This window comes from Flavobacterium fontis (assembly GCF_900129405.1).
Lineage (GTDB): Bacteria > Bacteroidota > Bacteroidia > Flavobacteriales > Flavobacteriaceae > Flavobacterium > Flavobacterium fontis.
Genome location: NZ_FQVQ01000001.1, coordinates 115,344 through 230,686 on the forward strand (window position 1 = coordinate 115,344; position 115,343 = coordinate 230,686).

105 protein-coding genes (2 of these 105 cut by a window edge) are annotated in these 115,343 nt (G+C 42.3%); 36 read left to right on the forward strand and 69 right to left on the reverse strand.

The features are described from left to right. Positions 1 to 1,416, forward strand: partial view of a hypothetical protein gene (locus tag BUC17_RS00540; protein ID WP_073360356.1) — the 3' portion only. The gene continues 45 nt to the left of window position 1, outside the view; only the last 1,416 of its 1,461 coding nucleotides appear in the window; the start codon falls outside the window, past its left edge; it ends in the stop codon at positions 1,414 to 1,416. Between the two features lie 37 nt (positions 1,417 to 1,453). Here the strand turns inward: BUC17_RS00540 and trpS are convergent, their stop codons facing one another. After that, a complete protein-coding gene (trpS, locus tag BUC17_RS00545; RefSeq protein WP_073360359.1) occupies positions 1,454 to 2,425 on the reverse strand; it encodes a tryptophan--tRNA ligase in 972 nt (323 codons plus the stop codon). Between the two features lie 53 nt (positions 2,426 to 2,478). Between trpS and BUC17_RS00550 the strand changes: the two genes are divergently transcribed. Continuing rightward, positions 2,479 to 3,213 (forward strand): lysophospholipid acyltransferase family protein, encoded by a 735-nt coding sequence (locus tag BUC17_RS00550; RefSeq protein WP_073360361.1) that lies wholly within the window; start codon positions 2,479 to 2,481, stop codon positions 3,211 to 3,213. 188 nt (positions 3,214 to 3,401) lie between these two features. Here BUC17_RS00550 and BUC17_RS00555 read toward each other — a convergent pair whose 3' ends face one another. The 4 genes from BUC17_RS00555 to recA all read right to left on the reverse strand — a co-directional run bounded on the left by BUC17_RS00555 (position 3,402) and on the right by recA (position 6,979). Beyond that, positions 3,402 to 4,913, reverse strand: coding sequence for an outer membrane beta-barrel protein (locus BUC17_RS00555; protein WP_073360363.1), 1,512 nt, complete (start codon positions 4,911 to 4,913; stop codon positions 3,402 to 3,404). After that, a complete protein-coding gene (locus BUC17_RS00560; protein WP_073360365.1) occupies positions 4,910 to 5,452 on the reverse strand; it encodes an RNA polymerase sigma factor in 543 nt (180 codons plus the stop codon). Before BUC17_RS00560 ends, BUC17_RS00555 begins: the two co-directional genes overlap by 4 nt. Positions 5,453 to 5,463: 11 nt before the next feature. After that, positions 5,464 to 5,877: a hypothetical protein gene (locus tag BUC17_RS00565; RefSeq protein WP_073360367.1), complete on the reverse strand. Its 414-nt coding sequence runs from the start codon at positions 5,875 to 5,877 to the stop codon at positions 5,464 to 5,466. A gap of 97 nt (positions 5,878 to 5,974) precedes the next feature. Continuing rightward, a complete protein-coding gene (recA, locus tag BUC17_RS00570; RefSeq protein ID WP_073360369.1) occupies positions 5,975 to 6,979 on the reverse strand; it encodes a recombinase RecA in 1,005 nt (334 codons plus the stop codon). Between the two features lie 124 nt (positions 6,980 to 7,103). Here recA and BUC17_RS00575 point away from each other — a divergent pair, with 124 nt between their 5' ends. Genes BUC17_RS00575 through BUC17_RS00585 form a run of 3 tightly spaced genes read left to right on the forward strand, consistent with a single transcriptional unit; the run spans position 7,104 to position 9,521 of the window. Further along, the gene (locus BUC17_RS00575) at positions 7,104 to 7,841 is read left to right on the forward strand and encodes a lysophospholipid acyltransferase family protein (RefSeq protein ID WP_073360371.1); all 738 of its coding nucleotides are present in this window, start codon (positions 7,104 to 7,106) and stop codon (positions 7,839 to 7,841) included. A gap of 44 nt (positions 7,842 to 7,885) precedes the next feature. Beyond that, positions 7,886 to 8,875 (forward strand): acyl-ACP desaturase, encoded by a 990-nt coding sequence (locus BUC17_RS00580; protein WP_073360373.1) that lies wholly within the window; start codon positions 7,886 to 7,888, stop codon positions 8,873 to 8,875. A 1-nt stretch (position 8,876) separates the two neighbouring features. Then, entirely contained in the window at positions 8,877 to 9,521 is a 645-nt protein-coding gene (locus tag BUC17_RS00585) for an HD domain-containing protein (RefSeq protein WP_073360375.1), read from the forward strand. 27 nt (positions 9,522 to 9,548) lie between these two features. Here BUC17_RS00585 and BUC17_RS00590 read toward each other — a convergent pair whose 3' ends face one another. The 8 genes from BUC17_RS00590 to BUC17_RS00625 form a co-directional block, all read right to left on the reverse strand. After that, a complete protein-coding gene (locus tag BUC17_RS00590; protein WP_073360377.1) occupies positions 9,549 to 11,105 on the reverse strand; it encodes a hypothetical protein in 1,557 nt (518 codons plus the stop codon). Positions 11,106 to 11,223: 118 nt separating this feature from the next. After that, positions 11,224 to 11,637, reverse strand: a complete 414-nt coding sequence (locus tag BUC17_RS00595) for a lipocalin-like domain-containing protein (RefSeq protein WP_073360379.1) — start codon at positions 11,635 to 11,637, stop codon at positions 11,224 to 11,226. Positions 11,638 to 11,654: 17 nt separating this feature from the next. Continuing rightward, complete coding sequence (locus BUC17_RS00600; protein WP_073360381.1) at positions 11,655 to 12,437, reverse strand: enoyl-CoA hydratase/isomerase family protein; 783 nt, start codon at positions 12,435 to 12,437, stop codon at positions 11,655 to 11,657. A 12-nt stretch (positions 12,438 to 12,449) separates the two neighbouring features. Further along, complete coding sequence (locus BUC17_RS00605; protein ID WP_073360383.1) at positions 12,450 to 13,865, reverse strand: sensor histidine kinase; 1,416 nt, start codon at positions 13,863 to 13,865, stop codon at positions 12,450 to 12,452. Positions 13,866 to 14,053: 188 nt separating this feature from the next. Then, positions 14,054 to 14,431: a four helix bundle protein gene (locus tag BUC17_RS00610; protein WP_073360386.1), complete on the reverse strand. Its 378-nt coding sequence runs from the start codon at positions 14,429 to 14,431 to the stop codon at positions 14,054 to 14,056. A 220-nt stretch (positions 14,432 to 14,651) separates the two neighbouring features. Continuing rightward, positions 14,652 to 15,197 carry a CopD family protein gene (locus tag BUC17_RS00615; protein WP_073360388.1) on the reverse strand — a complete coding sequence of 182 codons (546 nt, stop codon included), beginning with the start codon at positions 15,195 to 15,197 and terminating at the stop codon, positions 14,652 to 14,654. Between the two features lie 91 nt (positions 15,198 to 15,288). Beyond that, positions 15,289 to 16,302 (reverse strand): ferrochelatase, encoded by a 1,014-nt coding sequence (hemH, locus tag BUC17_RS00620; protein WP_073360390.1) that lies wholly within the window; start codon positions 16,300 to 16,302, stop codon positions 15,289 to 15,291. 82 nt (positions 16,303 to 16,384) lie between these two features. Then, positions 16,385 to 17,257, reverse strand: coding sequence for a helix-turn-helix domain-containing protein (locus BUC17_RS00625; protein ID WP_073360392.1), 873 nt, complete (start codon positions 17,255 to 17,257; stop codon positions 16,385 to 16,387). Between the two features lie 231 nt (positions 17,258 to 17,488). Here BUC17_RS00625 and hemA point away from each other — a divergent pair, with 231 nt between their 5' ends. From hemA to BUC17_RS00670, 9 genes are all read left to right on the forward strand, one after another. After that, positions 17,489 to 18,745: a glutamyl-tRNA reductase gene (hemA, locus tag BUC17_RS00630; RefSeq protein WP_073360394.1), complete on the forward strand. Its 1,257-nt coding sequence runs from the start codon at positions 17,489 to 17,491 to the stop codon at positions 18,743 to 18,745. Position 18,746: 1 nt separating this feature from the next. Beyond that, entirely contained in the window at positions 18,747 to 19,670 is a 924-nt protein-coding gene (hemC, locus tag BUC17_RS00635; protein WP_073360396.1) for a hydroxymethylbilane synthase, read from the forward strand. Positions 19,671 to 19,696: 26 nt separating this feature from the next. After that, positions 19,697 to 20,353 (forward strand): uroporphyrinogen-III synthase, encoded by a 657-nt coding sequence (locus BUC17_RS00640; RefSeq protein WP_073360398.1) that lies wholly within the window; start codon positions 19,697 to 19,699, stop codon positions 20,351 to 20,353. Between the two features lie 26 nt (positions 20,354 to 20,379). Further along, the gene (hemE, locus tag BUC17_RS00645) at positions 20,380 to 21,405 is read left to right on the forward strand and encodes a uroporphyrinogen decarboxylase (RefSeq protein WP_073360400.1); all 1,026 of its coding nucleotides are present in this window, start codon (positions 20,380 to 20,382) and stop codon (positions 21,403 to 21,405) included. 62 nt (positions 21,406 to 21,467) lie between these two features. Beyond that, positions 21,468 to 22,370, forward strand: coding sequence for an oxygen-dependent coproporphyrinogen oxidase (hemF, locus tag BUC17_RS00650; protein ID WP_073360402.1), 903 nt, complete (start codon positions 21,468 to 21,470; stop codon positions 22,368 to 22,370). Positions 22,371 to 22,553: 183 nt separating this feature from the next. After that, positions 22,554 to 23,552 (forward strand): porphobilinogen synthase, encoded by a 999-nt coding sequence (gene hemB / locus BUC17_RS00655; RefSeq protein WP_073360404.1) that lies wholly within the window; start codon positions 22,554 to 22,556, stop codon positions 23,550 to 23,552. Positions 23,553 to 23,611: 59 nt separating this feature from the next. Beyond that, on the forward strand, positions 23,612 to 24,034 hold the full coding sequence (locus BUC17_RS00660; RefSeq protein ID WP_073360407.1) for a c-type cytochrome: 423 nt from the start codon (positions 23,612 to 23,614) through the stop codon (positions 24,032 to 24,034). 71 nt (positions 24,035 to 24,105) lie between these two features. Further along, positions 24,106 to 24,576: a methylated-DNA--[protein]-cysteine S-methyltransferase gene (locus tag BUC17_RS00665; protein ID WP_073361166.1), complete on the forward strand. Its 471-nt coding sequence runs from the start codon at positions 24,106 to 24,108 to the stop codon at positions 24,574 to 24,576. 42 nt (positions 24,577 to 24,618) lie between these two features. After that, positions 24,619 to 25,332 carry a 3'-5' exonuclease gene (locus BUC17_RS00670; RefSeq protein WP_073360409.1) on the forward strand — a complete coding sequence of 238 codons (714 nt, stop codon included), beginning with the start codon at positions 24,619 to 24,621 and terminating at the stop codon, positions 25,330 to 25,332. A 51-nt stretch (positions 25,333 to 25,383) separates the two neighbouring features. Here the strand turns inward: BUC17_RS00670 and BUC17_RS00675 are convergent, their stop codons facing one another. After that, a complete protein-coding gene (locus BUC17_RS00675; RefSeq protein ID WP_073360411.1) occupies positions 25,384 to 28,314 on the reverse strand; it encodes a S8 family serine peptidase in 2,931 nt (976 codons plus the stop codon). 182 nt (positions 28,315 to 28,496) lie between these two features. On the opposite strand from BUC17_RS00675, the gene BUC17_RS00680 reads away from it, so the two are divergent. After that, positions 28,497 to 29,942, forward strand: a complete 1,446-nt coding sequence (locus BUC17_RS00680) for a nucleoside recognition domain-containing protein (protein WP_073360413.1) — start codon at positions 28,497 to 28,499, stop codon at positions 29,940 to 29,942. Between the two features lie 122 nt (positions 29,943 to 30,064). Continuing rightward, positions 30,065 to 31,672: a fumarate hydratase gene (locus tag BUC17_RS00685; RefSeq protein ID WP_073360415.1), complete on the forward strand. Its 1,608-nt coding sequence runs from the start codon at positions 30,065 to 30,067 to the stop codon at positions 31,670 to 31,672. A gap of 103 nt (positions 31,673 to 31,775) precedes the next feature. On the opposite strand, the gene BUC17_RS00690 is transcribed toward BUC17_RS00685, so the two are convergent. The 26 genes from BUC17_RS00690 to BUC17_RS00820 all read right to left on the reverse strand — a co-directional run bounded on the left by BUC17_RS00690 (position 31,776) and on the right by BUC17_RS00820 (position 59,882). Then, positions 31,776 to 32,891: an ATP-binding protein gene (locus BUC17_RS00690; RefSeq protein WP_073360417.1), complete on the reverse strand. Its 1,116-nt coding sequence runs from the start codon at positions 32,889 to 32,891 to the stop codon at positions 31,776 to 31,778. Positions 32,892 to 33,016: 125 nt separating this feature from the next. Further along, positions 33,017 to 34,180, reverse strand: coding sequence for a class I SAM-dependent rRNA methyltransferase (locus BUC17_RS00695; RefSeq protein WP_073360418.1), 1,164 nt, complete (start codon positions 34,178 to 34,180; stop codon positions 33,017 to 33,019). 111 nt (positions 34,181 to 34,291) lie between these two features. Next, positions 34,292 to 34,660 carry a four helix bundle protein gene (locus BUC17_RS00700; RefSeq protein WP_073360420.1) on the reverse strand — a complete coding sequence of 123 codons (369 nt, stop codon included), beginning with the start codon at positions 34,658 to 34,660 and terminating at the stop codon, positions 34,292 to 34,294. A gap of 119 nt (positions 34,661 to 34,779) precedes the next feature. Continuing rightward, on the reverse strand, positions 34,780 to 35,436 hold the full coding sequence (locus tag BUC17_RS00705; protein WP_073360422.1) for a CoA transferase subunit B: 657 nt from the start codon (positions 35,434 to 35,436) through the stop codon (positions 34,780 to 34,782). A 105-nt stretch (positions 35,437 to 35,541) separates the two neighbouring features. Further along, a complete protein-coding gene (locus BUC17_RS00710) occupies positions 35,542 to 36,240 on the reverse strand; it encodes a CoA transferase subunit A (protein ID WP_073360424.1) in 699 nt (232 codons plus the stop codon). A gap of 176 nt (positions 36,241 to 36,416) precedes the next feature. Next, positions 36,417 to 38,741 (reverse strand): penicillin-binding protein 1A, encoded by a 2,325-nt coding sequence (locus tag BUC17_RS00715; RefSeq protein ID WP_073360426.1) that lies wholly within the window; start codon positions 38,739 to 38,741, stop codon positions 36,417 to 36,419. A 2-nt stretch (positions 38,742 to 38,743) separates the two neighbouring features. Beyond that, positions 38,744 to 39,229 (reverse strand): gliding motility lipoprotein GldH, encoded by a 486-nt coding sequence (locus BUC17_RS00720; RefSeq protein ID WP_073360428.1) that lies wholly within the window; start codon positions 39,227 to 39,229, stop codon positions 38,744 to 38,746. After that, the gene (locus BUC17_RS00725) at positions 39,213 to 40,628 is read right to left on the reverse strand and encodes a PSP1 domain-containing protein (protein WP_073360430.1); all 1,416 of its coding nucleotides are present in this window, start codon (positions 40,626 to 40,628) and stop codon (positions 39,213 to 39,215) included. The genes BUC17_RS00720 and BUC17_RS00725 overlap by 17 nt, the downstream gene beginning before the upstream one ends. A gap of 172 nt (positions 40,629 to 40,800) precedes the next feature. Then, entirely contained in the window at positions 40,801 to 42,165 is a 1,365-nt protein-coding gene (trhO, locus tag BUC17_RS00730; RefSeq protein ID WP_073360432.1) for an oxygen-dependent tRNA uridine(34) hydroxylase TrhO, read from the reverse strand. A gap of 327 nt (positions 42,166 to 42,492) precedes the next feature. After that, entirely contained in the window at positions 42,493 to 42,903 is a 411-nt protein-coding gene (locus BUC17_RS00740) for a BrxA/BrxB family bacilliredoxin (RefSeq protein WP_073360436.1), read from the reverse strand. A gap of 85 nt (positions 42,904 to 42,988) precedes the next feature. Beyond that, complete coding sequence (trpA, locus tag BUC17_RS00745) at positions 42,989 to 43,777, reverse strand: tryptophan synthase subunit alpha (protein ID WP_073360438.1); 789 nt, start codon at positions 43,775 to 43,777, stop codon at positions 42,989 to 42,991. Further along, entirely contained in the window at positions 43,767 to 45,581 is a 1,815-nt protein-coding gene (gene trpB, locus BUC17_RS00750) for a tryptophan synthase subunit beta (RefSeq protein WP_073360440.1), read from the reverse strand. Before trpB ends, trpA begins: the two co-directional genes overlap by 11 nt. Next, positions 45,578 to 46,363 (reverse strand): indole-3-glycerol phosphate synthase TrpC, encoded by a 786-nt coding sequence (locus tag BUC17_RS00755; protein WP_073360442.1) that lies wholly within the window; start codon positions 46,361 to 46,363, stop codon positions 45,578 to 45,580. Before BUC17_RS00755 ends, trpB begins: the two co-directional genes overlap by 4 nt. After that, complete coding sequence (trpD, locus tag BUC17_RS00760; RefSeq protein ID WP_073360444.1) at positions 46,360 to 47,352, reverse strand: anthranilate phosphoribosyltransferase; 993 nt, start codon at positions 47,350 to 47,352, stop codon at positions 46,360 to 46,362. The genes BUC17_RS00755 and trpD overlap by 4 nt, the downstream gene beginning before the upstream one ends. A 4-nt stretch (positions 47,353 to 47,356) precedes the next feature. Further along, positions 47,357 to 47,923: an anthranilate synthase component II gene (locus tag BUC17_RS00765; protein WP_073360446.1), complete on the reverse strand. Its 567-nt coding sequence runs from the start codon at positions 47,921 to 47,923 to the stop codon at positions 47,357 to 47,359. After that, positions 47,920 to 49,317 (reverse strand): anthranilate synthase component I family protein, encoded by a 1,398-nt coding sequence (locus BUC17_RS00770; RefSeq protein ID WP_073360448.1) that lies wholly within the window; start codon positions 49,315 to 49,317, stop codon positions 47,920 to 47,922. Before BUC17_RS00770 ends, BUC17_RS00765 begins: the two co-directional genes overlap by 4 nt. Before the next feature lie 219 nt (positions 49,318 to 49,536). Beyond that, positions 49,537 to 50,136 carry a bifunctional phosphoribosyl-AMP cyclohydrolase/phosphoribosyl-ATP diphosphatase HisIE gene (gene hisIE / locus BUC17_RS00775; protein ID WP_073360450.1) on the reverse strand — a complete coding sequence of 200 codons (600 nt, stop codon included), beginning with the start codon at positions 50,134 to 50,136 and terminating at the stop codon, positions 49,537 to 49,539. After that, positions 50,118 to 50,885, reverse strand: coding sequence for an imidazole glycerol phosphate synthase subunit HisF (gene hisF, locus BUC17_RS00780; RefSeq protein ID WP_073360452.1), 768 nt, complete (start codon positions 50,883 to 50,885; stop codon positions 50,118 to 50,120). The genes hisIE and hisF overlap by 19 nt, the downstream gene beginning before the upstream one ends. Continuing rightward, positions 50,879 to 51,592 carry a 1-(5-phosphoribosyl)-5-[(5-phosphoribosylamino)methylideneamino]imidazole-4-carboxamide isomerase gene (hisA, locus tag BUC17_RS00785; protein ID WP_073360453.1) on the reverse strand — a complete coding sequence of 238 codons (714 nt, stop codon included), beginning with the start codon at positions 51,590 to 51,592 and terminating at the stop codon, positions 50,879 to 50,881. The genes hisF and hisA overlap by 7 nt, the downstream gene beginning before the upstream one ends. Next, the gene (gene hisH / locus BUC17_RS00790; RefSeq protein ID WP_073360455.1) at positions 51,589 to 52,167 is read right to left on the reverse strand and encodes an imidazole glycerol phosphate synthase subunit HisH; all 579 of its coding nucleotides are present in this window, start codon (positions 52,165 to 52,167) and stop codon (positions 51,589 to 51,591) included. The genes hisA and hisH overlap by 4 nt, the downstream gene beginning before the upstream one ends. After that, positions 52,164 to 53,255 carry a bifunctional histidinol-phosphatase/imidazoleglycerol-phosphate dehydratase HisB gene (hisB, locus tag BUC17_RS00795; RefSeq protein ID WP_073360457.1) on the reverse strand — a complete coding sequence of 364 codons (1,092 nt, stop codon included), beginning with the start codon at positions 53,253 to 53,255 and terminating at the stop codon, positions 52,164 to 52,166. Before hisB ends, hisH begins: the two co-directional genes overlap by 4 nt. Further along, positions 53,252 to 54,253 carry a histidinol-phosphate transaminase gene (gene hisC, locus BUC17_RS00800; RefSeq protein ID WP_073360459.1) on the reverse strand — a complete coding sequence of 334 codons (1,002 nt, stop codon included), beginning with the start codon at positions 54,251 to 54,253 and terminating at the stop codon, positions 53,252 to 53,254. Before hisC ends, hisB begins: the two co-directional genes overlap by 4 nt. Next, positions 54,250 to 55,536 (reverse strand): histidinol dehydrogenase, encoded by a 1,287-nt coding sequence (gene hisD / locus BUC17_RS00805; protein ID WP_073360461.1) that lies wholly within the window; start codon positions 55,534 to 55,536, stop codon positions 54,250 to 54,252. The genes hisC and hisD overlap by 4 nt, the downstream gene beginning before the upstream one ends. Positions 55,537 to 55,547: 11 nt before the next feature. After that, a complete protein-coding gene (gene hisG, locus BUC17_RS00810; RefSeq protein ID WP_073360463.1) occupies positions 55,548 to 56,405 on the reverse strand; it encodes an ATP phosphoribosyltransferase in 858 nt (285 codons plus the stop codon). 249 nt (positions 56,406 to 56,654) lie between these two features. Next, positions 56,655 to 57,791: a lycopene cyclase family protein gene (locus BUC17_RS00815; RefSeq protein ID WP_073360465.1), complete on the reverse strand. Its 1,137-nt coding sequence runs from the start codon at positions 57,789 to 57,791 to the stop codon at positions 56,655 to 56,657. Positions 57,792 to 57,836: 45 nt separating this feature from the next. Then, the gene (locus BUC17_RS00820; RefSeq protein WP_073360467.1) at positions 57,837 to 59,882 is read right to left on the reverse strand and encodes a TonB-dependent receptor plug domain-containing protein; all 2,046 of its coding nucleotides are present in this window, start codon (positions 59,880 to 59,882) and stop codon (positions 57,837 to 57,839) included. 75 nt (positions 59,883 to 59,957) lie between these two features. Here BUC17_RS00820 and BUC17_RS00825 point away from each other — a divergent pair, with 75 nt between their 5' ends. Together BUC17_RS00825 and BUC17_RS00830 are read left to right on the forward strand one after the other, a co-directional pair. Continuing rightward, a complete protein-coding gene (locus tag BUC17_RS00825) occupies positions 59,958 to 60,614 on the forward strand; it encodes a metal-dependent transcriptional regulator (protein ID WP_073360469.1) in 657 nt (218 codons plus the stop codon). Further along, positions 60,607 to 61,425, forward strand: coding sequence for a ZIP family metal transporter (locus tag BUC17_RS00830; RefSeq protein ID WP_073360471.1), 819 nt, complete (start codon positions 60,607 to 60,609; stop codon positions 61,423 to 61,425). Before BUC17_RS00825 ends, BUC17_RS00830 begins: the two co-directional genes overlap by 8 nt. Before the next feature lie 46 nt (positions 61,426 to 61,471). Here the strand turns inward: BUC17_RS00830 and BUC17_RS00835 are convergent, their stop codons facing one another. The 5 genes from BUC17_RS00835 to BUC17_RS00850 all read right to left on the reverse strand — a co-directional run bounded on the left by BUC17_RS00835 (position 61,472) and on the right by BUC17_RS00850 (position 67,248). Further along, positions 61,472 to 63,700 (reverse strand): TonB-dependent receptor family protein, encoded by a 2,229-nt coding sequence (locus BUC17_RS00835; protein ID WP_073360473.1) that lies wholly within the window; start codon positions 63,698 to 63,700, stop codon positions 61,472 to 61,474. A gap of 294 nt (positions 63,701 to 63,994) precedes the next feature. Further along, entirely contained in the window at positions 63,995 to 64,120 is a 126-nt protein-coding gene (locus BUC17_RS13945; protein ID WP_143161676.1) for a FeoB-associated Cys-rich membrane protein, read from the reverse strand. A gap of 6 nt (positions 64,121 to 64,126) precedes the next feature. Further along, positions 64,127 to 66,232 (reverse strand): ferrous iron transport protein B, encoded by a 2,106-nt coding sequence (gene feoB / locus BUC17_RS00840; RefSeq protein ID WP_073360475.1) that lies wholly within the window; start codon positions 66,230 to 66,232, stop codon positions 64,127 to 64,129. 9 nt (positions 66,233 to 66,241) lie between these two features. After that, positions 66,242 to 66,445, reverse strand: a complete 204-nt coding sequence (locus BUC17_RS00845) for a FeoA family protein (RefSeq protein WP_073361168.1) — start codon at positions 66,443 to 66,445, stop codon at positions 66,242 to 66,244. A gap of 107 nt (positions 66,446 to 66,552) precedes the next feature. Then, on the reverse strand, positions 66,553 to 67,248 hold the full coding sequence (locus BUC17_RS00850) for an SCO family protein (RefSeq protein WP_073360477.1): 696 nt from the start codon (positions 67,246 to 67,248) through the stop codon (positions 66,553 to 66,555). A 130-nt stretch (positions 67,249 to 67,378) separates the two neighbouring features. On the opposite strand from BUC17_RS00850, the gene BUC17_RS00855 reads away from it, so the two are divergent. Continuing rightward, complete coding sequence (locus BUC17_RS00855; RefSeq protein ID WP_073360479.1) at positions 67,379 to 69,427, forward strand: M13 family metallopeptidase; 2,049 nt, start codon at positions 67,379 to 67,381, stop codon at positions 69,425 to 69,427. A 70-nt stretch (positions 69,428 to 69,497) separates the two neighbouring features. Here BUC17_RS00855 and BUC17_RS00860 read toward each other — a convergent pair whose 3' ends face one another. The 10 genes from BUC17_RS00860 to BUC17_RS00905 form a co-directional block, all read right to left on the reverse strand. Continuing rightward, on the reverse strand, positions 69,498 to 70,535 hold the full coding sequence (locus BUC17_RS00860) for a patatin-like phospholipase family protein (RefSeq protein ID WP_073361170.1): 1,038 nt from the start codon (positions 70,533 to 70,535) through the stop codon (positions 69,498 to 69,500). 92 nt (positions 70,536 to 70,627) lie between these two features. Further along, complete coding sequence (locus BUC17_RS00865; RefSeq protein ID WP_073360481.1) at positions 70,628 to 71,170, reverse strand: hypothetical protein; 543 nt, start codon at positions 71,168 to 71,170, stop codon at positions 70,628 to 70,630. 229 nt (positions 71,171 to 71,399) lie between these two features. Continuing rightward, on the reverse strand, positions 71,400 to 71,909 hold the full coding sequence (locus tag BUC17_RS00870) for a M15 family metallopeptidase (RefSeq protein ID WP_073360483.1): 510 nt from the start codon (positions 71,907 to 71,909) through the stop codon (positions 71,400 to 71,402). Positions 71,910 to 72,014: 105 nt separating this feature from the next. Continuing rightward, the gene (locus BUC17_RS00875; RefSeq protein WP_073360485.1) at positions 72,015 to 72,668 is read right to left on the reverse strand and encodes a hypothetical protein; all 654 of its coding nucleotides are present in this window, start codon (positions 72,666 to 72,668) and stop codon (positions 72,015 to 72,017) included. 109 nt (positions 72,669 to 72,777) lie between these two features. Next, entirely contained in the window at positions 72,778 to 73,608 is an 831-nt protein-coding gene (locus BUC17_RS00880; RefSeq protein WP_073360487.1) for a tetratricopeptide repeat protein, read from the reverse strand. Beyond that, positions 73,571 to 74,143 carry a hypothetical protein gene (locus BUC17_RS00885; protein WP_200798308.1) on the reverse strand — a complete coding sequence of 191 codons (573 nt, stop codon included), beginning with the start codon at positions 74,141 to 74,143 and terminating at the stop codon, positions 73,571 to 73,573. The genes BUC17_RS00880 and BUC17_RS00885 overlap by 38 nt, the downstream gene beginning before the upstream one ends. 578 nt (positions 74,144 to 74,721) lie before the next feature. Next, positions 74,722 to 74,997, reverse strand: a complete 276-nt coding sequence (locus BUC17_RS00890) for a hypothetical protein (RefSeq protein ID WP_073360489.1) — start codon at positions 74,995 to 74,997, stop codon at positions 74,722 to 74,724. A 124-nt stretch (positions 74,998 to 75,121) separates the two neighbouring features. Next, on the reverse strand, positions 75,122 to 75,925 hold the full coding sequence (locus BUC17_RS00895) for an NAD(P)H-binding protein (protein ID WP_073360491.1): 804 nt from the start codon (positions 75,923 to 75,925) through the stop codon (positions 75,122 to 75,124). Further along, positions 75,922 to 78,249 (reverse strand): M28 family peptidase, encoded by a 2,328-nt coding sequence (locus BUC17_RS00900; protein WP_073360493.1) that lies wholly within the window; start codon positions 78,247 to 78,249, stop codon positions 75,922 to 75,924. The genes BUC17_RS00895 and BUC17_RS00900 overlap by 4 nt, the downstream gene beginning before the upstream one ends. 15 nt (positions 78,250 to 78,264) lie before the next feature. Next, complete coding sequence (locus BUC17_RS00905) at positions 78,265 to 78,615, reverse strand: hypothetical protein (RefSeq protein WP_073360495.1); 351 nt, start codon at positions 78,613 to 78,615, stop codon at positions 78,265 to 78,267. Between the two features lie 270 nt (positions 78,616 to 78,885). On the opposite strand from BUC17_RS00905, the gene BUC17_RS00910 reads away from it, so the two are divergent. From BUC17_RS00910 to BUC17_RS00920, 3 genes are all read left to right on the forward strand, one after another. Next, the gene (locus BUC17_RS00910) at positions 78,886 to 79,203 is read left to right on the forward strand and encodes a single-stranded DNA-binding protein (protein ID WP_353088504.1); all 318 of its coding nucleotides are present in this window, start codon (positions 78,886 to 78,888) and stop codon (positions 79,201 to 79,203) included. Between the two features lie 36 nt (positions 79,204 to 79,239). After that, positions 79,240 to 79,572 carry a single-stranded DNA-binding protein gene (locus BUC17_RS00915; RefSeq protein WP_073360499.1) on the forward strand — a complete coding sequence of 111 codons (333 nt, stop codon included), beginning with the start codon at positions 79,240 to 79,242 and terminating at the stop codon, positions 79,570 to 79,572. 168 nt (positions 79,573 to 79,740) lie between these two features. Beyond that, the gene (locus tag BUC17_RS00920; RefSeq protein WP_073360501.1) at positions 79,741 to 80,184 is read left to right on the forward strand and encodes a hypothetical protein; all 444 of its coding nucleotides are present in this window, start codon (positions 79,741 to 79,743) and stop codon (positions 80,182 to 80,184) included. Here the strand turns inward: BUC17_RS00920 and BUC17_RS00925 are convergent. The 4 genes from BUC17_RS00925 to metG are packed head-to-tail and all read right to left on the reverse strand — an operon-like array spanning position 80,181 to position 85,026. Next, the gene (locus tag BUC17_RS00925; RefSeq protein WP_073360503.1) at positions 80,181 to 80,810 is read right to left on the reverse strand and encodes a chloramphenicol acetyltransferase; all 630 of its coding nucleotides are present in this window, start codon (positions 80,808 to 80,810) and stop codon (positions 80,181 to 80,183) included. The two genes, BUC17_RS00920 and BUC17_RS00925, sit on opposite strands and share 4 nt — an antisense overlap. Next, positions 80,810 to 81,499: an HAD family hydrolase gene (locus BUC17_RS00930; protein ID WP_073360505.1), complete on the reverse strand. Its 690-nt coding sequence runs from the start codon at positions 81,497 to 81,499 to the stop codon at positions 80,810 to 80,812. The genes BUC17_RS00925 and BUC17_RS00930 overlap by 1 nt, the downstream gene beginning before the upstream one ends. Positions 81,500 to 81,502: 3 nt before the next feature. Continuing rightward, positions 81,503 to 82,933 carry a hypothetical protein gene (locus BUC17_RS00935; RefSeq protein WP_073360507.1) on the reverse strand — a complete coding sequence of 477 codons (1,431 nt, stop codon included), beginning with the start codon at positions 82,931 to 82,933 and terminating at the stop codon, positions 81,503 to 81,505. Positions 82,934 to 82,968: 35 nt separating this feature from the next. Beyond that, positions 82,969 to 85,026 carry a methionine--tRNA ligase gene (metG, locus tag BUC17_RS00940; RefSeq protein WP_073360509.1) on the reverse strand — a complete coding sequence of 686 codons (2,058 nt, stop codon included), beginning with the start codon at positions 85,024 to 85,026 and terminating at the stop codon, positions 82,969 to 82,971. A 158-nt stretch (positions 85,027 to 85,184) separates the two neighbouring features. On the opposite strand from metG, the gene BUC17_RS00945 reads away from it, so the two are divergent. The 4 genes from BUC17_RS00945 to BUC17_RS00960 all read left to right on the forward strand — a co-directional run bounded on the left by BUC17_RS00945 (position 85,185) and on the right by BUC17_RS00960 (position 89,150). Then, on the forward strand, positions 85,185 to 86,081 hold the full coding sequence (locus BUC17_RS00945) for a S66 peptidase family protein (RefSeq protein WP_083544708.1): 897 nt from the start codon (positions 85,185 to 85,187) through the stop codon (positions 86,079 to 86,081). A gap of 88 nt (positions 86,082 to 86,169) precedes the next feature. After that, entirely contained in the window at positions 86,170 to 86,562 is a 393-nt protein-coding gene (locus BUC17_RS00950; RefSeq protein ID WP_073360513.1) for a four helix bundle protein, read from the forward strand. A gap of 3 nt (positions 86,563 to 86,565) precedes the next feature. Continuing rightward, positions 86,566 to 86,928, forward strand: coding sequence for a YraN family protein (locus BUC17_RS00955; protein ID WP_073360515.1), 363 nt, complete (start codon positions 86,566 to 86,568; stop codon positions 86,926 to 86,928). Between the two features lie 44 nt (positions 86,929 to 86,972). Beyond that, a complete protein-coding gene (locus BUC17_RS00960) occupies positions 86,973 to 89,150 on the forward strand; it encodes a M12 family metallo-peptidase (RefSeq protein ID WP_073360518.1) in 2,178 nt (725 codons plus the stop codon). 34 nt (positions 89,151 to 89,184) lie between these two features. Here BUC17_RS00960 and mfd read toward each other — a convergent pair whose 3' ends face one another. Both mfd and BUC17_RS00970 read right to left on the reverse strand, forming a co-directional pair. Continuing rightward, complete coding sequence (gene mfd, locus BUC17_RS00965; RefSeq protein ID WP_073360521.1) at positions 89,185 to 92,541, reverse strand: transcription-repair coupling factor; 3,357 nt, start codon at positions 92,539 to 92,541, stop codon at positions 89,185 to 89,187. 3 nt (positions 92,542 to 92,544) lie between these two features. Continuing rightward, positions 92,545 to 93,123, reverse strand: a complete 579-nt coding sequence (locus BUC17_RS00970; RefSeq protein ID WP_073360524.1) for a hypothetical protein — start codon at positions 93,121 to 93,123, stop codon at positions 92,545 to 92,547. A gap of 476 nt (positions 93,124 to 93,599) precedes the next feature. Here BUC17_RS00970 and BUC17_RS00975 point away from each other — a divergent pair, with 476 nt between their 5' ends. The 5 genes from BUC17_RS00975 to BUC17_RS00995 all read left to right on the forward strand — a co-directional run bounded on the left by BUC17_RS00975 (position 93,600) and on the right by BUC17_RS00995 (position 96,909). Then, positions 93,600 to 94,079 (forward strand): nuclear transport factor 2 family protein, encoded by a 480-nt coding sequence (locus BUC17_RS00975; RefSeq protein WP_073360527.1) that lies wholly within the window; start codon positions 93,600 to 93,602, stop codon positions 94,077 to 94,079. 87 nt (positions 94,080 to 94,166) lie between these two features. Next, positions 94,167 to 94,592: a hypothetical protein gene (locus tag BUC17_RS00980; RefSeq protein ID WP_073360529.1), complete on the forward strand. Its 426-nt coding sequence runs from the start codon at positions 94,167 to 94,169 to the stop codon at positions 94,590 to 94,592. A 16-nt stretch (positions 94,593 to 94,608) separates the two neighbouring features. Continuing rightward, positions 94,609 to 95,196, forward strand: a complete 588-nt coding sequence (locus tag BUC17_RS00985; RefSeq protein ID WP_073360531.1) for a globin family protein — start codon at positions 94,609 to 94,611, stop codon at positions 95,194 to 95,196. A gap of 273 nt (positions 95,197 to 95,469) precedes the next feature. Then, entirely contained in the window at positions 95,470 to 96,078 is a 609-nt protein-coding gene (locus tag BUC17_RS00990; RefSeq protein ID WP_073360534.1) for a DUF6705 family protein, read from the forward strand. A 219-nt stretch (positions 96,079 to 96,297) separates the two neighbouring features. Beyond that, entirely contained in the window at positions 96,298 to 96,909 is a 612-nt protein-coding gene (locus BUC17_RS00995) for a DUF6705 family protein (RefSeq protein ID WP_073360537.1), read from the forward strand. Between the two features lie 52 nt (positions 96,910 to 96,961). Here BUC17_RS00995 and BUC17_RS01000 read toward each other — a convergent pair whose 3' ends face one another. Together BUC17_RS01000 and BUC17_RS01005 are read right to left on the reverse strand one after the other, a co-directional pair. Beyond that, entirely contained in the window at positions 96,962 to 97,903 is a 942-nt protein-coding gene (locus BUC17_RS01000) for an L-threonine 3-dehydrogenase (protein WP_073360540.1), read from the reverse strand. A 276-nt stretch (positions 97,904 to 98,179) separates the two neighbouring features. Beyond that, positions 98,180 to 99,430 carry an ammonium transporter gene (locus tag BUC17_RS01005; RefSeq protein ID WP_234977672.1) on the reverse strand — a complete coding sequence of 417 codons (1,251 nt, stop codon included), beginning with the start codon at positions 99,428 to 99,430 and terminating at the stop codon, positions 98,180 to 98,182. Between BUC17_RS01005 and BUC17_RS14195 the strand changes: the two genes are divergently transcribed. Further along, positions 99,342 to 99,530 carry a hypothetical protein gene (locus BUC17_RS14195; RefSeq protein WP_234977674.1) on the forward strand — a complete coding sequence of 63 codons (189 nt, stop codon included), beginning with the start codon at positions 99,342 to 99,344 and terminating at the stop codon, positions 99,528 to 99,530. The two genes, BUC17_RS01005 and BUC17_RS14195, sit on opposite strands and share 89 nt — an antisense overlap. A gap of 291 nt (positions 99,531 to 99,821) precedes the next feature. Here BUC17_RS14195 and BUC17_RS01010 read toward each other — a convergent pair whose 3' ends face one another. From BUC17_RS01010 to BUC17_RS01035, 6 genes are all read right to left on the reverse strand, one after another. After that, positions 99,822 to 102,737 carry a DEAD/DEAH box helicase gene (locus BUC17_RS01010; RefSeq protein ID WP_073360552.1) on the reverse strand — a complete coding sequence of 972 codons (2,916 nt, stop codon included), beginning with the start codon at positions 102,735 to 102,737 and terminating at the stop codon, positions 99,822 to 99,824. Next, the gene (locus BUC17_RS01015) at positions 102,737 to 103,132 is read right to left on the reverse strand and encodes a (deoxy)nucleoside triphosphate pyrophosphohydrolase (RefSeq protein WP_073360555.1); all 396 of its coding nucleotides are present in this window, start codon (positions 103,130 to 103,132) and stop codon (positions 102,737 to 102,739) included. The genes BUC17_RS01010 and BUC17_RS01015 overlap by 1 nt, the downstream gene beginning before the upstream one ends. 71 nt (positions 103,133 to 103,203) lie before the next feature. Continuing rightward, the gene (locus BUC17_RS01020) at positions 103,204 to 103,446 is read right to left on the reverse strand and encodes a hypothetical protein (protein ID WP_073360558.1); all 243 of its coding nucleotides are present in this window, start codon (positions 103,444 to 103,446) and stop codon (positions 103,204 to 103,206) included. 218 nt (positions 103,447 to 103,664) lie between these two features. Further along, complete coding sequence (locus BUC17_RS01025) at positions 103,665 to 106,703, reverse strand: choice-of-anchor I family protein (protein ID WP_073360560.1); 3,039 nt, start codon at positions 106,701 to 106,703, stop codon at positions 103,665 to 103,667. Between the two features lie 384 nt (positions 106,704 to 107,087). Further along, positions 107,088 to 109,106 carry a M13 family metallopeptidase gene (locus tag BUC17_RS01030; RefSeq protein ID WP_073360563.1) on the reverse strand — a complete coding sequence of 673 codons (2,019 nt, stop codon included), beginning with the start codon at positions 109,104 to 109,106 and terminating at the stop codon, positions 107,088 to 107,090. A 173-nt stretch (positions 109,107 to 109,279) separates the two neighbouring features. Further along, the gene (locus tag BUC17_RS01035; protein WP_073360566.1) at positions 109,280 to 110,302 is read right to left on the reverse strand and encodes a LacI family DNA-binding transcriptional regulator; all 1,023 of its coding nucleotides are present in this window, start codon (positions 110,300 to 110,302) and stop codon (positions 109,280 to 109,282) included. 159 nt (positions 110,303 to 110,461) lie between these two features. Between BUC17_RS01035 and BUC17_RS01040 the strand changes: the two genes are divergently transcribed. The 4 genes from BUC17_RS01040 to BUC17_RS01055 all read left to right on the forward strand — a co-directional run. Continuing rightward, positions 110,462 to 113,101 carry a TonB-dependent receptor gene (locus BUC17_RS01040; protein WP_083544694.1) on the forward strand — a complete coding sequence of 880 codons (2,640 nt, stop codon included), beginning with the start codon at positions 110,462 to 110,464 and terminating at the stop codon, positions 113,099 to 113,101. Between the two features lie 91 nt (positions 113,102 to 113,192). After that, positions 113,193 to 113,546, forward strand: a complete 354-nt coding sequence (locus BUC17_RS01045) for a glutaredoxin family protein (protein WP_073360569.1) — start codon at positions 113,193 to 113,195, stop codon at positions 113,544 to 113,546. 3 nt (positions 113,547 to 113,549) lie between these two features. After that, the gene (locus tag BUC17_RS01050) at positions 113,550 to 114,872 is read left to right on the forward strand and encodes an MFS transporter (protein ID WP_073360570.1); all 1,323 of its coding nucleotides are present in this window, start codon (positions 113,550 to 113,552) and stop codon (positions 114,870 to 114,872) included. Then, positions 114,850 to 115,343: the 5' end (the start) of a glycoside hydrolase 100 family protein gene (locus tag BUC17_RS01055; RefSeq protein WP_073360572.1), read on the forward strand. 697 nt of this gene lie beyond the right edge of the window; the window shows 494 of its 1,191 coding nt (coding positions 1–494); the start codon lies at positions 114,850 to 114,852; its stop codon lies beyond the right edge, outside the window. The genes BUC17_RS01050 and BUC17_RS01055 overlap by 23 nt, the downstream gene beginning before the upstream one ends.

The window sequence follows — 115,343 nt, forward strand, 5'->3', positions numbered from 1 at the left end:
TCATTACGAACTATTTCGGAAAACGACATCATTCGTATCGAAAAGCAAATCAATATCGCCAAGCGACTGGATGCGTCTATTGATGCCAATGTAGCGGCTTATTTGATCGAAGCGCTTCGCCGTTATCCAGAGGCTTTTTACATCCTCACCCAACAGCCCGAATTGTATAATTTATGGGCGGGAACCTCTTATCCAAACACTCATTTTACAGCTGTCGAAACCCCCACAGATTTTGAGGCAATTCAGGCTTTAATTCAAGCCTATTTGTTGGATGATTTGGCCTTGGCGATAGAGCAAAAAATGGCCGAAAACAAGTTTGAAGACCTCCTAAAATTAATGGCTTATCACGCTTTTTTTCCCGAGGAGCTTCAGCAACGGATTTTGCGAAAATGTACCCAGAAAATCGATTTTGCAATAAGTCAATTTCAAAATTCACGCACCGATACCGCACGGATTGCCTATATAAAAACGAGTAGTTTTTACCGATTTCTTAATTTTTTCACCACGCCAGAATTGGATGATAAAATTCAGACGCTTTTAAATATCGTTGTCGATGCCTTCAACAACAAAACGCATTCGTCTGCCGATACGGTGATGGTGGCCATGGCGTCGTATAAACCTTTTGATGAGGAGCTGGAGGAAACCTTGCTAAACAATCGTGATGTTGTTTTTGGAAATCCAAACACCACTTCTCAATCGACCTCCGGGTTTAATTGGCGCGTTTTTTTTGTCATTGTTTTCATCTTATTTAAAATAGCCGTTGTATCCAATCGATGTGACCGTGATTCCAATGTGCCTCCCATCGAACTGGAAGGGTTAACCGTAGATTCTTCGGGGGTAAAGCTCGATCGGTATTACACGCAAATGCGCTTTAAAATTGACAGTTTTCAAGTGTTTTTAACCCAATTTGATCCGTCAAAAATTACGCAGGTCAAACCCAAAGATCGTTTGGTTACGGGGAGTAATCCGTTTACTACCTTTTACAATGATCAAGTGAGTTCATCAGGAAATGAGCGTTTTCAACGGATTAAAAACAAATCCAACTATGATGTCATCGTCTTGGAAAATGTCATTGTTTACGATAGCATCAAAATGCCTGCAAAAGCCTATTATATCAAGGCCAAAGAATCTTTTGAATTGAATACTAGTGATTATAACAAGCGCATTTTAAATTTTTATGTAGGGCGCAATTTAGCCTCTTTTCAAGATCCTTCACGGCATTATTTTATTGGAAATCATTCAGAAGTAGAATTCCGATTTAGCATCTTGGCACCCAATGCAAAAGCGTTAATAAAGGAAGATTGTCGTTTTGAAGGACCTATTGTGATACGAGAAGAAAAGGGCCAAGTTGAGGTTATTACCCAAGAGTCCAATGCCACTTTGGAGGAAATTAAAGATGCAGCTACGATAAAATAAAAAAAGACCTGAAGTTTTAAAATTCAGGTCTTTGGTGTTATTCAAATCCAAGTTTTTGGCGAACTCGTTGCAAAACACCCTCAGCAATGGCGCTTGCTTTGCTGGCTCCTTTTGCTAAAAAGGCATCGACTTCTTCCAAATGATTCATATAGTATTCGTAGCGCTCGCGTTCGGTTTTGAATTTTTCACAAATCAATTCAAACAAGGCTTGCTTCGCATGGCCGTACCCATAATTGCCTCCTTCATAATTTTGCCGCATTTGAGCCACTTGAGCGGCATCACCCAATAATTTGTATAAGGCAAATACTTTGCAAGTATCGGGATTCTTCGGTTCTTCAAGCGGTGTACTATCGGTTTCGATACGCATGATTTGCTTGCGCAACGCTTTGTCGTCTACAAAAATGGTAATGGTATTGTCGCGAGATTTACTCATTTTATGACCGTCGGTACCCGGAATGTATTGCGTTTCTTCGTTTATGGTCGCTTCGGGGAGCACAAAGGTTTCTCCCATTTGGTGGTTAAAACGTGCCGCCACATCACGCGTAATTTCTAGATGTTGCAATTGATCTTTTCCCACCGGCACAAATTCGGCATCATACAATAAAATATCGGCAGCCATCAACATAGGATAGGTAAACAATCCCGCATTGACATCTTCCAAACGATCGGCTTTATCCTTGAACGAATGCGCCAAAGTAAGGCGTTGAAAAGGAAAAAAACAACTCAAATACCACGACAATTCTGCCGTTTGTGGCACATCGCTTTGGCGGTAAAAAATCACTTTGTCGGTGTCCAATCCACACGCCAACCACACGGCCGCGGTGCTGTAGGTATTTGCCCGCAAGGTTTCCCCGTCTTTGATTTGGGTAACCGAATGCAAGTCGGCGATAAACAAAAACGTTTCATTACCCGGGGTTTGCGACATTTCAATGGCTGGAAGTATAGCGCCCAAAAGATTGCCCAAATGAGGCGTGCCCGTACTTTGTATGCCCGTTAGAATTTTTGCCATAGTTTTTCAATTGTGTCGCAAATGTAAACTAAAATTGCTTTATTTTTGGGGCTATGCGTGCGTTTAAAATAATTTTTTGGACCCTTTATCGGATTTGGTTTTACCTTCTTGTCGCGATACCGATTTTGGTATTATTCCCGTTTTTAGTGGTTTCTATTTTAAAAGAACGTTGGTACCCCTATTTTTTTAGGTTGGCTCAAATTTGGGCCCGATGCATTTTATTGGGCATGGGATTTCGCTATAAAGTTACAAGCATGCAAGAGCCTGAACCAGGTAAAAGTTATATGTTTATTGCCAACCACACCTCAATGACCGACATTATGCTGATGTTAGCCACGGTTCGTAATCCTTTCGTTTTTGTAGGAAAAAAAGAGTTGGCAAAGATTCCTTTGTTTGGCTTTTTTTACAAGCGAACCAGTATTTTGGTCGATCGCGGCAACCAAAAGAGTCGGATGGCGGTCTACGAACGCGCGCAACGCCGTTTGAATATGGGCTTGAGTATTTGTATATTTCCCGAAGGCGGCGTCCCCGATGAAAGCGTGCTATTGGACGAATTTAAAGACGGTGCTTTCCGTTTGGCTATTGAACACCAAATTCCCATTGTTCCGATTACATTTTTTGACAATAAAGAGCGTTTTTCCTATACCTTTTTTAGCGGTAGCCCCGGGAAAATGCGGGTTAAAATCCATCCTTTTATAGAAACAAAAGGGCTGCCTTTAGAGGCAAAAAAAGAGCTCAAAGATCGAGCGCGACAACTCATTTTAAGCGATTTGCAAGCTCATCAATAGGGCGTTCCCCCTCCATACTTCTGGGGTCAGGCTTTCCGTTGCAATCCGGCACCTCCGTAAACTACGGCGCCGGGATTTCCACTGCAATCCTTAACGCAAACAAAAAGAGTGTCCGGCCGAGACACTCTTTTTTGTTACCCTCCGGAGAGGAGTAACACCACTTAACTAAATTAATAACTACGATGCCCTTAGAAGGTATACATCACACCCGTATACAATCCCATGAGGTAAGGTCTGAAATTTCCAGCATCACTACGGTAGGGATTAAATTGGTATTTGAATGTGGGTTCAATCCGTGCTTGCCAATTTTTGAAAAAGCGGTAATGCATGCCCAAACCTAGGTTACCACTAAAGTGAACTGGGTTGAGGTTGGTCGCTTCTCCAATAAGGAGATTCAGCGTATTAGATTGTAAATAGATTTCGTTTTGATTCAAAACAAACGTACTCATACCGCCTAAGACTTGCAATCCCCATTTTTTGGATCCAAATTGGTACGCCAATTCCACAGGGATTTCTAAATACCCCGTGCGTTGTACGATCGACCCTTCAAACATTTCCATCATTCGGTTGTATTGTCGAACGTTGTTAAGACTTTCAATAACAATAGTTGCACCAACAGGATTTAACGATATGTTTTGAATGCGACTGCTAACTTCGGGACGCATATAGTACATAATACCATCGGTTTCATACCCTAAACGAACCATGTTGACACCCGAGCGAAGGGTGAGTTTGTTGTTTAAAGCATAGCCAACACCCACACCATAACTGAAATTCTCTGCGGTATATCGCTTTTCATTCTCCGTTAAGGATGGATCTAGAGGAGAGCCTTGCGATAACGAACTGAAGTAAATAGGGGCGAGCTGTGTGCCAACTAGCCACCTATTTAGTTTCGGTTCGGAAAAGGTTTTCTTTTCTTTTTCATGTAGCAATTCTTCCAACGCATTTTTCGATTTTTCGGCAACAGCAGTGCTGTCTTTGGCCGTATGTAAAGGGGTATTGGAAACAATAGGTGAGGGAGTGACAGCGGGGGTCACAGGGTTGGTAGTGTCGGGAAGCAATGTCTTCTCCGTATGCAATGCCAATCGTTCAGTATCCGAAGCAGGAACGGTTTGAGGAAGTTCTTGCTTTTCAGGGATAACGGTACTGTTGTTATTGTTTGGGGTAATGGCATTGCGGGTCCCAACAGCGTCTTGCGGACTTCCCAACGGGGTATTTACTTGCCCGCTAAATCCGTTGTTTTTTTGTTCTTTTTTTGAAGACAATGCAACCGCTTTTTTCGTTGTATTTCCCTTGCTATTTACGGAAACATAAGGAGGGACCTCAGTAGAATAGCCGGACGTTGTAGCCGCACCGGGTAGGGTAGCTACCGCTTCGTTGTCTCTTGCACTTTTCGAAGACGTAGCGCCATTTGATTCTGTGTGTGAAGTAGCATTCCCTTTGGAAGTTTCCTTAACAACGGTTGGGTTCGTAGCGGGAACGCTAGGAGCAACGGTATTCCAAAATGGTGCACGGAGAAAGAGTCCGACCAAAAAAGCAGCAGCAACACCGCTATAGAACCACCAAATGGGAATCACGCGGCGTTTCTTTTTCTCCTGCAGTTTATCTTTGATGTTCAACCACAACGCTTCGTCGGGCTGCACCTCGAAGTCCTCGAGGGACTCTTGAAATCGCTTTTTGAATTCGTGTGGATGTTTCATTGTAGTTTGGGCATTTTTGAACTTCCGGTAAGGAGTTCGATTTTTTGTTTTAAAATTAATTTCGCTCGGGATAAATTGGATTTGGAAGTGCCAACGGTAATGCCAAGCGCATCTGCAATCTCTTGGTGACTATACTCTTCAAACACATACAGGTTAAAAACCAGTCGATAGCGTTCGGGGAGCTCTTGCACGATACGAAATAAAAACTCGGGCGGGATTCCCTCATCAATTTCCACTTCGACTTCGTCGGGGATATTTTCATCCACTACATTTAAGTAGTTTTTTTTTCGAAATTGTTGCAACAAGTAGTTTACAAAAACCCGATGCAACCATCCGTCGAAGGAACCTTTGAATTCGTATTGCGCAATTTTATCAAAGACCAACAAAAACCCTTCTTGAAAATAGTCTTGGGCTTCATCACGATTGGGAACATATTTCAAACAAACCGCAAACATTTTACCCGCATACCGCCGGTACAATTGTTCTTGCGCTTGAATGTCTTTTTTTTGACATCCTTGTATGATTTGTTCTAACTCCAATCGGTTTCATTTTAGTGATCCACTACAGCATCAAATTCTATGTACTGGTCTACCCCTTGTGCATCTTCGCCCAACCAAAATTTAAAGTGATAGGTACCCAAAGTGGTTGGTTTAAATCGCAAAGTAGCCGTGTACAATTCTTCATCTGCAGGACACGCGTTGTTACCACTTTTAAGACTTTCAATGGCAACGACTCGATCAAAATCATGGGATTCGTAGTAAAATTTACGGAAAACATGACATTGACTGGGCAACTTAAATTTCACCGGAATTTCTGTGATGCTGTCTTTGGCATATTGGTCTGGGTTGGTTACTTCTGAAACCGCTGAAACCTGGATGTAAATGGGTTCATCTTCAGAAAGGTCGCAACCGGTAAATCCCAATCCAACAAGGAATACTACGGTTAACAAAATTTTTTTAATCATGGGTATTATTTTTTTAATAGGATGCTTTAATAGTCAAAAGGTTGCGTGAAGATCAAAAAAAATCCCGATTTTTTCAAACCGGGACTCTTAGGCCAAATTAATCGGCTTGTTCTTTGATGAGGTCTTTGATTTTTTGTTCCAATTCCTCGGCCAATTCGGGATTGTCTTTAATCAACAATTTCACCGCATCGCGACCTTGTCCCAATTTGGTGTCACCATAACTGAACCAAGAGCCTGATTTTTTGATAATTTCAAACTCGACGGCTAAATCTAAGATTTCACCCGTTTTGGAAACGCCCTCGCCATACATAATGTCAAATTCAGCCGTTTTGAACGGAGGCGCTACTTTGTTTTTTACCACTTTTACTTTGGTACGGTTCCCCAATACATTTTCACCATCCTTAATTTGTGAAGAACGACGGATGTCCAAACGCACTGAAGCATAAAACTTCAAGGCATTTCCTCCTGTTGTCGTTTCGGGATTTCCAAACATTACCCCGATTTTTTCACGCAACTGGTTGATGAAGAAAACCGTACAATGGGTTTTGCTGATGGTTGCTGTCAATTTACGCAAAGCTTGCGACATCAATCGAGCATGTAATCCCATCTTGGAATCACCCATTTCTCCTTCGATTTCACTTTTTGGAGTCAAGGCAGCGACCGAGTCGATCACCACGATGTCGATGGCTCCCGAACGAATTAAGTTCTCGGCGATTTCCAATGCTTGTTCCCCATTATCGGGTTGCGAAATAATCAAGTTTTCAATATCTACCCCCAAATTGGCCGCGTAATGACGGTCAAACGCATGTTCCGCATCAATAAACGCGGCAATGCCCCCTGCTTTTTGTGCTTCGGCAATGGCATGCAAAGTCAGCGTAGTTTTACCCGACGACTCTGGTCCATAGATTTCAATAATACGACCCTTTGGATACCCATTTACCCCTAAGGCAAGGTCCAATCCCAACGAACCGGATGGAATCACTTCGACTTCTTCCACCGCTTTGTCTCCCATTTTCATTACGGTACCTTTACCGTAGGTCTTGTCCAGCTTGTCTAACGTCAGCTGTAACGCTTTCAATTTTGCTTCTTTTTCTGAACTCATTTTACATAAAAATTAAAGGCTGTTAAAGCCGTAAAAGTAACTATTTTTTCAGGACTAAATTAGTTTTCTCAAAAGTAGTTTTAAACAACGAGAACCCGTACTTTTACAATCAATTTTTTTTCACATGGAAAAACTGATTTCGTATCCCATCTCTGTAGTCTATTACCTTTGTTTTGGACTAACGCTGGTGATTTTCCATCCGATACAGTGGATTTGCTTTAACGTTTTTGGTTACCAGGCCCATAAAAAAAGTGTCGATTATTTAAATTGGGTTTTGATCGGTTGCACCCGAATTTTAGGCACACGTTGGACATTTTATAACCGATCTCAAGTTCCCCAAAATGCCCCGATTATCTTTGTAGCCAACCATCAAAGTTTGTTTGATATTATTGGAATTATTTGGTACCTACGAGCGCATCATGCCAAGTTTGTCAGCAAGAAGGAACTCGGAAAAGGAATCCCTTCGGTTTCCTACAATTTACGTCATGGCGGCTCGGTTTTAATTGACCGTAAAGACCCCAAACAAGCCTTACCAACAATCAAAGGATTGAGCGAATACATTGAAAAGCACCACCGATCTGCCGTTATTTTTCCCGAAGGAACGCGAAGCAAAACGGGCGCACCCAAACCATTTTCAGAAAACGGCTTAAAAATACTATGCAAGTTTGCTCCCCATGCGTATATAGTCCCCATCACTATTAACAATTCGTGGAAAATGACCAAGTTTGGTGCGTTCCCCATGGGCTTGGGCAATCATTTAAAGTTCATTATTCATGAACCTTTAGCGGTAAGTGCGTACGACTTTCCTACTTTATTTGAAAAAACACAACAAGCCGTTACCGGTTCAATTCATAACTCATAACTCATAATTCATAACTCATAATTCATAATTCACAATTACCTATAATGTCTATTAAAAACATCCGATTGGAAGTGATGCAATTCCTTGAAAAAAGCATCGATAACTTTGTTGACGAATACCTTGTTCCTGTTGAAAAAATTTGGCAACCTACCGATTTGTTGCCCGATTCTCAAAAAGAGAATTTTATTGAAGAAGTGCGTGAATTGCGTGAAATTGCCAATGATTTACCTTATGATTTCTGGGTTGTCATGGTGGGCGATACCATCACCGAAGAAGCTTTACCCACTTATGAATCGTGGTTAATGGAAGTAGAAGGTGTTGACAATGAAGGGCGAAATGGCTGGTCCAAATGGGTACGGCATTGGACAGGGGAAGAGAACCGTCATGGTGATGCTTTGAATAAATATTTATACCTCTCGGGTCGTGTTAATATGCGTGAAGTGGAAGTAACCACCCAGCATTTAATCAATGACGGCTTTGATATCGGAACCGGGAAAGATCCCTACAAGAACTTTGTCTACACCAGTTTTCAAGAACTGGCTACTTATATTTCGCACAACCGGGTATCGCAATTGGCCAAAGAGTTTGGCGATAAAAAGTTATCGCGTTTGTGTAAAATGGTCGCTGGAGATGAAATGCGTCACCATTTGGCGTATAGCGAATTTGTAAGCCGTATTTTTAAAGTAGACCCCAGCGAAATGATGTTGGCGTTTCAATACATGATGAAACAAAAAATCACGATGCCTGCTCACTTCTTGCGGGAATCGGGAGAGAAAATTAGTTCTGCTTTTGAGGAGTTTTCAAATTCAGCGCAAAAAATCGGAGTATACACCGCCAACGATTATGTGGATATTTTACGCAAATTAATTGCGACTTGGGAAATTGACAAAATAACCAGTCTAACCGATGAAGCCGAACGCGCTCGTGATTATTTGATGAAATTACCCGATCGTATGGCGCGTATTTCTGAACGATTGGTTTTGCCAGATGAAACCAAAAAATTCAAGTGGGTACAACCGGCTTTAGCGATATAAAATGGGGATTGTTGACGCGACGATTATTTTTGTAAAACAACAGCTAGAAGGTGCCGAAGCAGGGCACGATTGGTTTCATATTGAACGGGTTTATCGAAATGCCCTTCGTATCGCCGAACACGAAAATTGCCATCGGGAAGTAGTACAATTGGCCGCTTTACTGCATGACATTGCCGATAGTAAATTCCACGGTGGTGATGAAAGCATTGGCCCCAAAACGGCGCGAACTTTTTTAGAAAGTCAGCACTCCGATGAAGCTACCATTGATCATGTGGTAAAAATCATCGAAAATATTTCATTCAAAGGCGGAAAAACCGACAGGACGTTTTCTTCTTTAGAATTGGATATCGTGCAAGATGCCGACCGTTTGGATGCCATTGGCGCCATTGGGATTGCCCGAACGTTCAATTATGGGGGGTTCAAAAACCGACCGTTGTATGATCCCGCCATTGCGCCCAACCTGCACATGACTAAAGAAGAATATAAGGCGAGTCAGGCTCCGACGCTTAATCATTTTTATGAAAAACTCCTCTTATTGAAAGACCGAATGAATACCGCTACAGGAAAAAAAATGGCCGAAGACCGCCATCGATTTATGGAAGTTTTTTTAGCCCAATTTTATGCCGAATGGGACGGAGAAAAATAAAAAAGAGAACCGATGAGGTTCTCTTTTTTAGTTCTCTATTTCTACTTTTAAAAGTTGTTTCTTTTTTCCTTTTTGTCCCAAAATGAAAACGGAACGATTAGAGAATACACCATTAGAAACCATTAATGGGACTTCAATGTTTTCATTGTCTAAAACTTTACTATAACTAATACCCCCATTTTCGTTAAGTTTAATTACAAAGAGGTTTGATTTTTGAGCTTTCGTTTGTACAAATTGAATGCGGTCTTGACCAAGATTGTAAATGTTTTCACCTGCGTTAATATAAAAATAAGCATCATTTCCGAGGACCGTAGTGCAATACGAAATAAATGATGATCTGTAATTTGTAACTTCCCGTTTGTTTATATTTCTAGCCCAGACCATTTCGCCTGAAGTATTGATTCGGGCACAAACAATGTCATCGTAGTGTGCTAATGATCTAACAGCAGTGCCCCCATTTGCTGTAAATACAGTGTAGGGGGTTAAATAATACTCTTCCGCATTGAAAATAATATCATTTGTAGCGGTAATCGTGATATTTTTAAAGATTAAGTTTTTTAATTCTTTATCTCTATTTTCACCATACTTGTCAATCATAAATTGTTCTGTAAAGGGATTGAACTTTGATTTTTTTACCGTCAAATTCAATGGATCTAAATCGAAGTAGCAAATTCCTTTGAAACGGGTGTCTTTTCGTTCGGAGTAAAAACCGACACAAGCAATTCGATCCTCAAATGCAATAGCTTTTAAGCTTGGAGCAAAATAGGTATTAGTTTCAATGGTTTGAGAGATTTCGGAATCGTTGGTAATTCGCGTGATTTCATATTCATATTTACCTCCTTCTTTCTTCTTTTTGGCATCCTTAGTATGTACTTTTCCTAAGATATATAATGTTTTCCCATCCTTGGAAACATCGATGTTTTCGTACTCAAATTTGCGGTCTTTAATTTCTTTTTTAAACACATGGTCAATTTTTTTATTTAAGTTGTTATCAAACATCACTATTTTATGCGTCTCCATTCCAGTGTTGTTGATGTCAACCGTTATAGCAAAAGCAGTTTTATCTTGGTTTACAATCATACTTGCCCCAGAATCTTCATCAAAATTCGATAAACTTAAAACTTCAAACCCTTTTATTTGTTCCGATTCAACGCGAAACAATTCACGCGATTCAAAATTAAATTCATTAAAAGGAGTAGTCATGGCCATACATTGATATACCCCTTCCTGTTTATTATATTGAAACATAATAATATGGATTTTATCACCACTACTTATCATGCCCAGTACATTACATTGCTTTATGTTTTTTTCTGCTTTTGGATTAAAGTCATACTCTTTTACTAATTTCATGTTGGTGTCATAGTGTTCAAAATAATAACCATAACCATTGCTAAATGGACCACCATCATAAGAACGAATCATAATTACTCCTCCTTTTCTATCATTTTCAGCAAAATACAATTCGGAGTTTTTGAAGCTATCTTTAAAAATGTCACTTTTATTCCATTTAAATTTAAGATCTTGTGCTACACTGGAATAAGTAAGAAAAAGTAAAGAAAAAAGGTTGATTAGTTTTTTCATAAATTAAAGTTTTTTGATTTACGTGGATTAAATTTCGGCGTTTATTCAAAAACGAATATTGGCGAAAATAATAAAAAGGATAAAAAAAGAGAACCGATGAGGTTCTCTTTTTATTTGTTTAAGGGATTCGGGTCAACACCGAGAGGTAAGGAACTCCCCCAATATCAAATCGTACTTTTAATGTAGTCGCATTGAGTAGTAGGATTTCCCCTGTTACCGAGCTGTTGTCGGCATACGTAATGGTAAAGGTATTGTTGTTTTTGGTCCAAACGCCAATATCAATTGTTTCCTCACAATCCAAATCATAATAATGATCCCGAAGTGCTCCATTAGCTGCAATTTCTGAAAAGTCTTTCACACAACCCGGAGAATGCTCATAAGGTTCTAAAATTTCTTGATTGTTAACGATACTGCCTTCTTGCGTAAATTGCCATTTGCCCACAATGGACGGTGCTTGGGCTTCATCATTGTCATTTTTACTGCAGCTTAAAACAGTAAATGCCAGAAAGGCAATGCATAGAATTTTTTTCATATAGTTTAAATTAGGTATTATTTTCCTGGGAAAGTAGCTTTGCGTTTTTCTAAGAACGCTGTTGTTCCCTCTTTAAAATCTTCGGTTCCAAAACATTTTCCAAACGACTTGATTTCGGTTTTGAATCCTTCTTTGGTATCTATCAACCCTGCATTCACCGCTTTGATGGCATAACTAATGGCTACAGGTGAATTTTTTGTGATTTTGCTTGCAATGTCTTTAGTGAATTCTAACAATTCGGCTTGGGGAACAACATGATTGACTAAACCATAACTTTTTGCCGTTTCGGCATCAATCATTCCCGCCGTCATAATCATTTCCATGGCGCGCCCTTTACCCACCAATTGGGGTAAACGTTGTGTTCCGCCATAGCCTGGAATCACCCCTAAAGTCACTTCGGGTAAGCCCATTTTGGCATTGTCGGAAGCAATTCGAAAATGGCAAGCCATCGCCAATTCCAATCCGCCACCCAAAGCAAAACCATTCACTGCTGCAATGACGGGCGTTTTCATGTTTTCGACAAAATCAAATAGGATTTCTTGTCCTAAAGCCGCCAATTGCGCGCCCTCTTCAATAGAGAAATGGGCAAATTCAGAGATATCAGCACCTGCAACAAAGGCTTTTTCACCCGATCCAGTCAAAATAATCGCTTTGATCGTCGCTTCGGCATCCAATTGGGCTAAGGCATCGTGCAATTCTTGAATCGTTGCTTTGTTCAATGCATTAAGTTTGCTCGGACGGTTGATGGTGAGGGTAGCCAAATGACCTTCCGTGGCTACGAGAATATTTTCAAATGTCATAGGTATATTTTTTTAAGGATTTATGCGCGGTAATGTTACTTTAAAGGTAGTGCCTTTATGGGATTCGGACTCAAAAGTAATGGTTCCTTTATAATTTTCAATAATATTTTTAATAATCCCCAACCCGAGTCCCATGCCGCTCGTTTTGGTAGTGAACTTAGGTTCAAAGATTCGCTCTTGATAATCAGGGTCAATTCCAACGCCATTGTCTTTGACCAAAATAACCACCCCTTCCCAATTTTGGTATACGCTAACTTGAATTCGTTTTTCCTCTTGAATTTCTGGAATGGCTTGAATGGCATTTTTGACCAAATTGGTAATAATACGAATGAGTTGCGTGCGGTCCATGACCGTGATGATTTCTGGTTCGGCAGACTGAAACTCAATAAATTCTTCATTAAAAATATCTAGGGAAAACTCTACAACTTCAACCACATTGAGTGTTTCATTTTGCTGTGCAGGCATCGAGGCAAAGTTAGAAAACGCCGAAGCCACTGCCGTCATCGTATCGATTTGTTGAATTAAGGTTTTGGTGTAATCGTTGAGTTTCTGTCGTAAATTCGGATCGTTTTCATCAAATTTTCGTTGAAAACTTTGTACCGTTAAACGCATCGGGGTCAACGGATTTTTGATTTCATGAGCAACCTGTTTCGCCATTTCGCGCCACGCTTGTTCCCGTTCGGATTGGGCCAACATCGAGGCACTTTCTTCCAGTTTGTCCACCATCGCATTGTACGCTTTAATCAAGGAGTTTATCTCACGACTGTTGTCTTCAATCATGATTTTCTCATTTTTTTGATTCAAGCTCGTTTCATTGATTTTGTCCGAAATCGTTTTTAGCGATTGGGTGATGTAAGAGGAAAGGAAATACGCCAAGGCAAAGGCAATAATTAGCATGAAAAAATACACCTGACTCAACCGTACCAAGAAATTCTGGATTTCATTCTCGTAAATACTGTCGTCTTCAACATAGGGAAGATTAAGGATTCCAAGCGGTTTGAACCGATCGTCTTTGATTTGGGTAAACGATGAACGAATTTTCAACCCATCCATGTTTTTAATGTCAACATACCGTTTCTCAATCGAAGACTGGACCAGTTTCAATATATATTTTGGAATAGGCGGTGAAATGCTATCGACGGCAAAGGAAGCTTTGGACGATTTTAACAAATTTCCTTTTAAACTGTAAATATTAATTTCGACACTGTGAATATCGGAAAGCTCGTGAATTTTATCTTTAAATATTAACGGTAAATTTTTCTCCGTTAACGGGTAAGTCGTGTTGGATAAAATATAGTTGATGTGTTCCCGAACTGCATCTTCCTTGCGCTCCAAACGCTCTTGATGGTAATTTCGCGCCTCACTTTTGAACTGAAACAACGAAATCGAGGCCATTAAGATCGATGCAATCAAAATCAATACAATCATCGCCAGGAAAATCCGGATACGAAGGGAAAGCATGGATATTTTGAAGTTTAGCATCAGTGTTCAGTGTTCAGTGTTCAGTGTTCAGTGTTCAGTGTTCAGTGTTCAGTGTTCAGTGTTCAGTGTTCAGTGTTCAGTGTTCAGTGTTCAGTGTTCAGTGTTCAGTGTTCAGTGTTCAGTGTAAAATTTTACTAAGGTAGTTTTTTCGCTCCGAATTTTTCTGGGTGAATGATCATGTAGCCAATCAACTTCCCAATTTCATTGCTTTTAGCAACTAACAAAGTAAATGTTTTTTGATCAATGTAATGGCATTCTAAGGCAAATTCAAACCAACATTGTGTCTCGGTATTTTCGGTATCTGCATCCGAAAGTTTACTGATAAAATGTTTTGGATAACCTCTTTTTCGATACGCTTCGGCGATATTTGAACAGGTACTTCGCGAACTTCTTCTTATTTGATCCGTTAACGAATACATTTCCTCTTTCGGAAACGTACGGCTAATTTCAAATATCTCCATAGCTAGTTCAAAGCCTTTTTGATAGGCTAATAAATCTTGAAATCTGTGCATATAAGTATTTTTTTGGCGGTTAAAAAAAGTGTGTATTTTAATTTATTATCATTCTTTGCAGTAGAAAATGCATTTTTTTGAATAGTGCTTTCTGCTTTATTATTGTATACTGATTACTGTATACTAATTACTGTATACTGATTACTGTATACTGATTACTGTATACTGATTACTGTATACTGATTACTGTATACTGCTTACTGCTTACTGTTCACTGAAATCACGAATTATTTTTCTTTCTAATATTCTTGTAAAACTTGAAACCGAGCATGATGAGTATAGAGAATCCAATTATCCCTACGACGCCGTAAATCCAGTCGATGGCATTTTTTAGAATGACCAAAAAGACTACCGCAAATAAGATAATCGTGGCGCCTTCGTTCCATAAGCGCATGAAATTGGAGGAATAGCGGGTGTCGTCGTTTTGCAACTGCTTGTAAATTTGATGGCATTTTAAATGATACGCCAAAAGAAGCGCAACAAATCCTAATTTCACTTGCATCCACGGCATGTACAACCACTCCGGATTTAAATGCAGTAAGACCAGGGCAAACAATGTCGCCAACACTGCACTAGGCCACGTGATGATATACCACAACCGATAGGTCATGATTTTGTATTGCGCCCCGAGAATTTCCTTTTCAGGCGTAGGTTTGGATTGTGCTTCTATTTGATACACAAACAACCGAACAATGTAAAAGAGTCCGGCAAACCAAGTGATCACAAAGATCAAGTGCAAGGCCTTAATGTTATTGTAGAGTTCCATGGATGGGTTTCAGGTTTCAAGTTTCAGGTTTCAGGTTTCAAGTTTCAGGTTTCAGGTTTCAAGTTATTTAACTTGTAACTTAAAACAAGATTTAGTTTTTCCAATCGTTGACCCAATTGGCCACCACTTGACACCATTCGTCTTCATCGTTTAAACAAGGTACGGCAAAAAATTCCTCGCCTCCGTTTTCGATAAATTCTTCGTTAGCACGCATGGCAATTTCTTCCAAAGTTTCCAAACAATCCGACACAAATGCGGGTGTAACTACGGCTAATTTTTTGATTCCTTTCTTCGGCATTTTGTTGATTTCAACATCGGTGTAGGGTGTTAACCATTTGTCACCGGCCAAACGCGATTGGAAGGTCTGACTGTATTTTCCTTCTGGGATGCCCAATAATTCTACGACTTGACGCGTGGTTTCATAACATTGGTGACGGTAGCAAAACTCATGAGCTGGTGAAGCCGTGACACAGCATTTGTTGTCAATCGTACAATGCGACTTGGTAACATCCGTTTTGCGAATATGGCGTTTGGGAATGCCGTGGTACGAAAACAATAAATGATCGTATGCAAAACCTTCCAAATGTTTTTTGATCGAATTTGCCAAGGCTTGGATAAAATCGGGCTTATTGTAAAAAGCGGGCACTTTGGTGATTTTCATTTCTGGGAAATGCTTTTGTTGCAATTCATCGGCCAAAGCCCAAATGGTCGTGGTGGATGCCATAGCATATTGTGGGTACAAGGCCAATAACATGACATCGGTTACGCCTTTATCTTTCAATTCTTGCAAGCCTTTTTGAATCGTCATGGTGCCATAACGCATCGCCAAAGCCACAGGAACATCCACAAGTTTTTCCACCTTTTGGTGCATTTTTTTGGAAATCACAATCAAAGGCGACCCTTCATCCGTCCATATCTGACTGTACGCCTCAGCTGATTTTTTAGGTCGCGTTTGCAAAATAATTCCGCGTACCAACAAAGCGCGTAATAAATAAGGAACGTCAATAACGTATTTATCCATTAAAAATTCGTCCAAATACGGCTTAACATCTTTGGGGGTCGGACTTTCAGGCGAACCAAGATTGACTAATAATACTCCTTTCATGTGTAGCAATTTATTTTTTTAAACGATTGAAATTTATTTTTTTGATAGTGGTAAAAAGGGTGACATTGGCAACCCTGTTTGGTTATGTGTTGACTTGCAAACTCATCAAGTATTTTTTGGGTGTGGTGCCAAATTTTTTCTTGAAGGCCGCAATAAAATGACTGCCAGTGCTGTAGCCTACTTTGAGTCCCACTTCATTCACATTGTACGAGCCGCTATCCAAGAGTTTTCGGGCATAATCCATTTTGTAATCAAACAAAAAACCGTACACCGTGTCACCATAGATTTGTTTGAAACCCATTTTTAATTTTTTTAAATTCAAACCCACTTGATCGGCCAATTCCTGTAAGCCAGGCGGTTCGGCCATGTTAGCAATTACGAGTTCTTTGGCCTTGCGGATTTTTAATACATTTTCTTCATCAATCAAAAACGGACATTGTTCGGCATTCGGATCTTCCGAGCGGTTAAAGTACAAACTCAACAATTCATATCCTTTACCTTTATAATAGAGATTTTTGATGGAAGGATTGAGGTTGTAATGAAATAGTTGACTCAACACGATAGCCATCGACGGACTGATGTTGTGTTCCTTATAATACTTCTTATCGATATTTTCTTCGCTCAAAAACGGAATGTTTTCGGTATCGGAAGAAAACAATTTGTGTAGTTTTTTGATGGAAATCAAAATCGAAATCAACCAGGTGTTGGGCGAAACCTCCAATTGAATCGGCAATTCCTTTTGCGGATTGTAAAAAAGTAATGACTTTTCTTCCTTTAACTCCAAGGCATAATTCCCATCGTTAAAGACAAATTTGGCTTTTCCTTTTAAGCCAAAATGAAACTGAATCAGTCCTTGCGATACCCCGCGTTTTACAGGATAATTCTCTGTTCCATCATTTTGAAAACGGATCAACAAAAAGTCTTCTTCAATTTTTATTTCTTCAAAAGAACCCATAGCGATATTTTTTCGTATATGATACCCAACGGAAGGCGACTTTCTTATTTAGAATGAATCTACATAATATCGTTGTAAAGCCCCGTGTTTGGTACAAATTTAAAATAAATAACGGAAAAAGTTCGAATCGCGTTAGAAATTACATCAAGCGACACAAAAAGTCCTTAGAGCGTTATTTTTTAAAATTAGTAACCCCGTAACTTTGTTCAACTTTTAGGAAAGAGCCCCTACATGGAAAACGGAATTAAGATTAAACATTCCTCCTTTTATGCAATTGGATTGAGCTACAAGAAAGCCGATGCTGAAACGCGTGGTCGTTTTAGTTTGGATGCCGTGGCTCAAGCGAAGCTATTACAACAGGCACAAGAAGAAAATATTGAGTCGTTAATTGTGACGTCTACCTGTAACCGTACCGAGATTTATGGTTTTGCCCAACATCCTTTTCAATTGATTAAATTGTTGTGTGAGAACAGCCGCGGAACGGTCGAAGAGTTTCAAAAAGTGGCCTATGTGTACAAAGGGGCTGATGCCATTAATCACATGTTCCGTGTAGGAACCGGTTTGGATAGTCAAATTTTAGGCGACTTTGAGATTATCAGTCAATTGAAAATTGCTTTTGCGCAAAGCAAAGAAGAACAATTGGTCAATGCTTTTTTGGAGCGTTTGGTCAATTCGGTGATTCAAGCCAGCAAAAAAATAAAAACAGAAACCGAGATTTCTACCGGCGCTACTTCCGTTTCATTTGCGGCAGTGCAATACATTTTCAAAAACGTAGAGGACATTTCAAATAAAAACATTTTACTTTTTGGAACCGGTAAAATCGGTCGCAATACCTGTGAAAATTTGGTCAAACACACCAAACACAGTCATATCACTTTAATTAATCGCACCAAAGACAAAGCCGAACGCTTAGCACGTAAATTAAATGTTATCGTGAAAGATTACGCCGACCTCCAATTGGAAATTCAAAATGCCGATGTATTGGTGGTGGCCACGGGAGCGCAAAATCCAACTGTGGACAAAGCGATTTTGAATTTGAAAAAACCGTTGACCATTTTGGATTTGTCCATTCCCAAAAATGTACATGAAAATGTGATGGAAATTCCGGGAGTTACCTTGGTGCACATGGATCAATTATCGCAAATCACCGACGAGACCTTGGAAAACCGCAAGCAACACATTCCGGCAGCCGAAGCGATTATTGAAGAAATTAAAGAAGAGTTCATCGCTTGGACTAAGCAGCGTAAATTTGCACCAACCATTCATGCCTTGAAAGCAAAATTAAATGCGATTAAGGAAGGCGAATTGAACGTGCAACGCAAAAAAATGTCCAATTTCGACGAAGAACAAGCGGAAATCATTACCGCTCGCATCATACAAAAAATTACCAACCATTTTGCCAATCACCTTAAAGATGAAAACACGCCCGTCGATGAAAGTATCGAATGGATAGAAAAAGTGTTCCAATTGGCATCCTCTGAAAAATAAGATGAGTAAAACCATACGCATCGGAACCCGCGACAGCGAACTCGCCCTTTGGCAAGCCAAAACGGTAGAAAAACAGCTGAACGATCTGGGGTACCGCACCGAAATTATTGCCGTGAAATCCCAAGGTGACTTGGTCCTGGACAAACCCTTGTACGAACTTGGGATCACCGGAATTTTTACCAAAACTTTAGACATCGCCATGATCAAAGGCGAAGTGGATATCGCGGTGCATTCCATGAAAGATGTTCCCACGGCTTTACCACAAGGTATTGTTCAAGCGGCCGTTTTACCTCGTGCCAATGTGCTGGATATCTTGGTGCATAAAGGGTCGACAGAATTCCTTGAAACTTCCGCGACCATTGCCACGGGAAGTTTACGCCGTCAAGCGCAATGGCTCAATCGTTATCCCCAACATACTGTGGTGGATCTGCGCGGAAATGTCAACACCCGAATGCAAAAATTAAACGATAACGATTGGAGTGGTGCCGTTTTTGCCGCCGCTGGTTTGGAGCGTATCAATTTGAAACCGCAAACGTATCTTAACTTGGATTGGATGATACCCGCACCCGCACAAGGCGCCATGGTGGTAGTCGCTATGGAAAATGATCATCATGCACTCGAAGCCTTAGCCCAACTCAATGATATAGAAACCGAAGTGTGTACTGCCATCGAACGTCAATTTTTACGTACGCTTGAAGGAGGTTGTTCCGCACCCATCGGCGCTATAGCAAAATATGATGAAGCCCAAGATGAAATTCAATTCCACGGCGTTTTGTTATCCCTCGATGGGAAAGAAAAATTGGAAATTCAACGTAATTTTCCAATCAATGAATGGAAAAAATTAGGGTTTCATTGTGCCAAAGAAATCCTTGACAACGGCGGTGCTGCCTTAATGGAACGCATCAAAGCCCAGTTGAAAAAGTAAGTTAAGTTCCAACGTTCTTAGAAAAAATGATTACCCTACTGTCCACAAAATCCCTGACTGAATCCCAACGCCAACTGCTGGCGGAAGCAGGTCTGTCGGTGGTGGAACAGGAGTTTATTCGTGTACAGCTGTTACCCGTGCCCACATCCGAATGGCAACACAATCTGTTGTTCACGAGTCAGCAAGCGGTAAAAAGTGTGGTGGCCCAAAAGTCAATCGCCCATCCCGAAAACCATACTGTTTTTTGTGTGGGTGAAAAAACAAAAGCAGCCCTGGAAACAGCGGGATTTATTGTGAAAGCTACTTTTGAATCGGCTGAAACGATGGCTCATTTTCTCATCCATTCTAATGAGGATCACTTCGATTTCTTTTGCGGAAACCGTCGAATGGATACACTGCCTACAAGTTTAATCCAAAAAGGGAAAAACTTGCGTGAAATCGTGGTGTATTCCACCGAAAATCAAGCCCTAAAAATAGAAACTCCTATCGATGGTGTACTCTTTTTTAGTCCGTCGGGTGTAGAAAGTTTCTTGGAAAAAAACACACTTGAAACACTACCTTGTTTTTGCATTGGCTCCACAACAGCTAACGCATTACACGGGGTCACTCAAAATATTCACATTGCGCCAACTCCCACCGTGGAGGCCACGCTACAACTCAGTATAGACTATTTTAAACGCTGAATTACTATTCGGCTAAACGATAAATTATGATTAAAAACGACCTTTTTTTAAGTGCTTTAAATAACGAAAAAGTAGAACGTCCGCCCGTGTGGATGATGCGTCAAGCCGGACGCTATTTGCCTGAATTCCGTGCACTTCGCGATAAATATGATTTTTTCACCCGTTGCGAAACACCTGAATTAGCAGCCGAAATCACCGTACAACCGATTCGTATTGTACAGCCCGATGCCGCTATTTTGTTTTCGGATATTTTGGTTGTGCCACGCGCTATGGGTATTCACGTCGAACTCAAAGACAATTTGGGGCCGATTATCCCGAATCCTATCCGTACGATGGAGCAAGTAGACCAAGTTTTTGTGCCTAATATTCAGGAAACTCTAGGCTACGTGATGGATGCCGTGAAATTAACCAAAGAAATGTTGAACGATGAGGTGCCTTTAATCGGTTTCGCCGGTTCGCCCTGGACGATTTTCTGCTATGCCGTAGAAGGAAAAGGGTCGAAAAGTTTTGATACCGCCAAAGGATTTTGTTTCTCTAATCCCGTGGCTGCACATACTTTATTACAAAAAATCACTGACACCACCATTTTATACTTAAAAGAAAAAGTAAAAGCGGGCGTGAATGCAGTACAAATTTTTGATTCTTGGGGCGGCATGTTGTCTCCAGCCGATTATCAAGAGTTTTCATGGAAATACATCAACCAAATCGTCGAGGCGTTGGCCGAAGAAACTAAAGTTATCGTATTCGGAAAAGGTTGCTGGTTTGCCCTAGGCGAGATGGCCAAATCCAAAGCTTCGGCGTTAGGAGTAGATTGGACGTGCTCGGCGCGAAATGCCCGTTATTTAACCGGTGGGAACATTACCCTACAAGGAAATTTCGATCCTAGTCGCCTGTTGTCACCTATTCCGACCATCAAAAAAATGGTCCACGAAATGATTGACGCGTTTGGCAAAGACAATTACATCGTGAATCTTGGCCACGGCATTCTACCCAATATTCCGGTTGATCATGCCAAAGCCTTTATTGAAGCGGTGAAGGAGTATAATCAGTAATCAGTGGGCAGTGTTCGGTGAACAGTACACAGTGTGAACAGCGACTGAAAACTAAAAATTTTATGAAGGAAAAATTTCTATCCTATATCCATAATCTACAAGATCAGATTTGTTCGGGTCTCGAAGCCATTGACGGTGCTGCCAAATTTCGAGAAGATCTTTGGGACCGACCCGAAGGTGGCGGCGGTCGAACACGCGTAATCGAGAACGGTCAGGTTTTTGAAAAAGGCGGCGTGAATATTTCGGCGGTTCATGGCAAATTACCCGATTCCATGCAGCAACTATTCAAGGTAGGTGAAGCCGATTTTTTTGCTTGTGGCTTGAGTTTGGTGATTCACCCCAAAAATCCAATGGTGCCAACCGTACATGCCAACTGGCGCTATTTTGAAATGTATGATGCCCAAGGAGAAGTCATGCAGAGTTGGTTCGGCGGCGGACAAGATTTAACACCCTATTATTTGTTTGATGAAGATGCGATTCATTTTCATCAAACGTGTAAAACCGCCTGTGATGCGCACGACCCTTCATTTTATCCCAAATACAAAAAACAATGTGATGCCTATTTTTGGAATACACATCGCAAAGAAGCCCGTGGCGTCGGCGGTTTGTTTTTTGATTATTTAAAAGCTGACGAACAGCATACCATGAACGATTGGTATGATTTTGTTACCGAAGTCGGGAACAGTTTCTTGCAAGCGTATGTTCCTATCGTTGAACGTAGAAAAGACTTGTCCTATTCAGCGGCACAACGTACATGGCAGGAAATTCGCCGCGGCCGTTACGTCGAATTCAATTTGGTACACGATAAAGGCACGTTGTTCGGACTCAAAACCAACGGGCGGATAGAATCCATTTTAATGAGTTTACCTCCCCATGTTCAGTGGGTGTATGATCATCATCCCGAGCCAGGCAGCGAAGAAGCACGATTGTTGGAAGTTTTGGCGCAACCGGTGGAGTGGGTTTGAAGTGACTAGTGATTAGTGATTAGTGACTAGTGATTAGTGATTAGTGATTAGTGATTAGTGACTAGTAATTATTTATATTTAAAGAATTTATAGACGAACAAAGTAAAAGGTTAGTTACTAATTGCTGAAAGCTAATTGCTAATTACTGAAAGCTAATTGCTAACCGCTAAATACAAAAAAATTATGTTTCCATTACAAAGAGGTAGAAGATTACGTGTTAACGAGAGCATTCGCTCCTTAGTTCGCGAAACGACATTAAGTCCGGCCGACTTCATGTTCCCCATGTTTATTGCCGAAGGAGAAAACTACCGTTCGGAAATTCCCTCCATGCCGGGAATTTTTCGCCGTTCGTTAGATTTAACCGTGGAAGAAGTCAAAGAATTGTTTGCTTTGGGAATTCGTGCCGTAAATATCTATGTAAAAGTTGATGAAAGCTTGAAAGATAATACGGGAAAAGAAGCTTGGAACCCGGAAGGTTTGATGCAACGCGCCATTCGTGCCATAAAAGCGGCTTGTCCCGAGATGATTGTCATGCCCGATGTGGCTTTGGATCCGTATTCAATCTATGGTCACGATGGAATTATCAAAAACGGAGATATCGCCAACGACGAAACCAACGATGCTTTGGTGAAAATGGCCGTTTCACATGCCGAAGCGGGCGCCGATTTTGTGGCCCCCAGCGATATGATGGACGGTCGAGTGTTGCGTCTTCGACAAGGGTTGGATGCTGCTGGTTTTCATCATGTGGGTATTATGAGTTATTCCGCCAAATACGCTTCAGCGTTTTACGGACCTTTCCGCGATGCCTTGGATAGCGCTCCCAAAGAAGCCGATGTAGTAGTTCCCAAAGACAAAAAAACCTACCAAATGGATTATGCCAATCGCATTGAAGCCGTCAAAGAGGCCCTTTGGGATGTAGAAGAAGGCGCGGATATGGTGATGGTCAAACCCGGAATTGCCTACTTGGATATCGTGCGTGAAGTCAAAAATGCAGTAAATGTTCCCGTAACGGTTTTCCACGTTTCTGGGGAATATGCCATGATTAAAGCGGCTGCCGAACGCGGCTGGTTGGATCACGACAAGATTATGATGGAGCAATTGATGTGTATCAAACGGGCAGGAGCGAGTTTGATTTCGACCTATTTTGCCAAAGAAGCAGCGCTATTGTTGCATCGGCAATAGCGAATCCATTTTTTTCAAATTACAAAAATGAAATAGCTTTTCAGTGTAAAAAAATAACCATGAAAAAAATTTATGTGTTTTGCATGCTAACGCTTGCCAGCAGTATTATTTCTTGCGGTAGTGATCCAAAGAAAACCGACAACAATAGCCCTGAGGTCAATCCAGAAACGACGGTTGAAGAAACCAAAACAAAGGCTGATTTTCCCCTAGCGGAACAAGGCAAAGCGTTGTTTGAAGGAGAAGGGACTTGTGTAGCCTGTCATAAGTTAGATACCAAAGTGGTAGGTCCGAGTATTCAGGAAATTGTAGCCATTTATAAAGCTAAAAATGCCAGCATTGCTACTTTTTTGAACGAAGCATCCGAACCTATAGTCGACCCTTCGCAGTACAGCATCATGAAAGCTAATTTTGCCATAACCAAAAACATGAAACCCGAGCAACGGTTGGCGTTGGAGCAATACATGATGAGTTTGGCACCCTAAAATGAGGTAATAAACGTAACAAAAGCGAGAATTCCTTCTTCGTTTTTCCGTATTTTGTGGCCATGAGCGCAATTGAAACCGTTACAATGCCTACTCCATTAGGATTTGCCAAAATTTCAGGAAACTCCGAAGGTATTCAATCCGTTTGTATCATGGAAGAAGGTGAAGCGACAGCTGAAATTCCCACAATACTTTTGGAGGTGGTGCAACAACTTTCGGAGTATTTTGAAGGGAATCGAACCGAGTTTCAATTAAAACTGAATCCGAAAGGAACCGAATTTCAGCAAAAAGTTTGGAATGCTTTACTTCAAATTCCCTTTGGTAAGTCCATTTCCTACCAACAATTATCGTTGCAGTTGGGCGATCCCAAAGCGATTCGTGCCGTAGCTTCAGCCAACGGGAAAAATCCACTTTGGATTATCATTCCATGTCATCGCGTCATTGGTTCCAATGGCACTTTAACGGGTTATGCAGGAGGATTATGGCGAAAGAAATGGTTGCTGACCCATGAGCAAGGGGAATCTCAACAAAGTTTGTTTTAAAAATGCAAAAAATAATGTATCTTCGGTTAAAATTTATAAGCCATGTTAGACAAAATTAAATTAGAACACGTACTGTTTCTCGACATCGAGACCGTTCCACAAGAAGAATTTTTTACCCAAATGGATCCCGAAATGCAAACGCTTTGGGAGCAAAAAACCCAGTACCAGCGCAGGGATGAATTTTCCCCAGAAGCATTTTATGATCGGGCAGGTATTTGGGCCGAATTTGGAAAAATCGTGTGTATTTCTGTCGGGTATTTTCAAATCAAAGGCGACATTCGGAATTTTAGGGTGACTTCATTTTTTGGAGAAGAAAAAGAATTACTGCACGCCTTTAATAATTTGCTGAACAACCATTTTAGTGGACCGCAGTATGTATTATGTGGGCATAATAGCAAAGAATTTGACATTCCTTTTATTGCCCGTCGCATGATTATTAATGGGGTTTCGCTTTCGGGTAAATTGAATTTATTTGGAAAAAAACCATGGGAAATTCCGCATTTGGACACTATGGAATTATGGAAGTTTGGCGATTATAAGCATTATACGTCATTAAAGTTATTGTCCAAAATTTTAGGCATTCCCACCTCCAAAGACGACATCGATGGAAGTCAGGTGGGCGAAGTGTTCTACAAAGAAAAAGACATCGATCGCATCGTTACCTATTGTGAAAAAGACGTCGTGGCAGTAGCCCAAGTCTTACTTCGTTTTCGCAATGAGGATTTACTCATTCCTGAAGAAATATTACATGTATAAAAAAAGGATGTCTACAATTTAGACATCCTTCTATGATCGGTTTTTTTCAAATTATCGTTTAATGACAACACGTTGTGAAATAGTTCCTAAACTATTTTCGATACGTACTAAGTAAACGCCTTCCGACAAATGTTGCACATTCAAGCGCGCCAATTCATCATGGGTTTCTTTTTGTCCCACTTCGCGTCCTTGTAAATCGTAGAGACGAACTTGCGTGCGTTCCACACTGTTTGGAATCAATACGTTGATCAGGTCGTTGGTCGGGTTGGGGAATACGCGAACTTGAGCTAAACTAACTTCAGGAGTAGACAATGCTGGTGAAACACGACAAAGGTCGATACTGAAATTGTTTACTGTTCCCCCATCACCATTCCATGGGTCACTAATGTTTAATACCCATTCACCGTCGGCGGGTAAGGAGTTAAGAGCGCTCAAACTGTCAAACGGAGCCACCAAACCGGTGAGTGATGGATTTCCACTACACACGGGGTCATTTCCATCGTCATCATAGGTACAATCCATATTGTCATTATCGCCACATGCCTCGCGCATCAATACAATACTTGGACTACCAATAGAAGCAGGACCTTGTAAGGTAAGCGTCATGTCTTGAATGTACGTATGGGTAATATTTACGTTCACATTTATGTCGCCAATGGTGTAGCCTCCTGTAATGGTCAAGGGTACACTAGCACTTGAATTAGCCACCGAATCGATAAAGGCGTTAGAGTAATCAGTTGCTTCAAAGGATTGATCACAACTAATAACACCTGTATCAAAACTGAATACAGTTGCAGTTGCCGCTACGCCTGTGCCACAACGGTTGGAGGGAATAATTCGCCAAAAATAACGCGTTGATTGCTGTAAACCGGTCACCGTAAATCGGTTTAATGTGGTTGTTTCATTTACGGCTAATGTGCTAAAACTGCTGTCCGTAGAAGCTTGTACGGTATACGTTTCAGCATTGCTGTTGGCGTTCCAACGCAATACCGCTGAAGTCGATAATCCCGTTTGTCCGTTGGAAGGGCTATTTAACGTTAAGGGTTGTAAACTCGCATTAAAAATACGTAAGGTTTTAAAACGTGTTTCAGTCTCTGTTCCATTGTTTCCTGTAATTCCCACAAAGTATTCCCCTGGGGTTACATTGGCTAGGCCCGTTACGGTCATTGTAACTGTTCCAGAAGTATTTCGGCTTGGGGGATTAAAAGAGGCTGATGCACCTGCGGGCAATCCACTAGCTGAAAACGAGGTTGTTCCTCCGCCAGACTGCGTGTAATTGAAGGTATACGTCGCATTTTCATTGGCACACAACAATTGGTCACCACTGGTTGAATTGAGGGCAAATGTTGAACTTAATCCTGTGATGATTAGCGAATATTTTTGACTTCCTGTTACTAAAGTTCCTTTGTGCGAAATGGTAATGGTGTATTGTCCTGCAGCAGGTGTATCAATGCGAACCAACTCCACATTATCCACATCATTGTCACCCGTTCTTACCGCAGGATTGTTAGGATTTGGGGTCAATTTCCAAGGAAAGAATGTTGTTTCATTACGCGTGATACGAATATCCAAGTCGTTGACTAAAGCTTTGATGAATTCATTGGGCGTAGTACTTGTATTCATATTTCCGGGCAAATCGGTCCATGTTATAGAAGCGACCAAAGGCGTTGTTCCACTCGCATTTACAGTCATCGAAAACGTTTGGCCTTGGTTTAGATTTTCTTCCGACACCCAAGCGGTTAAGCCATTGCCGTTTAAGGTTTCAACCGCGCGTTTAGCATTGAGTAACCCCCAACCGAAAACAGCATCAGGACCTACATTACCCGCATCATCGGCCGTATGACAAGCCAACCCTTTCAAGGTAGACGCACGCATAAAGGTGTTGTATAAATTTTTATAGTGTTGTTGTAAAAGCAAAAGAGTTCCTGCCACATTTGGAGACGCCATAGAGGTGCCCGATAATGTTGAAACAGCACCATTACTTGCATTACTCGTAGAGGTTAAACCTGAACCATTTCCAGTTATATCCGGTTTAATACGGAAATCATCTGTAGGCCCTTGACTACTTGAGCTGTTAATTGTGATAGTGCCCGCAGCTCCTGTAGTAGCATTAACTGTTACATCCTCGCAATTCGCTACGACTAAATTATTTTTACAAGTTTTGTTTGTGGTTAATTTATCAAAACCAAAAAACAAAGGATCAGAATTTGCGTTTGAAGTACCTTCATTTCCAGCGGAGGCTACTTGAAGGTAGTAGGGCGCATTGTAGGCCACTTCATCCCATGCAAATGAATCGGTAATGTATGCACCCACAATCCATCCCGGAATTGCGTTCCCTCCAGAGGAAATAGGAACACCATAAGAATGATTGGAAACCAACATACCCAATTGAATCTCAGAAATTGCTTCACTAATATCATCGGTCCAGTTGAAGGTTCGCGCTGTTGCTGCGGGCGCCATCCCTTTCACACTTGCTGGATTGGCCGAAGCGACCATGGTTCCTGTCACGTGTGTAGCATGAAGAATCGTACTTCCTGCAGGATCATCAACCACAGTTACTCGGTTCCCAAAAGCATTGTGAGTCGTGCGAACACCACCCCCATCCCATACACGGGCTACCATAGTTTCACCATTTAAGTTTAAGCCCATGGCGCCTCCAGTGTGTAAGAAATTTGCACGTGTAGCACGAGCCGCTGCCACATTATCCGTGCTGAAATACATCGGATATCCATCTGGCGTAAGTTTCATTAATTCGGAAAACGATCCGTTGGGCCCTTCAATTGTTAAAGGCCAACCATTAATTTTTGCTACAGTAATCGCTTTCTCTTTTTCAGAAGCTTGAAGACGGCGGTAATATTCTTGTCGCTCTTTTAACTTATCCATGTTGTAAGTAGCCGTAATCGCAGCTACATCCTGGGGCGTTTGACCATATACATTAAGTCCACCAAGGAGGACAACCAGAGCAATGAAGGTTTTTTTCATAGCTAGAAGCATTTCAGTTTGTTGGTTAATTTCGGCAAATATAACAAACCTGCTAGTGTTTTAACATTAAACAAGTTGTATTATTTAATTATATATATGATTTTTTTAGCAAAAAGGAATCCATTGTACAGATATTTTTTTACATCAAAGATTTATCCGTATTTTGAAAAAAATTACAACACATGGTACTTAGTAGATTTTGGTTGACCATTTTTATAGCTTCCATAGCCTTTACTGTTTTTGCTCTTTTTTCGGGAGACACCTATACTATTGATTCCATTTTGAATGGTAAAAAAGACGATCCGATATTGATTTCTGAGCGGTACTTGAACGACACGCCTTCGTTCATTCGCGATAGCATCGAAAAAGCTCCCGAAAAAACCATAGTGATTGACCGAGATACTTTGAATCCAGATACAACCTATGTGTACAAAAGTAAAACCGTTAAACTCTATTCAGGAGTACAAAAATCGGATGGATTGCTACCCACGTGCAAAAACACGTTGATGGATATTATTCTGCCGTTGATTGCCTATTTGGCTTTTTTCTGCGGTCTTATGGAATTGCTCATTGTTTCTGGAGCCTCCGAGAAAATAGCAAAATGGCTCTCTCCTGTTTTTGCCAAAGTTTTCCCTTCCGTTCCCAAAAACCACGAGTCGATATCTTATATGACCTTGAATTTTGCCGCCAATTTCCTCGGACTCGATTCGGCTGCCACACCTTTTGGGTTGAAAGCCATGCAATCCTTGCAAGAAATTAATCCCGAAAAAGACAAAGCCAGTGACGCTCAAATCATGTTTATGTGTTTGCATGCGGCCGGACTTACCCTGATTCCTACCTCGATTATTGGCTATCGTGCCGCTCAAAACGCAACCAATCCCGCCGATGTGATGTTGCCGTGTATCATCACCTCTTTTATCGGTACTATTGCGGCGCTCATTATTGTGGGGATTCGCCAGCGCATCAACTTTTTCAGTGCGACGCTACTCGTTGCCATTATGTCTGTGGTGGCGGCGATTGTCGGACTTTTATTCTATATCAACGGTTTGGATTTGATTGGAAAAAGTTTCTTTACCGCCAATTTGTCCGGACTTATGTTGGTTGCCATTATTGGAGCCACGCTTATCTTTTCGTTTATTCATGAAAAAAAATTCACCGAAAAAGAGACCACCATTTTTGACGCCTTTGTCGAGGGTTCACGAAATGGAATCCAAACGGGGGTGAAAATTTTTCCTTATGTCCTTGCGATGTTGGTGGCTATTTCCTTCTTCCGAAATAGCGGTTTGTTTGAAATCATAAGCCGTTGGATTGCTATCGGATTTTCACAAATCGGGATTGCCAAAGACATTACCGATTCGCTTCCCGTGGCCATGCTGCGTCCGTTCAGTTCGGGCGGTTCCCGCGGATTTATGATTGATGCGATGCAAAACTTCGGTCCCGATTCGTTCACCGGTCGCTTGGTATGTATTTTCCAATGCAGCGCCGAAACTACCTTTTACGTGATTGCGGTGTACTTTGGCTCGGTCAATATTAAAAACACCCGCTACACCTTGGCAACCATGTTATTGGTAGATTTGATTTGTGTGGTTACCGCGATTATGGTGGCGAGTTGGTTTTTCGTACGATAATTCCAGTTCCAAAGCGGAATACGTCAAATTTAGAACCATGTTAAATTGAACATAATCCCGGGATTCAATAGGAAGCTTCAGCGCATTTTCGTACTTTTACCTTTCTAAAACACCAACACAAAATGGACTTTTTATACCAAGATCCGTATCCGATTTTAAAAGACGATACACCTTATAAAAAATTGACTTCCGATTATGTGAACGTCGAAAAATTGGGCGACCGTGAAATTCTTTCCGTCGATCCCAAAGGCTTAGAATTATTGGCAGAAGAAGCGATGAAAGACGTATCGTTTATGTTGCGTTCGTCGCATTTGCAAAAATTACGCAACATTATCGACGATCCCGAAGCTACCGACAACGACCGTTTCGTAGCTTATAACTTATTGCAAAATGCAGTAGTGGCCGTAAGCGGCGAATTGCCTTCGTGTCAAGATACAGGAACCGCGATTGTTATGGCCAAAAAAGGGGAAAATGTCTACACCGGTGCCGATGACGCTGAATGGCTTTCCCGTGGCATTTTCAACACCTACCAAAACCGCAACTTACGCTACTCTCAAATTGTGCCAATAACGATGTTTGAGGAGAAAAATTCAGGTTCCAACTTGCCCGCGCAAATCGATATTTATGCGAAAAAAGGAAGTTCGTACGAGTTTTTATTTTTAGCAAAAGGGGGTGGTTCGGCCAACAAAACCTTTTTATATCAAAAGACTAAATCGTTATTGAATGAAAAGTCGCTGGAAGAGTTTATCCGAGAAAAAATCATGGATCTGGGAACTTCCGCTTGTCCACCTTACCACTTGGCCATTGTCATTGGCGGAACTTCGGCTGAAGCCAATTTAGCCGCCGTGAAAAAAGCCTCTGCCGGCTATTACGATAATTTACCAACTTCGGGGAACATGGCCGGTCAAGCCTTCCGTGATTTGGAGTGGGAAGCCCGCGTGCAACAAATCTGTCAAGAGAGTTCCATCGGTGCTCAATTTGGTGGAAAATACTTAACCCATGATGTGCGTGTGATTCGTTTACCGCGCCACGCTGCTTCGTGTCCTGTGGGCATGGGCGTTTCGTGTTCGGCCGACCGAAATATCAAAGGAAAAATTACCAAAGACGGGATTTACCTAGAGCAATTAGAAAGCAATCCCGCGCAATATTTACCTGCAACAGCACCGCATTTGGAAGAACCGGTGGTAGTGAATTTGAACCGACCCATGAAAGAAGTTTTGGCCGAGTTGTCGCAATACCCCATCAAAACCCGCTTGAAATTAAACGGAACCTTGATTGTGGCCCGCGACATCGCCCACGCTAAAATCAAAGAATTGTTGGATGCCGGTCAGCCGATGCCCGAATATTTCAAAAACCATCCTGTTTATTATGCGGGTCCGGCGAAAACCCCACAAGGTATGCCATCGGGAAGTTTTGGTCCGACAACCGCAGGGCGCATGGATGTGTATGTGGAAGAATTCCAAAAACACGGCGGCAGCATGATCATGTTGGCCAAAGGAAACCGCGGCAAAGAAGTCATGAACGCTTGCAAAACCTACGGCGGCTTCTATTTGGGCTCCATTGGTGGTCCGGCGGCGATTCTTGCCAAAGAAAATATCCTATCCGTTGAGGTAGTTGATTTCGAAGAATTGGGCATGGAAGCCGTACGCAAAATCGAGGTCAAAGACTTCCCAGCATTCATCATTACCGATGATAAAGGAAACGATTTCTTTGCGGCATTGAGCCATTGATTTTAGAAAAAAGAGAAAAGAAACAAGAAGAAAGAAGCCTGTATATTGAAAAGATGTACAGGTTTTTTTTGGTGTAAATGTTTTGCAGACAGCGTAATAACTTTTACAGCAAGTATTCCCAAAAATTGTCGCGATGCACGACATGTGTATTTTTTGGGTGATATTTTTCAGTAAAAGACTTTGTGAATTTTACTTTTTTTAGGGGATTGAATTTTATTTCATAGGCGGAAATCTCATTTTCAATAATTTCGATAAAATCAATCTCTGCTTGCTGTGCGTTTCTCCAATAATGTGTTTTACCATAAAATCCATTGTATTTTAGCTGCTTCATTTTTTCACTAATAAAAAAGTTTTCAAACAAAGCGCCAACGTCTTGCCTGCTTTGCAATGGATTAAATTGACCGATGATAGCATTTCGTATGCCATTATCATAAAAATATATTTTTGGTTTTGCAGTGATTTCATTCCGTTGGTTTGTCGAAAAAGGATGCAATCTAAAGATGACATATACTTTTTCTAACAAATCAATATAATTCACAACAGTCATGCGATCTACGCCCAAGATTTTTGCCAATTCGTTGTAGGAAACCTCACTTCCGAGTTGTAAAGCCAATGCATTTAATAATTTTAATAGTAAATCAGGCTTTTTGATGTTAACCAATTCCAAGATGTCTTGATACAAATAACTGCTCGAAAGTTGCAGTAATATCTTTTGTTTGTTTTGCTCTGTAACTACTTCAGGATACATTCCGTAGATTAGAAATTCTTCTAATCGGGCATAAGCATTGGCAAATGTATAATGATTTCTAACTTCATTCCACGATAATGGAAACAGTTGATGTTCCCATTTTCTTCCCGTAAGGGGTTCATTTATTTGATTGCCCAAATCCAATGAAGACGACCCTGTAAGTATAAATTGCTTGTTTAATTTCGCATCAACTAACATTTTTATGGCCAAACCGACATTCTCAATTCGTTGCGCTTCATCAATGACAATGGTATCATAATCGTTTACCCATTGAAGTAAAAATTGGAAATTAGCTTGTGCAAATTGTAATCGTGTTTGTGGGTCATCACCATTTAAAAAAAGTGTTTTTTTCCCAGTAACGATTTTTTCAATCAGCGTCGTTTTTCCAACTTGTCGAGGGCCAACAACAACAATCACTTTTTTATAATTGTAATCGGCTACTATATTTTGAGTTAGCGTTCTTGATATCATACTACAAATGTAGTAAATTATGCTTTAAACCCTAAAAAATTATAAAATATTGCTAGCGCAACCCTAAAATCATATATTTTTATCTTTAAAATCGAATCGTAGTTGTGCCTAAGTAGTTGGGTTGTCTATTCGACATATAGTACCAATCCTTTTAAATAATGCCCTTCGGGATGGTAAATGTTGGTGGGGTGATCAGGACCTTGGGTGAGTTTGTGCAACACGCGAATGGTGCGTCCCGACTCGATAGCGGCGGCGGCAACGGTATTGTAAAACAACACATCGTCAATCACTTGCGAGCAAGAGAAGGTAAACAAAATGCCTTTGGGTGCTAGCGCTTTGAGTCCGGCCACATTCAAGCGTTTGTAGGCTTGCGTCGCGGTGTGTTTACTTTTAATACTTTTAGCAAAGGCCGGCGGATCCAAGACAATTACGTCGTAATGTTGGTGGTGACTGCGCATAAACTCAAAAACATCAGATGCAACTGCGGTATGGTTGGCTCCCGGAAAATTCAATTCCATATTTCGGGAAGCGAGATCCACCGCTTTTTGGGAAATATCGACAGAAGTAACCAATTCAGCGCCGGCTTCCATCGCATAGATAGAGAAACCGCCCGTATAGCAAAAGGTATTGAGTACTTTTTTGTCTTTGGAAAAAGAACCCAATAATTTACGGTTGTCGCGTTGGTCCAAGAAAAATCCGGTTTTCTGTCCTTCGACCCAGTTTACATGAAAGGAAATGCCGTTTTCTTGAGCGATAGTTTCGGGGGTATTCCCGAATAGGAAATAATCCGTTCCCGTTTGGGGTAAGGTACCGCTACTTTTGCAATAGATGGTTTCACAATGTTCGGGAAATGCCTGTTGGATGGCCTGTGCAATGGCTTCCATCGCTTGGAAAATTCCGGTGGAATGCGCTTGAATAACCCAATGGTTGTGGTAAAAATCGATGATGAGTCCGGGAATTCCATCGCCTTCGCCGTGAATCACACGAAAGGCATTGGTTTGGGTGAAATCCAAAATCTGTAATCGCATTGCCCATGCAGCTTGGAGTTTTTCTTTCCAAAAATCCGGAGTAAAAGGTTCGGCACCAAACGTGAGTAAGCGCACCGAGATACTGCCTTTATCACTGAAATAACCCGTGCCTAAATGTTCGTTGTGCGCATCGACTACATCCACGAGTTCGCCGTCGTTCAATTCTTGGGTTACACCATAAATCGCCCCGCTAAACACCCAAGGATGGCGGCGTTGAATGGATTTTTCTTTTCCTTTTTTTAAAATAACTTTTGGAAGCATAGTAATGTGTCAATTAGGCAATGAGACAATGTGTCAATTTAATTTGTCAATGTGAAAATCTGTCGATGTGCCAATTCCTTCAATTATTAATTGGCATACTAGCTAATTGCCTCATTGGCTCATCTTTTTGCTAGTTGAAATTATTTTATTTGTGATTTTTAAAATATCAAATACTTCAGACAATAATTCCTCTGTATTTGGATAGTTCTCCAATTCGTTGCAAAGAAATAACCAAAATTCAGTTTCATCTGCTTCTTTCATTGCAATTTTCATTTTATGGATAAAATCTGCTTTACTTTCAGAATTTTGGGCCTCTTTAATATTAGCACCAATAGAAGTTCCTGATTTTAGCAATTGGTTGGCAATTACATATTTTTTATTTTCTTCTAAAATGGTACAGTATTGGACTATTTTTTTTGCAAATCCAAATGATTTAAGAAGAATTAAATTCTCTTTGTATTTCTCTTGAAATGTTATCATGGCTTATATGTTTAATGTGTCAATGTGTCAATGAGGCAATGTGTCAATGAGGCAATGAGGCAATGTGCCGATGTGTCAATAAACTAATTGGTACATTGACTCATCGGCATATTGACTAATTAAAAAACCATCTCCGGCACTTCGCCATCAATGATTAATTCCGCTTCGGTCGCTTGAATGATTTCATCTACGCTTACGCCGGGAGCGCGTTCCAACAATTTGAAACCGTTGGGAGTGACTTCCAGTACAGCCAATTCAGTTACGACTTTTTTCACACAGCCGACACCGGTTAGGGGTAAGGTACATTTTTTCAAAATCTTACTTTCCCCTGCCTTGTTCACGTGCATCATAGCGACAATGATGTTTTCGGCAGAGGCCACCAAGTCCATCGCGCCCCCCATTCCTTTTACCATTTTACCTGGGATTTTCCAGTTGGCAATATCTCCGTTTTCGGCTACTTCCATGGCACCCAAAATGGTTAAGTCCACTTTTTGTGCGCGAATCATTCCGAAACTGAAAGCCGAGTCAAAGAAACTCGCCCCCGGTAAGGTCGTGATGGTTTGTTTACCTGCGTTGATGATGTCGGCATCTTCTTCGCCTTCAAAGGGAAACGGACCCATACCGAGTACGCCGTTCTCCGATTGAAATTCGACCGAAATATCGGTGCGAACATAGTTTGCGACTAGGGTTGGAATCCCAATGCCGAGATTCACGTAATAGCCGTCTTGTACTTCTTTTGCAATGCGTTTTGCAATTTGGTTTTTATCTAAAGCCATAGTTGATGTGTCGATGTGTCAATGTGTCAATGAGTCGATGAGTCGATGTGTCAATGAGTCAATTTCACTAGTATTGTCTCATTGCCGTATTGTCACATTGGCTAATTATTTCTGCCTAACCGTTCGTTGTTCAATTCGTTTTTCAAATTTTTCACCTTGGAAAATACGTTGTACCATGATGCCTGGAATATGAATTTCGTTGGGGTCAAGGGTTCCCGCGGGGACTAATTCTTCCACTTCTGCGATGGTGATTTTGGCCCCTCCAGCCATGACGGCATTAAAGTTTCGGGCGGTTCCTTTGAAAATAAGGTTCCCCGCTTCGTCGCCCTTCCAAGCCTTTACGATGGAAAAATCGGCTTTGTAGGCCAATTCCATAACGTGCATTTTCCCGTTGAATTCACGGGTTTCTTTACCTTCTGCCACTTCCGTACCGTAGCCTGCTGGCGTGAAGAAGGCTGGAATTCCGGCTTGTGCGGCACGGCATTTTTCGGCAAGAGTACCTTGAGGAGTGAGTTCGACTTCGAGTTCGCCCGACAACATTTGACGTTCAAATTCGGCATTTTCACCTACATAGGACGAAATCATTTTTTTGATTTGGCGTTTTTGAAGCAACAGTCCAAGGCCAAAATCGTCCACGCCCGCATTGTTGGAAATACAAGTCAGGTTGGTTGTTCCTTTTTGTACCAATTCGGCAATACTATTCTCGGGAATACCACAAAGTCCGAAGCCGCCCAACATGATCGTCATGCCGTCTTCGATGCCTTGAAGGGCTTCGGTAACCGAGTTTACTTTTTTATTAATCATGAAGAAAAATCGTTGGTTTGTGGCGTAAATTTAGGAAATAAAGCCCAAGAATGGGGGAAAGCGCCATAAAAAAATCCTGCCCAATTTTGAGCAGGATTTGGTATTTAGCCCTGATGGAAGCGGCATCCCCGTAACGAAGTGGAGGGATACAGCGGACAGCAGGAAATAGCTCCTAATTAAATCCCATTAAATTCATCCAAGTTTTGATCGTCAACAGGATCCACAGCGGTGGAATCATCGGGTGTTGAAGAACTACGCGGACTCCAACAGTCCACTTTGATATTGAATCCTTCGGGTTTTATGAATTCGTCTTTGGAGACTTGTAAGTCGGGATCTTCGTAGCATTTTTCCATAAAGTACCCCCAAATCGGTAAGGCTGCTGTTGCTCCTTGACCGTAGGTGATGCTTTTGAAACGGGCCGATCGGTCTTCACAACCTACCCAAACGCCGGTGGCTAAGTTGGGTACCATTCCAATAAACCAACCATCGGATTGATTTTGTGAAGTTCCTGTTTTCCCCGCAATAGGGTTCGTAAACATGTAGGGATATCCCGTCCAACGCGTGTCGCCACTACCGCCGGATTGGGTTCGTAAACGCACACCCGAACCTTCATCGGTTACGCCTTCTAATAATTTGATTACCGCAAATGCAATGTCTTTATTTAACACATCGTGTGATTCAGGGACGGGTTCGTAAATTACAGCCCCATTTTTATCTTCGATACGTTGGATAAATTGCGGTTTGATGTAAACCCCTTGATTGGCAAAGGTTGAATAGGCCGCCACCATATCTTGTACGGTAATATCTACTGCCCCCAGCGCAATCGAGGGTTGCATGGGGATTTCGGTGGTTACGCCTAGTTTTTTGGTGAGTTCAACTACAGGTTCGGGACCGGTTTTGTCAATCAACTTCGCCGATACGGTATTGATGGAATAGGCCAGCGCTTTCTTCAAGGTCACCATGCCTCGGTATTGGTGGTCGGAGTTGCGCGGTTCCCAATCCTCGGTCACATTGTGTTTTCCTTTTCGAATCATAAACGGCCCGTCGATGATGGTATCACAAGGCGACATGCCCAATTGTTCGATGGCTGTAGCATAGACAAAGGGCTTGAAGGTCGAACCCACTTGGCGGGCGCCTTGCCCTACGTGGTCGTATTGAAAATATTTGTAATTGATACCGCCCACCCAAGCTTTGATGTGCCCTGTTTGGGGTTCCATCGCCATCATACCGGCTTGCAAGAAATGTTTGTAATACCGAATAGAATCCAAAGGTGTCATTAGGGTATCACGTTCTCCCTGCCAGGTAAAGATGGTCATTTTGGTTTTTTTCTTGAACGAAGCTATAATTTCCTCATCCGTTTTTTCATCAGCTTTCAGGATACGCCAACGTTCGGAATTACGCATGGCTTGGTTGATGATTTTGTCGGTTTCGGCGGGAGTGATGTTCACAAATGGCGCATTTTTGTTTTCTTTTTGTTGTAAAAAGAATTCCTCTTGTAAATTTTTCATGTGCTCCCGAACGGCCTCTTCGGCATGTTCCTGCATTTTGGAGTCGAGTGTGGTGTAGATTTTTAACCCGTCGCCGTAAATGTCATATTCTTCATCGTCACGTTTGTGTTCTTTCACCCAATTTTTCATATAATCCCGAAGGTATTCACGAAAATAGGTAGCTAAGCCTTCGTAGTGACTTTCGGGACGAAAATCGAGTTTGATGGGCTGTTTTTCCAATAGATTTTTCGCCGCAGTTTCGAGTTTTTTATTGCGAACCATTTGCCCCAATACCACATTTCTTCGTTTTAAAGAGCGCTCAGGAAAACGTTTTGGGTTGAATCGCGACGGATTGGTAAGCATCCCTACCAGTGTAGCACTTTCGTTGATGGTAAGGTCTTTGGGTTCTTTGTTAAAATAGACTTTTGCAGCCGAACGAATACCCACGGCACCGTTCACAAAATCGACTTGATTAAAGTACAAAGCGATGATTTCATCTTTGGTATACTGGCGCTCTAAACGTACAGCAATGATCCATTCTTTGGCTTTTTGAACCACACGGAATGGTAAAAATTTAGACCCTTCACCATGAAACAATAACTTGGCCAACTGTTGGGTAATCGTACTGGCTCCTCCGTTGGCTCCCAATCGTGCCGCTGCGCCAAAAGTTCGCTTGGCATCGATACCCGAATGCTCGTAAAAACGTTCATCTTCTGTGGACACCAAGGCATCTACTAAATGTTTTGGGAGGTCTTTGTATTTTACAGCCGTTCGGTTTTCATTGTAAAATTTCCCCAACACCACGCCATCGCTTGAAATGATTTCTGTGGCTAAGTTGGAGTTTGGATTCTCCAAGTCTTCAAAAGAAGGCATGGCACCAAAAAGGCCCCACGAGGCAAAAAGAAAAAACAAGAATACACTCCCTAGTGTGTAAAAAAACAAACGCCAAAACTTTTTTTGGTAGTACTTGATGTCTTTTGTGACAGGCTGGGGTTTCGGGGATTGATTTGCCATAATTATTCGGTCGTTTCTATTCTAAATCCAACTTCCGTAATGCCGTTTAAACGCTCAACGCCGGGGACTTTTCCCGTTTCTCGTAAGGCATGTTGAATATGTACTTTATAGTTTCCTTTTTGATCAAAAGTGAACTTCTCTTTGTAAAAAAGCTTATTTTCTTTGACATCGCTAAAACCATCGCCCATCAAACTTCCATCGGGATGTGCCATTTTGTATTCTAGGGTGTCTACCAACACTTTTCGATTGGGTTGTTCGAGTGAAACAATCACAAAAAGATTGTCAAACGGATAGTCTTTGTTGTCGCGGATATTTAAAAACAAGTTGTATTTTTTATCTGCCTCCAACTTCGGTAAATTGAAATGCACAATACTGTCTTTGTGCCATGCATTGCCCACCGATTTGTATTCGTCAAATACACCGTTTTTGTCGCACGACGCGCAACATATCAATAGCCCTAAAAAGAGTAAACTAGTTCGTACCTTCATTGTTTTTGCTCTCATTCGAATTGCCACGATTTCTGTTTCCGGGACGTTTTTTGTTCCGTTTGTTCCGATTGTTTGCGCGTTGTTCGCCAGTATTGGGTTGCCCTTGTGTTTGAGGTGCAGAACTGTCTTTAGGCTGGCCCTGTTGTTGCGCCGGACGGTTTTGGGGGTTGCGTTGCGGCTGCGTGTTGCGTTGCCCTGCGTTTTTATCCGGACTCACCGCACGGGGTTGGCCTTCTACTACAGCACCTTCTCGGCCTTTTCCTTTATTTCGATTTTTGCTCTTGCTACGATTTTTCTTTTTGGGTTGGTCAAATCGGGTGATGCTTTCTTGACCGACCACATTATTGTATGTTTTTTCAACTTCTTGCTCTACTTCAACGGTGTAATCTTCTAAGGATGTTGCGAGCCCGCCCTCTTTATTCAAGGCAATAATTTCTTTCACTTGTTCGGTACTCAACACATGCCAAGCCGCAAAATTATCGGTATAGGCATACCACATCAACCCTTTGAAAATATCTTGTTTTTGACAAACCGCATCGCCTTTTTCCGTTTTCAATTTGGTTTCGTAATCAGGGAAGTCACGCAAAGCATCCATGTAGGTGTCCAATTCAAAATTAAGACAACATTTCAATTTACCACACTGTCCAGCCAATTTCTGCGGGTTCAACGACAATTGTTGGTAGCGTGCCGCCGAAGTATTCACACTGCGGAAATCGGTCAACCAGGTCGAACAACATAATTCGCGTCCACAAGAGCCAATGCCCCCCAAGCGCGAAGCCTCTTGACGAAAACCGACTTGCTTCATTTCGATACGAATCTTAAACTCCGAAGCGTAATCCTTAATCAATTGACGGAAATCCACGCGATCACTAGCGGTATAGTAAAATGTTGCTTTGGAACCGTCGCCTTGGAATTCAATATCCGAAATTTTCATTTCCAAATTCAGACGAATCGCCAATTCACGCGCGCGAACCTTCATCGGCTCCTCGCGATCGCGGGCGGCACTCCAAATATCAATGTCTTTTTGGGATGCTTTTCGGTACACTTTTAGCACCTCTGCCGAATGGTGATCGACCCCCTTTTTTTTCATTTGAATTTTAACCAACTCCCCCGTCAAGGTCACAATACCTACATCATGCCCCGGAGACGCCTCCGTAGCTACAATGTCGCCGATGCTTAACGTTAGTTTTTCTGTGTTGCGGTAAAATTCTTTACGCCCGTTTTTGAAACGAACTTCCACACAGTCAAATGGAGCTTCCCCAGAAGGCAAACTCATGTTGGCTAACCAATCAAATACTGTAAGTTTGTTGCAGCTATTGGCGCCGCAAGTGCCATTATTTCCACATCCTTTGGCTCCGTCACTTTTTGACGAACCACAGGAACAGTTTGTACATGCCATAAGAAAATATATATTGATCGTCGACAGTAATCCATCGACTACGTTTACCCTAAACGATTTGTTGGTAAAGATAGTATTTTTTCAATTATGGAAAATGCAAAAAAGGGGGAAGCTGTGGAAAACAAAATCGCCTGACTTCCAGCGAAATCAGGCGAAAAAGTAAGCTATTTTTTTAATTTAAAATCAAATACACTTTGTCGGATAAGCGTACCCGTGACGGAACTGCAAACGTGACTTTGTCGCCCGCCTGCGCTTTGTCGCCCAACACTCCATTGACGTGAAGGGTTTCCAGCGTGAGTTCCATTTCGCCCGTGGTCGGTCCTACAATAAGGAGGCGATCACCTTTTTGCAGTGCGCCATTTTGCATTTCTACCAAACCGATACCGGCTTTTACGTAGTAATGCGCCACTTTGCCCAAAAGTGTTTTTTTCACCCGACGTTTCGGGCTAATTTTTTGGCGAATGTCCGTTGTCGCTTTAGCGAGCGGTACTTCCGGTAATTCCCCCGAATGCTTGAATTTTAGTTTTTCCGATTTCCCTTTGCGGAAGACTTTGTTGCCCACTTGGATTCCTTTGCGCAATTTTACTTGCTCTGCCAAAGGAAGGTGAATGATGTCCAGGCATTCTTGCGAACAACAATTTTCCATCGCAGCCTTGCATTCTTCACATTGAATAAATAACAAGTGACAGCCGTCGTTTACGCAATTAGTATGATCGTCACACGGTTTCCCGCATTGGTGACATTGTGCGATAATATCATCGGTGATGCGCTCGCCCAAACGATGGTCAAACACAAAGTTCTTTCCGATGAATTTACTTTCCAGTCCTTCTTCTTTGATTTGTTTGGCGTAGTTAATAATGCCGCCTTCCAACTGGAATACATTTTTAAAACCTTGATGCTTGTAGTACGCACTCGCTTTTTCACAACGAATACCGCCCGTGCAATACATCACCAGGTTTTTACTTTCTTTAAAATCTTTTAATTGCTCGTTGATAATCGGCAACGATTCGCGAAAGGTTTCCACATCAGGCGTAATCGCACCTTTAAAATGGCCCACTTCACTCTCATAATGATTGCGGAAATCGACCACTATCGTATTCGGATCGTCCAAAATCGCATTGAATTCACGGGCATTCAAGTGCACACCTTTATTGGTTACATCAAAAGTAGCGTCGTTGAGTCCGTCGGCTACAATTTTGTGTCTCACTTTTATCGTCAACTTCAAAAACGAGAAATCATCGTGCTCCACGGCCACATTCAACCGAATCCCACGCATAAAATCATAAGCTTCTAAGGTTTCCCGAAAGGCCTCAAAATGTTCGGCAGGAACACTCATCTGCGCATTAATTCCTTCGTGAGCCACATAAATACGACCGAGCGCATCAAGGGCATTCCAGGCTAAAAATAAATCGTCGCGAAATTGTTGAGGGTTTTCGATTTTGGCGTACGCATAGAAAGATAATGTCAACCGTTGTTGACCCGCTTCTTCGATTAATTGAGCTCTTTCCTCTGCGCTTAATGTGTTGTACAGTTGCATGCTATAAACGTATTAAGGGAGTTAAACGAATTCACAATGGCGGAATTCGAGGGCAAAGGTATTGTTTTATTTGAATTTTCCAACTTTGGGCGCATCCCTAAAGGGTCGGGCTATCCGCTACAATCTTTTGGGAAACCCAAAAGGATTTTCGCTCCTATCCCTTGCGCGAAGTGCTATAAAGAAGCCCTTTTTGAAAATGGAAATCCGTTTTCCATAGTATCATTTGATAGTATCAAAAGTACAAATTGTTTAGATATAGCTCCTTATTTTCCATAAAAAAACCCCCAACGGTGAAGCATTGAGGGTTGTTTTTAATTTTTTAGTCGCTTAGCAGAATTCGCTGTAAGCATCTTTTAAGTTTTCAGCAATCATCTCAGCCGGACGCCCTTCAATGTGGTGACGTTCCAACATGTGAACCAATTCCCCGTCTTTGAACAATGCCATACTTGGCGAAGAAGGAGGGAATGGGAACATGTGTTGACGTGCCGCATCCACCGCTTCGCGATCAACACCTGCAAAAACCGTAATCAAATGATCGGGTTTTTTGTCGCCATCCAAACTCATTTTTGCTCCTGGACGGGCATTACGAGCCGCACAACCACAAACAGAGTTCACCACCACCAACGTGGTTCCGTTTTGTTTAATTGCATTTTCTACCGCATCGGCAGTATATAAGTTTTGAAAACCAGCGTCTGTCAATTCCGCACGCATGGGGTTTACCATTTCTTCTGGATACATAATCGTTTAATTTGAAATTAATGTAATTGGCTTTTCAGCAGTACAAAGATAAATCAAAATTTACAACACAAATGAAAAGGAAATCCTAAAGAATCAGTTCTTTATTTCGAAATTGATTCAAAAAAGGAACGAGTTTTTCCCAATCCCCTTCTTGCGCTTGCAACTGTTTGATGAAAGCACTCCCCACTATGGCACCCCGACTGTAGGTTGTGGCCAACTCAAAAGTTTCCCGATTGTGAATACCAAATCCGATTAAACATGGATTTCGCAACTGCATCGCAGCAATTCGTTCAAAATAGGCTGTTTGTGCAGTCAAACTTGCTTCACTTCCCGTAATGCTATTGGAGGCAACTTGATACATAAATCCTTCACTCAACCGATCGATCTCGCGAATGCGCGCTTCAGCGGTTTCGGGTGTAATCAGGAAAATCGGAGCGATACCCAAGCGCTCGTAGTGAATTTTCAAGTTTTTTTCAAAATAATCTAAGGGCAAATCGGGGAGCAATACACCATCGACACCTACTTGGGCACATGCTTCCAAAAAAGCAATTTCTCCCATTTGCAATACCGGATTCAAATACCCCATCAACACCACAGGAATCGTTACTCGATCGCGTAAGTTCTTTAATTGCTCAAATAAAACGGAGAGTGTCATTCCATTTTCAATGGCTTGCGAGCTGCTCGCTTGAATTAAAGGGCCGTCCGCCAGGGGATCAGAAAACGGGAAGCCAATCTCGAGACTGTCCACGCCTTGTTGTTCCAAAAATTCGGCCAAAGGGATAGTCGCGTCAAGCGTTGGAAAGCCTGCCGTATAATAAATGGAAAGTAAGGGTTTTGATCCCTTTTCCATCAGGGTTTGAAGTCTATTTTTCATGTGCTAGAAAGGGTATTAATGTGGCTAAATCTTTATCGCCGCGACCGGATAAATTCACGACTACAATTTCGTCGGGTTGTAATTGCATCTTCGGTAAGTAAGCCAATGCATGCGCCGATTCAAGGGCCGGTAAAATACCATCCAACCGTGCCAATTGCAAGGCTGCTGCCACGGCTTCTTCATCGGTGACAGAAACCACTTTGGCTAGTCCCGTGGCACTCAAATGCGCATGTACAGGACCAATTCCCGGATAATCCAATCCCGCCGAAATGGAATGGGGTTCGACAATTTGTCCATCATCGGTTTGAATTAAAAAGGTCTTACTCCCATGAATAATCCCTTTTTTCCCTAAAGCAATTGTAGCGGCAGTTTTTCCTGAATCAACACCCAATCCGCCCGCTTCTACCGCAATCAATTGGGTCTTGGGATTTCCAATAAAATGATAAAAAGCACCAATGGCATTGCTTCCGCCGCCTAAACAGGCGATTAAATAATCGGGTGCTGCTTGACCGGTTTCTTGTTTCAATTGCACCTGAATTTCTTCACTAATCACCGATTGAAATCGAGCCACCATGTCGGGATAGGGATGCGGTCCTACGGCCGAACCAATGACATAATAGGTGTCCACAGGATTGTTAATCCAAGCGCGAATGGCTTCGTTAGTGGCATCTTTGAGGGTCCGACTGCCACTCGTTGCAGGGACGATTTTTGCTCCCATCAAACGCATACGTTCCACATTGGGCTGTTGCCGCTGGATGTCGATTTCGCCCATATAAATTGTACATTCCATACCCAATAGTGCACAGGCTGTAGCCGTAGCAACACCGTGTTGTCCCGCACCGGTTTCGGCAATAATGCGTTTTTTTTGTAATCGTTTGGCCAACAATACTTGGCCAATAGCATTGTTGATTTTGTGCGCGCCTGTATGATTCAAATCCTCCCGTTTCAGGTAAATTTTCCCTCCGAAGTGCGCTGATAAATTTTTGGAGAAAAACAGCGGCGTAGGACGACCTACATAGGATTTTAACAAGTCTTGAAATTCCCGCTGAAATTCTGGATCGTGCAAATGAAACAAATACTGATCTTGCAATTCCTTGACATTGGGATACAACATTTCTGGAACAAAAGCGCCCCCAAATTCGCCATAATAACCCGCTGCATCGGGTTGGATACCCGAGTTTGTTTTTCGTGTTAATGCCAATACTTCAGCCACTAAATCCAAATTTTTGTGGTGATTTTCCTTTTCCAATTTACTATTACAATCCAGGATTTCTACCTTGGGAATTGGAGAATTTAAAAAGGTTTTTACTTCGACCACACCCAAACCACCACTTAATATTAGAGGTGTGTCAAAGGGATAATCGTTGAGTATTTCCCATGGAAACGATTGTCCGCTTCCCCCATAGTTGGGCGTTGCCGTGTCAAACAAAAAGTAGTCACAATAAGGAAGATAATCGCTTAATTGTGAAAAATCAAAACCATCATCTACACCAAACGCTTTGATGATTCGCATTCCTTTTGCTTTCAAAAAGGCGCAATCTTCAGGGGTTTCCTCTCCGTGCAACTGAATGTAGTCGAAGGCGAATTGGGTTTGAATAGATATAATGTGGTCCCGATCTTCATTGACAAAAACCCCTACTTTTTGGGTCGATTTTGGGAGATTGGCAATTCCTTTGGGATCGAAATTCGTTCCGACATACCGTTTTGATTTGGGATAAAAAATAAATCCCACAAGGTCTGGTTGCTCAGTAACTACTGCGGCTATATTTGCGGGGTCAAACAGCCCACATATTTTAATTTTCATCGTAAGTTGTGTATAAATTGTTGGCAATATTCTGCTGGATTTTCCTGTTTCATAAACTGTTCCCCGATTAAAAAACCATGGAATCCGTGTTGTTGTAAATAGCGAAGGGTTTCTTCAGCATCAATACCACTTTCTGCAATTTTGAGGCATTTTTCGGGAATTTTTTTTCCAAGAGCGATGCTGTGATGGAGGGCAACTTCAAACGAATTGAGATTGCGGTTATTAATCCCCACCATATCGACCAACTCTGGATTGATTTTTTCAAGTTCTTCTTCCTGATGCAGTTCGAGCAATACTTCGAGACCCAATTGATGTGCTTCCGCTGTTAAACGTTCCAAGGCTTCTCCCGATAAAATTCTGGCAATTAACAGGATGGCATCGGCCCCCATGGCTTTGGATTCCCAAAGTTGGATTTCGTCCAAAATGAAATCTTTACGCAACAGCGGAATGGGGTTGTTTGCACGTGCTACAGCAAAATCGTTGGGCTGCGCTCCAAAAAAAGGCGCATCCGTCAATACGGAAATTCCTGCAACGAGTCCAGCAGTATAGCCTGTAGTGATCGCTTCCACATCGGCATGGGCATGGATGACACCTTTTGAGGGGGATTGGCGTTTAAATTCGGCAATAATCCCGCCGGTAACTGAGTTTTCAATGCTCTTTTTCAAAGATCGCGTGGCACTATTGAACAACGGTTGTTCTTCAAAAAAACGGTTTGAAAAATGGGTTTTCAAATAGGCAATTTCTTGCTTTTTACTTTGTACAATGGTATCTAGTAGGTTCATGCGATTGATTTTAACTGGTTGAGTACATTGGCTGCTTTCAAATTCAGGAGGGATTCGTTTGCGATTTGATAAGCCGTTTCAAAAGTATATTCGGGATAATAGGTGAGTAAGGCCATCGCCGCATTGGAACAAACCACACGATTTTGTTCAGGGGTGCCTTTGCCTTTCAAAATTTGGGTAAAAATATGGGCCGCTTCGGCGACTGTTTTTCCACCATCCAACGCGTCTAAGGCAACGGGTTCCAGGTGCAAGTTTTCAGCCGTAATAAAGGACTCGCCTTTTGGATGAATGACTTTCACCGTATCGGTTAAGGTAATTTCATCACAACCGCTTAATCCATAAAGAATGCGGTATTGCACGCCTTCTTCTTGTAAAATGTAATGGTACATTCGCGCCAATTCTAAATTAAAAACACCTGTCATTTGTACTTTGGGCTGCGCCGGATTAACCAAAGGGCCAAGTTTGTTAAATAAGGTTTTAAGGCCAAGTTCTTTTCGAATGGCGCCAACATTTTTTAAAGCCGGATGAAATAAGGGCGCATGCAGAAAGGTTAAGTTGGTAGTAGCCAATTGCTCCTCAATGATTTTAGGATCCGTGGGGAAAGTCACACCCAATTCCTCCAAAACATTGGAAGATCCCGAGATGGAAGACACCCCATAGTTTCCATGTTTGGCTACGGGTACGCCAGCGCCAGCGACAACAAATGCAGTTAAGGTAGAAATATTAAAGGTGTTTTTGCCATCACCGCCTGTACCACAAACATCCATAGGGTGGTAGGCCGAAAGGTCAATGCGGTCACATTGGGAGATCAATGCTTCGCGAAATCCAATGAGTTCGGGCAACGTAATCGCACGCATATTAAAAACAGTCATGAAGGCTGCAATTTGTGTCGGATTGACTGTTCCAGAAGTAAGGGTAAGCATGGCTTCTTTAGCGGCTTCGCGACTTAGGGTTTGGTGCGTAAATAAATAATCCAGTAACGTTTTCATAAGTTTAATTTTTAATCCAATTGGAAATAAGGGTTTTACCGTGTTCGGTGAGAATGGATTCGGGATGAAATTGAACGCCCCGCCAAGGGAACCCTTTATGTTTGATTGCCATAATGTTGTGTTGTTCATCAAAAGCCAATACGTCAAGGGAATTGGGGACACTATCTTCAGCGACCACCCAAGAATGGTAATGGCCAATTTGGAATGTTTTGGGTGTAGTTTCAAAAAGGGAATCGGTTTGTGTTTGAACCAATGCTGAGCTAACGCCATGCAACGGGGCGGTTAATTGCTGGAGTCGCGCTCCCGAAAATTCAGCAATCGCCTGATGTCCTAAACAAACACCCAATACCGATGTGTGGGGGGCAACACGTTCCAAAACTTCCATCATTTTTCCCGCTTCGGAGGGAATACCTGGGCCTGGAGAAAGTAAAATATGACTGTACTGGTGCAACGTTTCCAAGTCGACCTGATCATTTTTGACTACCGTAAGGGGTGCTTTGGTCGTTTCGCGAATAAGCGCTACAAGGTTGTATACAAACGAATCGTAATTGTCGATGACTAATAGTTTCATAGGGCAAATTGGGTAGCTTTTTGAATGGCAGTACGCACCGCATTCAGTTTATGATTAACTTCTTGTAATTCCATTTGGGGATCGGAATGAATGACCACACCACAGCCCGCTTGATAGGTTAGCGTGTTGTTCCGACTCACGATCGATCGAATAAAAATGGCGTGATTTAAGGTCCCGTCGAGTCCAAGTACACCTACCGTTCCGCCATAAAATCCGCGGGAATTGGGTTCTAATTCGTCGATAAGTTCCATAGCACGGTGTTTGGGTGCTCCCGATAATGTTCCCGCAGGATAGGTGGCTCCCAAAACTGCTAAGGGTTGGTAATCGGGGGCTAATTGACCACTAACTTCTGAGGTCATGTGAATCACATGAGAATAGAATTCAATGGATTTATACCGGTCGACTTGTACGTTGGAGCACTGTTTATGTAAATCGTTTCGCGCCAAATCGACCAGCATGGTATGTTCCGCATTTTCCTTCGGATCTTCTCGTAAGGCACTTGCTAATTTTTGGTCTTCCTCAGGATTACCTGTTCGACGAAACGTTCCCGCAATAGGAAATACGGTTGCTTTTTGCTGTTGAATGGTCAATTGGGCTTCAGGTGAGGATCCCATTATTTTAAACGAACCGTAATCAAAGTAGAACAAATACGGCGAGGGATTTACCGATCGTAATGCGCGGTAGACATTAAAATCATCGCCTTGAAACGCTTGTTCAAACTGACGTGAAAGCACAATCTGAAAAACATCACCGCGGTAACAATGCGCTTTTCCTTTTTCGATAGTGGTTAAAAAGGCTTCGTCGGTTCCATTGGACTGTTCTTCGCCGACTGTTCGAAAGGGAAAAGTGGCCACCGTGGGATTAACCAATAATTCTTGTAAAGCATCCAATTCGGAGGGACTGTTTTCTAAACGATTTTCAACGAAGTACAACACATTTTTGAAATGGTCAAAAACCAAAAGGAAACGGAACAGTTGGTAGTGAATAAGCGGAACATCCATCGGGGGATGTTGAAATTGTATGGGTTCAAAAAGAGGAATCGCATCATACGCCGTGTAGCCAAATAACCCTTGGGTGGTAAATGCATAGGTATTGGGTTCTACGACAAATTGGGCACAAAAATCATGTAACGCGTCACTTACGGATGTGTTTTGCGTGGTAAAACACTGTGTTGCGCCGTCGGGGAATTGGATGTTGATTTCGTTTAAATCCGCTTCAAATTGCGCCATGGGTAGCAAACACAAGTACGATAAACTGTTTTCACGACGTTGGTATTCCGAACTTTCCAGCAACAAACTGTTGGGAAAACGGTCACGTAATTTTAGGTATAAGGCTACCGGTGTATGTAAATCACCCGGCGCCGTTCGGACTTCGGTGGTTAAATTATAAGCCATAAAAAAGGAAAAGTTAGGGAATAAAAAAACCCGCCTGGAAAGGCGGGTTAAGCTGTTATTGAAGAAAATACACCAATAGCATTACCATCGCAATCCAGAAACGGAGTACGGGTTGTGCCACCAATTAGTATTTTGATTGTTGCAATTCATGTTGACAAAAGTATAAAAGTTGATTTTATTTTTCTCTTAAAAAAATTCAAAAAGTTATAATTAGTTGTTTTATTGCGCTTTAGATTGGTTTCTTTGGTGTAAAACAGCCGTAATTTCTTTCAACGTTACGTTTTGATTGTTCAATAAAAGCAGCAAATGGAAGAGCAAATCGGCCGTTTCTTCTTTGAAACGATCGGAATTGTTTTGCAACGCTTCAATCACGGTTTCAACCGCTTCTTCTCCCACTTTTTGGGCAATTTTTGCGGTTCCTTTTTGAGTCAATCGCCATACATATGAATCTTCATTAGCAGAAGTTAAGCGTTCTTGAATTAGATTTTCTAAACCACCTAAAAAACCAAGTTCAGGGGCATTTTCAAAGCAAGAGGCAGCGCCAGTGTGGCAAGTGGGGCCGTCGGGGATGACTTGAAATAAAATAGCATCTTGATCACAATCGACGGCATAGGACGTCCAACGCAAATAGTTGCCCGAAGTCGCGCCTTTCGTCCAGAGTTCATTTCGGCTCCGACTAAAAAAGGTAATCGTTTGGGATTGTTTGGTCAACGTAAAAGCTTCTCGGTTCATGTAGCCGAGCATCAGTACTTTTCCCGTCAGCGCATTTTGAATAATGGCGGGAAGGAGTTGGGTATCATTTATAAATTGGGGTTCCATCGTACCGGTATTTTTTGAGTGTATAATTCGTTTTTAATGGCTGCTATCGCTACTTTTTCCGTGTGAAAAATTCCGGCAGCCAAGGCTCCTGTGGCTTCGGTTTCTTTAAAAAGATGACTAAAATCTTCCACCGTTCCCGCACCACCAGAACCAATTACAGGAATGGAAAGCGCCTGACTAATTTTCTGTGTTAGTGAAATTGCAAATCCAGTTTGTGCGCCATCTTGGTTCATGGAGGTGAGTAAAATTTCTCCCGCACCCAAGCGTTCCGCTTCCAAGGCCCAGTTGAGCGCTTCGTGATGGGTTGCTTTTTTGCCTCCATGTGAAAAAACACAATCGACACCGTTTACCGTTTTCACATCAATGGCCACTACGACACATTGGTTGCCAAAGGCTGCTGCCAATTCCGTGATTAATTCGGGGCGTTCCAATGCTGCCGAATTGATACTGATTTTATCAGCGCCCGATCGCAAGAGTTTTTTGGCATCATTTACTGAACGAATACCACCGCCTACAGTGAAGGGTATTTGAATTGTAGCGGCAATATTCCGAACTAATTCCGACAGTGTAGCGCGCTCTTCAAGCGTAGCACTGATGTCCAAAAAAACCAATTCATCAGCGCCTTCTGCATCATAGCGTTGTGCCAAGGCAATCGGGTCGCCCATGTCACGCAACCCTTCAAAACCAATGCCTTTTACCACGCGACCGCCTTGGATATCTAGGCAGGGAATAATTCGTTTTTTTAACATGATTGGAGCAGTTTATGTAAATCCATTAATCCTTCATACAAGGCCTTTCCGATGATGGTTCCCGCACAACCGATTTCACGAAGCGTTTCCACATCTGCATACGAACTTACCCCACCACTAGCAATAAGTTCGATGGGATATTCGGCCAAAATTTTTTGATACAACGCCACAGATGGTCCGCTAAGCATCCCGTCTTTGGCAATATCGGTCACCATAAATTGTCGAAAACCACAAGCGCTGTACGATGCAATAAAATTGAACACCGAATGGTCGGTTTGGGTAAGCCATCCATGAGTGGCAATTTGTTCTCCTCGAACATCCGCGCCTAAAATAAATCGTTCGTAGCCATACGTTGCGCCCCATTCTTGTACCCATTCGGGTTGGTTGACTGCAATACTTCCTAAAGTGACTTGCTGTGCACCCGCATCCAACACTTTTTTCAAATCGGTTTCGGTTTTAATTCCTCCACCAAAATCAAGGATGAGCTGTGTGTGTTTCGCAATTTTTTCCAAAACCTCAAGATGCACCACCGATTGCGACTTAGCCCCATCCAAATCGACAAGATGCAAATGGGTAGCGCCACAACGTTCAAAAATGAGTGCTTGTTCTAAAGGATCGGAAGCATAGACCGTTTTTTGGTGATAATCCCCTTGTGCTAACCGCACACAGCAGCCTCCTTGTAAATCAATAGCGGGTATAATTTTCATAATGCTAAAAAGTTTTGAAGGAGCTGTTGCCCCCATTTTCCTGATTTTTCGGGGTGAAATTGTACCCCATAAAAGTTGTTTTTGGCCAAAGCCACACTAAACGAGGCACCGTATTCACAAGTCGCCAACGTACTTTCTCCCAATGTAGCGGCATAGCTGTGTACAAAGTAGAAATCGGCTTCTTGGGGAATTTCTTCAAACAGCTTTGAGGGTTTGTACTGCACACTATTCCAACCCATGTGCGGAATTTTCAAATGCCCACTAAGTTTTTTTACGGTTACATCAAAAACACCTAAACCGCTCACCTGACCTTCTTCTGTGAATTCCGTTAACAGTTGCATTCCCAAACAAATGCCCAACACGGGACATGTAAGTTCGCGAATCACCGTATCTAATCCGTTTTCTTTGAGAAATGCCATCGCGGGAGCGGCATGACCCACACCCGGAATAATCACTTTTTCCGCTTGGCGCAACAACGCAGGGTCGGCTGTACATAGTACCGTATAGCCCAATCGTTCAATAGCGTTTTGCAACGAATGCAAATTGCCTGCTTGGTAGTCGAGTAAGGTAATCATAGGAGTCCTTTGGTACTAGGTAATTGATTTTGTGCGTTTTTTTGCACCGCGCTTTTTAGTGATCGGGCAAACGATTTAAAAATGGATTCAATCTTGTGGTGTTCATTTTTGCCTTTGGCTTTCACATAAAGATTGCAACGGGCTCCATCACAAAAGGATTTGAAAAAGTGGTCAAACATTTCTGTGGGCATATCGCCTATGGTTTCTCGCTTGAATTTTGCATTCCAATTTAAAGCACTTCTTCCGCCAAAATCAAGGGCAGTAACCGCTATACAATCGTCCATGGGAAGCATAAAACCATAGCGTTCAATGCCGCGTTTGGTTCCCAAAGCTTTATCGATAGCAGTTCCTAGTACAATACCAACATCTTCAATGGTGTGGTGTTCATCGACGTCCAAATCACCTTGTACCGAAATCCGTAAGTCGAGTCCGCCGTGACGTGCAATTTGTTCGAGCATGTGGTCAAAAAATCGCAAGCCCGTCTGAATTTCCGCTTTCCCTGAACCTTCCAAGGTGAGTTCCACTTCAATTTGGGTTTCCTTGGTGGTTCGTTTTACAAGCGTGCTTCTTTTTTGTTGGGACAAATAGGTATATATCGATTCCCAATTCGGCGCTGTGAATGTGGCTGCATCATTGGATTCCGTTTGAAGCAAAATAGACTGACAGCCGAGGTTTTGTGCCAATTGGACATCGGTCAATCGATCGCCAATGACCCATGAATTTATAAGGTCAAAGGTGCCGTTGAGGTAGGATTTGAGCATGCCAATCCCAGGTTTTCGGGTGGGAGCATTGTCTTCGGGAAAGGAGCGGTCGATGCAAATTTCGCGAAAGCGGATGCCTTCATTTTCAAAAGCTTGAACCATTTTGTTTTGGGCAGGCCAAAAGGTTTCTTCGGGAAAAGAAGCGGTTCCTAAACCGTCTTGATTGGTCACCAGTACCAATTCATAATCCATTTCGCGAACAATTTTTCCTAAGTAGGTGAAAACACCCGGAAGAAATTCCAGTTTTTCTAAACTATCCACTTGGAAATCGAGGGGAGGTTCTTGAATTAAGGTCCCATCACGGTCGATAAAGAGTATTTTTTTCATTGGAATTCGGCTAATGTTTTAAGGAGTAATTCATTTTCTTGTGGGGTTCCCACGGTAATTCGTAAGGTGTTTGGAACGTCCTTGCTTCGGTTGCGAACGATGAGGTTTCGGCCGGTTAAAAAAGCATAGATTCGGTCGGCTTCGGTCATTTCCACCAAAATAAAATTGGTTACGGACGGAAAAATGCGACGAACCGATGGATTCTTTTTTAAGCCTTCAACCAACTTATCTCGTTCTTTCACTAGGGTTTCAATAGCTGTCGCATCCCAATTTTGAAGGGCTTGAAGCGCGAGTTCTTGGTTGGTTTGACTTATATTGTATGGGGGTTTGATTTTTTTTAAAACCGCAATAATCTCAGGATGTGCGATACCCATTCCCATTCGTAAACCCGCAAGACCTTTGGCTTTGCTTAAGGTTTGGGCGATGATGAGGTTGGGGTAGTTTTGAAGGAGTTCATTTTTGGAGTTGCTGGGACTAAAATCAATATAGGCTTCGTCCAAAAAGACAATTCCTTGAAAATTTTGAAGAAGAATTTCAATGTTTTCCAATTCATTTCCTGTTGGATTGTTGGGCGAACACAAATACAAAATTTTCGCTTTTTGGGCTAAAATTTGGGGAATATCCAATTGAAAGTCCCCAGTCAACGGAATGCGAATACATTCCAAATTATTGATTTTGGCGTACACCTCGTACATGCCGTAAGTGGGTGGACAAACGATGATGCTATCGGTTCCAGGGATTCCAAAAGCACGTTGTACTAAATCAATAATTTCATCGCTGCCATTGCCAAGAATCAATTGATTTTCAGCACATCCAATTTGCGCAGCAAGAACGGATTGCACTGCTTTTGCCTCAGGGTCGGGATAACGATTGTACTTTCCTTCTGGAAATTCATTGGCATCCAAGAAAATTCCTGTCGTACCCGTATATTCTTCACGTGCACTGGAATACGGGGTGAGTTGGGCAATATTGGGACGAATAAGGGCTAATGGATTCATGAGTTGTTCTTTTTAATTCGGAGCGAAACGGCATTTTTGTGGGCGAAAAGTCCTTCGGCTTCGGCGAGTATTTCGAGGGTCGGACCCAAATCAAGCAATCCTTCTTCAGTGATTTCTTGAAAGGTTATTTTTTTGATAAAACTATCCAAAGACACACCACTGTAGGCTTTGGCATAGCCGCTGGTAGGTAACGTGTGATTGGTGCCGCTAGCGTAATCGCCTGCGGTTTCACAACTGTAGGTTCCTAAAAAGACCGATCCCGCAGCGGTGATTTTTGACGACCAATCTGAGGCATTTTCCAAGGCCACAATCAAGTGTTCAGGGGCATAGGCATTGCTAAAGGCAAAACAATCGTCCAAGCTTGGAAGTGCGATAGCATAACTGCTTAGCAAGGCTTGTTGCGCGATTTTTTTTCGCGGTAATTTTTCCAACTGCCGCTCAACTGCTGCTAGGATGCACTGGAGTTGTTCAGGGGCATCGCTCAGCACGACGACTTGACTGTCGGCATCGTGTTCGGCTTGCGCCAATAAATCGGCTGCGACAAATTCGGGATTACTATTTGCATCAGCAATAATCAACACTTCACTAGGTCCGGCAGGTAAATCAATGGCTACTTGCAGTTGCTGTGCATAGGCTTTGGCAGCCGTCACGTATTTGTTACCTGGACCAAAAATCTTATCGACTTTGGGGAGTGTCTGGCTGCCAAAAGTCATTCCTGCAATGGCTTGAATGCCACCCACTTTGTACAATTCTGTAATTCCAGCCACTTGGGCAGCATACAGAATGGCAGGATTAATTTCTCCTAGTGCATTTGGAGGCGTACAGAGAATGCGATTGGGGCAACCCGCAATTTGAGCTGGAATTCCCAACATCAATACGGTAGAAAATAGGGGCGCGGTTCCACCCGGAATGTACAATCCCACGGTTTCAATTGGGCGACTTTCTCTCCAGCAGGTGACTCCCGGCGACGTGGTGATGCGTAGGATGGGTTCCCGCTGACTTTCATGAAAACGGCGAATTTGATGGGCCGCACGATCAATGGCTTGTTTTAGTTCAGGAGCGATTTGCGATGCCGCTTTTTGCATCTCTTCAGGCGAAACACGAAGATTTTCTCCTTCAAAACCATCAAAAAGTTGGGTGTATTTTGCAATGGCTTGGTCGCCTTTTTTTTGAACATCTGTAAAAATGGTGCGAACGGTTTCTTCCAGATTCAAACCCGTTGGAACCTGACGTGAGGTGATTTTTTGTTGCGCTTCGCTGTTTGGAAAAAGGATGTAGTTCATAGTTGTACGTTTTAAGCGACCATTTGATCCATCGGAATGACTAGAATTCCTTCGGCTCCGGCCTTTTTTAATTGTTCAATAATGCTCCATGATTCTTTTTCTGAAAGTACGGCATGGATGCTGCTCCAACCTGAAAGCGCAAGTGGCATTACGGTTGGCGATTTGATTCCAGGTAAAAGTTGAATGATGGTATCCAGCTGTTCGTTGGGCGCATTCAAAAGAATGTACTTGTTCGCTTTGGCTTGTTGGCAGGCGTCAATTCGAAAGAGTAAATTGTCAACTAATTCCTGTTGTTCTGCAGACAAATTGGGATTGGCGATGAGTACCGCTTGGCTGGAACAAACGGTGGCGACTTCTTTCAATCCGTTCATCAACAAAGTACTTCCCGTGCTTACAATATCAAAAACGGCATCAGCTAGACCAATTCCGGGAGCGATTTCAACACTTCCGCTGATGGGTTCGAGAATTATTGGAATATTTTTTTTAGCAAAAAAACGACTTAGCACACCGGGGTAACTCGTTGCAATTTTTTTGGAAGCGAAATAGGATAAGTCCGTGTAGTTTTCTTCTTTAGGAATAGCAAGCGCCATACGGCATTTGGCAAAACCAAGCGGCTTGAGAATGGTGACATTTTTATTTTGTTCCCAGACTTCGTTTTCACCCAAAATACCCAAATCGGCAACACCTTGTTCAACATATTGCGGAATATCATCATCGCGCAAGAAGAGGATTTCGATGGGGTAATTGGAAGCCACCGCTTTTAATTTACGTTCGCCGTTACTGAGTTGAATCCCGCAAGATTCGAGTAATTGAATGGACTTCTCACTGAGGCGTCCTGATTTTTGAAGGGCAATTTTGATACTTTTCATTTTGATTAAAAATGACTGAGTATACCGGGAGGAAAGGAAATAAAAAAACCGCCTGATATACTCAGACGGTTCGACATATTTTTGTTTTTACAACATACAACATCAGCTCGCCTGAGGGCCAGAATGTGTATGATGATGTAATGCTGTAAATAAAGTTTTCATGCGGTAATTTTGTGGGACAAAGGTAGCGACAGTGTTTGGAAAAAAAAGCGCCTTTTTAAAAATTTAACATTCGTTAGAAGATGTTTTTTAGAACAATCTACGAATTAAAGCCTTGATGAACAAGGTTTTAGGGCAACGTAAAATTATATTCAAATCTTCTAAAAATGTGGTTTCTTCATCCAAAAATTTAAAGATGGTAGCCACTTTTCCTTGGCGAAACATGCTCGCAAAGATCGAACTTCCGACTTCATTTTTTTGATATAGAATGTCAATAAGCAGTAAGTCATAAAACCAAAAACGATTGATTTTGTGAAATTTTCGCAGGTCATTATTTTGGGGTAAAAAATTAACTAAGGCTTTGGATTTTTTGAGGGCATTTTTAAAGGTATAACCCGTACTCGCTTTGGTCCACCCGCCCGCCGAACCGATGTGTAAAATGCGTTCCGAATTGTGTTTCCAAAACGGATAACAGGTCATCGGAATATTCCCTTGTTCGGTTTCGGTAATCGTATAGGCCGTTATACCGAGACGCTCTAAATAGGCTTTGATTTCCGATTCGTATTCCTCGCGTGGCAATAGGTTGGCCGAAAACAGCGTGTACTCCATTAAAGCCTCTTTTTCACTGGTAGGAAGCACATACATGAATCGGGTATTGCCTTTTTGAGGTACCGAAAAATCCATAAAAGTGGCACAATCGGGGGTAAAAACAGGAGTTTCCGTTTGCACAAACCAACCTATAAAATGTTGGTGTACTAAGGGAAACTTTTTTTGCGCCATTAACCGTTCGGGATTGAAAATGGAATTGAAAATAAAGTTACAAGTAAAACTTTGGTTTTCCGTTTTCACTAAACAATGATTGCCCAATTCTTGAAAATCAACTACTTTTTCTTGGACTATTGTGATATTCGAATGGTTTTCAAGTTCTTGAAAAGTGCGTTGATAAAAATCCAATCCGCGCATCATGCGATAGGTGTAGGGCGCCATGGCAAAACGGCGTTCAAAACCTGTATCAGCAAATACGGCTGCCTCCCACGCTTTGTGTTGTATGTTTTCAAATTGCTTTTTTTCATCCCAAAAACACCAGGTACGATCGTTGGTTTTTTTGGCGTCGGTATCGAGTAAGAGTATTTTTTTGTCTCGATAAAAGGGATGCTGCACCATTTCTCGTACGGTCAATAAGGCCGCGAGTCCGGTTCCGGTGAAGATGTAATGGTAATGTTGCACGATTCAAAGGTAACAAAAACCGTTGCCCTTTTGCCCAAACATTTGTTAATCCCAATGAAAGCGAATCCCAATAAATCCGCGAATCCCTTGATTAGGACCGTAGGCATAGGTAGGGTCAAAGGTTAGACCAAACGGGTTGTCGGGCGTAGGCAAAGCCATCCCATTACTGTCAAATTGCACGTTTTGGTCAAATGGATCGTTGGCGCGTGCAATCAAAAATGGATTTCCGCGATTGGGCGTCCAATTGAGTAGGTTTTTTACCCCACCATAGATTTCAAAATGATGCCCACCTTTGTACGTCAATTGAATGTTTTGGATACTGAACGGCAAGGAGTATTCCCGACGCGGGTCCAAGGGTCCTAATAAGGGCAAGCGCATGGGTCCAGTGAGGTTTCCGGTGTAATCGAGGGTCCACTTGCTGTTTCTCGGGGTAAAGGCAATCGACCAATTGGCCCCATAACGTTCGGCAAATAGCGGTTGAAATTCACGTCCTTCTTGCCGAACCGTTGGGCGATAGAGGTTAAATCCAAGCGAGGCTGTAATTCCAAACGGACTGATCCAATCCCCTTGCAATCCACTGCCCCACATTCGCATGTCGCCGTCCAAATTTTTATAAATAATAGCATTGGGGTTGGTGTCGTAATCGGGTAAAATGCGGTTGGTGAAATAGGTTAGCCACGTAGAAGCCTCGATCACAAAGGTTCCAGCCTCGGTTGTCGACCATTTGTGAAGGTAGTTCCAATTGGCATTGTATGACGTTTCAGGCCGTAAAGATTCGGCCAAAATTACGTCACGAGCTCCCGACAAGGCTTGATGGTCTTCCGTAAAAAGATTCACTACACGAAATCCCGTACCCAAGTTAAATCGCATTACGGCATTTGAAGCGGGCTTCCATTTGAATGCGATACGCGGCGTGAGGATGGAACCGTGCGCCGAGTTGTAATCATAACGCATACCGAGAAGTGCTCCTGTTTTGGCACTCCATGTCCAGTCATCTTGCACGAAAAAACTTCCAATGTGCATGTGATTGGATTGTGCAGTGGCAGGCGTGTTGTCATTATAGAATTGATAACGGTAGGCCGATCCAGTCAAGAGGGAGTGGTTTCCTATTTGTTTGTCCCATAGCGCTTGTACAAATCCAATGTTTTGTTGCGCGATGTATACCGAATTTCCGTACACCGAATTTTGGTTGTGGCCGATCCACGAGTATTGCAGTTTGATTTTTTCTGTGGTGGGCAGTTCATACAAACCGAGGAATTCATACCGTGAGGTGTAAATGCTTTCGCCATAGACTTGGTCACCTCCGCGAAAGGAAGAGTTCCATTGCATTTGCCCGCCCCATCGGTCTTCATACAAATACCGCGAAACCCATTGAAATGCCTTTCCGCTTTTCCGCTTAAAGTTCCATTTCCCAAAAAGAGCAATCCGGTGTTGGAGTGCCACATCGGTAAAATTATCTCGGTTTTCATCAACTCGATTTTGAGCATGTACATAATTCACGCCGAGCAGTCCGTTGCCCGATTTTTTTGACCCCAAGCGGTAGCCCAAATCGACATTATGTTCCCACCAAGAAGTGGTAAAAAAATTTCCCGTAAAACGTTTATGGTTTTCCGGTTTTTTGGTGATAATGTTGAGCAAACCCGCTACGGCCTCACTGCCATATAAAGAAGAAGCGGGCCCTTTAACTACTTCGATACGTTCAATCATGGAGGTGGGAATTCCTGAGAGTCCGTAAACCGTTCCTAGTGCACTAACGATGGGCATTCCGTCAATGGTGACCATGGTGTAGGCGCCTTCCATTCCATTGATACGAATGTCAAAAGTGTTGCAAACATTGCAATTATTTTGCGGACGTAATCCGTTGGCGTTTTGCAAGGCGTCAACTAAATTGGAGGTTGGATTTTGTTTCAAAAAAGTCGACGTAATGATTTCTACAGGCACTGCATTTTCGAGTCGTTTTACAGGTTTTAAAGTGCCAGAGACTACAATTTCATCCAATTGTGTCGTTCCTTTGGGAAGGCTGTCCTGAGGGGTTTGACTGTGTAACGTCAGCCCAAGAAATACGATAAAAACTGTAATTTTATATTTCATAAAAAAATATTTAGGCAAAACTAAAAATAGTTTTATTCAAAACAAAGTATTATTTTTGAATAAATAAAAATTCAAATGACTATTTCTGAAGAGAACTACATTAAAGTCATCTACCATTTATCACAAGTTTCACCCAAAGGGGTAACCACCAACGCAATTGCGGGAACCTTGGATACCAAAGCATCTTCTGTAACGGATATGCTGAAAAAATTGGCCGATAAAAACTGGGTTTCCTACCAAAAATACCAAGGCGTTTCGTTGACCGAATCGGGCTTGCTAAAAGCCAAAATGGTGGTGCGCAAACACCGCTTGTGGGAAGTTTTTTTGGTCGAAAAATTGGGCTTTGCCTGGGATGAGGTGCATGATATTGCCGAAGAGTTGGAACATATTCAATCGGATGCGTTGATCGGACGACTCGATGAGTTTTTGGGCTACCCTTCTTTTGATCCGCACGGCGATCCTATTCCGAATGCCAAAGGCGAAATGGTCAAAGAGGAACGGATTCTCCTTTCGGAAGCCCAGCGCAATCACACGTATCGCTTTATTGGTGTAAAAGATTCGTCTCCGGGATTTCTTCAATATTTGGATAAACAAAAAATAGCCTTGGGCGCTCCCATTGAATTGCTGGAAATAGAACCGTTTGATCATTCGATATGTATTCGTATCAACGAACAAGAATTGGTGCTTTCACAAAAAATTGCAGATAACCTTTATGTCTTAAAACATGTTTGATTCAGTACTCCATTTTTTTGAACAAATTGACCCCGTAGTGGCCGCTTTACTGGCGACTTTATTTACCTGGGGTTTGACCGCTTTGGGTGCTTCTTTTGTATTTTTCTTTAAAACAATGAACCGGGTTGTTCTTGATGGAATGCTCGGTTTTACAGGCGGTGTTATGGTGGCTGCCAGTTTTTGGAGTTTGTTAGCGCCGGCCATCGAAATGAGTGAAGGCGACGGTTTTGTAAAAGTAATTCCCGCCGCACTTGGGTTTTTGCTTGGCGCCTTTTTCATTTTCGGATTAGACAAAATTCTACCGCACTTGCATCTTAATTTTCAAGAAACCGAAGGGATGAAATCGCCTTGGCAACGTACGACTTTGTTGGTCTTGGCGATCACTTTGCACAATATCCCAGAAGGGTTGGCCGTGGGCGTTCTTTTTGGGGGTGTTGCAGCAGGTATTCCTGAAGCCTCGATTGCTGGAGCGGTGACTTTGGCGATTGGAATTGGAATTCAAAATTTTCCTGAGGGTATTGCGGTTTCGATGCCGCTTCGTCGAATGGGAATGAGCCGATGGAAGAGTTTTATGTACGGTCAATCGTCGGCGTTGGTCGAACCCATAGCGGGGGTTTTGGGTGCGGTGGCAGTTACTTTCTTTACCCCATTGTTGCCCTATGCTTTAGCATTTGCAGCGGGTGCAATGATATTTGTCGTAGTGGAAGAAGTGATTCCCGAAACGCAACAAGATAAAAATACAGATATTGCCACTTTAGGGTTCATCGGAGGTTTTATCGTCATGATGATGCTCGACGTCGCTTTGGGATAATAAAAAAGGCAGCTTTATCGCTGCCTTTTTTTATGAATAGTTGGGATTAAAATTTAGCCCCAATCGAAACGTAAAAACTTTGTCCCTCTCCTGGCAACAATCCTGGTCCGGGATAGCCACCTGCGCGTCGTGTCGCGTATTTCTCATTTGTAAGGTTGTTGATTCCTCCACGAAGGTTGTAATTACGGAATCGGTATTCCATTCCTAAGTCGATTACTTTGTATCCACCGATACGGCCGTTTACCCCGTTGGCTGTGGGTGTTACGGTATTTTGCGCATCGGTATATACTGCGCCGTTTTGACGTTGTTGTGCACTGATGGAGATTTTTTTGTATTCCCAACTGATACCAAAGTTGTGAATGAATTCGGGGGCGTTTTCAACGCGTTTACCAGCTAAATTGGTCGTTGTAATGGTTACGTTAGGAGCAGTCCCGCTGACACTCGTTACGGCAAAATCATCGTAACGGGCACTGATGAAGGCACTGCTGGCAAAGGTTTTCAATTTACCCCATGTTTTTGGGGCTCCAAATACATCAAACCAACTGATATCTCCGTACAGTTCGGCTCCTTTGTGGATACTTTTACCCAAGTTGGTTCGGAAGGCAAAAGCAGCCTGCGTGGGGTCGTCGTTGATAAAGCGGTTTAACGTACCAATGCGGTTGTTGTACACCATGTAAAAGTAGGAAACATCAAAGTTAATCCAGTTTTTATACGTACCACGGTATCCCAAATCGAGGGTGTATCCGTTGGCATCTTGTAGGTTAGGATCGATCACATCGGTCGTGGCTGGTGGTGTTTGATCAGAGAATAAAACCGGGCGATAGGCTTGGGAAATGTTTGCGTACACATTTGTCGTTCCGATACGGTATTCGGTACCTAAACCTAACAAGAGTTGGGTGCGGTTTAACTCTTGATTGGGCATCAATACGTCGTTACCGCTCACACGGTTGAACAATCCTGAACCTACCGATTCAATGATTTCCAAACGCGCGCCTGGGGTTACAGTCCAAGCCGGGGTGATTTGGAACATATTTTCGGCAAAAAGGGCAATATTACGCGTGGTAAAGTCTAAGTTTCTCGGATAACGATCGCTAACGGTGAGGTCAAAATCGCTAACATTAGTTCCTGTACCGCGCTGTCTGCGGTTGGTGTCGGCTTGATACAAACGGAAACCAAAAGCCAAATGATGTTGTGTTTTCCCCAGAGCATAGTTCCAAAGCGAACGGTTTTCCAACCCGAAGTTAACATAACGATCACGGTCTACTTGACGGTTGGCATAGGCTAAAGTAGTGGGGTTTATGGCATCTACTACGTTGGGTGCTGCAGTGAATCCCACACTATTGCGCTCGCCATAGAGTCCGAATAATTTAAAATCGGTAGTAATTTTTGGACTCCAGCGTCCTGTAATCGTAATGGTAGCCAAGTTCCAAGGCGTACCCATCCAGTTGCGATCGCGTAACGATTGACGGTGATCGGCTGCAAATTGCGCATCGGTTAAACCGCCAGGTTGTTGCAATTCATAATCCATGGTGGTAAATTCTACTTGTGCTTTCCAATGCGGTGCAAATTCGTAGCCCAAGTTGACAAAGGAATTGCGAATTTGATATCCTGTATTGTCGCGCCAGCCATCGGCTCTACGGGCATGGTGGTAGGCGTAATACGTGAATTTTCCGTGTTTTCCACCAATCGCATTGAAGCTGCTGACTAGGCCAAAACTTCCCACTGTATTTTGGGTTTCGTAGCTAAATTTTTTCTCCGGTGCTTTTTTCAATACATAGTTAATCATTCCTCCAAATTGGGGTCCAAACTGCAACGAAGCCCCGCCACGAATGAATTCGATACGTTCTACCGCTTCCATTGGCGGATTGTAATAGGCTTCAGGGTATCCGAAAACGTCGGAGGAAATGTCGTAACCATTTTGACGTGTGTTGAGTTCCCAGCTGCGGTTGGGACTTAATCCACGTACAGCCACGTTGACTTGAATTCCGGAACCGTCGTTTTCCCAAACCGAAACCCCTGCCATGCGTGAGAACAGTTCTCGGGCATTGTTGGTGGTGCGGTTGGCATTGATTTCGTTGAGACGTAAAACATCATTTTTTTTACCCGAATAGATGGTTTGTTGCTGTACAGCAGGCATGCGATCGGGGGTTTGTTCTTTGATGAAAATGATGACTTGATCGAGGGTAACAGTCGCTGTATCTTTTTTCACTTCTTGGGCCTGTGTTGCCGCTGCGGTAAGTAAAAGTCCAGCCAATATGGGGGCAATAATACGCATGTTTTTGAAAATTTTCGGCAAAGATACATCCTTATTCTTATTTAGACAAAGTTTAAATAAAAATAATATTAAATTTAATTCTTGTTTAAAGTCAGTGGAAAAAGCGGTGTTTTACAATGTGTTTTTTTTTGGCGAATAACAAGCTGATTTCGAGGCAGCTATTGCAATAGGGGGTGGAGTGGAAATCCCGTCCGCGGCGGAACAAAGCGGCGGCATTGCAACGGAAGACCCGACCCCGAGGTGCAGGAATGGGTTGGCTACGAAAGGCGCTATCTCGGGGGATTGCCCTAAAAATTAACAGCCACAATTTCCATCGCCGCAGTCTTTATCTTTTTTCTTGGGTCGTTTTTTAAAGCGCTCAAAGAGATAAGCGAGTGCGATGCCCAAGGCCAAGTAGACAAAAATTTCTTGTATACCCATAGCGAATTACTTTAAAAACTGATAGGCAACCAAGGCCGAAACGTAGGCGATACCGCTCATAAAAACCAATTGAATCATGGGCCATTTCCACGAATTGGTTTCTTTTTTTACGATGGCGAGGGTACTGATACACTGCATAGCAAAGGCATAAAACAGCAACAGAGAGATGCCGCTTGCCAAGTTAAACACCGGACTGCCGTCTTCGTGAATTTCGTGGCGCATTTGTTCTTTGATGGTGGTTTCTTCTTCGCTTTGATCGCCCACTTTGTAAATGGTGGCTAAGGTGCCCACAAAGACTTCCCGTGCGGCAAATGAGCTGACTACGGCAATGCCAATTTTCCAGTCGTAGCCGAGCGGTTCAATCACGGGTTCGATCATTTTCCCTGCGATACCCATATAGGAGTGTTCCAATTTGTATTCGGCGGTCCAATTGGGAATCACAGCGGGATTGACAGGCACGGGGGAATTATAAACCTTTTGTTCGATGATTTTTTCGGCATTTTTAAATTCGTCACCGGGGCCGTGAGAGCCAAGAAACCAGAGAATGACCGATAGGGCTAAAATAATTTTTCCGGCTCCAAAGACGAATGATTTGGTTTTTTCGACCACATTGATGCCCACGTTTTTGGCCATTGGAATTTTGTACCCGGGCATTTCCACCACAAAGTAGGACTTCGTTTTCAGGTCCAAAACCTTATGCAAAATAAAGGCACACAACAACGCTATACCGAAGCCCAACAGGTACAATACCATCAGGGTAAGTCCTTGAAGGCTGATGAATCCCAAAACATGTTTCTCGGGAATAATGAGGGCAATCAGAATGGCATATACGGGCAATCGGGCAGAGCAAGTAATAAAGGGCGTGACCAAAATGGTAATCAAGCGTTCTTTCCAATTTTCAATATTGCGCGCTCCCATGATAGCGGGTATAGCACAGGCGGTTCCTGAAATTAACGGCACTACACTTTTCCCAGAGAGGCCAAAGCGCCGCATGATTTTGTCCATTAAAAACACCACGCGACTCATATAACCACTTTCTTCCAAGACGGAAATAAAGAGGAATAAAAAGGCGATTTGTGGAATAAAAATAAGAATCCCACCGATACCCGGGATAATCCCTTCGGTAATCAAATTGGTGAATTCGCCGGGGGGCAAATGGGTGGCGGTGTAGGTAGCGAGTTGGGCAAATTTTTCGTCGATAAAATCCATGGGAACACTTGACCAGTCGAAAATCGATTGGAAGATGCCAAAGAGAATCACAAAGAAAATGAGGTAGCCAAAGATTTTGTGGGTAAGTATGCGATCGAGGCGTGCGCTGATGTTGCCCGCTTTGGATCGGTCGATAGTTTGTCCCACTTTTAGGGTATCGTTGATAAACTGATACCGTTTGATGGTTTCTTTTTGTTGCAACCGTCGGAGTTCCGTATGCGATTTGGTGAACGAGCTTTTCATTTCGTTCCGCTCCAAATTCAAGAAATTAACGTCCTGCGTAATCACCAACCACAGTTTGTACACCAATTGATTGGGAAAGGCTTTGCGCAATTTATCAAAGTATTCGGGGTCAATGGAGGAGGCATTCAAACACGGTTCAGTGGGTAAGGATTGATACTCAAGGATGCGTTGCTTGATTTCTTCGATACCAATATTTTTTCGGGAACTCGTCAAGGCGATTTTGGTTTTTAATTGGGCTTCCAAATACGGAATGTCCAATTCGATGCCTTTCAATTTCATTCGGTCGCTCATGTTGATGACCAAAATGGTAGGAATTTCTAGGTCTTTGATTTGGGTAAAAAGGAGTAGATTTCGCTTGAGGTTTTCTACTTCAGAAACCACGACCACGACATCGGGAAAATTCTCGTCTTTGCGGTTCAATAAAAGTTCGATCACCACATTTTCGTCGATTGAACTCGCATTCAAGCTATACGTACCGGGTAAATCGAGTATGGTAGCGCGGGTAGTTTCATTCAATCGGCAATACCCTATTTTCTTTTCAACGGTAATTCCGGGGTAGTTTCCCACTTGTTGTTTTAACCCTGTAAGTTGATTAAAAACCGATGTTTTACCGGTGTTGGGATTCCCAATTAAAGCTACTTTTATCGTTTTTTCCGCCATGGTAAGTCGTTAGAATGTCACTTCTATTTGCCGAGCCGTCTCGATACGAATGGCCACGTGCGAATCGTTGATGGTAAAATAAAGCGGATCTCCCAAAGGAGCGATTTGCAACAATTCAACGCGATTGCCCGGAAGACAACCCATTTCAAGTAATTTCAAGGGAATGGTATCGATGTTAAACTCGACGATGGTCGCTTGCTGCCCGATTTTCATGTCGGCTAAGGTCTCACTCACTTTATTTAGATTGAATTAAAATACAAAAATACGCAAATCGAACGGAAAATGGGGTTTCTGCCAAAAAATTATGTTTTGTTTGACATTCATTCTTGGGGTTCGCATAAAAACTGAATATCTTCCCACAATTGCTGTACATTTTTTACCCCCGGTTCGGTAGGGCCGTCGAGGTTGGTGCCGTCATAAAAGCCGCGGATGCGTTGTTGGGCATCGACGAGCACAAAATTTTCGGTGTGCACCATATCGTATAATTCCTTGGGATTGCCTGTTTTTACGGCCAAAAATGATTTGCGTGCCAAGTAGTAAATTGCTTTTTTATCGCCTGTGAGCAGGTTCCATTTGTGGTCCAATACTCCTTTTTTTTGCGCATAGGCTTTCAAAACGGGAACACTGTCGATATCGGGAGTCACCGAAAAAGAGAGCAATTGAACTTTGGGGTTGTTTTTGATTTTTTCCTGTAACCAAGCCATGTTATTGGTCATTTTGGGACAAATGGTTGGACATGTGGTAAAGAAAAAGTCGGCTACATAAATTTTCCCTTCATAGTCTTTATCAGTAATCGTTTTCCCGTTTTGATTGGTAAAGGCAAACGATCCGATGCGGTGTTCTAATGCCACATGTTGCACTGTGGTGTCGACCAACTCTGGATTGACATCGCTTGGAGTGTAAATGGGGAGGTTTTTTTTGGGTTTTAAAACCGAATAAAAAGCACTCACGGTGATGATGGAGAACAGCACAAAAAAGAGGATAAAAAAGCGGTATTTTTGGAAAAAGGTGCCCATGCTGAAAATTTTGGCAAAAGTACAAACCCCTGCCGAATTCAACCGATTTCCCCAGAGGATTATACTGAATTTAACAACTATTCAATCAATATTTTGATAGCTTTGTTGGGAAAACTAAACGAAACACGGTATGAAAAAACACAATCTACTCACTTTTGCTGCCACCGTAGCCGCTTGTTTGGCTTTGGATACAGCAGCAGCACAAAATAAGCCAGGTCTTCATTTGGACTTGATGGACAAGTCGGTCAAACCCGGCGACGATTTCTTTCGGTATGTAAACGGCACTTGGTTTGACAAAACCGAGATTCCCGCCGACCGAACCCGCTGGGGAAGTTTTGATGAGTTGCGTCAGAATACCGACAAAGACGCTTTGGCTATTCTTAAACAAGCGGCCAAAGACAAGAAGTTGGACCCTAAATCGGATCAAGCGAAAGCCGTCAACGTATACAAAACCTATATGGATACTTTGGCGCGCAACAAACGCGGCATTCAACCTTTGAAAGCGACCTTAGCGCAAATCGATGCGGTAAAAAATGTCAACGATTTAAACAAGTTAATGATAGATCGTTTGCCGTTTGGCGGCGTTGGATTTTACAGCATGTTTGTGGGTGCAGATGCCAAAAATAGCAACAAAAATGTGTTGAGTATTGGACCCGGAAGTTTGGGATTGCCCGACCGGGATTACTACGTATCGGAAGATGCAGATTCGAAAGAAAAACGCCAAAAATATGTGGCTCACGTTGCCCGTATGTTGCAATACCTCGGTTTGTCAGAGGCCAAAGCGCAAGCCGATGCTGCCCGTGTTTTGGCTTTGGAAACGGCCATGGCGCAACCGCGTTTTGACCGTGTTGAACGCCGCGACCGCAGAAAATCGTATAATCCCATGGATATTTTGCAATTGCAAAACCTCACGCCATCGGTCAATTGGCGCAATTACATCATGGGTGCGGGCATCAAGCGTATCGACACTGTGATTGTATCGCAGCCCAAATACATGGCCGCTTTGGAAACCCTTTTTCAGGCCAATGAAGTCGATGCTTGGAAAGCGTATTTGCGTTGGACCCTTTTGAACCGTTATGCCGATCAATTGACGACCGATATCGAACGGGCCAACTGGGAGTTTTACAGTCAAACTTTACAAGGCGCCAAAAAACAACGTCCCCGCGAGGAGCGTGCGCTTCAAGTCGTCAACAGTACGGTGGGGGAAGCCTTAGGCAAATTGTATGTAGCGCAAAAATTCCCAGCTGAAGCCAAAGAGAAAGCGGCAAAAATGATCAAATACGTCTTCCGTGCTTTTGAAAACCGCATCAATAACTTGCCTTGGATGGCTCCTGAAACCCGTGTGGGTGCCATTGAAAAATTGCGCAAGTCGACCGTAAAAATTGGATACCCCGATCAATGGAAAGATTATTCCAAATTGGAAATCAAAGCCTTGGCCGACGGAGGTTCATATTTTGAAAATATGGAGAATGTGTCCCGCTGGAATTTCCAAAACAACATCGACGATTTAAGCAAGCCCGTCGATAAAACCCGTTGGGGGATGACGCCGCAAACGGTGAATGCGTATTATAATCCGTCGTATAATGAAATTGTGTTTCCAGCGGCTATTTTACAACCGCCTTTTTACGATTATAAGGCCGATGATGCGGTGAATTTTGGGGGTATAGGGGCTGTTATTGGGCATGAAATATCGCACGGGTTCGACGATTCAGGGGCGCGCTACAATGCCGACGGGAATTTGATCAATTGGTGGAAGGATGAGGATTTAAAACAGTTTACCGCATTGGGAACGGCTTTGGCCGATCAATACAGTGCGTTGCAACCCTTGCCGGGAACTTTTGTGGATGGTAAATTTACCTTAGGGGAAAATATTGGCGATTTGGGCGGGGTGAACGCAGCCTACGACGGGTTACAATTGTATTTGAAAGACCATGGAAATCCGGGGTTGATTGATGGATTTACCCCCGAACAGCGTTTCTTTATTTCGTGGGCTACGATTTGGCGCTCCAAAATGCGCGACGAAGCGATTAAGAATCAGGTGAAAACCGATCCGCATTCCCCTGGAATGTACCGGGCTTATGTACCGTTACTCAATGTTGATGCGTTTTACCAAGCGTTCAATATTAAGGAAAATGACAAATTGTACTTAGCGCCTGAGAAGCGGGTAAAAATATGGTAAATCCAACGTATATTTAGGTAAAAGGCCGTTCCCAAAGAGCGGCCTTTTGTTTGGATAGGGATTAGGTTTCTTAGCGGTTGTCGAGAAGTTTTTGGACAATGCGATCGAGTTGGGCTTGATTTTTTCGAACGAAGGTCAGTCCGTCTTGAATGAGGTTTTGAATATTCTCGGGAGAAGTATCATCCATTTCGGAGGACGCTTTCAGGAGTTCGGGCATTAACCGGAAATAGTGCTGTGTGTTTTCATTTCCAAGGGATTCATACATTTTTTGCATTTGGTAATTGACCGTCTCGACGTTGGAGGACAACAAGATGTCGATAAGCGGTGTGATCCATTCGACTTTTCCCGCATTTTTAAAATCGTCAAAGGCATAGGATTTCAACACCGTTCCTGTTCCCACCGAAACGACTATCATGTCATTGGCCGTGGGATAATCGGGTTTATCGGGGTGATTGAGTACTTTGGAGAAGGGAATTTTTCGCGCTTCAGCATAAGCACACAAAGCGGGATTGTTGGCATAGACTCCGCCATCGATAAGGGTAAACTGTTCGCCCGAGAGTGAAACCACTTGCGCCGGTTCAAAATAAGAAGGCGCGGCGGCGGTAGCGCGGCAGACGTCGGTTACGCGAAAGTTGCGAATAGGATTTTGGGCGTTGTGGCTTGTAAAAAAGGTGGCCTTTCGTGCGGAGATGTCGTAGGCGGTAATGAGACAGGGTTTGATAAGGTGCCGCAGTTCGAGTGAACCAAACACACGCGCCAATTCTTGTTCTAAAGGCGTGTCGTCGATTTTTTCTTTGAATAGCCCAAACGGGTTGAGGAGTTTGTCCCAAAACGATACGTCAAAAATGGAGGCTCCTTTTTCGGTATAAAGTTGTAGCGCTTCAGTCACCGAGAACTTGGCCTTTTGGTGTTCATCGGGGCAAAGCAGCAACGCCGTTATGAGTCCGCCGGTACTGGTTCCCGCGATAAGGTCAAAATAATCCCCTAGTTTGGCTTCTGGTTGATCGTGTTGTTGGAGTTGTTCTTCGATGTATTTTAGGATAATACAGGAGATAATGCCTCGAATTCCTCCACCATCAAGGGAGAGTAGGGTGATTTTACGGGTCATAATAATGGGATGTTTTTTAAAAAGGTTTCTAATGATTTTTTCGGATTTTTTTGGAATCAAATCGTTTGATTTTAGAATAAAATACGAAGTAGTTATTTCTTTAAATGAATCGAATAAAGTGTTTTTGGGTTGCAAATACGCTCATTACCCAATTCAGAGGTTAATGATTTATTTATATTTTTTGATTTGACAAAAAGTGAATCCATTGGATTAGTATTCATTACTCCATATTTTTTAATTATCCATTCCTTTTCATAGAACAAATCAATAAAGAAGTAATCAGGCACTAAGTCAGTATTTCGGATCATTACTCTCAACCCTTTATCTTTAGATTGAATTTCATTTGCTTCGAAATAAATCATTTCAATCTTTGGTTTTGTTAAAACATAAGCACAATCGACTCTAGGTAAAATGCTAAGTATTCTCTCTTTTTTTCCATTTTTTAGAAAAAAAATATCTTGCATACACTGTTTATTTATATTGCTTTCTAATGTTATTGTATCCCATTTTTGATCACCGATTATATCTAAATAGCTACATGAAATTGAAGTGTCTTTTTTACAGGAAACAACAATGAGGAAAATTAGTATTAATCCCAAATAGCCATTAACGTTCAATAGCATGCCATTTTTCATAATTAAAAATTTCTTTCAGTTTGTATGTATAAAGCTTTCTTTCTGATAAATGGTTAATACTAGCAATATTATTTTCTAATCCATTTAATGCTTCAGGATAATTAATTGCTGCAGATACTTTTATTTCATCATCAATATCCGCATATTCACTTATTTTTAATTTATTCCAGTACCAAGCAGAACTCTGACATGCTAATTTGATAGATTTAGCTATTCATGCGTTTTCTATTTACAGAATGACATAACCTTGTGCGTCGCGTTGGCGTTTGATCAATTGGCGCCAGTTGTTGAAACCTTTCTTTTCAAAATGGGGGAAATCTTTAAAATTTTTCCAATTGCCGCCCCATTCCCAGCCGAATTTTGCAAAAATTTTCACGCATTCATACCAGTCGGCAACGGTGTCATTGTCCCAGTCTTTGGCGGTATCCCAGGAGGCTGTTTTTCCGTCGATGATGAGGCAAATATCTACGGCAAAGCCATAATTGTGCACCGATTGTCCGCCTTTGGCTTGAGTTACACGATTGCCGAGCGGTTTTTTGGCGGTTTTTCCTTGGGGATTGACGCGGGTTCGCCCGAGCGCAAATAAATCATCTTGTTCTTTGAAGGTGCGCAATCCTTGTGTGATTCGCACTTTGGCCCGCCCGGTGAGCGCTTGATCACAGGCTTGAATGATTTGGTTAACTTCAGCGCGTACCGACGGATGGAGTTGGGCAATGCGGTTTTGGGTGGGAGTGTCCATGGTGTTGATGTTTTACAGGTTAAAATTTCGAACTAAAAGTTATTTATTCTATGAGGCTGTACTAAAAACGGGGAAGGTTACAGAAGCAGACAGTTAAGAAACATATTATTCTTCCAAAGAAGAATTTGTAAATGGATACTTTAAATTATTATTTCTGTATTCACAAATAAAATCACTGGTAAACATTTTTGTAACAAGTATATTCGTCTTTATAAATTTTTCACTTTTCACTTCTTTTTCTATAAATTCCCCTTGTTTTATTTCAACTTTAGATCTTTTATTGTTAGTAGTATACCGATAACCAACTAAATATAAATTTTCTTCTTTTATTTTGAAGAAAAATTCATCATATCTGCTTTCATACAACACAAAATCAAAATCAACGTCTCTATATTTATTTGAGAGATTTGATATTGCCTTATCTCTTTCTTTTTCATTCATCGCTGAAAAAGCAACATTCCAACCCCAATTTGATTCTTCGTCTATGCAATTTGTAGGAGACAACACGTAGCTTTTTTCAGCAGATGATTTAAAGTATATACTACCCAAGCTCTTTTTATTTCTAATAGTAATCGAGTCATTCTTAATGAGAAGTGTGTCAAAGTTTGTCGTTGCGGTAGTATTTGCATTGCTTACTTTTTTTAGACCTGTGCTCTTTTTTTTATCACAACTTTTTAAAGGAAGAGTTAAGATAAGAATAATGAAAAGACTACTTCTTACTGTTCCATTGCCAATGCGGTTTTGGGTGTGAGTGTCCATGGTGTTGATGTTTTACAGGTTAAAATTTAATTTTGGCTGTTTTATAAAAATTTCTTTATATATAATATTTGTAATTTCGAACTTTACTAAAATGGTAAAGTTTATAATATTAGTTAATAACTTGTGTTATTCTATCATTTACATATTTTGGAATTTTTGCAGATCTCTTTTTTTGTTTTTTCATTAAATGAGAGTAAAATCTATAATTTTCAATTGCCTTTATTTTTTCATTAATATTCCAGTAGCAGTCGGCTAAGTTGAGATAGGCAACTATATTATTTGGATCTTTTTTAATAATTTTATTTAATAAAAAAATTGCTTCGTCATAAATTTGATTTTGATAGAGAATTAAAGCGATATCATTGTAATATGTAGTGTTTTCTATTTTATCATATTTTTCGATAATTGGATAACCATACAAAACTTCATCAGTCGAAATATCTCTATTTCCTATTAACTTCCCTTTGTAATAAACAGGTTCATTATTATTTTTTTTATTGATATTTGCTACCATATCTTCATCATCAAAATCTAACTTTTCTATAATTAAAGAATCAACAATGTAATTATCAAAATAAATCTTTTTACAAAAAATTGCTTTTTGATTAATTTTTATAATTTCTTTACTTACGATCAAAAACTTGTTTTTAATCCAATTCACTTTATATAATTTTTTTACTTTTGTTTGAACACATTCATTTTCAGTATATAAGTAAAACTGGTTGTTGAAATCACTTTTTATTATTTGAAAGTCATTACAAATCCCTTTAATAAAATTCGTACTATCTTTATAGATTACAACATTATCTTTTACAATCTCAAATGAATTATTCTCAAAATGAAAGGTAGTGTTTTGAGAATAGTTTAGATGTGTTGTAAAAAAAAACATAAGAATTTTGATTTTATTTAATTTTAATACACTTTTCAATTTTTTTTGCATAAGTTTCGATTTTTTTAGCTTTATCTAATCCATTTATTACTCGTCTAGCATTATAATAGTCAACACTTTTTGAGTTTATATATTTGCTTAACTTCAACCCTGTAAAACTTCCACTTTCTGAGCCATAAATTAGAATACTTATTGCTAATTCATGGTCTAGTGCCAAATCAGGATAGTTTACTAAATCAATTTTAAATTTATCTTTCATTTTTATATAATTATTTTTCCAAGTTAATTGAGCATATCCTCGACCAAAATACTTAACTCCGTCACCTGATTCATTCCCATTATCCTTTGCCATTTTTCTTCTTTTTTCATTTTTTCCTAAAATAGGATCATACATATCCTCAAAGTATTTCTTTCGATTTTTCCAATTTAAATAGTATGCTTCTTCAATGGGATTGAAGGTGTTATTTGTTTCATGTTTTGTAGTAGCTATAATGTAAGCCAATTGATTCAAATCTATTATTTTATTTTCATTGTCATAATATTTTTCAACGCCGTTAAAAATTTTAATTAAACTTTTCTTTTGCACTTCACTGATTTTTTGGAAAGCTAACTCATATTCTTTAAAGAAAAATTCAATATCTATTTTTGTATTTTTATATACTATTTGTTCTTCAACTTGCTCATTAGTTTCTTTAACTTTTCCATCATTTTGTACCTTTACAAAGATTCTTTTTGAGTCAATAAACGAATTAGTATTGCTGAATAATTTTGTTGTTAGAGTAAAGTTTTCTTCAGCTCTTGGTATTGATAATTCAACAAAAACATCTGCATAATATGTGTTTAAACCATAAATGTCAACTTTTTGATAGGTTGGAAAAATTCTATTATCTAATTCAACTAGAAGTTTATTAAGCCCTATGAAATTATCTAAATTAATTTTTACTTTAAAATTTTGTAGAGTAGCTGATTTTTGTACTTCTTCTATTATTTCAATTGTTGTTATTCTCGGTGTTTACTCCTCCCTCTTATCCCCAATCGTTGCTAGTCTTGTAAATTTAGGGTGTTGTAATCTCCCGTTTTCGCGGTGCCATGCTAATTTTTTGCTGTTCATGGTGTATAATGATTTAAAAAGTATTGGGGTGTGTATACCACACCCCAAAAAAATTAAGTTGTTGTTTTTTTGTTCAAATAGGTTTCATTCTCAAGAAAAGGCACTTCCGTATTGGCCTCACATTGGTCTAAGGTGGGTAAACCTTCGGCATCAACTGCGACTCCACTTTTTTGTAAAGCAATTAATGAGGTGGGCAAAGTAGTGTTCCAACTTTCTTCAATCACGTATTCTTGTTCTTTTAACTCGTCTAGGATAGAGGTGTATAAAGGATTGTCTATGACTGGAATTAACCCGCCTAACCAAATTTGTCCTGTTGCTAAATAATGCATCACGGCTTTTTTATAATGTTAAATTTAGAAATTAATTCTCAATAACCAAGCCAAATAAAGGGGAAAAACCCTATTTCTTCTCCGGAAAAATACCTAAAGTTCTCCGGAAAAATACCTCATTGGGTTAGCGTGGCAGATGGGGCTCGAAAATATAGTGCTGTTGCGAAAGCCAAGTGCAGGCAATCCGCTTGCCAACACGGGTGTCGTGGGGATCAAAGTGCGGAGGTGGGAGTTGACGGTGATGTGCCGCTTGGGTATAAAAAACTTCGCGGGTCTGGCGCTCGGGGTGTACCGCATTGATAAAGCCTTGGCGCGCTTCCTGTTGCAAACACAGGGTCAAAATGCCTATGCAGTCGGGTAAGGCAATCAAATGCACCGGCGCTTTAGGCCGTTCTAAATTTTGACGCCCCGATAAATACTGCACCGGATGCCGATCGGGGCCTACCAAGCCGCCCAACCGAATGCCCGTGTACGGAAGCCCCGCCTGATGAATCGCTTGCTCGGCTGCCCAAAGTCCTCTTCCCGAGGGTGTGTCGGGTTCGGGCACCGTGGTGTCATCAACCCAATCTTGTTGCTCTCCAAAAACGCCAGTTGATCCTACCCATAGTAGTTTTTCAATCGCTGTCTTTTGTAATTGCTGCAGGAGTTGTTGCACTTTTTCCACATACGAATCTTCCTGCGATTGCCGAAGTTTTGGCGGGAATGCCACGACTAGATGGGAAACATCGGCGATAAAATCGGCCCATTCTCCCTCGCATCCTGTTGAGGTCAAAGTAACCGTGAATGCCTCGATGCCCAAGTGGTGTAAAATTTCCTTCTTTTCGGGAGTGGTTGTACTGCCTTTCACGCGATACCCTTCGGCCAATAAATGTTCCGCCAAGGGTTTTCCCAGCCATCCACAGCCTAAAATGCCTATAGTGGGTTTCATGGTTGCGCCAGAATTGCAGGTGGAGTGGGTCGCACGGGTTGTATGAGCACGACAGCATCATTCAACACAAAAGGCATAGGAAGTGTGTTTTTCGGCCGCGGTGGTACGCCCATACGGGGTTGCTCAAGCAAGTCAAACGAACTTTCCATCAATTCCAATTGGGGTTCAACGCCCACGGGAACATCAAACGAGAACACCAAGGGTTGATTTCGGGTAACATAATAACTGAGCAGTTTATGGGAGGCTTGTCCGCCAATTTTGGAGGTATAGGTTAGCGGTCGAACCCCATTGGCTTTCACATGCGCAAGGGGCACTTGATTTTTGAGGAAAATATCATAGCGGTTTACCCGACGTTGGGGGGTAATTCGAATTTGATAAAAACGACGATTGCCTTTTACCGTATCTCGTTCAAATACAATGGAGGGTCCTTTCAAAGCATAAACAGGCGCCGGATGCATCCATCGGAAGGCCGTTCCATACTTGCTGTACAATGCATTGCGGTTTAATGGCGCTGCCGATTGAGGTTGTTTCGATAAAAAGGCTTGATTCCAGGCATCGGGGCGCTCGTCATAGGTTGTCCAATAGGCCTTTTTTTGCGAGGCGTCGAAAACATACAACAAGCTATTGGGTCGGGCTTTGGCCGAGGTAAACGAAGCGTTCCAATGGGCTTTTCCCAAAAAAGCAATACCAATGAGGAGGCAAACAAAAGCCCAACGGGATTTATACGGAAAAGCGCCCAAAATAGGCAGAAGAAGCACAAAAGTAAGTACGGTAAGTACCGCCGCGCCGGGAAGTATTTTCAATCCTAATCCTACAGGGAATAAAGGAATTAAAGGCACCAACAAAAACAAAGCTGGCAGTGCCATAATTAAATTCCACAGTCCTTTGGATTGTTGGGTGAGTACAAAAGCGCCCAACATAAGCGTTGATCCCAAAACGGGAAGTAGTAAAAACGAGGCGCCGGGTAATTTCCAAGCGAGTCCCATTCCGAGGATAATCCAAAGAAAAAGTCCAGCAAAAAGGCGGTTCATTTCGGCAAAACGACTGGTTTCTTTGCGGTAAATCCAGAAACAAATTCCAAGGGTCAAGGCAATACACGCATGGATATAGTCGTGGCCGTTATAGGTAAACCCTTGCAGTATTGTGGTGGCATCGGGATAGATCCAGGGTAAAAGGGTAGCGATACCCCACGCGACCAATCCCGCAACCAAAAGCGTAAGCACCAAGGGAATAAATCCTTTAACGACTTCATCAATGCGTAAAACGTGTTTCCCGAGTCCGATAAACGTGAAGGTAAACAAAAGAATGGCTGTAAGGAGGACCAACGGCCAATTCCACGCAAAAGGATAATGCACAAATCCAAACGGAATGGAGAAATACACGTCTTCCTCGGGATGTTCAAGCGTACGTAAATCCCGTTGTGTAAAATGCGTCAATAGCGCCATGACATAACTTCCTTGGTGGGCAAGCGATAGTGGCGATAGATTGGCATAATGATCTTGTGCGGTATGGTAGTTATAATGGCTGTCGATAAAGGCAAAGTTGTAGCCTTGAATTTTTCCCGCTTCTCGAAAAACAGTGAGATCGGTATCGTTGGGTAGCATTTTGTAGATGCTATACATCAGCGAATTACTCACGGGATAAGGCGTTTGGGCGGCGGCAAATGCCTCTACCATGGCGCGATTCCCATGGGTGGTTTCCATGAGCATCATGCTTGGTCCCGAGGTGCCACGTGCTTCAAAGTTGATGACTAGTCCTACGTCTTTGGCCCAATCGTGTTGGGTTACAAAGAGTGCTGCGCCATTGAGTCCCAATTCTTCGGCATCTGTAAAGAGGAGAATCAAATCGTTTTGTAGCGGCGTTTTGTTGTAAAGTAAGGCCCGAACGCTTTCGAGAAGGGTGGCTACCCCCGAGGCATCATCGCTGGCGCCAAGTGATTTGGAGTGAGGGGCACTATCGTAATGCGAGAGGAGCACCAAGGCTTTTGTGGATTTTTGCCCTTTGATCCGTGCCATGATATTGGTGGCTTCTACCAGCGTTCCTTTTTCCGTAAGGGTAAATCCACGTTGCAATTGCGGTTCTAGACCGAGGGCTTTAAGTTCTTGTTGCAGGTATTTTTGAATCCGCGGATGATCGTCGGAACCTACATAATGAGGGCGTTTGGAGAGGTACTGTACTTTTTCTAAGGCCCGTTGCGTAGAAAATTCAGCCAAGGGCGCAGGCTCTTGATCGTCGTAGGTTTGTGGCATTTGACGATAAAAAACCAACCCGATGAGGAGTATCAGAAATAACGCTTCGTAGAGGTAGGTAAACTTCTTTTTCATGGTATGTAGGCCAACCTATTCCTCCGGAGGCAGGAGTTGCAAACGGTAATTTTCCGTAAGCACGTAGCCTTGATCGTACACGTAGCGATAGGTTTCGCCGGATTTGGTCATTACTATTTGGGTGAGGTAGTTAAAATCAAAACCTCGTTGTGCTAATTTCTCTAGGGCCATCGATGGGATTCCTTCGTCATGGAGTTCACGCAAGATGCGGTAATTTCGGCGCAAGGCATTGTGAACGGTTCGCATGAGGTTGTTACAGTCGCGGTTCATTCGGTTGTTGAATGTGTTGCGGCATCCATCGTTGCAAAATTTTTTGTCTTCGCGGCCCATCAAGGGTGTCCCGCATTCGTGGCAATTTCGTTTCATTTTCGTGGTTTATAAAAAGGTTATATGGCGTTTTACATAAACTGGGTCCTATCCTTACACGGAGTGGAAGCCAATTTTCAAGTCAAATATAACGAATAAATTGTAAAACGACTACTTTCACAGTAACCGCCTCTGAAAAACAGCAAAATACTTATTTACAAACGATTACATTCGGTAGTAAATGGTATACTACCGACTATCGCTTTCAACACTTCCTAATTTTGTCCTGTTGATGTAAGCCAAATTAAGTTTTAACCAAGTATTGAAGCCATGAAAAATCGAGTTCAATTAATCGGCCATGTGGGCCAAGATCCCGAAGTCAAGTCTTTTGAAGGGGGAAAGAAAGTTGCGAATCTTAACTTAGCAACAAATGATGTCTATTACAAAGAAGAAGGAGAGAAAGTAACCCAAACCGAATGGCATCGCGTTGTCGCTTGGGGGAAATTAGCCTCACTAATCGAACAATACGTAACCAAAGGCAAGGAGCTGGGCGTTACGGGTAAAATCACCTATCGTAATTATGAAGACAAAGAGGGCAACAAGCGATCCATTACAGAAATTGTCGCGGAAGAAGTCTTGTTTATGTAAGAAAGAAAAAGTCATTAATTTTTAAAATGAAAACGTATGAGTGCATTACGAAATAAAGTCCAGTTAATTGGCCACGTTGGACAAGAACCTGAAGTCAAAACTATGGATAAAGGGAAAAAAGTGGCAAACCTCACCTTGGCCACCCGCGATGTGTATTACAAAGATGGGGGTGAAAAGGTTGAGCAAACCGAATGGCATCGTGTAACCGCCTGGGGGAAGTTGGCCGAGATCGTCGAAAAGTATGTCGTCAAGGGAAAAGAAATTGCAGTGGAGGGCAAATTGACACATCGCTCGTATGACGATAAGAACGGCGAGAAGCGGTACATCACAGAGGTGGTGGCCAATGAACTTCTTCTCCTCGGGAAATAGACCTTGCAAAGGTTCGATAGAAACGGCAGTTCCTCGGAGCTGTCGTTTTGTTTTTCAGGATATTATCCAATTTTTTTTTAACACGAAAACGTTTTCGGTCAAATTAAAATTAGCAGGTCAAAATAATTTTAATACTTTTATTTTGAATAATAGTGTAAAAGGCAACTCATGCGTTTGTTTCGAGTCATCATTAGCGGATTATTGTTGGGGTTTGCTAGCTTGCAGTTGCAGGCACAAGTAGGCATCAACACGACCAATCCCCTAAGTACACTCGATATTAACGGGAATCTTTCGGTAAAAACTGTAACCTTAACGGGGAACGGTTCGGGCAATGGAGGTGCGGCGATTCCCATTAATGACGGCGTTTATATTTCTGTAGTTCCTCAAGCCACCGATGATAAATTTCAATTGCCTAGTCCTATAGCTTTTCCAGGACGGGTGTATGTGATTCGAAACATTCAAAACAGTGTTACGGCGCAGTTAACGACCACAGCAGGAATGTTTTTTCCAAAAAATTCAACGGTTGGAACCAATCAAGTGTACATGTTCGAAGGAAGCAATCGCACGGTGATCGTGATTAGCGACGGACTGAATTGGACCTTTATCAATTAGCCATTTAACAACGCTTGTAGCGTATCTAGGAAGCGGCCTACATGAATACCGTCGACTAACCCATGATGCACATGCACTGCAACAGGCATCGTTTTACACCCCTCTTTTTCGGTCATTTTTCCAAACGAAATCTTCGGACAACTATCGGGATAACGAAACCCACGGGCATGCGATAGTCCTTCAAAATCCACCCAAGGGATACTTGAAAAATGGATTAAATTTTCATCAGGGAAGCTACGTGTAAGCAAGCCTGTTGTGCCTTGAATTCGGTCGATTTCGGCTTGGGCTTTTTTTTCAAACACCCGTATATCTGGATGATATTCCATCCACGAAAAACCAAAAGTTTCGTCTTTGCGCATAATGGTAGCCGAAGCATCAATGCGATCAAAACACCACGGTTCCTTATCGATGATACGCCATCGAAAGGGTTCACAAGCATTGACCGCCGCCAAGGTTTTGTGCAAATAATAGATAAAAAAAGAGATGCCCAGCGCTTTCGCATTTTCATAAGCTTTTGTGCAATCTACACGACTCGTCAGGCCATAAAAAGGCTCTTCCATTTGTGAAAAGAATTCAAAATGCTCCCGACGATTCCAAGTAGCAAGGGCTATTTTAGTTTTGGTCATCATACATAAAAGGGGAGTATTTCGGTTATGGACGACAAGGCTCGAAAATTGGGATGTTGCACTTCAAAATCAATTTTTTCATACGCCCAAGTCGTGTGATAAGGGATATGAAAGGCGGTTCCCCCGAGTTCTAATACGGGTAAAACATCAGATTTTAGTGAGTTTCCAATCATCACAAAATGGGCTGCGTCTATATCCAAACGCCCTAACATTTTTTGATAGTCCAAAACGGTTTTGTCACTCATCACTTCGATATGGTGAAAATAGTGACCCAATCCCGAATCGTGAAGTTTTCGGTGTTGGTCTTTCAAATCTCCTTTGGTCGCCACAACCAATCGATAGTCGGCCGCTTTCAACTGTTGCAAAACGGCTTCTACTTCAGGTAAGAGTTCTACAGGCTGCTGCAACAAATCTTTTCCAATCTGAATAATACTCGCTGTGGCTGCTCCCGACAACTGCTGGTGGGTTAGCTCAAGTGCCGATTCCATCATTGAAAGTATAAATGCCTTGATGCCAAAGCCATACAAAGGAAGGTTTTTGACTTGATGCTGTAAAATTAGTTGCAGCAATTCTTGTTTGGAAGTATAATCCTGAAAGAGTTCACAAAAGCGATCTTGTGCCTCATCAAAAAAAGGTTCGTTATGCCATAAGGTATCGTCGGCGTCAAAGGCTAGGAGGGGAGACTGCATCAGTTAGTTTTTAAATTCATAAAAAGAATATCCATCCATTCCTTTAACTTGTGCCCCCAGATATAACGATGAACCTAAGGTAAACATGACGGCTTTGTCAATTCTTTTCCCCTCTATAAATTCCCGAAAACGATCAAAGGAGGAATGGACACGGGGTTCGTTGAGCGCATTGAATTCATTGTCAAAAACGCCTGAAACATAGACTATTTTTCGGTTGACATACGAATTGAAATTGTCATTTGAATAGCTGTTTATAGCCAAGTCAATAGCCGCTCCAATTAGACCAAACATAGGACCAAACATGTGACTTTCTTTAACTTCCGAAACACCTCCTATGGTTAATACAATCCGTTCGCCATGTCTGAAACATGAAATGGAAGGGTATAAATTATTTATTTTTCGGATAAGCTGATTGGATTTATCCAAAACACGAGTACTGTTTATTGAACCGTTTTCTTGAATGATTTCAGTGTTTTTGAATCCAATCTCTTGGTCTTGAACGATTTCCCAAGATTTTAAAATTGTTCCATCAAAGGCTCGGTGCGTAATCATTAAACGATCGGATTTGCCTTTGAGCTGAATGATTTGTTTTTCAAAATAAAATGAAGTAGCCGGTATTGGGTAATAGGTAGCCTCCGCAGGACGCTCTACATAGGGTTGCGGATACAGTTTTTGGATGTAACTAAAGTCCGTGAGTTGAATGGCCAGTAGCTGCGTTCCCGAATCGTTATTGTCAAATGTAAAAATTAACGTATCTCCATCAATATAACTTTTTCTCAACATCGCCGCAAGAACAAGCGAGGGCGGAGTTTCATCATCGATAAATTGAAAATAAGGAACCTTTTGTAACGTATTGGTATCGTCCATCATTTCCCAAAAGGTAACCCGTTTGCCTTCGTAGTTTAAAAAAGTTTTGCCTGTAAGATCAATCTTGTTTTGCGTAATTTTTGGTCCCTCCAAAGTTCGAATGGTAAGTACACTTTCGTTTTTCAAACAACTTACCACATAGAGTTTACCATGGGCGTTGATTTTGGCAACTTCCTTTTCTTTTCCCAAAACGTAAGGAAGCGTGCTGAATCCAGTTTTCCCTGTGTTAAAGTCAAAAATCTGACAACCCAGTTTGTCTTTTTCGCCCGAAATCCAATACAAAGCATACTGGTTATCTTGTACAGTATACCCCATAATCCATTTAAACTCTTTGCTCGGACGCTCCTGTGTTAAAGAATCGCGCAGTTGAAATTGTGGTGTCATACGAAAAATACGAATACGCTCTGCATCTTGTAAACAAAGGGCTAATTGCGACTTCGTATCATCAACAATCTCAAAACAATTCGTTTTCGAATAAAAATGCAGAGGAATAGTTCCCACCAAATTTTGCGCTAGAGTGCTGAGCGCACATAAAAACAATACAATGAACCAAATTTTTTTTACCATGGCTTATATAAAATTAAAAATGAATAAATTTTCTTTTAACTAATCGTCGCTCCATTCGCTACCCCTTCTGCATCGGGATTCACAAATACCAATTGACCTTCGGTGTTTTGGGTGAGTAGCAACATGCCCTGACTTTCTACACCACGTAATGCTCTTGGGGCCAAATTGACCAATACCGTCACTCGTTTTCCAACGACTTGTTCAGGAGTAAAATGTTCGGCAATACCCGACACAATGGTTCGAACATCCAGGCCAGTATCTACTTTCAACACCAAAAGTTTGTCGGCTTTAGGCATTTTTTCTGCTTCAATAATCGTACCCACACGCAAATCCATTTTGGAAAAATCATCAAAAGTAGCAGTTTCTTTCTGAGGGGTAACTTCCGGATTTGTCATGGTATTTGATTTTTTGGTCGCTTCTAATTTATCGATTTGTTGTTGAATAGCTTCGTCTTCGATTTGGGCGAATAACAGCTCAGCCTGCCCAATTTCATGTCCCGCAGGTAATAGCGTTTCCTGAGTAAATATGGTGTCCCAACCCTCGGCTTCAATACGCAACATCGAGCGAAGTTTTTGGGCGGTGAAGGGTAAAAAGGGTTCCGATAAATACCCTAATGCAGAAGCTACTTGTAAGGCAATGTAAAGCTGTGTTTGCACGCGCTCGGGATCGGTTTTGATCATTTTCCAAGGCTCTTCCTCGGCTAAATATTTATTTCCTAAACGCGCCACATTCATCAATTCCCCTTGAGCTTCCCGAAAGCGGTACCGTTCAATCGAACTGGCGATAACTGCCGGATAAGCCTTTAATTCGGTCAACACTTGGGTGTCCACTTCCGTAAAGGCATGGGGTGTTGGAACAATACCTTGATAGTATTTTTGCGTCAACACGACCACACGATTGATAAAATTTCCAAAAATGGCGACCAACTCATTGTTGTTTCGTGCTTGAAAATCTTTCCAAGTAAAATCATTGTCTTTGGTTTCCGGCGCATTTGCAGTCAAGGCATAGCGCAAAGCATCTTGTTTGCCCGGAAACTCCAAAAGGTATTCATGCAACCAAACCGCCCAGTTTTTGGAAGTCGAAAGTTTGTTGCCTTCTAGGTTTAAAAATTCATTGGCAGGTACATTGTCGGGAAGGATAAAACTACCTTCCGCTTTCAACATTGCGGGGAAAATAATGCAATGAAAAACAATGTTATCCTTACCTATAAAATGCACCAATTTAGTGTCGTGATCTTTCCAATAGGGTTCCCAATCTTTACCTGTTTTTTGCGCCCATTCTTTGGTCGCTGAGATGTAACCAATGGGAGCATCAAACCATACGTATAATTTTTTTCCCTCCGCTCCGGGAACAGGAACATCAATGCCCCAATCCAAATCGCGGGTGACCGCACGGGGTTTTAAACCGTCGTCAATCCAAGATTTGACCTGACCGTAAACGTTCGGTTTCCAATCGTTTTTATGCCCCTCTAAAATCCATTCTTTCAAGAAATTTTCATAGCGATCTAGGGGTAAAAACCAGTGTTTTGTTGCTTTCAAAATCGGTGTGCTTCCTGTGATTGTCGATTTGGGATGGATCAAATCGGTAGCGTTCAACGAAGACCCGCATTTTTCACATTGATCGCCGTAAGCCTCGGTATGGCCGCATTTGGGACAGGTACCTGTGACAAAACGGTCTGCTAAAAATTGGTTGGCCTGTTCATCATACAGTTGTTCCGTGGTTTCTTCAATAAAATCGCCTTGTTCGTACAGTTTTTTAAAAAATGCAGCCGCAGTTTCATGGTGAATTTTTGCGGAAGTACGCGAATAATTATCAAAGGAAATTCCAAAATCAGCAAATGATTGCTTGATGATACCGTCGTATTTATCGATAACTTCTTGGGGAGAAATGCCTTCTTTTTTGGCTTTCATCGAAATAGCCACCCCATGCTCGTCGCTTCCACACATAAACGCCACATCGCGCCCTTGCAATCGAAGGTAACGCGCATAAATATCGGCAGGCACATAAACGCCAGCCAAGTGACCAATGTGAATAGGACCGTTTGTGTAGGGTAAAGCCGCCGTAACGGTGTAGCGTTTTGGAAAATCAGACATTGTGATGAGGTACTAAATTTTTGCAAAAGTACGGCATTTGCCCAAAATCACGAACATATAGTTTCTTATATTTGCCCGAAGCATTCTGGCGAATGAAACCATTAATTCTATTTTTGTGGGTGACGATTTGTTCATCCAACCTATTGGCGCAACGAAAAATGATAACACCTCCTTCCCTACAAAAAGGCGATACCGTAGCGATTGTGGCTACTGCCCGTAAAAATCTTGACGATAATCTTGGTCCAGCCATTACGTGGTTGAAAAGTCTTGGACTCGAAGTGGTTATCGGGAAGACCATCGGACTAGACCATTATCAATTGGCGGGAACAGACGCTGAACGTGCCGCCGATTTTCAAGCCGCGATGGACAATCCCAACATCAAAATGATTTGGTGCGTGCGGGGCGGTTACGGAACGGTTCGGATGATCGACTTATTAGATTTTACCCAATTTTTGAAGCATCCTAAATGGGTGGTGGGATTTAGTGATGTTACGGTTTTGCACAGTCATTTGAATACGTTGGGCGTGCAATCTATCCACGGGATTATGCCGGTCAATGCCAAATCAAGTGCGGCTGCCAAAGAATCGCTTCGCCAAGCCTTGTTTGGGGAAACGTTGGAATACCATTTGCCTTGCGATGCCCTTAACCGCACAGGAACGGCTACCGGGCAACTTGTGGGCGGAAACCTTTCGATTTTGTACAGCTTGTTTGGTTCTCCTTCGGCGATAGATTGTACGGATAAAATTTTGTTTTTAGAAGATTTAGACGAATACCTTTACCACATCGACCGTATGTTAATGAACTTAAAACGCAACGGTTGCCTTGAATCACTAAAAGGGATTATCGTGGGAAGCATGACCAAAATGCACGATAACGAAATTCCTTGGGGGAAAAATGCCCTCGAAATTATTGAAGATATCACCAAGAATTACCATATTCCTATCATTTACAATTTTCCTGCAGGACATATCGCCGATAATCGCGCGCTGATTTTTGGTCGCACCGTAACGCTTGATGTGACGGAAACCGAAAGTCATGTGGTGTTTCATCCTTAGCACGATTTTTTTTTGGTAATAAGTGTTTGTAAACGAGTAGATTGGTATTCGTTTTATATTTTTGGGTATCATTTAAACGCCATACCCTATGAATATGTATCATGACCCAGAGATTTGGGAGCGATCCCGTCAGTTTTGCAGCGACTTGTACCAGCTCACGGCGACGGATAGTTATTATCAAACGTTTTATTACACGCCGATTTTGCGGCAAATTGCGGTACTTGTTCCCACCCACATTATGTTGGCTTATCAAGCCCCAAAACCTGATGTATTCATAAGACATTTGGATTTTACCTTGGGTGCCGCCTATGAATTAAGGACCTTACTCATGTTTAATGTGCTGTTGGATTTTGAAGAGATATCGCCCAATCGTCCGCTCATCCACAAGATCAATATCCTGATTGCCAGCATCAATCTATTGCGGGAGCGGGTACAAACAGGCCGGGCTCCACGGTCGAAGAGGACGATTTTGTGGACCTAAGTTATGGCTGCACATAATGATTTAGGAAAGGAAGGGGAGTCCTTAGCGGTTGATTTTCTGCGGCGTAACGGATACTCTATCCTAGAAACCAATTGGATATATCAAAAGGCAGAAGTCGATATTTTGGCCCGTAAAGATGATCTTCTGGCGGTTATTGAAGTAAAAACTCGTTCCAGTATCGCAATGGGATTGCCGCAGGATTTTGTTAAACCCAAGAAAATCCGATTGTTGGTAAAAGCCGTAAATGCCTATGTACAAGAGCAAGCGTGGGAGGTGAAGGTGCGTTTCGACATTATTGCAATCCATCAGTTGGAGGGACAAACCGTGTTGGAACACCTTGAAGATGCGTTCTATTATTTTAGTTAGAAAAAAGCTATCTATTTTGTATTTTTACAAAAAAAGAAATTGCTATGGTTCGTTTTTTTACTTTTTTAGCGGCATTGTCTGTTTGGACAAGTTTCGCCCAATTCCGTGTGGGTCAGCAAGTAAAGTCCTTTGAAGACCGTCGAGCGTCATTTCAAACGGTTACGGTGCTCCAACCGAAGTCAGAGGTGCCCAATCCAACTATTGAAAATGTGGTCGAAGCGTCCACAATAGCTACTTTACAAACCGCGGCTATTCAACAAATTTACAATCAACGTCCGCAAACACTTGAAGTACTAATTCCCTATCAAGGAGCGTCCGTTGTGCTTCGGTTGTACCGCGTTAATCCCTTTGCCGAAGGGTTTAAGATACTTACCCATCGCGGTGAAACGGTATCCTATACGCCTGGCGTGTATTACCGTGGTATCATCAAGAACGATTACCGCTCGGTCGCGTCACTTACTTTTTTTGAAAATTCATTGAGTGGCCTTATCTCTGGCAGTACGTTTCAAAACCTTGTGGTCGGACCCCTCAAAAACAGCAGCGATTACATCGTTTACTCCGATGCAAAAATGAAAGTTCCGCATCCGTTTCAGTGTCTCACCGACGACGGACCCGCAATGATGCGCCAAGCACGCAGTGTGCCTAATACGACGCAATCGGCAAAATGTGCAACGACCTATTTTGAAATGGACTATAACCTCTACCAAGAAAACGGCAGTGATACAACTACGGCAACCAATTGGATGACTGCCGTGTACAATAATGTTCAAACCCTTTTTGAAAATGACGGAATTACCATCGCTTTTCGTACGCTCTTGATTTGGACCGAACCCGATCCGTATGAAGGTATTGGCACGTCTTCTGTAGATTACCTGTTTAAATTCAATCAAGTTCGTCCCGTTTTTGATGGAGATGTGGGACAGTTGTTGGGCATTGACGCTGGCGGATTGGGCGGTGTAGCCGTAACTATTGACGGTTTGTGTTCTTCTCAAAATTTCTGTTATTCTGATGTTGAATTTGATTTTCAAACGGTTCCTACCTATTCATGGACGGTGCTTGTGCTTACGCATGAATTTGGACATATTTTGGGGGCGCCTCACACACATGCTTGTATTTGGAATGGGAACAATACGGCTATAGATAATTGTGCCACAGCAGGAATCGGACCCACAGCGGAGGGAGCTTCGTGTAGTACTGATCCGTTGACGATTCCTTCCTCAGGTACCATCATGAGTTATTGCCATTTGGTGAGCAATGTGGGCATAGATTTAGCCAACGGGTTTGGACCGCAGCCTGCCCAACGTATTTTGGATACGTTTGCTCTGCGCTCTTGCCTCAGCTCCGATTGTGTCAATACGTGTATCAATACCGTGGAACGTATCGTTTTGGAAACAACAACACAAACATCAGCGACCTTCAATTGGATCGATGTAACTGGAGCTACCGCATGGCGCGTTCGCTATTATTTGTTCGGCACAACCCCGGGAAGTTGGACGACCATGACAACCAATACGTTGACGGCTACAAATTTAACACCCAACAGCTATTATGTGATTGAAGTTGCGCCAGAATGCCCCAGCGGATTAGAAATCGGGGGGCGTCAACTAATTTTTATGACCGATGATGTTTTTTGTGCTGGTTCGGTATTTACCGATACGGGAGGGGCAACAGGCGATTATGATGATGAACAAACGATGATTCGTACCTTGATTCCGAACGTTCCCGCCAATAGCATTACCCTCACCTTTTCGCAATTTAGCTTGGAGCAAGATTACGATTATTTATACATTTATGATGGAAATTCAACTGCAGCGCCTGAATTTAATGGTGGATTAGGATTTACGGGCAATCAAATCCCAGGTCCTTTTGTGTCCTCAGCTACCGACGGTTCACTAACGCTACAATTCAAGTCGGATGCGTTTGTCACCGATGCCGGTTGGGTTGCCAACATCGGATGTACCCCCAATTTAAACACGGGCGATTTCCAAGGAATTGATTTTACCTATTACCCCAATCCGTCCAACGGACAGGTATTTGTAACGTCCAAAACCAACGTGCAGTCAGTGGTAGTACATAATGTTATGGGACAATTGTTGCTTCGTGAAATCCCAAGGGATTCCAACTTTTCGATTGACATTACAGCTTTTGCACAAGGGACTTATTTCGTTACCTTACAATTTGAGGAAGGTCGATTGGCCCATTTTAAAGTGGTGAAGAAGTAAAAAAATAAAATGCCATCCTCACGATGGCATTTTTTTATAACTGTTCAATCAATTCCAAGGCTTTGTGAATCGATTTGACGTGTTCAAAAGTAATCAACAAGCGTAAGCCATTTTTGGTTTGCTTTTCTTTAATCTTGCAAAGGTTCCCATGGCGTTGCACAAATTCTAGGATTTGCATAAAACGCTGGGTTTGGTAGAAGTCACTCTGTTGGTCTCCAATAAAATACCCCACCATTTTGTCTTGTTTCAAAAGGAGTTTTTCAATTCCCAATTGCGTCGCTTTCCATTTGATGCGAATGCTGTTGATCAACGCTTTGGCAGGTTTCGGTAAGGGACCAAAACGATCCACAACCCGTTGCTCATACTCGGCTAAGGATTTTTCATCTTTAATGGCGCTCAACTCATTGTACAGGTTCAAACGCTCCGTAATGTTGTTGATATAATCATCGGGAAACAGCAACTCAAAGTCAGTATCGATTTGTAAATCCTTGACATATTCCTTCGTTTCAGGGTCATTGTCTTGCGGATAAAGTTCTTTAAATTCGTTTTCCTTCAATTCTTCAATGGCTTCATTCATGATTTTTTGATAGGTTTCAAACCCAATCTCATTGATAAACCCACTCTGTTCGCCTCCCAATAAATCACCGGCCCCACGAATCTCCAAATCCTTCATAGCAATGTTAAATCCACTGCCCAATTCACTAAACTGTTCCAAGGCATGAATTCGTTTCCGCGCATCATCGGTCATCGCCGAATACGGCGGCGTAATAAAGTAACAAAACGCCTTTTTGTTGCTGCGTCCCACCCGTCCGCGCATCTGATGCAAATCGGATAACCCAAAATTATTGGCATTATTGATAAAAATGGTATTCGCATTTGGAACATCCAAGCCACTTTCAATGATCGAGGTCGACACCAGCACATCAAACTCCCCATTCATAAAGGCCAACATGAGTTCTTCCAACTTTTTGCCGTCCATTTGCCCGTGTCCAATGCCAATGCGCGCATCCGGAACCAACCGCTGAATCATTCCCGCAACCTCCTTGATATTCTCAATGCGGTTGTGAATGAAAAAGACTTGACCGTTGCGCTGAATCTCATACGAAACAGCATCGCGAATCAATTCCTCATGAAACCGTACAACCTGCGTTTCAATCGGATATCGGTTGGGTGGTGGCGTTGTAATCACCGACAAGTCACGCGCCGCCATCAACGAAAATTGCAAGGTGCGCGGAATCGGTGTCGCGGTCAACGTCAAGGTGTCAACGGTATGGGAAATAGTTTTGAGTTTGTCTTTTACATTTACGCCAAACTTTTGCTCCTCGTCAATAATCAGCAAGCCCAAGTCTTTAAATTTCACGTCTTTACTCACCAACTGATGGGTGCCGATGATAATATCAACCTTCCCTTCTTCTAGCAGTTTCAACGTTTCATTTTTCTGTTTTGCTGTTCGAAAACGGTTCAAATAGTGTATCGTTACAGGCAAATCTTTCAAACGCTCCGAAAACGTTCGGTAATGTTGGTAGGCCAAAATGGTTGTCGGCACCAAAACCGCTACTTGCTTGCCATTGTCTACCGCTTTAAATGCCGCGCGAATGGCTACTTCCGTTTTACCAAAGCCAACATCCCCACAAACCAAACGGTCCATCGGACGCTCACTTTCCATATCGGTTTTTACATCCTGCGTGGCTTTATATTGATCGGGCGTATCCTCGTAAATAAACGAGCTTTCCAATTCTTTCTGCAAATAACTGTCCGGAGCACAGGCAAACCCCCGTTCGGTACGCCGTTTGGCATACAACTGAATCAGGTTGAATGCAATGTGCTTGACGCGGGCTTTCGTTTTTTGTTTCAACGCTTTCCACGCATTCGATCCCAACTTATAAATCTTCGGAGGTGTCCCGTCTTTACCGTTGTATTTTGATATTTTATGCAACGAATGAATGCTCACATAAACAATATCATTGTCGGCATATACCAGTTTTATCGCCTCTTGCGTTTTTCCTTCGACTTGAATTTTTTGCAACCCGCCAAATTTTCCAATCCCATGATCGATGTGGGTAACATAATCACCCACCGTCAAGGAAGTCAGCTCTTTTAGCGTTAGGGTTTGTTTTTTGGAATACCCGTTTTTCAAGTTAAAACGATGGTACCGCTCAAAAATCTGGTGGTCGGTATAGCACACCAACTGATTCTCCTCGTCGATAAATCCCTGGTACAAAGGCATAACCACCGTATGGTATTGCTTGCGAATACTCTCGTGATTTTGTTCGTCGATATCCTCAAAAATATCATGAAAACGTTGGGCTTGGTTGGCATTTCCACAAAACAGATAGTTCTTGTACCCGTGAAAATGATTTTCGCCCAAATTTTGCAACAACAAATCAAATTGCTTGTTGAACGAAGGCTGCGGTTGCATCAAAAACGGAAGCGTCATCGTACAGGGATAATGCACCTGATTACCCAATTCGACCACCGTAAACCGCTCGGCACGTTGTAATAAATCGGTTCCATGTACAAACAACTCCTCCGGCGATACATGCCGAATGCCGTTGTCCAACGTTTGAAAAGCCTCGGTCGCTTTGGCAAATAACTTATCCAACTGTTGGCCTAAGATTTCTGAATGTTGAAAAAACAACACCGTCGAAGGATCAATATAATCCAAGAAACGCTCGCGGTTTTCCTCAAAAAACTTATGCTCCACATTCGGAATAATAGCAATCTTTTTCAGCTTTTCAATCGACAATTGCGTTTCTACATCAAAACTGCGGATGGAATCCACTTCATTGCCAAAAAACTCAATACGGTAAGGATGATCATTCGAAAATGAAAATACATCCACAATCCCCCCGCGCACCGAAAATTCACCAGGTTCAGTAACAAAATCAACCCGTTTGAAGTGGTATTCAAATAAGACTTCGTTGATAAAATCAATGCTCGTTTGGTCGTTGACCGCAATTTTTAAGGTGTTTTTCTCCAGCTCTTTCTTGGTGACCACTTTTTCAAACAAGGCCTCGGCATAGGTCACCAAAAAAGGAGGTTTTTTGCGCGAATTGAGGCGGTTTAAGACTTCCGCACGCAATAAAATATTGGCATTATCGGTTTCTTCCAGTTGGTAAGGCCTGCGGTACGAACCCGGATAAAACAACACGTCTTGTTCGTTCAAGAGTTGCTCCCAGTCGTTGAGGTAATACGCTGCCTCTTCTTTGTCGTTGAAAACCACCAAAAAAGGACGATCCATTTTTTCAAATAAAGCCGCCAACGCAAACGACAAACCCGATCCCAAAAGACCGCGAACATTGATTTTAGCCTCCGGTTGGCGGAGCGCTACAGCCAGTTGTTCAACTTTGGGTGACGCTTGGTACACCGAGAGCAGGGTACTTTTACTCAAAACTTAGGGAATTATAGGCGTATTCGGTATGGCACGCGTAGTGTCTTTCATCTTCACAAAATCAGGCTCTCCCGGTTCGCGGGGAATCAAACTGCGCTGCACAATTTCTTCAAATTGCAATTGCAAATACTCGATTTCAGTATTGATTTCGCCAATCAGCTTCACCACTTTGGCCGCGGGCGTTTGATTGAGGTGAATAAATAAATCCAAACTTTTCAACTTGGTATTGATTACTTTCAGTCGGGCACGTACCGCAGGTTGGTTAAATTCCATCGGCAAGGTATTGACCAACGCCTCCGATTGGGTCACCAAAACCGAAGCTTTTTTCTGAAAAGCATTCAACGTACTTTTCGGTTTTTGGTTTACCTCCCGCAAAAAATTGCGCCACTCCATCCAGCCGTTCAATCGCGCTTGCGTCGTGGGCTCAATCGGCGCGATGTCAAACGACCAACCCGAAGTAATGGTCTCAAACACCACCTCTTTTTTCTGTGCTTCCTTCGCCTGCTCCGCTTTCAACGACGCATTGTCGTTTTGACACGAAAACAAACCCAAACACACCACGATAAACCAACCGATTCTCATATACTGCCATTAAGCCTTGCAAAAATAAGAAAGTAGTTTGGAGTTTTATCGTTAAAGAAACGGTAAGTTTTATACCCGCTTCCGACTTCCCACAGGCAGTCTCTTTTATTTTTTGGCAGCACACGCCCCCATTCCTCAACACGCCCCCTCCCGTTTTCGCCTATATCTCCCTTCCGAAGGTCGGGAGGATGCCGGCTCTACCGGGGCTGGAAAGATGGGGTAATGTGTCAATGAGGCTATGTGTCGATGTGTCAATGGGGCTATGTGTCAATGTGTCAATGAGGCAACCTGCCTGCCGTTAGGTAGGTGTGTCGATGAGGCAATGTGTTTTATATAAGCCAACTTTTTTTGTATCTTTCAAATGTCTAATCACTAGTCACTAATCACTAGTCACTAATCACTAGTCACTAATCACTAATCACTAGTCACTAGTCACTAATCACTAGTCACTAGTCACTAGTCACTAATCACCACCCATGAAACACCTCCTCCTCTTCCTCACCACCATCGCCTTCGCGCAAACGCCCAAAGAAGCGGTCAATCAATTGCTCGATCAATGGCACAAAGATGCGGCTACGGCCAATTTCAACGCTTATTTTGCTGCAATGGATGAATCGTCAGTTTTTATCGGCACCGACGCTACTGAAAATTGGGATAAGCAAGCCTTTCAAGCGTTTGCCAAACCCTATTTCGATCGGGGGAAAGCCTGGAACTTTACCGCTTTGGAACGCCATATCTATTTTTCTGCCGATGGAAAAATGGCCTGGTTTGATGAATTGCTCAACACCCAAATGAAGATTTGTCGCGGAAGTGGTGTGCTGATTTTAACTCCGCAAGGTTGGAAAATCAAGCACTACGTCTTGTCTATGACCATTCCCAACGATACCACCGATGCCGTGATCAAAATAAAAGCGCCTCTGGAAGACCCCCTGATCCAGCAGCTTTCTAAAAAATAAGAGTTCCTTCGGGAACTTTTTTTTAGGGGTATACATCCAAGGATTATTTTTCTCCGTATATGAAAGGGTAAACAAAAACAAAACCCCATGAAACGGAAAAAAGTAAAAGTGATTTTAGGTTCGCTATTCGGCACCTTCTTACTCTTCTTTATCATTTTGGTGGCCCATATTGCCACCGCCAAGCCTGTCGAAAATGCGCACATTCAAGTGAGCCGCATCGATTTTGAACAGCCCTTAGACAGCGCGCTATCCACCACCGTGACGCAACAGCTTCGTGCGATACCGGGCGTCAAAAGCGATGTCATTGTAAAAAACAATGTGGTGGTCTACTTTCACGACAATACGGTCGCCAACAGCCAACAGGTTTTTGACCAATTGATGCAAAAAGGAACCTACAACGCCCAACGGTTTGTGGTCCCCGCCGAATTGGCCAATGCCCAAGCTTGTCCCGTGATCAAGAAAGATAGTTGGAGTTACCGCTTCTCTTCTTTTGTGCAAGGAATCTTTAATTAATCTAATATTCGTACCTATGAAAATGTTAAAACGAACCGCATTCGTAGCGGTAATGCTTCTAGCCGCCGCTTTCACGTCGTGCAACAACGATGATGACAACAGCGCACCAGCCAAACCCTCCATCTATGCGCGCTTGGGCGGCACTACGATGGTCAATGACCCCGATAACCCAGGACAGATGATCGAACAAGGGCGTCTGAGTTACCGCAAAGTGGTTAATACCACGGTTGGATTGATCGTCGCCGATATTCAAGCGGGGGCTTCAGGGAATTTGAGTGCCCATTTTGCACCTGTTTTGGCCGAGGTAGGCGCAGGGAACACCACCAACTTGGCAATTCTTGTTGACAACCTCACCGACTTTTTCTCGTTCAACACGGGAGGAACCAATGCGGTCAATACCTACACGGGACTCAATATGGTCGATGCGCACAATCCTGCGACTAACCCCCGTATGGGCGTAAAATCAACCAATGCCGATTACACCAAATTTGTCGGGTATGTAGGCGCTGCCGCACAACAAAACGGCGTAGCAGCCAACACCGAATTGTATACCGATATCGTTGCGGTATTGGAATCCCTAAGAGCGCCTATTGTTCAACAATAGTAGTTTTTGTTTAGAGTGAAGAGGCCTCCCATGGGAGGCCTTTTTGTATTTTTAGGTTGCTTTGTAATTTGGCGCTTAAAATTGTAGTTCGTATGTCATTTTTTTACGAACTTTACATGTATGTGTTTGAGCGCCAATTTATTTTTTATCTGTCAAAGCCGCAAACAACGACCTTACCCAATGGGAAAAATTAGAACTCAACACCAACCCCAATGCACTGCCTGGGCAACAACTTAGCGTAGCAGGGGTGCCATGTAATTAAATTTGAATTGTATGAAATATATAAATAAATTACTACTGATATTATTTGTATTTGGTAAAATCCAAGCACAAACACAGATTGTTGACATCACTGATGAGCATTTAAACGGATCTAATGATTTACCTTATGGGTATTACTTTAAAGACCTATATCATGTGTTAGACCCCTATGTGGGTACATGGGTCTTTACCGACGGAACAACCCAGTTAAAACTTGTTTTACAGAAAAAAATGTCTAACAGAAACAATATTTATTTTGAAGACATTATCTATGGCGAATACCAGTACATAGAAAATGGTGTTGAGAAAGTGAATACACTTTCACAATTGAATGAAAATTTTAGTGATTGCGGATTTTACACTATTTATGGCAACTTGGTAGTTCTCCATGACAGTCCGTTGTGTGATGAATGTCAAGTGGGTGAAAAAACCCTCGCAACGAGCATAAGTCATAGTGAGAGTGAATCTTCAGGGCAATTATTGCTTAAAAGAATAACGGTCAATGGACAACCCGCTTTACAAGCTAGTATGGGGTGGAGACTTCGATGGAAACCCGCAGGAACGGTGCTTCCGCCAAATCCGCTCCCAGCGAGGGACTTTATTTTATTGTTGCAACCTTAAAAATGTAAATCCTGTCTTTTGATAGGATTTTTTTAAATTTATGAATATCATTTTTGTATTTTGTAGTTACATCACAGGTTGTAATTTAATTATCTGTCAGAGCCACAAACAACGACCTTAACCAATGGGAAAAATTAGAACTCAACACCAACCCCAATGCACTGCCCGGGCAACAACTTAGCGTAGCAGGGGTGCCGTGTATTTAAATAAAATAGTAGTATGAAAAAAATAGTTCAACTTTTTGTAGGGTTGTGGGTGAGTGTAAACGCCTTTTCCCAAACTCAAACCGTAGATTTAGCGCTTCAGGGGGATCTTTTAAGTGTTGAAAAAACACCCATTGGGTATTACTTTAAAGATATGTATCATGTGTTAGATCCTTATGTGGGCACATGGGTGTTTACCGACGGGACAACCCAGTTAAAACTTGTTTTGCAGAAAAAAATGTCAAACAGAAACAATGTTTTCTTTCAAGATATGATTTATGGCGAATACCAGTACATAGAAAATGGTATAGAGAAAGTGAATACACTTTCACAATTGAATGAGAACTTTAGTGATTGCGGATTTTACAGTATTAACGGAAATTTAGTCGTTTTACATGATAGTCCGTTGTGTTTTGGGTGTGAAGTGGGTGAAAAAACCCTCGCTACTGGGATTATTCATGATGAAAGTGAATCTATTGGTCGTCTTCTTCTTAAACGTATAATTGTAAACGGACAACCCGCTTTACAAGCGAGTATGGGGTGGAGACTTCGATGGAAACCCGCAGGAACGGTGCTTCCGCCAAATCCGCTCCCAGCGAGGGACTTTATTTTATTGTTGCAACCTTAAATCGTTACGATTTTAAAGAAAACGGCTGTCTTGTAAGTAGACAGCCGTTTTTTTATTTCCGTAAATTCTCCAACATCACTTGCGTCATGCTTGCAAGGTCGTAACGGTGGTTCCAACCCCAATCGGTGCGTGCATGCGAGTCGTCAATCGACGCTGGCCACGAATCGGCAATCTTTTGCCGGAAGTCGGGCTTGTACGAAATCGTAAAATCGGGAATATGCTTGGCAATTTCGGCGGCAATTTCGGCGGGGGTAAAACTAGTCCCAGCGAGATTGTAGGAGGAACGAATTTTGATTGCCTCCGCGTCGGCTTGCATGATTTCTATCGTCGCGCGAATGGCATCTTCCATGTACATCATCGGCAATTTGGAATCGTCGCGTAAGAAACATTCGTACTTCCCGTCTTCCAAAGCTTTGTGGTAAATGTCTACGGCATAATCGGTGGTACCGCCGCCCGGTTCAGAAGTCCAACTAATCAACCCCGGATACCGAATACTGCGCACATCAACGCCATATTGGTGGTGGTAGTATTCGCACCAACGTTCGCCCGTTTGCTTCGAAATGCCATACACCGTGGTCGGTTCCATAATGGTGTACTGAGGCGTGTTTTCTCTCGGTGTCGTGGGGCCAAATACCGCAATACTGGAGGGCCAGAAGATTTTCTTGATTTTTCCGGCTTTCGCCAAATTCAACACGTGAAACAAGGAATTCATGTTCAAATCCCAGGCAAAAGCAGGATTCTTCTCTGCCGTAGCCGACAAAAGAGCCGCCATCAAATACACGTCGGTAATTTGGTATTTTTCAATCAAATGTTCAATCTGATTGTAGTCGAGTGCATTGACGACTTCAAAAATCCCCGTATTGACAATGTCGTTGTTGAGTTTGCGAATATCAGAAGCGACCACATTCTCAACCCCATACTGCAATCGGAGTTGTGTGGTTAACTCGGTGCCTATTTGCCCACAGGCCCCGATGATTAAAATTTTAGTAGTCATGTAGTGGTTTGTTTGTAGGGCAAAGATAGGGGATTAATGTTTCAAGTTTCAAGTTTCAAGTTTCAGGTTTAGACATTAGTCATTAGAAAGAAACGAATAGGAATGGAAGGGTATTAAGCTAACGCGTCAATAGAAAGATTCATTTTGAAATCTTCAAATCATTACATTGCCACATCAACACATCGACTCATTGTCTCATCGACACATTGACACATTGCCACATCGACACACCTGCCTATGCCGGCAGGCAGGTTGCCACATCGACACATTGCCACATTAAACCTTCTCCCCATGCTGCGACAGGTCCAGTCCCAGTTGTTCCGATTCTTGGCTTACGCGAATTGGGATAAGGAAGTTGGTGAATTTAAAGAGGAGGTAAGCCCCGCCAAAGGTAAACGCGGAGACCAAGACGAGTGCGGCCATGTGGTGACCAAAAACCGACCAACCCCCGTGGACGAGGCTGGCGTTTTCCCCCTGCGCGAAAAGGGCGGTGAGAATCATTCCCATAATTCCGCCCACTCCGTGACAGGCAAACACATCTAGGGTATCGTCAATTTGTTGTAAGCGTTTCCAGTACACCATGGTGTTGGACACCAAAGCGGTAATAAAACCAAAGAAGATGCTTTGCGGCACGGTCACATAGCCCGCGGAAGGGGTTATGGCTACGAGTCCGACCACCGCGCCAATGCATGCCCCGAGGGCCGAAACTTTGCGTCCGTTCAATCGGTCAAAGAACACCCAAGTCAGCATCGCGGCTGCCGAAGCAATGGTGGTGGTTGCAAAGGCGAGTGCGGCGGTAGCGTTGGCGGCGAGTGCAGAGCCTGCATTGAATCCAAACCAGCCAAACCAGAGGAGTCCGGTGCCGAGGAGCACAAACGGAATATTGGTGGGGATATGTTCGTTGTTTTGTCGTTTTCCGAGCACGATAACCCCTGCCAGTGCGGCAAACCCGGCGCTCATGTGAACGACGGTGCCGCCGGCAAAATCCTTCACACCGAAATACCCGCCGAGTAGGCCGTGAGGGTGCCAAATCATGTGGCATAACGGTGCGTAGATGAGTAGGGTAAACAAACTAATAAACAATAAAAACGAAATAAAACGGATGCGTTCGGCCAATGCGCCAGTAATGATTGCGGGGGTGATCACCGCAAACTTCATTTGAAACAACGCATACAAGATAAAAGGAAGTGTACTTCCGAGGGATTTGTGGGGCAAAAAGGAGACCTGATCAAAAAAAGCAAAGTCGGTGGGATTACCGATAAGCCCATAGTGTTTTCCGTTGAGGGTGATGCCGATAGGGTCGCCAAACGATAGACTAAACCCAACCACGACCCACAGCAAACTGATGACGCCTAGGCAGATAAAACTCTTAAGCATGGTCGAGATCACGTTTTTTTTGCCGACCATCCCGCCGTAGAAAAACGAAAGCCCAGGGGTCATGAGCAGCACCAAACACGAAGAAGTAAGAATCCAAGCGATATCGGCGGTGTTGAGTTGGTCGAGTGTACCAAAAGTAGTACTCGCCACGGGATCGGTATGCGGCCACACCAGTCCCACCACAGCCACAAGGGTAATAATGACAAAAGCCGACACCCAACGTTTTTCTAATTTCATACTTCAACCCTAATTTTGATAGGGTAAAATTACAAATTACACTATATTTTAAGTAAAACAAAGTAAAAAATTAGGGGGTATGTTTTAATTTTTGTGAGTTTATTAAAAAAGAAGGTGTTTTTTTACGGGGTTGTAAATACGAAAACGATTTTTGGTGACTAGTGGTTAGTGATTAGTGACCTGCCTATGCCGGCAGGCAGACTAGTGATTACTGCTCACTGAACACTGCTGACTGTTGACTGTTGACTTTGCTAAACAGTTCTGTATCTTAAAGTTAGATGACATTTTGATTACCTTTAAGCTTTTATAGATTTGATTCTGTCAGGTAATTGTATAAATTATCTTCTACAGGAACATTCATTTTGAATATAAGGGTTACTACATTGACATTATTTCCTTTATCATCTTTTAATGTGTCGTTTTTGAATGAGGAATCTATGGGTTGGACATCACCCATATAGTAAAAATCAGTTCCCTCATCGTTACTTTTTTTGATGAATAATGGGAGTCTTATTTTATTCTCTCTTATTAAAACAACATCGTTACTATGTAAATATCTTTGATTTTTTGACATCCATTGAAATTCAAATTTATTTAAGAATTTATCAAGATATTTAGTACTTCCAGCAATATCATCTGATTTATGATAATTTACAAAAAGCGCACAATCTTTATTGTCATTACTTATCATATATCCACCAACATTTAATCCAACAGGATTTGTTTCCCAATTCAAAATTCTGAAAACGTCTTTTCTAGAATATTTCTGATAAAGAATAAAACCATCAAAAAAGTTCTTTCTACTAAAATGTTGATTATAGTTGTACTTAGCAAATTCAATATTGTCTTTTAAAAATGTATTAAAAACATGGTTGTTTAAACTCTTTTTAAATTCTGTTGTACTTGAAATTTTTGTGTCATTCAACAAAACATTTTTGATGTCATATATTTTGCTTACCGGCTGTAACTTTTTATCCTTGTTTTCTGTGATGAAATCAAAATTTATATTTCGAATTGCAGATTCAATCGTTTCTTGTGTCGGCTTGTAATCATATAGATTGCTAATGGTTTTTTGAATTTCTGTTATTGAAGTTGATCCATTGTGTATTATTAAATCTAAAATTATTACTTCTTCGATTCGTTTTGCATTATTTACATCATTGGCAAAAAACTCTAATAATTTTATCTCTTTTTCCGTCAAGTTATGATCAAAATTCTTTTCAACTAGTAATACAAAATTGAAGAACGATTTAGCGTATTTTACATATAAAAAAGGATCTCTTGAGCCGTGTTCAATAAAGTCCATCATCATTGGATAATGGCCTAATTTGTTTTTAAGAACAATAAAATCACTTTCCAAATCTTTTTTCATTTGCATATTGGCTGAGTCAATTGCTTCAAAGATTCTTTTTTTAGTAATTTCCTCAAAATTAATCGTGGAAGCGCCAGGGATCATGTTGCTTCCGCCTGACATTAATTTTCGAAGCGTGTCTTTATTGTACGATGAATCGCCATATAAAGCAATTGGTATTAGAAATGAGTTGGAATAATTGCCAATAAAATCTATAACGGTTAAATATTCTTTATCCTCTGCTTTTCGTAATCCACGACCTAATTGCTGAACAAAAATGATTGCAGATTGTGTGGGTCGAAGCATAATTACTTGATTAATACTTGGAATGTCAATACCTTCATTAAAAATATCACGAGTAAATATATAATCTATTTTCTGTAAAGGATCATTTGATTCTAATCGAGAAATAGCTTCATTTCTTTTCTCTTCAGAGTCATCTCCAGTTAATGCAATTGACTTTAAACCACGTTTATTGAATGCTTCAGCAAGTTCTCGGCATTCATCAACTCGAGAGCAGAAAACCAATCCTCGAATTATCCCAGAGTCACATCCATAAATTTTAGATTTTTCAATAATGTGATTAATACGTTCATTTGAAGTCAAAAGTCTGAAATCAGCATTTTCCTCTAAAACGTTGCCATTAACACTAATATCGGTAACGCCATAGTAATGGAAGGGACTTAACATATCTTCGTCTAAAGCTCTGTTTAGACGAATCTCATAAGCAATATTGTAATCAAAAGATTTAAATATGTCAAAATTATCTCCTCGTTCAGGTGTTGCAGTCATCCCTAAAAGAAAATCAGGAGTAAAGTGAGTTAAGATTCGTTGGTATGTGTTAGCCCCAGCTCGATGTGTTTCATCAATTACAATGTAATCAAAGTGATTGGGTTCAAAATTATCTAAATAGGATTGTTTTGATATTGTTTGAACTGTTGCAAACAAATAATCGGCTTCATCTTTATTATTGCCAGTAAACATTCCCATTTTTTTTGTTGTTCCAAAAACCTTTTTAAAGGTTCGCATTGCGGCTTTGGCAATGTTTTCTCTGTGAACAATAAATAAAAACTTTTTAGGATTCACCTCTTGAACATCAAAAGCTGATAGAAAAGTTTTACCTGTTCCTGTAGCAGAAATCAAAATGGCTTTCTTTTTGCCTGCAGCGCGTAATCTTTTTAAGTTGCCTAGCGCTTCTTTTTGCATTGAATTAGGAACAATTTGTATCGAATCAACGTTTGCATCTTCAAAATGTTTTTGTCGCTCTTTTCCTTTAATATAAATTGGTTCATACAGTTTTAGGAAGTTTAAATCAACTATCGTTGCATCATTAAAATCCCTCGTAAACTCTTGAATGGTGTCATGGATAATTTGGCTGATTGGTGTAGCAGATATTTTAAGATTCCATTCTTTATTTGAACAAAGCGCATTTGCAGTTAAATTACTACTGCCTACAATTAAATTATAAATAGAACCTTTTTTGAATAAATATCCTTTTGAATGAAAATTGCCTTGAGTAACAATACGCAACTCAATATTTTTGAATTGCATTAATTGACGAAGTGCTTCTGGTTGAGTGAAGTTTAAATATTGAGAGACAAGGATTTTTCCCTTAATCTTTTTTCGTTCAAGTTCTAACAAACTATTTTTTATTACCGCAACTCCACTTGTAGTTACAAAGGCAACTGAAAACCAAAACTCATCACTATCTTTAAGCTCTTTAAGTTCTTTTAATAAAGAAGAAAGTACTTTTCTACCTTGAATTTTGTCATTTAATAATAACTGCGGAAGGTATTCGTATTGTGAATGTACTCCACGATCTACAAAACCTGTTTTTAAACTCTCAAATAATATTTGGTGTAAATCCATTATTGGCTTGTACTTAATTTATCTACTATAGGGATGTCAGCAGCTGCCCAATCCAATTGGTATAGCTCATCTTTTGTTAACCATTTAAAATCTACGTGCTCATTAAGTTTTGGCTTAATCGAATCACAACTGCACAAATAACTATGCATGATGATTCTGAAATCAGGGTAGCTATGGTCTACAGTTAGGAAGTGGGTTTGAATGTGAATATTTAAATTTAATTCTTCTGAAATTTCTCTAACGAGTGCTTCCTCAGAAGTTTCATTTTCTTCAACTTTTCCCCCTGGAAATTCATACTTAAAAGCGATATAATCGAACTTACTATCATTCCTTTGAACACAAAGGATTTTGTTTTCATGTATAATTACAGCGGCAACTACTTCTACTGTTTTCATTTTATTTAATAATTACTCAAAAGTAATCAAAAGCCGTTTACAATTAATTAATTGAATTTTGCAAAATAATTTCAAGACAAACATTGCTGATTCAAAAAGTAACATCTCACCGCCACCTTCCAAACCTCTCTTTCCAAACGATACAGTTCTTTGGCGACGTTCCACCCTTGAATAAATTTTTCGTCATCTGGGGAGATGGCTTCACCGTCTAGTACGCGTGTTAAAATATCAATCCATGTGATGGTGGGGCTGGAGTAATAGTGAGGATAGTATTTTTCTACAATTTCCCAATGTGCGGCGCTAAGTCGTGTCATATGTTGTTTATTTCTTTTTTAAAAGTACAAAAAAATCCCCCCGAAGGCAAACGGAGGGAGTAGGTGTTGTGGGAGAACCCCAACCGAGCGGCGTATAATCGAATGCCCCAAAGGTCGTAGGGACGTGTTAAGCCCATGTTGTGCGTGGGTTATTGTATTATCAAAAAAAATCCCCGAAACCGAAGCCCCGGGGATTACACAACAACTGAAAAAAAAGACTACTTCACAATAAACTTTTGGGATTGTCCCGTTTCGGTCTGAACAATATATACACCAGGGGCTAAATCTTGTGTAGGAATCACCAACGCTTGGGGGTAATACCCAACTTTTTGTCCCGTTATCGTATAGATCGTACAATCGGCGGCGCGGTTGCAGTATAATACGCCGTCTTGTCCAACGGGATTAGGGAATACCGCAAAGGGAAGGACTGTTGTGTCCCATTCTGGGCGTCCTAAACCGTTGGTGTCAATTTCAAAAACGGTAAGGGTTCCACTAATTTCATTGGCGACCAAAATATAAGGTTTGCCCGTCGTGGTGTTCTCAGGCTGAATATACGTAATGCCCTCTGGACCATGGTCGCCTGCATAAGCCGAAGTACTGCGACTGTTTTTGTAATCGGTCAATACGGGTTGCGCGGGATTGGTAATGTTGTAGACCATCACCCCTCCAATACGCTCCAACGATACAAAGGCAAAGGTTTCTGTTCCCAAGGTTGCTATCGTTACTCCTTCGGGTTCAGGCCCTTTCGCACGACTACGTCCTTTGGGAGTGTTGTTTTCGTGGTCGGCATTGAATAGGGTCGGTAAATTGGCCGCGGTAAACCGTTCAAATTGATCGCCACTATCATATACCAACGCTTGTGTTTCGGCATTGAAAATCGAAAACGATCGCGACCCGACACAGTACAATTGTTCCAATTCGGCATCAGCGTCGGTATTTCCATTCAAATTGGTAATACGGAAACGCCCCATATTGCTGTTTTGTTTTAAAACGGCAGCATTCGGAAACGCGGTAGCATCCAAAGCCGCTGCGCCTACCGTTGTTCGTTCGTTTAAGGCATTGTATTCGCGTTCATCGCCTTCGTTGGCGGTTACCAAATACGAAACGCCATTCACCGTATAATGGGCCATGGCATCGGGAATGTAATAGGCTTGAAGGGGCCAGTTGGCAATTAAAATCTGTCCATTGTTGTCCGAAACATCAAATCCATTCCCTGGGAGCGCAATGTTTTTAGTGCCTAAGGGCCATATCGAAGTGATGCTGGGTGTGGTAAGATTGATTTCGGCAATGGCATTGTTTTCTTGTAGGGTTACCCAAGCCTTTGTACCGTCGGGATGAACCGCTAGATATTCGGGCTCCAAATCTTGCGCCAAGGTACTTGTTGCTTTTCCTTTGCGAACACCAGCATTAAGTAACGCCGCTTCTTGTGCATTGAAAGCCGTAAAATCAAGGGTTGTTACCTGGGCTTGAGTAGCCTGAGCTATGCCTCCAGAAATATCAATAATACTCACACTCCCCAGCGGATCAACGGTGTAGTCGCTATCGGGTTGTCCTTCATTGGCGGTGAGAATTTTGGTGCCATCGGGGGTAAACGTAATCATATCGGGTAAAGCGCCCACTGTGAATTGTTTTTGAAACACCCCTTGCGTATCAAATACTACTACCGACCCATTAAGCGCTTCGTTGGCATTGGGACACGCCACTGCAACCAAACCGTTTTTGACGGCAACACTAGTCACACCTCCATAAGTATTCAAATCAAGGGTTTGAATCACCGACAATTGCGTTGGATTGCTAAAGTCAATGATATCCAAAACGCCACTAGCGGCACTGGTGGTAAATAAACGTTGCGTCACAGGATCGTGAACTACAATTTCGCAAGTGCGATTGTTGGCCGTGCCCGAAGGATCAAAACTACCCAAATAATTGAGTTCTATCTCTTGGGAAAGACTGGGCGTAGGCGTGTCATTATCGAGGATGTAAAGCGTCACCCAAGCATTGGCACCCAAGGTTACCCCCTGTGGATTTTCTAAACGAAATACGACATATTCGGCTTGTTGTTCGGCTATTGCATCGTCAATAATGGGAACCGTAATCGCAATCGTGGCAGGCGAAGAAGCGGAAAGTGTAATGGTTTGTGATGTAGCCGTAAAATCATTGGCATCGGCCGTACTGAATGGCGCTGTTTTTACAACCCAGTCAACAGAAGCTGCAGCGGGGTTGGTCACGGTTAAATTGAGCGTAACACTTCCCGCATTTTCATTAACCGTTACAAAAGAATTGGCAAAACTAAGAGTAGGTTGTCCTGTGGTAAATGTGATGCTTTGAAGGGTTGTGATTGCATTGTTGGCAGCATCCTCGACAGTGTTGGGAAGTAAGGCCAAGTAATACGATTGATTAACGGTAAAAGGAGTTAGTGGATTGACCGTGATGACAGAACCGTTGATGGTAGCATCAAAAGGAACGGCAGTCCCCGTAGCCGAATTTAGACGTAGTTCGAGAAGCGCATCTACCGAGGTATTGTCGATGGGAGTGTCGTTAACAAAGCGAATAGGTTCGTTGAATGTGAGTGTAGGTTGCGCCGTAAGTGCTACGTTAGTCGCATTATTTTGTGGAAAAAAAGTTACAGTGGGAGGCAGTATGTCTGCGCCTGAAAAGGGCGTTCCTTGTAGGGTGACATTATCAAAACGGTTGTTGCCAACAGTTCCACCACTGCCTTGAGCAAACTCAACTTTGACTTTAAAATTAGGATTATTAGTCACCCCGGGAATCGACGAAAAATCAAGGGTAGCCAATGCAGGGTCACCGTTATTGGGTGCGATATTGGTCAAAAAAGTATAGGTAGTTCCGTCGGTGGAATACGACCAGATTTGCGTACCTGCTCCCGAATTGGACCGACGGGTTGCCATTCGCATCACAATAGCTTCGTATCCTGTTGTGGGAAGGCTGAATACCAATGCACCACCGATGGGATCATTGAAACGTAAATGTGTTCCCGAGGAATCCCCGTTTTGGGCATTTAAATTTTGGACGTTAAAGTTTTGCCCCGTTCCACCCGAGACATCAATCGTACTGATTCCACCTGGAAGTGCAACCAAAGACGCTCCGCCCAATGTTTGCGAAGGCGTGGTCAAAGCCGCCAAAGAACTATTGTCGTTAAAGTTCCAATAGTGAACCAATGTTTGTCCCGACGCATTGGGAGCGACATACAAAAAGAGGCTCAAAACTAGTAATTGCAAAAAGTCGTTTTTTCTCATGAGGTTTTGTGTTAGATGCCACAAAAGTCATGCGTTTGTTTTAGGTGAAAATGAAGCCAATGCTATAACTAGATTATGAATCCTGTCTATTCTGTGCAGTTATGTTAAGGAAAATCCTTTTTGTGTGGCTACAATACACTTTTTAGCAATAGTTTCTTTACCGTAGCTTTACAAAAAAATCCCCTACAACCTGCAGGGGATTTTTTTGAGTTTCAAGTTTCAAGTTTCAAGTTTCAGGTTTCAGGTTTATTCCGCTCCGCTCCATCAGTCGGCTAAAGCCTCGTGTCAAGTTTCAAGTTTCAAGTTTCAGGTTTCAGTCTTTCACGACTTACGACTTATGACTTACGACTTTCTGACTTACGACTTTCTGACTTACGACTTCCCTTACCAAATCTTCACGCGTTTTTCAGGAGCGAGGTATAAGGAATCGCCGGGTTTAACGTTGAAGGCTTCATAGAATTCGGGGATGTTGCGCACCACCCCATTAATTCGGAACTTGGCAGGGGAGTGCGGGTCGGCAGCAATTTGCGTACGTAAGGCTTCGGGACGGGATTTGTCCAACCAAACTTGACCCCATCCTAAGAATACGCGTTGGATGCCTGTAAAACCATCCATTTTTGGGGCTTCTTTGCCGTTCAAACTCATTTTGTAGGCTTTCAAGGCAATGCTCAATCCGCCTAAATCCCCAATGTTTTCACCCAAAGTAAAGTCGCCATTCACATTCAATCCAGGCAACGCTTGGAACGCATTGTACTGTTCGACCAAGGCTTTTGTACGTTTGCTGAAGGCTTCCAAATCGCTTGGCTTCCACCAGTTGCGCAATTTACCATCACCGTCAAACGTGCTGCCTTGATCGTCAAATCCGTGTCCGATTTCGTGGCCAATCACCGCTCCAATTCCGCCATAATTTACCGCATCATCGGCATTCATGTCAAAGAAGGGCGGTTGTAAAATTGCCGCTGGGAACACAATTTCATTCACCGAAGGATTGTAATACGCATTGACCGTTTGTGGCGTCATGCCCCACTCGGTGCGGTCTACGGGTTTTCCTAATTTGGCCAAATTTCGGTTGTACTCATAAGCAGCACAACGCTGTAAGTTGCCATACAAATCGTTTTTGGCAATGGTCAACGAGGAATAATCACGCCATTTGTCGGGGTAGCCAATTTTAATCACAAATTTATCGACCTTTTTCAAAGCTTCTTTCTTGGTGGCTTCACTCATCCAATCCAATTTTTTGATACTTTCGGCATAGGCTTTCAACAGGTTTTTTACCATCACCGTCATGCGCTCTTTGGCTTCGGGAGAGAAGTGTTTTTCGACATACAATTTGCCAATCATTTCACCCAAACCACCACTTACGGTTTGAACCGCGCGCTTCCAATCGTCGCGTTGTTTTTCGGTTCCGCTCAATACTTTACCAAAAAACTCAAAATTTTGTTTGTCCAATGCAGTGGTCAACGATGTGGCTGCACCGTTCAACACCGACCATTTCAAATAGGTTTTCCATGTAGCGATCGGGGTCGACGTGTACAATTGCGCCAATTTTTTCATGTACGCCGGTTGGGCAATGATAATCGACTTTTCTTTTGCCATTCCCGCTTTGGTAAGGTAGGTTTTAAAATCAAAACCAGGCATCAATCCCGCCAAGTCGGCCACCTTAAATGGATTGTTTAGTTTTTTTGTATCGCGGTTTTCTTCTTTGGTAATGTGGATTTTGGCAATCTCGGTTTCCAAGGCTACAATAGTTGCGGCCTCGGCTTGGGCATTGGTAAACTGCGCCAAGGTGAGCATTTTTTGAACATGCTCGGTGTAGGCTTGGCGAATTTGCATCATTTCAGGTGCCGTCGAAAGGTAATAATCGCGATCGGGCAAACTCAATCCTCCTTGCCAAGTCATGATGACATTTTTGTTGGGATCTTCAAAATCTGTGCTGACAAATACCCCAAAAGGCGCTGCAATTCCTTGGCGGTTGGCTTCACCCAAATACGCAGCGAGCGCGGCATGGTCTTGAAGCGCATCGATTTTCTTCCATTCGGGTTGAATCGGACTTAATCCTTTGGCATCACGCCCTTTACGGTCCATGTATGAGGCGTAAAAATCGCCAATTTTTTGTTCTTCCGAACCTTCAGCGCTGTTGCTTTTGGCTGCAGCTTGAATAATTTCTTTGACGTCTTTTTCCGATTTGTCCAACAAGATATCAAAAGCGCCATACGAAGATTTATCAGCAGGAATTTTGGTTTTTCGATTCCAATTTCCGTTGACATACGCGTCAAAATTGTCGCCAGGTTTCACCAATGTATCCATATTGGCTTTGGTAATTCCCGAGTGTAAGGGTTCGCTTTTCTGGCATGAAGTGACCAAGGCCGCTAAAGCTAAAACCGGGAAAGTGATTTTTCTCATAATAGTTGTTTTAGTGGGAATGACTAAATAAGTAGGGATTTGTTGGGAAATGTTACAGAAAGCTTCTAAGCTTCTGAGAGGCTGAGCTGCTGAGCCACTGAACACTGTATACTGTTTACTGTATACTGTATACTGTATACTGTATACTGTACACTGTATACTGATCACTACAACTACCCCCGCGTCGACTCCCGTTCAATAATCTGGGTTTCGAGGCGCACCGTTTTGGGTTCGCGTACCCGGTTTTCTTTACGGGCGTTAATTTCTTCGAGGAGCACGTTGAAGGCGGCCGTGCCCATTTCGTAACTGGGCTGTTCCACCGTGCTGAGTGAGGGTGTGATGACTTGCGACATGAACCAGTTGCTAAAGCCGATGACTTTAACTTGCTGTGGAACCGGAATCTTCTGTTCGTTGAAATAGGCCAAAACTCCTACGGCGACCAGGTCGGTGATGCAAAAAATGCCATCAACATCGGGATGTTCTTTGAGAATTTGTGCGGCAAATGCTTTTCCTTCCTCAAACGACACCCGACTGCAAGTGTATACTAAGGAAGGGTCAAAAGGAATATCGTGTTTTTCGAGTCCTTTTTTATACCCTAAAAAGCGATCGATGGCGTTTTGAGGATTGACGGGACCGCGAATGTGTGCAATTTTTTTACACCCTTTATGAATCAAATGGGTTGTTGCCTCGCAGGCTGCTTTTTGGTCGTCGATGATGACTTTGGAGCTGTTGAGGAGTTTGGAGATTTTGTCAAATTGTACAAAAGGCACGTTGCGGCGTAAGAGTTCTTTGAGGTGTTCGTCGTCGTTGGATTCGTTGGAAAGCGACATCACGATACCATCTACGCGTTTGTTCAACAACAGTTCCACCTGACTTTTTTCCATCACCACCGATTCGTTTGATTGTTGTATGATTACCAAATAGCCATGTTTTTCGGCCTCGGCAACGATACCGTCTATAACGCTGGAAAAGAAATGATGGACCAATTCGGGGATAATCACTCCAATGGTGCGGGATTCTTGCATGCGCAAATTGACCGCAAACGAATTGGGTTTGTATTGAAGCGAATCCGCAAGCTCGTGAACCGCTTTTCGCGTTTTGTCACTTACATCGGGATAGTTTTTTAACGCCTTGGATACCGTAGTAATTGAAATACCTAAAGTTTCGGCTATTTGTTTTAACGTCGCTTCTTTCATTGAAACAAATATGGTGAAAAAAATTCATTTCTAAAATCGAAAACGTTTTCGGTATTTTCGAAAACGTTTTCGATTTTTATTTCACAAAATTATGGGAATCAAAAAACTAATTTCGAAAAGCTAATCAACAAAAATTATTAATCTATTAAAAACGTAAAAATGAAAAAAATTACGAATCTTTTGCAGAAAACGCTATGCTTTACGATGCTTTTGCTCGTAAGTCAGGCTTTTGCACAAAGTGGTGTATTGTCGGGAACGATTACCGATACCAAGGGGAATGCCTTGATCGGTGCGAATGTTTCGGCAGGGTCCAAATCGGCCACCACAAACGAAAACGGGTCGTATACCTTGAGCGGACTAGCGGAAGGCAAAACTACGGTGACCGTTACCTTTATCGGATACAAAACCGTAGTGCAAGAAGTGGCTATCAAAGGAGCTACCACGGCCAACATTCAAATGGAGGATGAATCCAAAAGTTTGGATGAGGTTGTTGTGACTGGGGTAGTACGCCAACGCACTAAATTACAGTCGAGTGTTTCTGTGAGTTCGGTGAATACCGCACAAATTGAGCAGGCTGCACCTCGTTCAACAGCCGAGATTTTCCGTTCGATTGCGGGGATCAAAGCTGAGCCAACTGGGGGAGAAGGAAATGCCAACATTACGGTACGCGGTATTCCGATTGCTTCTGGTGGGGCCAAGTTCTTGCAATTGCATGAAGACGGTTTGCCTGTAATGCAGTTTGGTGACGTTGCTTTCGGTAACGCTGATATTTTTGTGCGTAACGACCAAACGTTAGCCCGCGTGGAAGCCATCCGTGGAGGTTCGGCGTCAACGTTAGCTAGTAACTCACCTGCGGGGATTATCAACTTTATTTCTAAAGATGGTAAAAAAGAAGGCGGAACATTAATGCAACAAGTTGGGGTTGATTTCGGTCAAACGCGTACGGATTTTGAATACGGATCACCACTTTCAGAGTCGTTGCGTTTTCATGTGGGTGGTTTCTACCGCCAAGGAGAAGGTCCTCGTAATGCGGGTTATACCGCCAATTTAGGAGGTCAGTTTAAAGCCAACTTGACCAAAGAATTCAAAAATGGCTACGTACGTTTGTATGTAAAATACTTAAATGACAAGTCGATTGGGTACTTGCCCATGCCTGTAAAAGTGTCGGGAACCAATGCCAACCCCAACTGGAGTTCGGTAAATGGATTTGACATTTTACAAGATACGCCGCACAGCGCTTTATTTTTAGACAATTTAACGATCGGTGCCGATGGCGAACGTCGTCGTAGCAATATTGGCGATGGAATGCACCCTATCAATACGTCTTTTGGAGCCGAAATGTCATTTGACCTAGGCGATGATTGGAAAGTAGAAAACCGTTTCCGTCAAAACTACATCAAAGGGCGTTTCGTATCGTTATTCCCTGCCGAAGTTACTACAGGGGGCGCTTTAGCTACTGCTTTTGGAGTGTCAAATTTAACGTATGCCAACGGTCCTTTGGCTGGAACCAACTTTGGAACCAACAGTTTGGCAATGCGTATCCACACCTTTGATACCGAAATCAACAACTTCAATAATTTTACCAATGACTTGAAATTGTCCAAAAAATTTGGTGATGTTGACCTTACGTTAGGGTACTACCGTGCTTTCCAAAACATTGGCATGTCATGGTTATGGAATTCTTATTTGATGGAAGTAAAAGGCGATAATGCCGCTTTGTTGAATGCCGGAACGGCTACAAGCAATGGTTTGTATGCGTATGGTGTACCTTTTTGGGGTAACTGTTGTACCCGAAACTACGATGCGAATTACGACATCACGGCGCCTTACGCTGCTGCGCAATGGAAAGCCAATGAAAAATTAACGGTTGATGCGAGTGTGCGTTTTGACTCAGGGAAAGCCCGCGGAACCTATGCTGGCGCAACCCAAGCGGTTAATTTGGATGTAAACAATAACGGTGTGATTGACGGCCCCGAAGCAAGCGTTTCAGTGGTAGACAATGCCAACCGTAAACCTATCAACTACGACTATGATTACACCTCATACTCGTTAGGTTTGAACTATTTATTGAATGAAAACCAATCGCTATTCGGACGTTACAGCCGTGGGGGTAGAGCCAACGCTGACCGTTTGTTGTTTGGTCCAAACGTACTTAACTCGGGTGCTGCTGTGGGTGGATTGAGTGCTGATATGGTGGATCAAGCAGAGATTGGGTACAAACGTCGCGGTACTAACCACACGTTTTATGCTACGGCTTTCTACTCTAAAGTTTCAGAGCAAAACTGGGATTTCGGGGGCGGAGCTGGTGGAATTCGTCAGATTCAACGCGAATACAACGCCATGGGTCTTGAATTGGAAGGAAGCTACCGTATGAAAGATTTCAACATCATGGGTAATGTTACCTATACCAAAGCAGAGATTGCTTCCGATGCTTTAAATCCAGCAGTAGAAGGTAATCGTCCTCGTCGTCAAGCAGATTTCATTTACAACATTGTACCATCTTACAAATTTGGAGGAAAACGTCAGCACTTGGTAGGATTCTCTGTAATTGGTACAACCAAAGCCTATGCACAAGATGACAACAAATTAGTTATGCCAGGTTATGCGTATGTGAATCCTTTCTTGAGCTTCGAATTGACACAAGGCCTTTCGGCTACAGTAAATATCAATAACGTTTTTGATACCATCGGAATTACCGAAGTAGAAGAAGGAAGCATTATTGAAAACCAAGACAATATTGTTCGCGCACGCGCTATCAACGGTCGTACAACATCGTTGACCTTGGCGTACCGATTCTAAGACTCTATTCATGTTTATTTTTGTTAGCAATTCCTGCGTCACGAGCTGGCGTAGGAATTGTTTTTACGTAAATTAGTCCAAAAACACTTGTATGAACTATCGTATTCTTTTTGTATGTCTTAGCTTGTTGTTGAGCGGTTATGTAGGGGCACAAACACCTGTTCAAGCGACTCCAACGCAGCCTGCTCAAGAGCAAGTAATTCGTATTTACGGCAGTGCCGATTGTCATTATTGTATTGATGCCAAGGCGTATTTGGACCAACGTAAAATTCCCTACCTTTTTTTTGACATTGACCGTGATCCCGAGGCTTTACGTGAAATGTTGGCCAAGTTAAAACAAGCGGGAATGCCCACCTATGGGATTGCCATTCCTGTGGTAGAAAAAAAAGGGGAGCTGTTTATGAATAACATTCCGTTTGAAGATTTTTTAAAAAAATTGGATTAATCCATGGTGCAGAAACCAACGTTACGCTTTTGGCAAATTCTCCACATGAATGTGGGGTTTTTCGGCATACAGTACAGTTTTGGCTTGCAGCAAAGTGCGGTGAACCCTATTTACGATTTTTTGGGCGCTAGTCCCGATGAGATTCCCCTACTAAATCTGGCGGGACCCGTAACAGGCCTAGTGGTGCAACCCATCATTGGGGCATTAAGCGACAAAACCTGGCATCCGCGTTGGGGTCGCCGTAAACCTTATTTTTTAATCGGGGCGCTACTGTGCAGTTTGGCCTTGATTGCTTTTCCTTTCAGCAGTTCGTTGTGGATGGCCGCCGGTTTACTTTGGATTCTAGACGCCGGAAACAACATGGCCATGGAGCCTTACCGTGCGTTTGTTGCCGATAAATTAAATGACGAACAACGGCCTTTAGGGTTCCAAATGCAAAGTTTTTTTACAGGATTTGGTCAAACCTTGGCCAACCTTTCCCTTTTTATCTTTCCGTTAATCATAGTGGGTAAAACGGGTTCGCTTCCCTCATGGGTGTTTGCCTCGTTCTTCTTGGGCGCTATTTGTTCTATTGGATCCATTTGGTGGAGTATGCGTACCACACCCGAAATTCCTCCTACTGACGAGGAACTGGCGCACATGAAAGCAGCCTCAAAAGGGTTTTTGGAGCCGCTTTTAGAAATTGTCTCGGCCATTCGAGTGATGCCCAAAATCATGTGGCAGTTGGCATTGGTCTACCTCTTTCAATGGTATGCCCTCTTTTGCTATTGGCAAAATTCTTCCAAAAGTATTGCCCTTTCCCTTTGGAATGCAACGCCACAAAGCAATCCTGAGGCCTATGAACAGGCGGTGCGTTGGACGGGATTGGTCAACGGCTGGTACAATGTGGTGACTTTTCTAGTGGCCTTTGCCTTGGTAGGTTTTGCCAAAAAATACAGTCCCCGCATTACCCACGCGATTTGCTTAACGGCAGCCGCTTTGGGTTTTCTAGCTTTCCCGCATCTTACCGATAAAAGTCTTTTCTTTTTTGCCATCACCGGGTTTGGCATCGGATGGGCGAGTATGATGGGTATACCGTATTTGATTGTTGTGAGCGATATTCCCAAAGAACGCTACGGAGTTTACATGGGAATTATCAATATGATGATTGTAATTCCCATGATTATTCAAAACCTCACGTTTGGTTATATTTTAAAAGAAGTACTCCACAACGATGCGCGGCATGCCATTACGTTGGCGGGCGTGTTATTGTTGTGTAGCGCATTGCTCACGTTGCGAATGAAACCCCAAGCAAAACTCAAAGATGATGGAAGCCGTTTATCTTAAAGCTTTGGATTTGTTGCAGAAAGCCGCTTCACCACAGGGCTTTTTGGCCTCTGTGCAACCCATTACGAATTACCATCGGGTGTGGGCACGGGATGGTGTCATTTGTGGCTTGGCAGCATTGGTGTCGGGAGAAACCCATTTGATCAAAGCTTTTCGCAATACGCTGAACACCTTAGCACAACACCAACATGAGTTGGGCACCATTCCCTCCAATGTTGCCATAGCCGAGGAGGGCCATGAAGCAGTAAGTTATGGCGGGTTGGCAGGACGCGTAGATGCAACCACTTGGTTTGTGATTGGTGTTACCCAATATGCGCTTCTTACGGGCGATCATGCATTTTATCATGAAAAAAAACAGGCCGTTCAAAAAGCCTTGCACGTCATGGAGCATTGGGAGTTCAATCACCGCCATTTGATGTATGTGCCGTTGTCGGGAAATTGGGCCGATGAGTACATCACCGACGGCTATGT

What these genes read in the sequence shown, in the direction of transcription:
- hisIE (WP_073360450.1), bottom strand. Translation starts at nt 50,136, where the DNA reads ATGGAACCCCAATTTATAAATGATACCCAACTCCTTCCCGCCATTATT.
- BUC17_RS00900 (WP_073360493.1), bottom strand. Translation starts at nt 78,249, where the DNA reads ATGAAAAAGAAGTTTACCTACCTCTACGAAGCGTTATTTCTGATACTC.
- hemE (WP_073360400.1), top strand. Translation starts at nt 20,380, where the DNA reads ATGATTAAAAACGACCTTTTTTTAAGTGCTTTAAATAACGAAAAAGTA.
- hemB (WP_073360404.1), top strand. Translation starts at nt 22,554, where the DNA reads ATGTTTCCATTACAAAGAGGTAGAAGATTACGTGTTAACGAGAGCATT.
- BUC17_RS00895 (WP_073360491.1), bottom strand. Translation starts at nt 75,925, where the DNA reads ATGAAACCCACTATAGGCATTTTAGGCTGTGGATGGCTGGGAAAACCC.
- BUC17_RS00950 (WP_073360513.1), top strand. Translation starts at nt 86,170, where the DNA reads ATGAATATGTATCATGACCCAGAGATTTGGGAGCGATCCCGTCAGTTT.
- BUC17_RS00640 (WP_073360398.1), top strand. Translation starts at nt 19,697, where the DNA reads ATGATTACCCTACTGTCCACAAAATCCCTGACTGAATCCCAACGCCAA.
- BUC17_RS00985 (WP_073360531.1), top strand. Translation starts at nt 94,609, where the DNA reads ATGAAAATGTTAAAACGAACCGCATTCGTAGCGGTAATGCTTCTAGCC.
- hemH (WP_073360390.1), bottom strand. Translation starts at nt 16,302, where the DNA reads ATGAAAGGAGTATTATTAGTCAATCTTGGTTCGCCTGAAAGTCCGACC.
- trhO (WP_073360432.1), bottom strand. Translation starts at nt 42,165, where the DNA reads ATGCAACTGTACAACACATTAAGCGCAGAGGAAAGAGCTCAATTAATC.
- BUC17_RS00905 (WP_073360495.1), bottom strand. Translation starts at nt 78,615, where the DNA reads ATGAAACGAAATTGCCACGAATGCGGGACACCCTTGATGGGCCGCGAA.
- metG (WP_073360509.1), bottom strand. Translation starts at nt 85,026, where the DNA reads ATGTCTGATTTTCCAAAACGCTACACCGTTACGGCGGCTTTACCCTAC.
- BUC17_RS00915 (WP_073360499.1), top strand. Translation starts at nt 79,240, where the DNA reads ATGAGTGCATTACGAAATAAAGTCCAGTTAATTGGCCACGTTGGACAA.
- recA (WP_073360369.1), bottom strand. Translation starts at nt 6,979, where the DNA reads ATGAGTTCAGAAAAAGAAGCAAAATTGAAAGCGTTACAGCTGACGTTA.
- BUC17_RS00765 (WP_073360446.1), bottom strand. Translation starts at nt 47,923, where the DNA reads ATGAAACTATTAGTCATCGACAATTACGATTCGTTTGTATACAACCTT.
- BUC17_RS00835 (WP_073360473.1), bottom strand. Translation starts at nt 63,700, where the DNA reads ATGCGTATTATTGCCCCCATATTGGCTGGACTTTTACTTACCGCAGCG.
- trpB (WP_073360440.1), bottom strand. Translation starts at nt 45,581, where the DNA reads ATGAAAATTAAAATATGTGGGCTGTTTGACCCCGCAAATATAGCCGCA.
- BUC17_RS00980 (WP_073360529.1), top strand. Translation starts at nt 94,167, where the DNA reads ATGAAACGGAAAAAAGTAAAAGTGATTTTAGGTTCGCTATTCGGCACC.
- BUC17_RS00880 (WP_073360487.1), bottom strand. Translation starts at nt 73,608, where the DNA reads ATGCAAAAAAAATTGAAAAGTGTATTAAAATTAAATAAAATCAAAATT.
- BUC17_RS00945 (WP_083544708.1), top strand. Translation starts at nt 85,185, where the DNA reads ATGATAACACCTCCTTCCCTACAAAAAGGCGATACCGTAGCGATTGTG.
- BUC17_RS01025 (WP_073360560.1), bottom strand. Translation starts at nt 106,703, where the DNA reads ATGAGAAAAAACGACTTTTTGCAATTACTAGTTTTGAGCCTCTTTTTG.
- BUC17_RS00860 (WP_073361170.1), bottom strand. Translation starts at nt 70,535, where the DNA reads ATGACCCGTAAAATCACCCTACTCTCCCTTGATGGTGGAGGAATTCGA.
- hisC (WP_073360459.1), bottom strand. Translation starts at nt 54,253, where the DNA reads ATGAATCCATTAGCCCTTATTCGTCCCAATATTGCCCAACTCACCCCG.
- BUC17_RS00740 (WP_073360436.1), bottom strand. Translation starts at nt 42,903, where the DNA reads ATGTATCCAGAAGAAATGGTAAACCCCATGCGTGCGGAATTGACAGAC.
- BUC17_RS00695 (WP_073360418.1), bottom strand. Translation starts at nt 34,180, where the DNA reads ATGCTTCCAAAAGTTATTTTAAAAAAAGGAAAAGAAAAATCCATTCAA.
- BUC17_RS00600 (WP_073360381.1), bottom strand. Translation starts at nt 12,437, where the DNA reads ATGACATTTGAAAATATTCTCGTAGCCACGGAAGGTCATTTGGCTACC.
- hisG (WP_073360463.1), bottom strand. Translation starts at nt 56,405, where the DNA reads ATGAAAAGTATCAAAATTGCCCTTCAAAAATCAGGACGCCTCAGTGAG.
- BUC17_RS00550 (WP_073360361.1), top strand. Translation starts at nt 2,479, where the DNA reads ATGCGTGCGTTTAAAATAATTTTTTGGACCCTTTATCGGATTTGGTTT.
- BUC17_RS01050 (WP_073360570.1), top strand. Translation starts at nt 113,550, where the DNA reads ATGGTGCAGAAACCAACGTTACGCTTTTGGCAAATTCTCCACATGAAT.
- BUC17_RS00970 (WP_073360524.1), bottom strand. Translation starts at nt 93,123, where the DNA reads ATGAGAATCGGTTGGTTTATCGTGGTGTGTTTGGGTTTGTTTTCGTGT.
- BUC17_RS00715 (WP_073360426.1), bottom strand. Translation starts at nt 38,741, where the DNA reads ATGGCAAATCAATCCCCGAAACCCCAGCCTGTCACAAAAGACATCAAG.
- BUC17_RS00935 (WP_073360507.1), bottom strand. Translation starts at nt 82,933, where the DNA reads ATGGTAAAAAAAATTTGGTTCATTGTATTGTTTTTATGTGCGCTCAGC.
- hisA (WP_073360453.1), bottom strand. Translation starts at nt 51,592, where the DNA reads ATGAAAATTATACCCGCTATTGATTTACAAGGAGGCTGCTGTGTGCGG.
- hemA (WP_073360394.1), top strand. Translation starts at nt 17,489, where the DNA reads ATGGAAAACGGAATTAAGATTAAACATTCCTCCTTTTATGCAATTGGA.
- BUC17_RS00855 (WP_073360479.1), top strand. Translation starts at nt 67,379, where the DNA reads ATGAAAAAACACAATCTACTCACTTTTGCTGCCACCGTAGCCGCTTGT.
- BUC17_RS00825 (WP_073360469.1), top strand. Translation starts at nt 59,958, where the DNA reads ATGACTATTTCTGAAGAGAACTACATTAAAGTCATCTACCATTTATCA.
- BUC17_RS13945 (WP_143161676.1), bottom strand. Translation starts at nt 64,120, where the DNA reads ATGGGTATACAAGAAATTTTTGTCTACTTGGCCTTGGGCATCGCACTC.
- BUC17_RS01015 (WP_073360555.1), bottom strand. Translation starts at nt 103,132, where the DNA reads ATGAAAACAGTAGAAGTAGTTGCCGCTGTAATTATACATGAAAACAAA.
- BUC17_RS00690 (WP_073360417.1), bottom strand. Translation starts at nt 32,891, where the DNA reads ATGATATCAAGAACGCTAACTCAAAATATAGTAGCCGATTACAATTAT.
- BUC17_RS01045 (WP_073360569.1), top strand. Translation starts at nt 113,193, where the DNA reads ATGAACTATCGTATTCTTTTTGTATGTCTTAGCTTGTTGTTGAGCGGT.
- BUC17_RS00565 (WP_073360367.1), bottom strand. Translation starts at nt 5,877, where the DNA reads ATGATTAAAAAAATTTTGTTAACCGTAGTATTCCTTGTTGGATTGGGA.
- BUC17_RS00960 (WP_073360518.1), top strand. Translation starts at nt 86,973, where the DNA reads ATGGTTCGTTTTTTTACTTTTTTAGCGGCATTGTCTGTTTGGACAAGT.
- BUC17_RS00660 (WP_073360407.1), top strand. Translation starts at nt 23,612, where the DNA reads ATGAAAAAAATTTATGTGTTTTGCATGCTAACGCTTGCCAGCAGTATT.
- BUC17_RS00685 (WP_073360415.1), top strand. Translation starts at nt 30,065, where the DNA reads ATGGACTTTTTATACCAAGATCCGTATCCGATTTTAAAAGACGATACA.
- hisD (WP_073360461.1), bottom strand. Translation starts at nt 55,536, where the DNA reads ATGAACTACATCCTTTTTCCAAACAGCGAAGCGCAACAAAAAATCACC.
- BUC17_RS00595 (WP_073360379.1), bottom strand. Translation starts at nt 11,637, where the DNA reads ATGAAAAAAATTCTATGCATTGCCTTTCTGGCATTTACTGTTTTAAGC.
- trpA (WP_073360438.1), bottom strand. Translation starts at nt 43,777, where the DNA reads ATGAAAAATAGACTTCAAACCCTGATGGAAAAGGGATCAAAACCCTTA.
- BUC17_RS00820 (WP_073360467.1), bottom strand. Translation starts at nt 59,882, where the DNA reads ATGAAATATAAAATTACAGTTTTTATCGTATTTCTTGGGCTGACGTTA.
- hisH (WP_073360455.1), bottom strand. Translation starts at nt 52,167, where the DNA reads ATGATTACCTTACTCGACTACCAAGCAGGCAATTTGCATTCGTTGCAA.
- BUC17_RS00755 (WP_073360442.1), bottom strand. Translation starts at nt 46,363, where the DNA reads ATGAACCTACTAGATACCATTGTACAAAGTAAAAAGCAAGAAATTGCC.
- BUC17_RS01035 (WP_073360566.1), bottom strand. Translation starts at nt 110,302, where the DNA reads ATGAAAGAAGCGACGTTAAAACAAATAGCCGAAACTTTAGGTATTTCA.
- BUC17_RS00930 (WP_073360505.1), bottom strand. Translation starts at nt 81,499, where the DNA reads ATGCAGTCTCCCCTCCTAGCCTTTGACGCCGACGATACCTTATGGCAT.
- BUC17_RS00710 (WP_073360424.1), bottom strand. Translation starts at nt 36,240, where the DNA reads ATGATTAATAAAAAAGTAAACTCGGTTACCGAAGCCCTTCAAGGCATC.
- BUC17_RS00830 (WP_073360471.1), top strand. Translation starts at nt 60,607, where the DNA reads ATGTTTGATTCAGTACTCCATTTTTTTGAACAAATTGACCCCGTAGTG.
- BUC17_RS00610 (WP_073360386.1), bottom strand. Translation starts at nt 14,431, where the DNA reads ATGCACAGATTTCAAGATTTATTAGCCTATCAAAAAGGCTTTGAACTA.
- hemF (WP_073360402.1), top strand. Translation starts at nt 21,468, where the DNA reads ATGAAGGAAAAATTTCTATCCTATATCCATAATCTACAAGATCAGATT.
- BUC17_RS01000 (WP_073360540.1), bottom strand. Translation starts at nt 97,903, where the DNA reads ATGACTACTAAAATTTTAATCATCGGGGCCTGTGGGCAAATAGGCACC.
- BUC17_RS00580 (WP_073360373.1), top strand. Translation starts at nt 7,886, where the DNA reads ATGTCTATTAAAAACATCCGATTGGAAGTGATGCAATTCCTTGAAAAA.
- BUC17_RS00770 (WP_073360448.1), bottom strand. Translation starts at nt 49,317, where the DNA reads ATGGCTTATAATTTAACCACCGAAGTCCGAACGGCGCCGGGTGATTTA.
- BUC17_RS00575 (WP_073360371.1), top strand. Translation starts at nt 7,104, where the DNA reads ATGGAAAAACTGATTTCGTATCCCATCTCTGTAGTCTATTACCTTTGT.
- BUC17_RS00870 (WP_073360483.1), bottom strand. Translation starts at nt 71,909, where the DNA reads ATGGACACTCCCACCCAAAACCGCATTGCCCAACTCCATCCGTCGGTA.
- BUC17_RS00865 (WP_073360481.1), bottom strand. Translation starts at nt 71,170, where the DNA reads ATGAAAAATGGCATGCTATTGAACGTTAATGGCTATTTGGGATTAATA.
- BUC17_RS14195 (WP_234977674.1), top strand. Translation starts at nt 99,342, where the DNA reads ATGAGCAGCACCAAACACGAAGAAGTAAGAATCCAAGCGATATCGGCG.
- BUC17_RS00590 (WP_073360377.1), bottom strand. Translation starts at nt 11,105, where the DNA reads ATGAAAAAACTAATCAACCTTTTTTCTTTACTTTTTCTTACTTATTCC.
- trpD (WP_073360444.1), bottom strand. Translation starts at nt 47,352, where the DNA reads ATGAAAACGTTACTGGATTATTTATTTACGCACCAAACCCTAAGTCGC.
- trpS (WP_073360359.1), bottom strand. Translation starts at nt 2,425, where the DNA reads ATGGCAAAAATTCTAACGGGCATACAAAGTACGGGCACGCCTCATTTG.
- BUC17_RS01030 (WP_073360563.1), bottom strand. Translation starts at nt 109,106, where the DNA reads ATGAGAAAAATCACTTTCCCGGTTTTAGCTTTAGCGGCCTTGGTCACT.
- BUC17_RS00680 (WP_073360413.1), top strand. Translation starts at nt 28,497, where the DNA reads ATGGTACTTAGTAGATTTTGGTTGACCATTTTTATAGCTTCCATAGCC.
- BUC17_RS00705 (WP_073360422.1), bottom strand. Translation starts at nt 35,436, where the DNA reads ATGGCTTTAGATAAAAACCAAATTGCAAAACGCATTGCAAAAGAAGTA.
- feoB (WP_073360475.1), bottom strand. Translation starts at nt 66,232, where the DNA reads ATGGCGGAAAAAACGATAAAAGTAGCTTTAATTGGGAATCCCAACACC.
- BUC17_RS00700 (WP_073360420.1), bottom strand. Translation starts at nt 34,660, where the DNA reads ATGATAACATTTCAAGAGAAATACAAAGAGAATTTAATTCTTCTTAAA.
- BUC17_RS00725 (WP_073360430.1), bottom strand. Translation starts at nt 40,628, where the DNA reads ATGGCATGTACAAACTGTTCCTGTGGTTCGTCAAAAAGTGACGGAGCC.
- BUC17_RS00875 (WP_073360485.1), bottom strand. Translation starts at nt 72,668, where the DNA reads ATGGACACTCACACCCAAAACCGCATTGGCAATGGAACAGTAAGAAGT.
- BUC17_RS00615 (WP_073360388.1), bottom strand. Translation starts at nt 15,197, where the DNA reads ATGGAACTCTACAATAACATTAAGGCCTTGCACTTGATCTTTGTGATC.
- BUC17_RS00585 (WP_073360375.1), top strand. Translation starts at nt 8,877, where the DNA reads ATGGGGATTGTTGACGCGACGATTATTTTTGTAAAACAACAGCTAGAA.
- BUC17_RS00625 (WP_073360392.1), bottom strand. Translation starts at nt 17,257, where the DNA reads ATGGGTTCTTTTGAAGAAATAAAAATTGAAGAAGACTTTTTGTTGATC.
- BUC17_RS00555 (WP_073360363.1), bottom strand. Translation starts at nt 4,913, where the DNA reads ATGAAACATCCACACGAATTCAAAAAGCGATTTCAAGAGTCCCTCGAG.
- BUC17_RS01020 (WP_073360558.1), bottom strand. Translation starts at nt 103,446, where the DNA reads ATGACACGACTTAGCGCCGCACATTGGGAAATTGTAGAAAAATACTAT.
- BUC17_RS00975 (WP_073360527.1), top strand. Translation starts at nt 93,600, where the DNA reads ATGAAACACCTCCTCCTCTTCCTCACCACCATCGCCTTCGCGCAAACG.
- BUC17_RS00675 (WP_073360411.1), bottom strand. Translation starts at nt 28,314, where the DNA reads ATGAAAAAAACCTTCATTGCTCTGGTTGTCCTCCTTGGTGGACTTAAT.
- hemC (WP_073360396.1), top strand. Translation starts at nt 18,747, where the DNA reads ATGAGTAAAACCATACGCATCGGAACCCGCGACAGCGAACTCGCCCTT.
- BUC17_RS00955 (WP_073360515.1), top strand. Translation starts at nt 86,566, where the DNA reads ATGGCTGCACATAATGATTTAGGAAAGGAAGGGGAGTCCTTAGCGGTT.
- BUC17_RS00845 (WP_073361168.1), bottom strand. Translation starts at nt 66,445, where the DNA reads ATGAAAATCGGGCAGCAAGCGACCATCGTCGAGTTTAACATCGATACC.
- BUC17_RS00720 (WP_073360428.1), bottom strand. Translation starts at nt 39,229, where the DNA reads ATGAAGGTACGAACTAGTTTACTCTTTTTAGGGCTATTGATATGTTGC.
- hisB (WP_073360457.1), bottom strand. Translation starts at nt 53,255, where the DNA reads ATGAAAAAAATACTCTTTATCGACCGTGATGGGACCTTAATTCAAGAA.
- BUC17_RS00990 (WP_073360534.1), top strand. Translation starts at nt 95,470, where the DNA reads ATGAAATATATAAATAAATTACTACTGATATTATTTGTATTTGGTAAA.
- BUC17_RS00995 (WP_073360537.1), top strand. Translation starts at nt 96,298, where the DNA reads ATGAAAAAAATAGTTCAACTTTTTGTAGGGTTGTGGGTGAGTGTAAAC.
- BUC17_RS00850 (WP_073360477.1), bottom strand. Translation starts at nt 67,248, where the DNA reads ATGGGCACCTTTTTCCAAAAATACCGCTTTTTTATCCTCTTTTTTGTG.
- BUC17_RS00925 (WP_073360503.1), bottom strand. Translation starts at nt 80,810, where the DNA reads ATGACCAAAACTAAAATAGCCCTTGCTACTTGGAATCGTCGGGAGCAT.
- BUC17_RS01010 (WP_073360552.1), bottom strand. Translation starts at nt 102,737, where the DNA reads ATGGATTTACACCAAATATTATTTGAGAGTTTAAAAACAGGTTTTGTA.
- BUC17_RS00605 (WP_073360383.1), bottom strand. Translation starts at nt 13,865, where the DNA reads ATGATTGTATTGATTTTGATTGCATCGATCTTAATGGCCTCGATTTCG.
- BUC17_RS00890 (WP_073360489.1), bottom strand. Translation starts at nt 74,997, where the DNA reads ATGCATTATTTAGCAACAGGACAAATTTGGTTAGGCGGGTTAATTCCA.
- BUC17_RS00670 (WP_073360409.1), top strand. Translation starts at nt 24,619, where the DNA reads ATGTTAGACAAAATTAAATTAGAACACGTACTGTTTCTCGACATCGAG.
- BUC17_RS00920 (WP_073360501.1), top strand. Translation starts at nt 79,741, where the DNA reads ATGCGTTTGTTTCGAGTCATCATTAGCGGATTATTGTTGGGGTTTGCT.
- BUC17_RS01040 (WP_083544694.1), top strand. Translation starts at nt 110,462, where the DNA reads ATGAAAAAAATTACGAATCTTTTGCAGAAAACGCTATGCTTTACGATG.
- BUC17_RS00910 (WP_353088504.1), top strand. Translation starts at nt 78,886, where the DNA reads ATGAAAAATCGAGTTCAATTAATCGGCCATGTGGGCCAAGATCCCGAA.
- hisF (WP_073360452.1), bottom strand. Translation starts at nt 50,885, where the DNA reads ATGTTAAAAAAACGAATTATTCCCTGCCTAGATATCCAAGGCGGTCGC.